General features: G+C 69.1%; 88 protein-coding genes, 4 tRNA genes and 1 pseudogene (1 of these 93 running past the window's edge). 63 read left to right on the plus strand and 30 right to left on the minus strand.

Annotated features, from left to right (window positions below; genetic code table 11):
• Positions 1–171 precede the first annotated feature (171 nt).
• Both ACFXJL_RS09680 and ACFXJL_RS09685 read right to left on the minus strand, forming a co-directional pair.
• Complete coding sequence (locus tag ACFXJL_RS09680; protein WP_329018927.1) at positions 172–447, minus strand: DUF2087 domain-containing protein; 276 nt, start codon at positions 445–447, stop codon at positions 172–174.
• Positions 448–592: 145 nt separating this feature from the next.
• Entirely contained in the window at positions 593–2080 is a 1488-nt protein-coding gene (locus ACFXJL_RS09685; protein ID WP_358881826.1) for an amino acid permease, read from the minus strand.
• Positions 2081–2173: 93 nt separating this feature from the next.
• On the opposite strand from ACFXJL_RS09685, the gene ACFXJL_RS09690 reads away from it, so the two are divergent.
• On the plus strand, positions 2174–2659 hold the full coding sequence (locus ACFXJL_RS09690; protein WP_384643706.1) for a ribose-5-phosphate isomerase: 486 nt from the start codon (positions 2174–2176) through the stop codon (positions 2657–2659).
• 140 nt (positions 2660–2799) lie between these two features.
• Complete coding sequence (locus ACFXJL_RS09695; protein WP_384690823.1) at positions 2800–3618, plus strand: Fpg/Nei family DNA glycosylase; 819 nt, start codon at positions 2800–2802, stop codon at positions 3616–3618.
• 75 nt (positions 3619–3693) lie between these two features.
• On the opposite strand, the gene ACFXJL_RS09700 is transcribed toward ACFXJL_RS09695, so the two are convergent.
• Positions 3694–4923, minus strand: a complete 1230-nt coding sequence (locus tag ACFXJL_RS09700; protein ID WP_384690826.1) for a GNAT family N-acetyltransferase — start codon at positions 4921–4923, stop codon at positions 3694–3696.
• A 548-nt stretch (positions 4924–5471) separates the two neighbouring features.
• Between ACFXJL_RS09700 and ACFXJL_RS09705 the strand changes: the two genes are divergently transcribed.
• Together ACFXJL_RS09705 and ACFXJL_RS09710 are read left to right on the plus strand one after the other, a co-directional pair.
• Positions 5472–6617 (plus strand): PP2C family protein-serine/threonine phosphatase, encoded by a 1146-nt coding sequence (locus ACFXJL_RS09705; RefSeq protein ID WP_358881822.1) that lies wholly within the window; start codon positions 5472–5474, stop codon positions 6615–6617.
• A 626-nt stretch (positions 6618–7243) separates the two neighbouring features.
• Positions 7244–8275, plus strand: a complete 1032-nt coding sequence (locus ACFXJL_RS09710; protein WP_384690829.1) for an SGNH/GDSL hydrolase family protein — start codon at positions 7244–7246, stop codon at positions 8273–8275.
• A 134-nt stretch (positions 8276–8409) separates the two neighbouring features.
• Here the strand turns inward: ACFXJL_RS09710 and ACFXJL_RS09715 are convergent.
• From ACFXJL_RS09715 to ACFXJL_RS09725, 3 genes and pseudogenes are all read right to left on the minus strand, one after another.
• Positions 8410–8562, minus strand: a pseudogene (locus ACFXJL_RS09715) (transposase); the annotation flags it as partial.
• A gap of 74 nt (positions 8563–8636) precedes the next feature.
• Positions 8637–8993 carry a DUF397 domain-containing protein gene (locus tag ACFXJL_RS09720; protein ID WP_383543704.1) on the minus strand — a complete coding sequence of 119 codons (357 nt, stop codon included), beginning with the start codon at positions 8991–8993 and terminating at the stop codon, positions 8637–8639.
• Entirely contained in the window at positions 8953–9801 is an 849-nt protein-coding gene (locus ACFXJL_RS09725; RefSeq protein ID WP_384643713.1) for a helix-turn-helix domain-containing protein, read from the minus strand. Before ACFXJL_RS09725 ends, ACFXJL_RS09720 begins: the two co-directional genes overlap by 41 nt.
• Before the next feature lie 113 nt (positions 9802–9914).
• Here ACFXJL_RS09725 and ACFXJL_RS09730 point away from each other — a divergent pair, with 113 nt between their 5' ends.
• Positions 9915–10406 carry an ATP-binding protein gene (locus ACFXJL_RS09730; RefSeq protein ID WP_358881819.1) on the plus strand — a complete coding sequence of 164 codons (492 nt, stop codon included), beginning with the start codon at positions 9915–9917 and terminating at the stop codon, positions 10404–10406.
• Here the strand turns inward: ACFXJL_RS09730 and ACFXJL_RS09735 are convergent.
• Complete coding sequence (locus ACFXJL_RS09735) at positions 10338–11507, minus strand: cation:proton antiporter (protein WP_358881818.1); 1170 nt, start codon at positions 11505–11507, stop codon at positions 10338–10340. The two genes, ACFXJL_RS09730 and ACFXJL_RS09735, sit on opposite strands and share 69 nt — an antisense overlap.
• Before the next feature lie 265 nt (positions 11508–11772).
• Between ACFXJL_RS09735 and ACFXJL_RS09740 the strand changes: the two genes are divergently transcribed.
• The 5 genes from ACFXJL_RS09740 to ACFXJL_RS09760 all read left to right on the plus strand — a co-directional run bounded on the left by ACFXJL_RS09740 (position 11773) and on the right by ACFXJL_RS09760 (position 19113).
• Positions 11773–12624, plus strand: a complete 852-nt coding sequence (locus tag ACFXJL_RS09740; protein ID WP_384690836.1) for an ABC transporter ATP-binding protein — start codon at positions 11773–11775, stop codon at positions 12622–12624.
• Entirely contained in the window at positions 12624–15086 is a 2463-nt protein-coding gene (locus ACFXJL_RS09745; RefSeq protein ID WP_384690839.1) for an ABC transporter permease, read from the plus strand. The genes ACFXJL_RS09740 and ACFXJL_RS09745 overlap by 1 nt, the downstream gene beginning before the upstream one ends.
• A 609-nt stretch (positions 15087–15695) precedes the next feature.
• Positions 15696–16997 carry a fused response regulator/phosphatase gene (locus tag ACFXJL_RS09750; RefSeq protein ID WP_358881815.1) on the plus strand — a complete coding sequence of 434 codons (1302 nt, stop codon included), beginning with the start codon at positions 15696–15698 and terminating at the stop codon, positions 16995–16997.
• A complete protein-coding gene (locus tag ACFXJL_RS09755; RefSeq protein ID WP_384690842.1) occupies positions 16994–18667 on the plus strand; it encodes a CHASE3 domain-containing protein in 1674 nt (557 codons plus the stop codon). Before ACFXJL_RS09750 ends, ACFXJL_RS09755 begins: the two co-directional genes overlap by 4 nt.
• Entirely contained in the window at positions 18664–19113 is a 450-nt protein-coding gene (locus ACFXJL_RS09760) for a response regulator (RefSeq protein WP_358881813.1), read from the plus strand. Before ACFXJL_RS09755 ends, ACFXJL_RS09760 begins: the two co-directional genes overlap by 4 nt.
• A 21-nt stretch (positions 19114–19134) precedes the next feature.
• Here ACFXJL_RS09760 and ACFXJL_RS09765 read toward each other — a convergent pair whose 3' ends face one another.
• Together ACFXJL_RS09765 and ACFXJL_RS09770 are read right to left on the minus strand one after the other, a co-directional pair.
• A complete protein-coding gene (locus tag ACFXJL_RS09765) occupies positions 19135–19560 on the minus strand; it encodes a DUF6003 family protein (RefSeq protein WP_384643726.1) in 426 nt (141 codons plus the stop codon).
• A 118-nt stretch (positions 19561–19678) separates the two neighbouring features.
• The gene (locus ACFXJL_RS09770) at positions 19679–20302 is read right to left on the minus strand and encodes a sigma-70 family RNA polymerase sigma factor (protein WP_358881811.1); all 624 of its coding nucleotides are present in this window, start codon (positions 20300–20302) and stop codon (positions 19679–19681) included.
• 177 nt (positions 20303–20479) lie between these two features.
• Between ACFXJL_RS09770 and ACFXJL_RS09775 the strand changes: the two genes are divergently transcribed.
• Entirely contained in the window at positions 20480–21469 is a 990-nt protein-coding gene (locus ACFXJL_RS09775) for a MerR family transcriptional regulator (RefSeq protein ID WP_384690847.1), read from the plus strand.
• Between the two features lie 144 nt (positions 21470–21613).
• On the opposite strand, the gene ACFXJL_RS09780 is transcribed toward ACFXJL_RS09775, so the two are convergent.
• The 7 genes from ACFXJL_RS09780 to ACFXJL_RS09810 all read right to left on the minus strand — a co-directional run bounded on the left by ACFXJL_RS09780 (position 21614) and on the right by ACFXJL_RS09810 (position 30801).
• Positions 21614–22333, minus strand: a complete 720-nt coding sequence (locus tag ACFXJL_RS09780; protein WP_384690849.1) for a hypothetical protein — start codon at positions 22331–22333, stop codon at positions 21614–21616.
• Positions 22334–22406: 73 nt separating this feature from the next.
• Positions 22407–23336 carry a hypothetical protein gene (locus ACFXJL_RS09785; RefSeq protein ID WP_384690852.1) on the minus strand — a complete coding sequence of 310 codons (930 nt, stop codon included), beginning with the start codon at positions 23334–23336 and terminating at the stop codon, positions 22407–22409.
• Positions 23336–24484: a hypothetical protein gene (locus ACFXJL_RS09790; protein ID WP_384690855.1), complete on the minus strand. Its 1149-nt coding sequence runs from the start codon at positions 24482–24484 to the stop codon at positions 23336–23338. The genes ACFXJL_RS09785 and ACFXJL_RS09790 overlap by 1 nt, the downstream gene beginning before the upstream one ends.
• Before the next feature lie 198 nt (positions 24485–24682).
• Positions 24683–25978, minus strand: coding sequence for a hypothetical protein (locus ACFXJL_RS09795; protein ID WP_384690858.1), 1296 nt, complete (start codon positions 25976–25978; stop codon positions 24683–24685).
• Positions 25979–26095: 117 nt separating this feature from the next.
• Entirely contained in the window at positions 26096–29338 is a 3243-nt protein-coding gene (locus ACFXJL_RS09800) for a CHAT domain-containing protein (protein ID WP_384690861.1), read from the minus strand.
• The gene (locus ACFXJL_RS09805; RefSeq protein ID WP_384690864.1) at positions 29338–30093 is read right to left on the minus strand and encodes a Crp/Fnr family transcriptional regulator; all 756 of its coding nucleotides are present in this window, start codon (positions 30091–30093) and stop codon (positions 29338–29340) included. Before ACFXJL_RS09805 ends, ACFXJL_RS09800 begins: the two co-directional genes overlap by 1 nt.
• A gap of 357 nt (positions 30094–30450) precedes the next feature.
• On the minus strand, positions 30451–30801 hold the full coding sequence (locus ACFXJL_RS09810; protein WP_358881803.1) for a DoxX family protein: 351 nt from the start codon (positions 30799–30801) through the stop codon (positions 30451–30453).
• 113 nt (positions 30802–30914) lie between these two features.
• Between ACFXJL_RS09810 and ACFXJL_RS09815 the strand changes: the two genes are divergently transcribed.
• From ACFXJL_RS09815 to ACFXJL_RS09835, 5 genes are all read left to right on the plus strand, one after another.
• Positions 30915–31346, plus strand: coding sequence for a MarR family winged helix-turn-helix transcriptional regulator (locus tag ACFXJL_RS09815; RefSeq protein ID WP_358881802.1), 432 nt, complete (start codon positions 30915–30917; stop codon positions 31344–31346).
• 511 nt (positions 31347–31857) lie between these two features.
• The gene (locus ACFXJL_RS09820) at positions 31858–33306 is read left to right on the plus strand and encodes a polyprenyl synthetase family protein (RefSeq protein ID WP_384690867.1); all 1449 of its coding nucleotides are present in this window, start codon (positions 31858–31860) and stop codon (positions 33304–33306) included.
• Entirely contained in the window at positions 33303–34856 is a 1554-nt protein-coding gene (locus ACFXJL_RS09825; protein WP_384690870.1) for a phytoene desaturase, read from the plus strand. Before ACFXJL_RS09820 ends, ACFXJL_RS09825 begins: the two co-directional genes overlap by 4 nt.
• Positions 34853–35848 (plus strand): phytoene/squalene synthase family protein, encoded by a 996-nt coding sequence (locus ACFXJL_RS09830; protein WP_384690873.1) that lies wholly within the window; start codon positions 34853–34855, stop codon positions 35846–35848. Before ACFXJL_RS09825 ends, ACFXJL_RS09830 begins: the two co-directional genes overlap by 4 nt.
• The gene (locus tag ACFXJL_RS09835; protein ID WP_384690876.1) at positions 35845–36888 is read left to right on the plus strand and encodes a DUF5914 domain-containing protein; all 1044 of its coding nucleotides are present in this window, start codon (positions 35845–35847) and stop codon (positions 36886–36888) included. The genes ACFXJL_RS09830 and ACFXJL_RS09835 overlap by 4 nt, the downstream gene beginning before the upstream one ends.
• 40 nt (positions 36889–36928) lie before the next feature.
• On the opposite strand, the gene ACFXJL_RS09840 is transcribed toward ACFXJL_RS09835, so the two are convergent.
• Genes ACFXJL_RS09840 through ACFXJL_RS09850 form a run of 3 tightly spaced genes read right to left on the minus strand, consistent with a single transcriptional unit; the run spans position 36929 to position 40456 of the window.
• Positions 36929–38476, minus strand: coding sequence for an FAD-dependent oxidoreductase (locus ACFXJL_RS09840; RefSeq protein WP_384690879.1), 1548 nt, complete (start codon positions 38474–38476; stop codon positions 36929–36931).
• Positions 38473–39210, minus strand: coding sequence for a class I SAM-dependent methyltransferase (locus ACFXJL_RS09845; protein ID WP_358881796.1), 738 nt, complete (start codon positions 39208–39210; stop codon positions 38473–38475). The genes ACFXJL_RS09840 and ACFXJL_RS09845 overlap by 4 nt, the downstream gene beginning before the upstream one ends.
• Positions 39170–40456 (minus strand): lycopene cyclase family protein, encoded by a 1287-nt coding sequence (locus tag ACFXJL_RS09850; RefSeq protein ID WP_358881795.1) that lies wholly within the window; start codon positions 40454–40456, stop codon positions 39170–39172. Before ACFXJL_RS09850 ends, ACFXJL_RS09845 begins: the two co-directional genes overlap by 41 nt.
• A gap of 292 nt (positions 40457–40748) precedes the next feature.
• On the opposite strand from ACFXJL_RS09850, the gene ACFXJL_RS09855 reads away from it, so the two are divergent.
• Positions 40749–41195, plus strand: coding sequence for an HD domain-containing protein (locus tag ACFXJL_RS09855; protein WP_358881794.1), 447 nt, complete (start codon positions 40749–40751; stop codon positions 41193–41195).
• Between the two features lie 20 nt (positions 41196–41215).
• On the opposite strand, the gene ACFXJL_RS09860 is transcribed toward ACFXJL_RS09855, so the two are convergent.
• Positions 41216–42409, minus strand: coding sequence for an acyltransferase family protein (locus tag ACFXJL_RS09860; RefSeq protein WP_384690883.1), 1194 nt, complete (start codon positions 42407–42409; stop codon positions 41216–41218).
• Between the two features lie 421 nt (positions 42410–42830).
• On the opposite strand from ACFXJL_RS09860, the gene ACFXJL_RS09865 reads away from it, so the two are divergent.
• Positions 42831–43025, plus strand: a complete 195-nt coding sequence (locus ACFXJL_RS09865) for a hypothetical protein (RefSeq protein WP_329018827.1) — start codon at positions 42831–42833, stop codon at positions 43023–43025.
• 181 nt (positions 43026–43206) lie between these two features.
• Here ACFXJL_RS09865 and ACFXJL_RS09870 read toward each other — a convergent pair.
• Positions 43207–43280, minus strand: a tRNA-Gly gene (locus ACFXJL_RS09870).
• 176 nt (positions 43281–43456) lie between these two features.
• On the opposite strand from ACFXJL_RS09870, the gene ACFXJL_RS09875 reads away from it, so the two are divergent.
• The 5 genes from ACFXJL_RS09875 (at position 43457) to clpX (ending at position 48176) form a co-directional block, all read left to right on the plus strand.
• Positions 43457–43533, plus strand: a tRNA-Pro gene (locus ACFXJL_RS09875).
• A gap of 180 nt (positions 43534–43713) precedes the next feature.
• Positions 43714–45135: a trigger factor gene (tig, locus tag ACFXJL_RS09880; RefSeq protein ID WP_384690886.1), complete on the plus strand. Its 1422-nt coding sequence runs from the start codon at positions 43714–43716 to the stop codon at positions 45133–45135.
• A gap of 238 nt (positions 45136–45373) precedes the next feature.
• Complete coding sequence (locus tag ACFXJL_RS09885) at positions 45374–45979, plus strand: ATP-dependent Clp protease proteolytic subunit (protein WP_358882520.1); 606 nt, start codon at positions 45374–45376, stop codon at positions 45977–45979.
• Positions 45980–46072: 93 nt separating this feature from the next.
• Complete coding sequence (locus tag ACFXJL_RS09890) at positions 46073–46747, plus strand: ATP-dependent Clp protease proteolytic subunit (RefSeq protein ID WP_358882518.1); 675 nt, start codon at positions 46073–46075, stop codon at positions 46745–46747.
• Positions 46748–46892: 145 nt separating this feature from the next.
• Positions 46893–48176 (plus strand): ATP-dependent Clp protease ATP-binding subunit ClpX, encoded by a 1284-nt coding sequence (gene clpX / locus ACFXJL_RS09895; RefSeq protein ID WP_329027479.1) that lies wholly within the window; start codon positions 46893–46895, stop codon positions 48174–48176.
• 75 nt (positions 48177–48251) lie between these two features.
• Here clpX and ACFXJL_RS09900 read toward each other — a convergent pair whose 3' ends face one another.
• Positions 48252–49247, minus strand: a complete 996-nt coding sequence (locus tag ACFXJL_RS09900; protein ID WP_358882517.1) for a hypothetical protein — start codon at positions 49245–49247, stop codon at positions 48252–48254.
• Between the two features lie 135 nt (positions 49248–49382).
• On the opposite strand from ACFXJL_RS09900, the gene ACFXJL_RS09905 reads away from it, so the two are divergent.
• The 20 genes from ACFXJL_RS09905 to galE all read left to right on the plus strand — a co-directional run bounded on the left by ACFXJL_RS09905 (position 49383) and on the right by galE (position 81106).
• Positions 49383–52004 carry a valine--tRNA ligase gene (locus tag ACFXJL_RS09905; RefSeq protein WP_358882516.1) on the plus strand — a complete coding sequence of 874 codons (2622 nt, stop codon included), beginning with the start codon at positions 49383–49385 and terminating at the stop codon, positions 52002–52004.
• Between the two features lie 1910 nt (positions 52005–53914).
• Positions 53915–55075 (plus strand): ATP-binding protein, encoded by a 1161-nt coding sequence (locus ACFXJL_RS09910; RefSeq protein WP_358879016.1) that lies wholly within the window; start codon positions 53915–53917, stop codon positions 55073–55075.
• Between the two features lie 66 nt (positions 55076–55141).
• Positions 55142–56656, plus strand: a complete 1515-nt coding sequence (locus ACFXJL_RS09915; protein WP_384690891.1) for a bifunctional folylpolyglutamate synthase/dihydrofolate synthase — start codon at positions 55142–55144, stop codon at positions 56654–56656.
• 7 nt (positions 56657–56663) lie between these two features.
• The gene (locus ACFXJL_RS09920; protein WP_329018773.1) at positions 56664–57014 is read left to right on the plus strand and encodes a DUF4233 domain-containing protein; all 351 of its coding nucleotides are present in this window, start codon (positions 56664–56666) and stop codon (positions 57012–57014) included.
• Positions 57015–57159: 145 nt separating this feature from the next.
• Positions 57160–57573: a nucleoside-diphosphate kinase gene (gene ndk, locus ACFXJL_RS09925; RefSeq protein ID WP_329018769.1), complete on the plus strand. Its 414-nt coding sequence runs from the start codon at positions 57160–57162 to the stop codon at positions 57571–57573.
• Between the two features lie 252 nt (positions 57574–57825).
• Complete coding sequence (locus tag ACFXJL_RS09930; protein WP_250923579.1) at positions 57826–58845, plus strand: rod shape-determining protein; 1020 nt, start codon at positions 57826–57828, stop codon at positions 58843–58845.
• A gap of 143 nt (positions 58846–58988) precedes the next feature.
• On the plus strand, positions 58989–60140 hold the full coding sequence (mreC, locus tag ACFXJL_RS09935) for a rod shape-determining protein MreC (RefSeq protein WP_384690895.1): 1152 nt from the start codon (positions 58989–58991) through the stop codon (positions 60138–60140).
• Positions 60141–60153: 13 nt separating this feature from the next.
• Entirely contained in the window at positions 60154–60816 is a 663-nt protein-coding gene (gene mreD, locus ACFXJL_RS09940) for a rod shape-determining protein MreD (protein WP_329018764.1), read from the plus strand.
• Between the two features lie 22 nt (positions 60817–60838).
• On the plus strand, positions 60839–63055 hold the full coding sequence (gene mrdA, locus ACFXJL_RS09945) for a penicillin-binding protein 2 (protein WP_358879019.1): 2217 nt from the start codon (positions 60839–60841) through the stop codon (positions 63053–63055).
• Between the two features lie 3 nt (positions 63056–63058).
• A complete protein-coding gene (gene rodA / locus ACFXJL_RS09950) occupies positions 63059–64261 on the plus strand; it encodes a rod shape-determining protein RodA (protein ID WP_384639346.1) in 1203 nt (400 codons plus the stop codon).
• Positions 64262–64345: 84 nt separating this feature from the next.
• On the plus strand, positions 64346–65884 hold the full coding sequence (locus tag ACFXJL_RS09955; RefSeq protein WP_358879021.1) for a CYTH and CHAD domain-containing protein: 1539 nt from the start codon (positions 64346–64348) through the stop codon (positions 65882–65884).
• A gap of 157 nt (positions 65885–66041) precedes the next feature.
• On the plus strand, positions 66042–67979 hold the full coding sequence (locus tag ACFXJL_RS09960) for a TIGR03960 family B12-binding radical SAM protein (protein WP_358879022.1): 1938 nt from the start codon (positions 66042–66044) through the stop codon (positions 67977–67979).
• Between the two features lie 313 nt (positions 67980–68292).
• Positions 68293–69183 carry a hypothetical protein gene (locus tag ACFXJL_RS09965; protein WP_358879023.1) on the plus strand — a complete coding sequence of 297 codons (891 nt, stop codon included), beginning with the start codon at positions 68293–68295 and terminating at the stop codon, positions 69181–69183.
• 255 nt (positions 69184–69438) lie between these two features.
• Positions 69439–70200, plus strand: a complete 762-nt coding sequence (locus ACFXJL_RS09970; RefSeq protein WP_384690899.1) for a TIGR03936 family radical SAM-associated protein — start codon at positions 69439–69441, stop codon at positions 70198–70200.
• Positions 70201–70477: 277 nt separating this feature from the next.
• Positions 70478–74623, plus strand: coding sequence for an Rne/Rng family ribonuclease (locus tag ACFXJL_RS09975; protein WP_384690902.1), 4146 nt, complete (start codon positions 70478–70480; stop codon positions 74621–74623).
• Positions 74624–74957: 334 nt separating this feature from the next.
• Positions 74958–76076, plus strand: coding sequence for a DegT/DnrJ/EryC1/StrS family aminotransferase (locus tag ACFXJL_RS09980; RefSeq protein WP_358879026.1), 1119 nt, complete (start codon positions 74958–74960; stop codon positions 76074–76076).
• Positions 76073–77095 carry a Gfo/Idh/MocA family oxidoreductase gene (locus ACFXJL_RS09985; protein WP_329018737.1) on the plus strand — a complete coding sequence of 341 codons (1023 nt, stop codon included), beginning with the start codon at positions 76073–76075 and terminating at the stop codon, positions 77093–77095. The genes ACFXJL_RS09980 and ACFXJL_RS09985 overlap by 4 nt, the downstream gene beginning before the upstream one ends.
• 25 nt (positions 77096–77120) lie before the next feature.
• Positions 77121–78758 (plus strand): glycosyltransferase family 2 protein, encoded by a 1638-nt coding sequence (locus ACFXJL_RS09990; protein WP_358879027.1) that lies wholly within the window; start codon positions 77121–77123, stop codon positions 78756–78758.
• Positions 78755–80038, plus strand: a complete 1284-nt coding sequence (locus ACFXJL_RS09995) for a nucleotide sugar dehydrogenase (protein ID WP_329018731.1) — start codon at positions 78755–78757, stop codon at positions 80036–80038. The genes ACFXJL_RS09990 and ACFXJL_RS09995 overlap by 4 nt, the downstream gene beginning before the upstream one ends.
• A gap of 87 nt (positions 80039–80125) precedes the next feature.
• Entirely contained in the window at positions 80126–81106 is a 981-nt protein-coding gene (gene galE, locus ACFXJL_RS10000; RefSeq protein ID WP_384690907.1) for a UDP-glucose 4-epimerase GalE, read from the plus strand.
• Between the two features lie 117 nt (positions 81107–81223).
• On the opposite strand, the gene ACFXJL_RS10005 is transcribed toward galE, so the two are convergent.
• From ACFXJL_RS10005 to wecB, 3 genes are all read right to left on the minus strand, one after another.
• Positions 81224–83353: a glycosyltransferase family 1 protein gene (locus ACFXJL_RS10005; RefSeq protein WP_358879030.1), complete on the minus strand. Its 2130-nt coding sequence runs from the start codon at positions 83351–83353 to the stop codon at positions 81224–81226.
• Positions 83350–84699, minus strand: coding sequence for a glycosyltransferase (locus ACFXJL_RS10010; protein WP_384691361.1), 1350 nt, complete (start codon positions 84697–84699; stop codon positions 83350–83352). The genes ACFXJL_RS10005 and ACFXJL_RS10010 overlap by 4 nt, the downstream gene beginning before the upstream one ends.
• A 166-nt stretch (positions 84700–84865) precedes the next feature.
• Entirely contained in the window at positions 84866–85969 is a 1104-nt protein-coding gene (gene wecB, locus ACFXJL_RS10015) for a non-hydrolyzing UDP-N-acetylglucosamine 2-epimerase (protein WP_384690910.1), read from the minus strand.
• 143 nt (positions 85970–86112) lie between these two features.
• On the opposite strand from wecB, the gene ACFXJL_RS10020 reads away from it, so the two are divergent.
• Complete coding sequence (locus tag ACFXJL_RS10020; RefSeq protein ID WP_384690913.1) at positions 86113–87261, plus strand: hypothetical protein; 1149 nt, start codon at positions 86113–86115, stop codon at positions 87259–87261.
• Between the two features lie 25 nt (positions 87262–87286).
• Here ACFXJL_RS10020 and ACFXJL_RS10025 read toward each other — a convergent pair whose 3' ends face one another.
• Complete coding sequence (locus tag ACFXJL_RS10025) at positions 87287–87886, minus strand: acyltransferase (protein WP_383538417.1); 600 nt, start codon at positions 87884–87886, stop codon at positions 87287–87289.
• 200 nt (positions 87887–88086) lie between these two features.
• Positions 88087–90030, minus strand: coding sequence for a hypothetical protein (locus ACFXJL_RS10030; protein ID WP_384639327.1), 1944 nt, complete (start codon positions 90028–90030; stop codon positions 88087–88089).
• 284 nt (positions 90031–90314) lie between these two features.
• Between ACFXJL_RS10030 and rplU the strand changes: the two genes are divergently transcribed.
• The 11 genes from rplU (at position 90315) to ACFXJL_RS10085 (ending at position 105298) form a co-directional block, all read left to right on the plus strand.
• On the plus strand, positions 90315–90635 hold the full coding sequence (gene rplU / locus ACFXJL_RS10035; RefSeq protein WP_329018706.1) for a 50S ribosomal protein L21: 321 nt from the start codon (positions 90315–90317) through the stop codon (positions 90633–90635).
• Between the two features lie 14 nt (positions 90636–90649).
• On the plus strand, positions 90650–90904 hold the full coding sequence (gene rpmA / locus ACFXJL_RS10040) for a 50S ribosomal protein L27 (protein WP_329018704.1): 255 nt from the start codon (positions 90650–90652) through the stop codon (positions 90902–90904).
• 118 nt (positions 90905–91022) lie between these two features.
• Positions 91023–92462, plus strand: a complete 1440-nt coding sequence (obgE, locus tag ACFXJL_RS10045) for a GTPase ObgE (RefSeq protein WP_358879035.1) — start codon at positions 91023–91025, stop codon at positions 92460–92462.
• Between the two features lie 412 nt (positions 92463–92874).
• Entirely contained in the window at positions 92875–94929 is a 2055-nt protein-coding gene (locus ACFXJL_RS10050; protein ID WP_384690919.1) for a glycosyltransferase family 4 protein, read from the plus strand.
• A 233-nt stretch (positions 94930–95162) separates the two neighbouring features.
• Positions 95163–96662, plus strand: coding sequence for a bifunctional cytidylyltransferase/SDR family oxidoreductase (locus tag ACFXJL_RS10055; RefSeq protein WP_358879037.1), 1500 nt, complete (start codon positions 95163–95165; stop codon positions 96660–96662).
• Positions 96663–96899: 237 nt separating this feature from the next.
• Positions 96900–99017 carry a hypothetical protein gene (locus tag ACFXJL_RS10060; RefSeq protein WP_384690922.1) on the plus strand — a complete coding sequence of 706 codons (2118 nt, stop codon included), beginning with the start codon at positions 96900–96902 and terminating at the stop codon, positions 99015–99017.
• 368 nt (positions 99018–99385) lie between these two features.
• A complete protein-coding gene (proB, locus tag ACFXJL_RS10065; protein ID WP_358879039.1) occupies positions 99386–100513 on the plus strand; it encodes a glutamate 5-kinase in 1128 nt (375 codons plus the stop codon).
• Between the two features lie 134 nt (positions 100514–100647).
• Positions 100648–101220: a hypothetical protein gene (locus tag ACFXJL_RS10070; RefSeq protein WP_358879040.1), complete on the plus strand. Its 573-nt coding sequence runs from the start codon at positions 100648–100650 to the stop codon at positions 101218–101220.
• A 578-nt stretch (positions 101221–101798) separates the two neighbouring features.
• The gene (locus ACFXJL_RS10075; protein ID WP_358879041.1) at positions 101799–103091 is read left to right on the plus strand and encodes a glutamate-5-semialdehyde dehydrogenase; all 1293 of its coding nucleotides are present in this window, start codon (positions 101799–101801) and stop codon (positions 103089–103091) included.
• A gap of 138 nt (positions 103092–103229) precedes the next feature.
• Positions 103230–103823 carry a hypothetical protein gene (locus ACFXJL_RS10080; RefSeq protein WP_384690926.1) on the plus strand — a complete coding sequence of 198 codons (594 nt, stop codon included), beginning with the start codon at positions 103230–103232 and terminating at the stop codon, positions 103821–103823.
• A gap of 212 nt (positions 103824–104035) precedes the next feature.
• On the plus strand, positions 104036–105298 hold the full coding sequence (locus ACFXJL_RS10085) for a hypothetical protein (protein WP_358879043.1): 1263 nt from the start codon (positions 104036–104038) through the stop codon (positions 105296–105298).
• A gap of 232 nt (positions 105299–105530) precedes the next feature.
• Here ACFXJL_RS10085 and ACFXJL_RS10090 read toward each other — a convergent pair whose 3' ends face one another.
• Positions 105531–106595 (minus strand): M48 family metallopeptidase, encoded by a 1065-nt coding sequence (locus tag ACFXJL_RS10090; protein WP_384690929.1) that lies wholly within the window; start codon positions 106593–106595, stop codon positions 105531–105533.
• A gap of 275 nt (positions 106596–106870) precedes the next feature.
• Here ACFXJL_RS10090 and ACFXJL_RS10095 point away from each other — a divergent pair, with 275 nt between their 5' ends.
• From ACFXJL_RS10095 to ACFXJL_RS10130, 8 genes are all read left to right on the plus strand, one after another.
• Positions 106871–107032, plus strand: a complete 162-nt coding sequence (locus ACFXJL_RS10095; RefSeq protein WP_329018673.1) for a hypothetical protein — start codon at positions 106871–106873, stop codon at positions 107030–107032.
• Positions 107033–107078: 46 nt separating this feature from the next.
• Positions 107079–107702: a nicotinate-nucleotide adenylyltransferase gene (nadD, locus tag ACFXJL_RS10100; RefSeq protein ID WP_329018669.1), complete on the plus strand. Its 624-nt coding sequence runs from the start codon at positions 107079–107081 to the stop codon at positions 107700–107702.
• Between the two features lie 19 nt (positions 107703–107721).
• Positions 107722–109539 (plus strand): LCP family protein, encoded by a 1818-nt coding sequence (locus ACFXJL_RS10105; protein WP_384639309.1) that lies wholly within the window; start codon positions 107722–107724, stop codon positions 109537–109539.
• A gap of 232 nt (positions 109540–109771) precedes the next feature.
• Positions 109772–110227: a ribosome silencing factor gene (gene rsfS / locus ACFXJL_RS10110; protein WP_384639306.1), complete on the plus strand. Its 456-nt coding sequence runs from the start codon at positions 109772–109774 to the stop codon at positions 110225–110227.
• A complete protein-coding gene (locus ACFXJL_RS10115) occupies positions 110224–110880 on the plus strand; it encodes a histidine phosphatase family protein (protein WP_358879117.1) in 657 nt (218 codons plus the stop codon). Before rsfS ends, ACFXJL_RS10115 begins: the two co-directional genes overlap by 4 nt.
• Positions 110881–111296: 416 nt before the next feature.
• Positions 111297–111369: transfer RNA gene (locus ACFXJL_RS10120), tRNA-Ala, on the plus strand.
• A 325-nt stretch (positions 111370–111694) separates the two neighbouring features.
• On the plus strand, positions 111695–111928 hold the full coding sequence (locus tag ACFXJL_RS10125; protein WP_329018660.1) for a hypothetical protein: 234 nt from the start codon (positions 111695–111697) through the stop codon (positions 111926–111928).
• A 234-nt stretch (positions 111929–112162) separates the two neighbouring features.
• Positions 112163–112235: transfer RNA gene (locus ACFXJL_RS10130), tRNA-Ala, on the plus strand.
• A gap of 186 nt (positions 112236–112421) precedes the next feature.
• Here the strand turns inward: ACFXJL_RS10130 and ACFXJL_RS10135 are convergent.
• Positions 112422–114008 (minus strand): NADH-ubiquinone oxidoreductase-F iron-sulfur binding region domain-containing protein, encoded by a 1587-nt coding sequence (locus tag ACFXJL_RS10135; RefSeq protein ID WP_358879048.1) that lies wholly within the window; start codon positions 114006–114008, stop codon positions 112422–112424.
• On the minus strand, positions 114005–115343 hold the 3' portion of the coding sequence (locus ACFXJL_RS10140) for a hypothetical protein (protein WP_384691364.1). 179 nt of this gene lie beyond the right edge of the window; only the last 1339 of its 1518 coding nucleotides appear in the window; its start codon lies off the right edge, out of view — the gene reads right to left on this strand; the stop codon is at positions 114005–114007. The genes ACFXJL_RS10135 and ACFXJL_RS10140 overlap by 4 nt, the downstream gene beginning before the upstream one ends.

The following is a 115343-nucleotide window of genomic DNA, read 5'->3' on the forward strand; positions in this document are numbered from 1 at the left end:
CGGCCCCGCGGCCGCCCCGGCCGCCCACGCGGCCCCGGCAGCGGGCGCCGCGTCCACAACCCCCGGGCGCCCCGGGGGCGTAGCCCCCGCCGCGCCTCGCTCGTACCTGTGGTCCGGTGCCGTACTCGGTGGTCGAACCGGGGCCGGAGCCGTGCACCCGTGCCCGAGTGCTCAAGCGGCCCGTCGATAGCTGCTGCCGTCCCTCGGGCGCACCAGCAGTCCGGAGGTCACCAGATAGCGGCGCAGCGCGGGGAAGTCGTCGTGCACGGTGAGCAGGGCCTCGTTCACCTCGCGCTCGGTGTACTCCCGCTCCGGTGTGAACAGCGTCTCGGCGAGGTGCGTCAGCACCTGTTCGCGGCGGGCCGTCTTGCGGGGGATGGCGGTGAGTCGACCCTGTGAGAACAGGGCGGTGACATCGTGGGCCGTGGCGGATGGTTGAGAACTCATACGGCGAAGCCTCGCCTTGGCGACACCGCCCGGGCAACACGTTTTCCCTCCGGACGGCGTCGATCCGGCAGTTCTCGGCAGTCCTCATCAGTCCTCGGCAGTACCTCGGGGCAGTCGGTCGACCGCCCCGAGGCAGGGCGCCGCGTCAGGTGCGGGTCGGATCACCGGCCGCGGGTGCCGGCTTCTGCGGTGGGTTCCCGCGCGGGTTTCCCTGACCGCGCCCGGTGCGGTCCCGCCAGACGGCGATGGCCACCACGACCGCCGCGACCAGCAGTGACAGCAGCATCTGCTCCCGTCCGGTGTCGTCGAAGAGCATGTAGACGATCACGAAGAGGATCATTCCGATCGTCACCCTGGTCAGCCAGGGGAACAGCCACATGCGGACGACCAGCTTCTCCGGGGCCTCCCGCTCGATGATCCGGCGCATCCGCAACTGCGTGCAGCAGATCACCAGCCAGACGAACAGCGCGACCGCGCCCGACGAGTTCAGCAGGAAAGCGAAGACCGTGTCGGGCCAGCGGTAGTTGAAGAACACCGCGACGAAGCCGAACAGCACGGAGGACAGGATCGCGGCCCGGGGCACGCCGCGGCTGTCCGTCCGGGCGAAGGACCCGGGGGCGTCACCGCGCTTGCCCAGGGAGAACGCCATCCGCGAGGCCGTGTACAGACCGGAGTTCAGACAGGACAGGACGGCCGTCAGGACGATGAAGTTCATGATCTGCCCGGCGTGGGGGATGCCGATGGAGTTCAGTGCGGCGATGTACGAGCCGTCCTCCGTGATGGCCTTGCTGTTCCAGGGGAGCAGGGTCAGCACCACGAAGATCGAACCGAGGTAGAACACGGCGATCCGCCAGATCACGCTGTTGGTCGCCTTGCGCACCGCGCGCTGGGGGTCGGCCGACTCTCCGGCCGCGAGGGTCACGATCTCGCTGCCCATGAAGGAGAAGACGACCATCAGCACACCGGTGAGGATCGCCCCGTACCCCTCGGGGAAGAAGCCTCCGGAGTCGGTGAGATGGGCGAAGCCCTTGCCGGGATTGTCCGAACCGGGCAGCAGTCCGAAGACGGCGAGCAACCCGATCACGACGAATGCCCCGATAGCCACCACTTTGATCCCGGCGAACCAGAACTCAAATTCACCATATGAACCCACCGAGGCCAAATTGGTCGCCGTCAGCACGACCATCACGAGCAGCGCCCAGGCCCACTGGGGAACGGCTGGAATCCATCCCTCCAGAATCACCGCTCCGGCGGTCGCCTCGACCGCCAGTACGACCACCCAGAAGAACCAGTAGAGCCATCCGATCGAGAACCCGGCCCAGCGCCCGATCGCCCTGTCGGCGTACTCCGAGAAGGACCCCGACGCGGGGTTCGCGGCGGCCATTTCGCCGAGCATCCGCATCACGAGGACGACCATCAGACCGACGAGCGCGTACGAGAGGAGGATGGCGGGCCCGGCGGCTGCGATGCCCGCGCCCGAACCCACGAACAGTCCGGCGCCGATCACCCCGCCGATGGCGATCATGGAAAGATGTCGGTTCTTCAGTCCGGCCTTCAACTCATCCGACGACTGCGACTGTGAAGGCTCTTCCGGCTGCTCACCTTCTTTTGGAAGGGTTTGCTGCGAGGTCATGGTTGATTCCTTTGGTTCGAGAATCGTGTGCGGTGCATTCAGGTGCTGACCCCGCTGACGGCTACCCGCTCATTCGCGTGCCACACTCCCCTCATGCGCGTGTACATCGGTTCCGACCATGCTGGCTACGAACTCAAGAACCACCTCGTCGAGTGGCTCAGGGCCCACGGCCATGACCCCGTCGACTGCGGACCCCACATCTATGACGCCCAGGACGACTACCCGCCGTTCTGCCTCCGTGCCGCGGAGCGTACGGCCGCCGACCCGGACAGCCTCGGCATCGTGATCGGCGGGTCGGGCAACGGCGAGCAGATCGCCGCGAACAAGGTGAAGGGCGTGCGGGCCGCACTCGCCTGGAGCGAGCAGACCGCCGCCCTCGGTCGCGAGCACAACAACGCCAACGTGGTCGCCGTCGGTGGCCGAATGCATACGCTGGAGGAGTCGACGAAGTTCGTCGAGATCTTCCTCAGCACGCCGTACTCGAACGAGGAGCGCCACACGCGCCGGATCGAGATGCTGACGGCGTACGAGAACACGGGCGAACTCCCCCCGATCCCGGCCCACCACCCTCAGCCGTAACCCCATCAGCCCCGGCGCCCCCAGGTTCCACCTGAGGGGCGCTTGTTCATGCCGCCCCGCAGGGCTGAGCGCACGGAAGCGGGCCGTGTTCGGGGCACAATGGGAGTCTCCGCAGCGGACCAGCACCAAGGATCGACTCCGTGCCCGAAGGCCACACCATCCACCGTCTCGCGCAGGACCATCGCGAGCGCTTCCTCGATCAGCCCCTGCGCGTCACCAGCCCCCAGGGCAAGTTCTCCGACTCGGCCGCCCTGATCGACGGCCAGGTCATGGACGCGGCCGAGGCCCACGGCAAGCACCTGTTCCTCGGCTTCGGCCCGCTCGGCTGGGTCCACATCCATCTCGGTCTCTTCGGCAAGGTCGACCTCGGGAACGCTCCCGCACCGCCGCCCACCGACACCGTCCGGCTGCGCCTCGCGACCCCCGACGGCTATATGGATCTGCGCGGCCCGACCACCTGTGCGCTGATCACCGACGGCGAGAAGGCCGCCATACACGACCGCCTCGGCCCGGACCCGCTGCGGGCCGACGATGACTCGGGTCGCGCCTTCGCCCGGATCTCCCGCTCGCGCACCACCATCGCCGCGCTGCTGCTCGACCAGAAGATCATCTCGGGGGTGGGCAATGTCTACCGCGCCGAGGTGCTGTTCCGGCACAACATCGACCCCTACCGCGCGGGCAAGGACATCAAGCGCGCCGAATGGGATCTGATCTGGGCCGATCTGGTGGATCTGATGCACGAAGGCGTACGCAACAACCGCATCGACACCGTCCGGCCGGAGCACACCCCTGAGGCCATGGAACGCCCGCCGCGCGTCGATGACCACGGCGGCGAGGTGTACGTCTATCGCCGGGCCCAACTGCCCTGCCACATCTGCTCGACGGAGATCCGCACCGCCGATCTCGCGGCGCGCAATCTCTTCTGGTGCCCGCGCTGCCAGGTGACCACGGTCGGCTAGCCGGCCCGGACAGCCGGGTGTCCCCGGCCCGCTCCCGGGCCGGGGACACAGAGGTCTGCGCCGCTTGGACGCTCCCTAGATGTTGTGCGGCACCCAGGGCGCCACATCGCTGCCGAACGCGGTCGAAGCCTCGGCCAGCGCCCCTTCGCGGACCTCGCGCACCCGCCCGGCACCGGCGAGCGCCGCGAGCGAGATGCCGCCCATGTAGGCCGCGCCCAACTCCCGTACGGACAGCACCAGGTCCGCCGCGTCCGCCGTCCGCTCGCAGACCGCGCCCTTGGAGTCGCCGGACAGCCGCCAACGACCTTCGTTCCAGGGACAGAAGGCGTCTTCCACCTCGATCACGAGATCCAGGGCCGTGCGGTACGGGCGGGCCGCCAGCGCGGTGCCGACATCGACGAGCCGTACGTACAGACCGTCCCAGATCCGTACGTCGCAGCGCCTGATGTCGGAGACGAGGTGCTGCCAGGGGTCGTCGACCGGCCGGTTCTCCATCCGGATCGACGACGTCAGATCGATCCCGGCGAGGAACCGCCACAGCGCCGCGTACGCCACGGGGTCCAGCGCGTACAGATCGGTCAGTTGCAGGGAGCCCTTCGGCCCGGCGTTGTCCCAGGCCGGACGGTTGCGGAAGAGGGTGTAGCCGACGGTCTCGCCATCGCGCTCGGCGAGGACGCACTGGAGGTCCGACGCGCCCGCCTTGTCCTCGGATGCGTCCATGATCTGGAGATGGTCCCAACCGGGCAGCCGGGCGATCATGCCGGGTCGCTCGGGCACCTTGCGCGCATAGATCGACTCGCAGATGTCGAGGGCGTCTGCGGGCTTCACCTTGCGCAGGGTGATGCCGTCCGGGCGCTCCGGCTCGGGGAACCGCACCCGGGAGGTGTCGATCTCCGCCACCAGCTGCCAACTCGCCGTCCCGTAGCCGAAGCGGCCGTAGATCGCGGGTTCGGACGCGGTGAGGATGGCGAGCGGCTCGCCCCACTCCCGCAGGTCATCGAGCTGACGGCGCATCATGGAGGTCAGGATTCCGCGCCGGCGATGGGTGGAGGCGACGCTCACCTCGGTCACCCCGGCCATGCGGACCGCCGACCCACCGGGCACCGTGACGTCGAACCCGAAGGAACCCGCGGTGCCCACGGACACCGGACCGTCCCACGCTCCGATCGACCGAGCCGGATCGGTCAGTTCCTTGATGAGGTCCCGCTTCTCCTGGGACTGCCGCACGCCACCGAAAGCCTGCTCCAACCCCTCGTACCACTGGTCCCACTCGGACGCTTCCAGGACTCGCAGCTCAACGCTCATCCGTCATGCCTAACAAAGAGGGACCGCGATCGGCGAACGAATATTCGGTGTGTCGGCGGTCCCCGGCCAGGTGCGGGCGGGCTGTCGACCGGCTTCGGGCCCGCCGAGCGGTGCCGGCGTGGTATCAATCACAGCGGGCCCGCGCCCGGCGGCCTCGCTTCAGCGCACGGTCGATGGCCGGAACTACCATGTGCCCTTCTGGCCCGATGTTTGGTCTGGACCATTACATCTGGGTGGCGCCGACAGCCACCAACTGTACGAGGCGGTCGTTCCGGCGCAATTTCACCCCTTCCGGGCCTCGATCGGACACCAGTCCTCTCCTGTGATAGAGCTCGCAGCCGCCCGGTGGACCAGCCTCGTTGCCGACAGAACGCCAGCTCAGAGGGCATGTGGATAACTCTCGGTCCGTCAGGGTGTAGGAGCCATACAGCACTTGTCATATGCCATGACTATCTACCGATACGTCGACAGAGCGACCCGATTTCGAACGCATTGTCATAGGGGTCCCCCTGCACGAACGGGCTATGGGTCGATAAGGTCACACGACAATGGCCCGTGGCAGAGCAGCAGACTCACTGGGGGCTCGGTGGCGCAAGGCGACCCACCGGGCCAGAATCGCGCTGCGCAAATCCGCGGTCGACTACTTCCGTGGCGACGGCTCGGACACGGTGGCCCTCACCGGGCTGCTGCTGACCGTCCCGGCCATCACCTGGGGCACGATCACCAAGTCCGAGTGGATCTCACCGTCCGCACTGGTGCTGCCGATCGTCGCGGGCGCGTTGATCCTGCGTCCGGCGAGCCTGCTCGGCTTGTACGCGGCCTGCGCCGCGGGCCTGATCGTGGAGACCTTCAACCTCGGCCCCTATGACGACGGCCCCGACCGGGTCACCCCCGGCACGGTCCTCGTCGTCGCGGCCTGCGGGTTCTTCGGACTGCTGATCGCGCAGTTCCGGGCCCGGGTCGGCGTCCCCTGGAGACGCGGCGGAACCATGCTCTTCGACCTGCGGGAACGCATCGCCGTCCAAAGCGCCCTGCCGAGACTGCGCAAGGGCTGGCACCACGAGATGGCCCTGCGACCGGCGGGCGGCCAGTCCTTCTCCGGTGACTTCGTGGTCGCGGCCCGCACCAACGGCGGCCGGACGCTCGAAGTCGTCCTCACCGATGTGTCCGGCAAGGGGATGGACGCGGCTTCGCGCGCCCTGCTGCTCTCCGGCGCCTTCGGCGGTCTGCTCGGTTCCCTGCCCCCGCACCGCTTCCTCCATGCGGCCAACGGCTATCTGCTCAGACAGAACTGGGACGAGGGCTTCGCCACCTCGATCCATCTCGTCCTGGACCTGGAGTCCGGGGACTACGAACTGTTCTCCGCTGGCCACCTCCCGGCGCTCCAGCTCAGCGCGGGCAACGGCCAGTGGGAGGAGAAGTCCGGCGAGGGCCCGCTGCTGGGGGTGTACGACGGGGCGCAGTTCGACCCGGTGAAGGGTTCCCTGCGCCCCGGCGATGTGCTGATGCTCTTCACGGACGGCCTGGTGGAGGCTTCCGGCCAGGACCTCAGCGAAGGCATGGACCGTCTGACCGGTGAGGCCGACCGCTATGTCTCCTCCGGTTTCGAGGGGGCGGCCTGGCATCTCATCGAGACGGTCGCGAAGGACGTCAACGACGACCGGGCACTGCTGTTGTTGTGCCGGGACGCCTAAAGGCTGTCTCCCTGAAGGGAGCACCTGTCGTTTCTTGATCCCTGGGCAACTAACCGCCGCCTGGGCGAAGGAGCGACTCGCCGGCTCGCGGCGCGGCAACTGCACCTTGAGGGCGGGGTGTTGCTGGTGCTGGCCCCGCCTGGGGCGCGGTAGTTCCGGCGTCCGAATGATCTCGTACGAATCAAGAGCCACACCCTTCCCCTTCAGTCGGCGCGAGGGGTCGGGTGGGGTCCGACTCTCCGTCGGCAGACTTTGGCCAGGTGCGCAGGGGGCAACAGCGTTGGCCGCGGGACTCGCCTTCGATGAACGCTTCTCTGTGCGTATGACCGACTGCGCGTCAGACATCCTTGCCCTTTCATTGCGCGGTCAGGCTTCCCGGGCTGCGGCGGCCGGGCAGGACTGCTCCTCTATCGGGTCGTGATCACATCAGGACTCGTCGGCCGTACCTTCGTGGCACCCCTGTTGAACAGGCGAGATGGATGCACGCGCGGAGCTGGCCGGTAATTGCCCCGTTTGACGCACAATCCTTGATCATTACATTCTGCGCATGAATGAATGCGGAGTGTTCCACTCCGTTCGCCTCTCCTTGTGGGCCCCGACGAAAGGGCACAGCCATGTCTTCGGCCATGCGTAAGACGACGAAATCCCCGGCGGTCCGGCGGCTGACCGCCGCGACCGTCGCACTGGGCAGTTGCCTGGCGCTCGCCGGCCCGGCGGGAAGCGCCGGCGCTGCGCCCGCCGACCCCGTACCGACCGTCTTCTTCGGCGACTCCTACACCTCCAACTTCGGCATCGCTCCCGTGAACAACCAGGACAGCGAGCGGGGCTGGTGCTTCCAGGCCACGGACAACTATCCCGCCGTCGCCACCCGGAGCCTCGCGGACAAGGGCATCACGCTCGACATCCAGTCGGACGTCTCCTGCGGAAGCGCCCTCGTCCACCACTTCTGGGAGAAGCAGGAGCTGCCCTTCGGCGCCGGCGAGCTCCCGCCGCAACAGGACGCGCTCAAGCCGGACACCCAGCTGACCGTAGGAAGCATGGGCGGCAACACACTGGGTTTCAACCGCATCCTGAAGCAGTGTTCCGACGAGCTCCGGAACCCCTCTCTCCTGCCGGGAGACCCGGTGGACGGGGACGAGCCGGCTGCCAAGTGCGGTGAGTTCTTCGAGACCGGGGACGGAAAACAGTGGCTGGACGGTCAGTTCGAGCGGGTCGGTTGGGAGCTGGAGGAGCTACTGGAGCGCATCGGCTACTTCGCCCCCGACGCGAAGCGCGTCCTGGTCGGCTACCCCAGGCTCGTTCCCGAAGACACCACCAAGTGCCTGACCGCGGCGCCCGGTCAGACACGGCTGCCATTCGCCGACGTCCCCCAGGACGCCCTGCCGGTCCTGGACCAGATCCAGAAGCGGCTGAACGACGCCATGAAGAAGGCCGCCGCCGACGCCGAAGGCGGCGCCGACTTCGTCGACCTCTACGCCAGCACCGGCGCCAACACGGCGTGCGACGGCGCCGACCGGGGCATCGGCGGCCTGCTGGAAGACTCCCAGCTCGAACTCCTCGGTACCAAGATCCCCTGGTACGCGCATCCCAACGCGAAGGGCCGCGACATCCAGGCCAAGCAGGTGGCCGACAAGGTCGAGGAGATCCTCAACCGATAACGGGGCGCGTAACCCCGCCGGTCATCCAAAGGCAGAAGGGTCTGCGCGCGGACAACGTGCAGGTGATGGACCGAGGTCTGGGGCCGCGGTCATCTGCGGCTCCAGATGAGGACGGCGGCAAGGTGCAATGTGGCGGTCTGGAATGGTCCGAGTTCGTCTGGCAGGTCTCGCCAGGGCGAGCCGGTGCGGTACTTCCACGCGATGGCCTCAAGTGTGCGGCGGTGATCGGCACGCCGTCGCCCGCGGGCCGGATCGGCCGGCATCAGCGGCTCGATCCGGTCCCACATCACATCAGTGATCACTAAGCGGACGGACACACCCGATCAACTGACCGACCAACCAAAGAGACACCGCCCAAGTCCTACGCGGGGTTGAGTGCTCCGCGCGAGGCGGCCTCGGTGAAGACCGCGAACGCCGCGGGCGCGACCGTGAAGGACCCACGGCCCGGGTCCTTGGAATCACGGACGGCGATACGGCAGGGCTGTGCGGCGACCTCGACGCACTGGCTCTGGGACGCCCCGCTGTGCGAGGACTTCTGCCAGCTGGCCGAACCGAGGGGCGCGCACTCTATGCAGTCTCCGCCTGTGGTGCCGCTGTAAGTCGACTTCCGCCAGGCCACATTGCCCAGAGGCGCGCACTCGACGCAGTTTCCACCGGTGGTTCCGCTGTACGACGACTTACGCCATAGAGCGCTCGTCGGACTCGGGTTGCTCCCCATAACGCTCCTCCATTACGCGGGCGATCAGCGCCGCTGAATCCCCCACGGAGAGGGCAGCGGCCTGGAGGCGATCGTAACGGAGCGAACCCTCTCGGATACTCTCGGGGTTGGCCGTCATATGGCCCTGGATGAAGTCCTCGGTGTAGACGATGTCCGGATCGTCACCGAATCGCAGGATGTTGAACGACCCGTCCAAGCCGGTGTGTTCGCCTGCGACAAAAGGCAGGACTTGGACACTCAGCCAGCGCCGATTCCGTAGCTCCAGGAGCCGTGAGAGCTGCTTGCGCATCACTGCCCGGCCACCGATCTCCTGGTGAAGTGCGGCCTCGCTGAGCACCACCCAGGTGGCAGGTGGGCTGGGACGTTCCAGGATGCGCTGACGCTCCATTCGCGCCGCGACCTTCCCTTCGAGGTCGTCCTTGCAGTCCACGCTCATGAGGACTCGTGCGTACTCCTCGGTCTGAAGGAGTCCGTACACCAACTGTGGCTGGAACGTGGAGATGAAGGTGGCGCGTGCCTCCATTTCCGCGTATGGCTGGAACCAGGAGGGAAGTTGGCTGCGGAGCACCAGCCCCACCAGTCGGGAGAACATCCCGTCCGTGCCGAGGGCCGCGTCCACGCGCTCGGAGAAGTCGCGCGTCGGGACCTTCTTCGTCGTTTCGATCTGGCCCACGAGCGAGCCGGTGCAGAAGACGATCGATCCGAGTTGAGCCTGGCTCAGTCCGGCGGTTTCGCGCAGTCGCCGTAATTCCGAGCCGTAGTAGTCGAGCGGTGAAGCGCTCGGGTCCAGGTTTCGAACAGCAGTCACGCCAGCCCCCAACGTTTGGCAGGGTTGCTCACTTTTGGTAGTCAAGCCTAAGCGTGTGGCGGCAGTCTAGGAGGGGAAAAGAGCCAACTAATCGTGCACCATCGGGAGTTATCGTGCAGTTGATCGACCCGGAGCCATCCCTGAGCTATCGGATGAGCTTCACTGTCGGTGACCATGCCGCCCGTCATGTTCGCCGTATCGCGCGCTCGTACCTTCACGATTGGGGGCTCGACGGCTTGGCGGACACGGTCGGGCTCGGGCTCACCGAACTGTTGGCCAATGTCGTACGCCATGTGCCCGGGCGGCACTGTGCGCTCGCGCTGCTGCGGCTGCCCTGGGGGGTGCGGATCGAGGTCAGCGACGAAGGGCCCGGGTTGCCGCGAACGCCCGCCCCGGTCGATCCCGAAGGACTCGACGAGGGCGGGCGCGGGTTGCTGCTGATCGCGGCGCTGGCCGACCGCTGGGGCGTCGTACCGCTGACGCCGACCGGCAAGACCGTGTGGTTCGAGTGCGAGGCGCCGCAGTCGCTTTCGGTGTCAGCCGACTTGCGAGGGGACGGGCTCGGGTTTCCTTGCCTTCGGCAGGAAGCGGGCGAGCAGGTGTGACCTACCGGCAACCATGGGCGCCAGTACGGCCAGGACCAGGACGTATCCCGCGATGAACGGCGAGAGACGGTCGTCCAGGCCGGCGGCTGCCGCCATCGTCGCCAGGATCAGCGCGAACTCACCGCGGGCCAGCAGGGTGGTGGAGATGTTGGCTGCCGGTCCCGGACCGAAGTCGTAGATCCGGGCCGCGGCGAGACCTGCGAGGACGTTCATGGCGAGGGTCACGGCCACGGCCGCGAGGACCGGCCACAGGACGGATGGCAGGTCGCCCGGGTCGATCGAGAGGCCGAACCCGAAGAAGAAGATGGCGCCGAAGGCGTCCCGCAGCGGGTGGACCAGTTTGAGGATGCGTTCCCCGGAGGTCGTGCTCCCCAGCATCAGACCGACCATGAAGGCGCCGATGGCGTCCGCGACCCCGAACCACTCCGAGACACCGGCCATGAACACGGCCGCGCCCAGGAAGGAGATGACCAGGAGTTCATCGTCCGGGGTGTTCATCAACCGGCCGATGACCTTGGTGCCGAACCGTGCGGCCAGGGCGAGCAGCAGCAGGAAGCCGAACGCCTTCCCGCCGTCCATCACGGCGGCCGACAGGCTGTTCGCCCCCGACAGGATGGGTTGGAGGGCGGCGAGGTAGAGGGCGAGGAAGATGTCCTCGACCACGATGATCCCGAGGATGGGTTTGGTCTCGGGGTTGCCGATGCGGCCCAGGTCCACGAGGACCTTCGTCACGATCGCGGACGAGGAGATGCCGAGGACACCGGCGAGCACCAGGGCTTCGCCCGTACCCCAACCGAGCGCGAAGCCGAAGCCGAGGCCGGCTCCGACGTTCAGCAACAGATAGACGCCACCGGCGATGGCCATCTTCCGGCCGCCCGCTTTGAGGTCGTCCAGATGGAATTCAAGGCCCAGGTAGAAGAGGAGGAGGACCAGGCCGAGGGCCGAGAGCATCTCCAAATCGTGCGGGTCGGAGAGCAGCACGATGCCGGGCGTATGGGGGCCGAGCAGGATGCCGGCCAGGATGAACAGGGGGATCGTGGGCAGGCCGATGCGGCCACCGAGGCGGGCGAGGAAGGCGGCTGCGAGGAAGGCGCCGCCCATGGCTATGAGGGTGTCTGCGTGTCCGATGGGCTCATCCTCACTGTGTAAACAAGAGCATCAAGAGGGCGTCAAGAAACCGTCAGTAATTAGTTTACCAAATGATTGACGTTGCAACTATTGCGGAGTGCACTCGGGTGCCTGCCGCCGGGAGGTGGTGGGGCAATCCCCACCCTCGATCGGCCGGTCAACGCCATGGTTGTAGGGGCCCGTTGATCCGTAGCGTCGACCCCGTTGACCTGCACGGATAGTGAAGACGGAGACGATCATGGGGCTGCGGCGCAGCAAGCGGCGGAACGAGTCGGCGGCAGCGGGAGCGGCCTACGACCACGACCACGGCCAGGGCCAGGGCTACGGTCAGGGCGGCGCCGCGGCGGTCGAACTCCGTGGCGTACGGCGTCAGTACGGCACCCGGCGCGGTGCCGTCCACGCACTCCGCGGCATCGACCTCGTCCTTCCGCACGGCTCCTTCACCGCCGTCATGGGTCCGTCCGGCTCGGGCAAGTCCACCTTCCTCCAGTGCGCGGCCGGACTTGACCGGCCCACCGAGGGATCGGTACGCCTCGGCGGCACCGAGATCACCGGCATGAGCGAGAACAAGCTCACCCTGTTGCGCCGCACCCGGCTCGGCTTCGTCTTCCAGGCGTTCAATCTGCTGCCGTCGCTCACGGTCGAACAGAACGTCCTGCTGCCCGTGCGGCTCGCCGGTGAACGGCCCGACCGGCGCCGCGCCGCCGAGGTGCTGGCGCAGGTCGGTCTGGGGGACAAGGGAGGCCGTAGGCCCTCCGAACTCTCCGGCGGGCAGCAGCAGCGGGTGGCCCTCGCCCGGGCGCTCGTCACCCAGCCCGATGTGATCTTCGCGGACGAGCCCACCGGGGCACTGGACACCACCACCGCATCCGAAGTGCTCCAACTGCTGCGCTCCGCCGTGGACGGCCTCGGTGCCACCGTCGTCATGGTCACCCATGACCCGATCGCCGCCGCCTACGCGGACCGGGTGCTGTTCCTCGCCGACGGCTCGATCGTCGACAGCCTCGCCGGTGCCGACCCGGGCACGATCGCCGACCGGATGCGCGCCCTGACCGCCCCCGCCCACGCCTACGCCGGGATGGTGGCCTGATGTCCGGGCCCAACGGCCTCGCGCGGGCCGCGATCCGCTTCAAACCGTCCGCGTTCATCGGGACCCTCGTCGCCCTGCTGATGACCGCCGCGATCGTCTCCGCCTGCGGGATCATGCTGGAGACCGGAGTTCGCGCCAGCGTGCCGCCCACCCGCTACGAGGCCGCACCCGTAGTGGTCGCAGCGGACCAGCAGATCCGGTACACCGTCGGCTCGGGCGAGGATAAGTCGGCCGAATACGTACAGGTTCCCGACCGGGCCCGGGTGGACGCATCCCTCGTACGGACCGTGGCCGCAGCTCCCGGTGTGGCAGCGGCCGTCCCCGATGTGACCTTCCCCGTACAGGCCCCGAACCGGGGAGAGGCCGCCCTGAACGCCCAGGGCTGGGGGTCGACCGCCTTCACCGGGACCGAACTGACCGGAGGCGCGGCGCCGCGCACCGGCGATGTCGTCCTCGGCGAGGGAAGCGCGAAGATCGGCGACCGGATCCGGCTGGAAACCCCCGTGGGCGCCCGGGAGTTCCGAGTCTCCGGGCTCGTCCAGGGCGCGGGCGTGTGGTTCGACACCGCCGAGGCCGTACGGCTGTCCGGACACCCCGGCAAGCTGGACGCCATCGCCGTACTCCCCAAGCCCGGGGTCTCCGCGGGAGAGTTGTCAGGACAGGTCCGCCAGGCCGTCGACGGCAAGGCGAAGGTCCGTACCGCCGACACCCGCGGCACCTTGGAGGACCCCCTCCTCGGCACGGCGAAGGAAACACTGATCGCGCTGGGCGCCTCCTTCGGCGGCATCGCCACCATGGTCGCCGTCTTCACCGCCGCCGGTACGGTCGCCCTCTCCGTGGGGCTGCGCCGTCGAGAGTTCGCCCTGCTGCGGGCGATCGGCGCGACCCCGCGCCAGATCCGCCGCACCATCGCCACCGAAGCACTCCTCGTCGCCCCGCTCGCCGGAGCGCTGGGCTGTGTGCCGGGGGTTGCCCTGGCGCACTGGTGGTTCGGACAGTTGAAGGAGAAGGGCGCCGTTCCCGAAGCCGTGGAGCTGGTCGTCTCCCCCCTTCCCCTGTCGATCGCGGTCGCCACCTGTCTGATCACCGCCCTGATCGCGGGCTGGGCCGCCGCCCGACGACCGGCAAAAATCAAGCCCGGTGAGGCACTCGCCGACGCCGCCGTCGAACGGCTCCGCTTCGGCAAGATCCGCACCCCGCTGGGCATCGCCGCCCTGGTCGGCGGCATCGCGCTCACCGGGGTGGCGGCCAGCACCTCCGGGGAGGACGCGGCCAACACCGCCCTCGGCGTGGTCATGTGCTTCATGCTCGCCGTCGCCCTGCTCGGGCCGCTGATCGCCCGGGTCTGCGCGGGACTCTTCGGGCTGCCGCTGCGCGCTGCCGGCGCCTCGGCGTCCCTGGCCGCCGCCAACTCCCGTACCAACGCCCGTCGACTCGCCTCCGCCATGACCCCGATCGTGCTGGCCATGGCCTTCTCCTCCGTACTGATCTTCCTCCAGACCAGTACCGACCGAGCGACCGAGGAGCAGCAGCGCGCCGGAATGAAGGCCGACCACCTGGTGAGCGCACCCGGTGGGCTGCCGCTGGACGCCACCGAGCGGGCCGAACGCGTCCCCGGTGTCACGGCGGCCGTCGGCCTGGTACGCACCTCCGTTCTGGTGTCGTCGGAGATGGCCGGTGACACCTCCTGGCAGTCCGCTTCGGTCCAGGGCCTCCAGGGCGACCCGGCAGCGCTGGCGAAGGTGCAGGACCTCGATGTGCGGAAGGGATCGATGGGAGCGCTCGCCCCGGGGAAGATCGCCCTCGACCAGGTCGTGGCGGACCGTACCGGCGCGAAGGTCGGCGATCGGATGCAGATCCGTCTGCCCGACGGAACGCCCGCCGAGCCGGAGATCGTGGCGTTGTACGGCAGGGGCCTCGGCTTCGCCGAGATCACGCTGCCGGCCGCCGACCTCCAGGGCCGGGTCACCTCTCCCTATGCACAGGACCTCCTGGTGCGCGGCACCCCGGAGGCGGCCGGCGCACTCGCCGAACTCGGGACCGTCCGCGACCGCGCCGGCTATGCGACCGCCGCGAGCCTCGACCGGGAGCTGAACGCCTGGGGCAATCGCGTCATGGCGGCCATCCTCGGTGGCTTCGCAGCCGTAGCGGCGGCGAACACCCTGGTGATGACCGTGCTGGACCGCCGCCGCGAGTTGGGGATGCTCCGACTGATCGGCTCCACCCGCCGTCAGGTGCTGGGCATGATCCGTTGGGAAGCGCTCCTGGTCACCGGTGCCGGAGTGGTCCTGGGGTCGGCGATCGCGCTGGCCACACTGGTGCCGATGATGAACGGCCTCACCGGACAGGCGCCCCATGTGCCACCGCTGGTGTACGGGTCGTTCGTGGCGGCGATCGCGCTGCTGGGGCTCACCGCGACGGCGCTGCCCGCCCGGGCGGCCCTTCGGGACCACACCGGCTGAACCATGGCCGCCACTCAGTGCCCCGGGAGCCTCCAAGGCTCCCGGGGCACTTCGTCGTATGCGGCACGAGCCCTCTGACTGGACCGGCACAAGTCCTCCGTCCGGGCACAAATGGGTCCGAAGTCCCTGGTGCACAGCGTCGTAGGTCGATAAATTCCGCGTTGGTCCGTCCCGTCTCGCCGCCGGCCAGGTCGCGGAGTCCGGTCCGATCGCGGCGAGGGCGACGCATCCCGTGGATCGCGGAGAAGACCGAGGTGACGGGGGTGCGAGCGAGCGTGGGAGCGGTTGATCCGGACGACGGGAGCGCCTGACGGAAGGCCCCGAGTGTGATCGATCACCCGGGTTGCGGAGAGGCCACTCCCGCTGTGCCCCCCTTCGGGCACCCCGTATGTTGGGGCTCACGAACTCGGTTCTACCGACCGGTACGGCCCGGCCCTCCCCCAAGACGCCGGCCCGTAACCCTTTAGGGCACCGGATGGTGGACAGGGTTCCGATACAGGATTCAGGCGTGAAATATTGTTTCAGGTCAATGGTTTGATGGCCTCAGTGTGGACGCACCCCCGCGACCCCGTGAGCTGGAGCGCCCGCTGCGAGAGGAGACTGTCTGTCATGGGGACTGGCCACCGTGACACCTCTGTGTCGAGCGAGAGCAGACACACCATTGCCGTACCCCCTCAGCAGTCCCGAAGCGGTCAGACGCGGCTCTCGGAGCCCCAGGCAGCCAAGGACCCCTCGCGGGTGCTGTGGAACGAAGGCCGCCCCACGGTCCTGCTGATCGAGGACGACGCGGGCGATGCCCTGCTGGTCGAAGAGCTCGTGGCCGACAGCGGAGTCCCGCTCAACCTCCAGTGGGCCCGCTCGCTCTCCGACGCACTGCCCCTGCTGCGGCGCGAGCGCCCCCAGTGCGTGCTGCTCGACCTCCACCTCCCCGACGCACAGGGCCTCGAAGCGCTGGAGAAGGTCATCGCGATCGCCGACAGCTCCGCGGTCGTCGTGCTCACCGGACTCGCCGAGGAAGAAGCGGGCTTCGCCGCCGTCGCCGCCGGAGCCCAGGACTACCTGGTCAAAGGGCGCCTCGAACCCGACCTCTTCGCCCGCGCGATCCGCTACGCCATCCAGCGCAAGCACACCGAGCAGTCGGCCGCCGCCCTCCAGGCCGAGCGGCTGCGGGCCGAGGAGAACAACCGGCTCGAACGCGGACTGCTGCCCACCCCGCTGCTCCTCGACGACACCGTCCGGATCTGTTCCCGCTACCAGCCGGGCCGTGCGCAGGCCCTGCTCGGCGGCGACTTCTACGACGTCGTCCAGACCGAGGACGGCATCACCCACGCGGTCGTGGGCGATGTGTCAGGACACGGCCCGTACGAAGCGGCCCTCGGGGTCTGCCTCCGGGTGGCCTGGCGCTCCTTCGTCCTCGCGGGCAGCCGTGGTCAGCACCTGCTCGAACTGCTGGAACAGGTCCTCGTCGCCGAGCGCTCAGGACCGGAGATCTTCGCCTCCCTCACCAGCCTCACCTTCCGTACGCACGAGCGGACCGTGGAGGTGATGCGCGCGGGGCACCCCGGCTTCCTCGTCCGCACCCCCGACGACGTACGCCTGGAGGAAGTGCAGCCCGGGCCCGTCCTCGGGCTGCTGCCCAAAGCCGCGGAGTGGCCCACCACCCGGCTCACGGTCCCGGACGGCGGGGCCGTCGTCGTCTTCACCGACGGGCTGATCGAAGGGAAGACGGGTTCCGGCCCCGAACGGCTCGGCGAGGAGGGACTCCTCGCCATCGCCCGGCACCACCCGGAGTTGCCCGCCGACGCGTTCGTGGACATCCTCCTCAACACCGCGCAGTCCCTGGCCGCCGAAGCGGGCGGCCCGTCCGACGACATCGCGCTCCTCCACCTCGAATGGAACGGCCACTCGTGACCCCCGGCACCACCCGTCCGATAGCCCCCGGCACTCCCCGCAAGGCCCGCAGGGGGTTTCGAGGGCTGACCGTCCAGGCGTGGTTCCTGCTCGCCCTGGTTCTCATGGGGGTGGTGGCGGCGATCGCCGCATCCGTGGGCACCAAGGCCCTCGATCGCACCGAGCGGGCCAACATCCATCTCGTCGACGACATCGCGCCCGCCCGCGCCGAGGCGTTCCAGCTCAAGGCGGCGCTACTCGACCAGGAGACCGGTGTGCGGGGCTATCTCCTCACCGGGGACACCGAACTGCTGGAGCCCTACTACCGGGGAGTGGCCACCGAAGAGCGCAGCCGGGATCGGCTGGATGAGCTGATGGGCGAGGAGAAGGGGCCGGCCGCCGATCTGGCGGCGGTCGAGGAAGCCGCCGAGGGCTGGCGCTCCGAGTTCGCCGAGCCCGCGATCGCTGCCCGCAAGGAGGGCCCGGTCGAGGCGCCCGCCGCCGGCAAGGCCGCCTTCGACCGGGTGCGCAGCGCTCTCGACGCCCAGCACTCCCGGCTGGTCGACGAGCGCGCGAAATGGCGTGACGAGCTCACTGAGGCCCGTAAGCACCAGGACGTCTCACTGGCCCTGATCCTCGCCACCTTCCTGGCCGCCGCGGTGGGTCTCGCCGTACTGATCCACTTCGCCGTCGGGCGTCCCCTGACCGCCGTACGCCGGGCCTCCCAGCGGGTCGCCGACGGCGAGTTCCAGCACCACATCCCGCTCCACGGGCCCGCCGACCTCCAGGCGCTGGCCGAGTCCGTGGAGGCGATGCGCGTCCGTGTCGTCGCCGACCTCGACGCCTCCCAGCGCAACGAAGCCGCCCTCCACCAGCAGGCGGCCGACCTGGAGGAGCAGCGGGTCGAGCTGGAACGCTCCAACGCGGAGCTGGAGCAGTTCGCGTACGTCGCCTCCCACGACCTCCAGGAGCCGCTGCGCAAGGTCGCGTCCTTCTGCCAACTGCTGGAGAAGCGGTACGGCGAGGAACTGGACGACCGCGGGAAGCAGTACATCGGCTTCGCCGTCGACGGCGCCAAGCGGATGCAGATCCTCATCAACGACCTGCTGACCTTCTCCCGGGTGGGACGGCTGCACGACAGCATCGAGACCGTCCCGCTCGACGGCTCCTTCGACCGGGCCGTGCGCGATCTGTCCGTCGCCATCGCGGACTCCGGTGCCAGCATCGACAAGAAGGCCGAACTGCCCTCCGTACAGGGAGATCCGACCCTGTTCGCGATGTTGTGGCAGAACCTGATCGGCAACGCGGTCAAGTTCCGCAGCCCCGACCGCGTGCCGCACATCGAGGTCGCCGCGGCCCCCGACGAGCAGGAGGGCTTCTGGCGGTTCGTGGTCACCGACAACGGCATCGGCATCCCGGCCGAGTTCGCCGACAAGGTTTTCGTCATCTTCCAGCGGCTCCACAGCCGTGACAGCTACAGCGGCACCGGGATCGGACTCTCCCTGTGCAAGAAGATCATCGAGCACTGCGGTGGCCGGATCTGGGTCGACACCGACCACACCGAGGGCACCCGCATCGTCTTCACGCTCCCCGTGGAAGCATCGCCCGCCGAGCCCGCGGAGCCAGCGGCGGACGCAACAGCGCTGCCGTCCCCCGTCACCGAACCTGCCCCTGAAGGAAGCGCCCCATGAGCACCCCAGCCCTCTCCCAGCCCGTAGAGGTCCTCCTCGTCGAGGATGACGCCGGCGACGAGTTGATGACGCGCGAGGCGTTCGAGGACAACAAGATCGGCAACACGCTGCACGTGGTGCGCGACGGGCTGGAAGCGCTGGACTTCCTCTACCGCCGCAACGGCCACACCGACGCCCCGCGGCCCGACCTGATCCTGCTCGACCTCAACCTGCCGAAGTACGACGGCCGGCAGGTGCTGGAGAAGATCAAGTCGGACCCGGACCTCAGCCACATCCCCGTGGTGGTGCTCACCACGTCGGCAGCGGAGGAGGACATCCTCCGCAGCTACCGACTGCACGCCAACGCCTATGTCACCAAGCCGGTCGACCTCGACCAGTTCATGCAGGCGATCCGCCAGATCGACGACTTCTTCGTCACCGTCGTCAAGCTGCCGCGCTACCGCTGAACCGGCCGCGGGCACATTCGATCAGGCAGCCGCCAGTCGGGCGACGTCGTCCGGGGCCAGACCCGTCAACTCGACGATCCGGGCCGCGGGGACACCGGCCGTCAGCGCCCTGAGGACCAGGGCCTCCCAGTCCTGCGCGGTGTCCCGGAACGCCAACAACTCATCCTCCACCTCGGTGATCGACTGCGGTGCGCACTCCCGTTGCACCCGCTCGACCTCCTCGTCGCTCAACGGCACGGGCAGCCGGTCGGCGTCATCGGGGATCAACACCTCGGAACCGGCCGGGACGATCCGCACCCGCTCCGACGACGGGGGCATCCCGTGCGCGTCCAACCAGGCCCGTACGGCAGGGGCGTCCAGGCACTCCAACGCGCCCACGGCACCGAGCGCGGCACCGAGCCGGGCCCGGCGCTCGGGCAGGAGAAACAGCTGAGCCTCATCGGCCACGGCACCGACCGCCTTCCGTTCATCGCGGGCCGCCGTCGAAGGTCAGGCCGCCCTGGGCGGACGCTTCCCCCGCACGCGCCCGATACGCCTGCTACCCGCACAATCTTCCCCAGTGCGGTCAGGGGCCGGGGTCGCCTATGCGTCGGCGCAGCCGGTGCAGGCCCCGGCGGGCATGGCTCTTGACCGTGCCCAGCGGGATGCCGGTCCGCTCGGCGATCTGGGCCTGGGTCAGGTCCTCGTAGAAGGCGAGGCACAGGACCTCCCGCTGCGGTCCGGGGAGCCTGCTCAACTCATCGACGATCAGCACCCGGTCCAGTGCGCCCTCCGGGGAGGCGCCGCCGTCGTGGAGCGTACGACGTACGGGGGACCGGGCGGCGGCGGTGGCGAGTTCACCACGGCGGCTGCGGGCGGCCAGCGCGTCCACGGTCTTGCGGCGGGCGATGCCCACCAACCAGGCGCCCAGCGGGCCGCGGTCGGGTCGAAAGCCGCTGCGACCGCGCCACGCGGCGAGGAACACCTGCTGGGTCACGTCCTCCGCTTCGCGGGCATCCCCGAGCGTACGGGCCGCGAGAGCGTGCACCAACGGTCCCCAACGGCGGTAGATCGTGGCGAAGCACCGCTCGTCGCCCGCCAGGAGGCCGTTGGTGAGCCGTTCGTACTCGCGGCTCTCCTCGGCGGGTGGGCGCAGCGGTCCGATCGTCGCGGTCCGGCCGGTCGATCCGGCCAGTGATGTGGTGCTCATGCCGTCGCTCCCTCTGCCGGTCGAATCCGGTGTGCCTGCAACCGACGCAGTCGCCCGGCTCCGTTCACTGCGGTCCGACCCGGGACGGCGGGGGGCGTCCCGGGGCGGGTGTCCCAGTGTTGGGTCCGGTAAACGACCCCTTCAACATGCATCGTTTGTGCGTCGTATGATCCATCGATGGGAACGTACGCGGAGCCCGTCGAGCAGAGCGGCGGCCTCACCACCGGCGCGGTGGCACGGCGCCTCGGCGTCGCCCCCACCACCCTGCGCTCATGGGACCGCCGGTACGGGATCGGCCCGGCCGCGCACGTGGGCGGCAAACACCGGCGCTGGACGGCGGACGACATCGCCGTACTGGCCCGGATGTGCGATCTGACCAGCACGGGACTTCCCCCGGCCGAGGCCGCGCGCCTGGCCAGGACCGCCCCCGCCACCAGCGGTGACAGACCTCCGACGATGTCGTCCGGGCTGCCCGTCCAGCGGCGGGGCCCGCGGCGCGCGGCGCGCACGGGACTGCAACTCGGCGATGTGCGCAAGGAATGCCGGGGGCTGGCGCGCGCCGCACTGAGGCTCGACGCGGAAGCCGTGGACGCACTCCTCGACGCGGCCATCGCCGACCATGGACTGGTCACCGCCTGGAACGAGGTCGTCGTACCCACACTCCTGGCCGTGGGGCGCAAGTGGGAGAGCTCGGGCGAACGGTACGTCGAAGTCGAGCACCTGCTCTCCTGGCACGTCTCCAGTGCCCTGCGGCGCGCCCACACCGCACCTTCCGGACAGTTGCCGGGACCCCCGGTCCTGCTGGCCTGCGTCCCCGGCGAGGGTCACACCCTTCCATTGGAGGCGCTCGCAGCGGCCCTGGCGGAACGGGGCTTCCCGGTGCGGATGTTCGGTGCCGCGCTCCCCGTGGAGGCCCTGGACGGAGCGGTGCGCCGGATGGGCCCGGCGGCCGTGGTGCTGTGGGCGCAGTCCCGGACGACGGCGAGTCGGCCGCTCGCCCAGCACGTCGCCGGCATCAGTTGGGGTGTGCGCGGCGCCCGTCGACAACCGTTGGTACTGGTCGCGGGCCCCGGTTGGGCGGGATCACCGGTGCCGGGCACGGTACGTCCGCTGGCGCTTGAGGAGGCCATCGACGCCCTGGAGTCGATGCGTTCGCGCTGGCCGTGACTGGTGTGTGCGGCGGGTATCCCCGCTGGATTCCGTCGGGTCGGTAGGTCCCGGCCGGGACCGGACTCGCGGAAAGTCCGGGCGCCCGCGGGAGAACCGCTTGTGGGAAGTCCGGACTCTCGAAAGGTCCGGTCGGAAGTCCGCTCAGAAGTCCGGTTGGGCTCGCAGGGGAGCCAGGGCGTCCGGCGCGGCTCCGCCGTGGAACGACCAGCCGGGGAATCCGCCCCAGGCGATCGATTCCCTGAGGTACTCGACCAGGGTGATCCCCGGGCGTCCGGCCACCCCGAGCAGGACCGGGTCCGCGCACCGGTCCGGCAGCGCCACGTCGTGCGAACCGCCGCTGACGTTGGCCTTGTGGAGTTCGTCCGGCGCCACGACGAACAGGAAGCCGTCCTCGTCCGGCTCCTCCTGGAACTCCTCCCACTCGCACCGCAACAATGCCGCGTCGCAGAGCCACAACGGATCCGGGTACTCGGGGCCGGGCGGCATCGTGCTCTGCCCGGGGCCGTGCTGGTAGTGGAGGTTGATCGCCTCCCAGTCGCCGAGGAAGGACACCCCGCCCACCACCTGGAGGCACGCCGTGAGCGCGGCGGGCAGTCCGCCGATCTCCTCGTCGAGCTCGGCCACCGTGCGGCGATCGGCGTCCGTCGGCGGCCGGTGCAGCGGTACGTCCACACCGACGAAGCCGAGCTCGGGCAGCATCGCCGCCAGCCGTGCCACCTGCCCGGCCACCCGCTCCATGGTGACCGCGCACACGGCGGCGACATCATCATGGAGAGCGGGAGGCACCGGTCCGAGGGCACGCAACTCGCGCCACACCGCGTCGTGTTGCCCGCTCGCATAGCGCTGGAAGTAGGACGTCACGGACGCAGAGTAAGGCCGGTCACCGGCACCTCCGCAATGAGGTCCACCTCAGAAAGAGCGGTCCTCCGCCGAATCACCAGCGGGAGCCGGCGAGGATCAGCACGATCACCAGGGCCGTGGTCACGGCGATCAGGGCAACGATCAGCCGGCGCCGCTCGCGTCTCCATCGCTCCGGCCCCTCTCCCGAGCCGGATGGCCCCTGCTGTTCGACCCCGTCCAGCCGTTCGGCTGATGGCTGCTGCTCGACGCCTGTCCGTCGCTCTCCGGATACCCGGTTCTGTCGCCCTCCGGATGCCCGGTCGGGCTCGTCCCCCTGGGCGTCGCCGACCACAGCCTGACCGCTCGGCGTCCCGCGTACCGGGTCAGCGAGATCGCCAACCGGGCGATCACCACCACCCACTCCCTCAGCGGTGCCCGATCCGACGCGTGCCTCCTCCTGGGTGGGGAGGACCGGGCCGTCCGGTCGTGGGTGGCGGCCCCGAAGGGCCGCCTGTACGTTCCTCTCCGACAGATAGGGGGTCTGTGCCTCGACCCGCAGGGTGCGTCCCGTACCCGCAGCGGCGATCGGCAGTGACCGGTGCAGCGGAAACGTAGCCGAATCCGCCAGGTAGAAGGCCCGTACCGTCGGCAGGCACAGGTCGTGCAGCAGGGTGAAGAAGGCGTCCGTGGCATCCGGGCCCGGGCCGGACCGGTACACCACACCCTCGATCAGGGGAGTGCGTCGGGTGTGGCGGTCGAAGTCGTCGTCCCGGCCAACGTCGCCGCCCCGCAGATAGACGACGCGGTACAACAGCCACAGCCGCACCGCACCCCGATCACGGAACTCGCGCCGGTAGACCACGTCCTCCGACACGGTCCCGCCCGCCGCGTCCGACAGCAGATCGTGCTGCTCGGCCTCGACGAGGAAGTCGGGAGCGACGACGATCCGAAACCCCGTCCGCACCGAGCGGGTGATGGCGAACGGCCAGGCCACCCCGGGCTCGTCCGGCAGTCCCTGCTCCATCACACGCCCCCCGAACCGAGGTGCGAACCGGGGTGGGACGCCTCGAACTGTGCGAGCCTCGCCTCGAACAGCGCAACGAGCCCGGTGAGGGCCTCCTGTTCGGACTTGGCCTGGAGCACCTGGTCCCGCAGGGCGACGACATCGCGCTCGACCTGCTGGCCGTAGTCGTCGACCTTGCGGGAGACGAAGTCCATGAACGGACCGAGGAACTCCTGCTGGAGCAGGCGCATCGCGGGCTGGTTCACGGAGGCGGCGCCCAACATGACCTTCACCCGGGGCAGTCCGCCCTGGAGGGCACGTACCCACGACAGCTTGCGGTTCTGCTGCTCCGCCTCGGCGGCCTTGTGTCCGGCGCGGTCCTCGGCGGCGAGCCGTCGCACGTTCTGCTCGAACAGGTCTATCAACACCGCCATCAGCGGTACTTCGACATGGGTGGGACGGGGAAAGCCTCCCTGCTTCACCATGTTGTCCCCGTCGGGCAGGGCGAACCCGGCACCCAATGCGCTGACGGGGATGATCCGCAGGGCTCCCCTGGTGTCGTTGGCCGCCAACCGGTTCTCGTAGATCGTCTGGAAGTGCGGGTGCTGCAACAACTGCTCCAGCACCTGGCTGACCGAGTACCCGGCGGCCTCCACCAGGTCCCACTTGGTGATCACGAAGTGCATGACGGCACGGCTGTGCTCCAGCCGGTTGAAGACGGGCAGGAGTTCCTGGATCAGCCCGTAGTCGCCTTCGAAGCAGCGTTTGACCTTCGCCCCGTCCAGCAGGATCAGCAGGAACTCGGACTCGTCGATGCGCTTCCAGATGTGCCTCTCCTGCTCGCTGGTGCGCGCCGCATGGGTGAGGTGCTCACCGGCGAAGTCCATGTAGTTGATCGTGAACGGGGTGAACACCTCGTCGGCCGCGGTGCGGATCGCGCAGGTGAAGTTCCACTCCGACACCTCGTTCAACAGGGTCGGGTCGGGCCAGCGATCCGGGCTGATGATCTCGCCGTAGACCTCGTTGAGCTTCTTGCTCTGGTCCTGGGGGAGTCGGATGAAGAATCCGGTGTCGCTGCGTTGGAGGGCCAGCCGGTGGAAGAGGCTGGCGAGGTAGACGGTCTTGCCTGACTGGTGCGGTCCGAGAACGGTGACCGGAATGGCTGGCATCTGCTGCCTCACAGGAATGTGCCGGTGACGTCGGGGGAGGTGCGGCCGGGGGAAGGCCATTGGCCTTCCCCCGGAGCCCCCCCGACGCCCAGTAGAGCCGTTCGAGGCATCGCGAAACCGGTCTCAGTGCGGGTTCACGCCATCAGTTTCCGGACCGGGGCGGTTCAGTCAGTTTCCGGACGGGGGTGGTTCAGCCCCTCAGATCGCCGGACCGGGGCGCGGATGGAGCCGTATCCAGGCCCGGGAGGTGAACTCCTTCTCGGGGAGGTCGACTCGGACGCATTCGAAGGAGCGCTCGTCCAGTCCGAGGTAGGCGTGTGGGACCAGGTCCCGGTAGAGCGGGTCCGACCAGGCGACGGCCAGGTCCGCACGGTCGCTCTCGCGCAGCGCGGTCCGCAGCGGCGGCGAATCCAGCACGCGGAAGAGTTCCACGACGGCCGTGCCGAGGAAGCCGCTGTGGCCCTCGCGGGTGAGGCCCTGGTGGAGGCTGGCGCGCATACGGGTGGGCAACAGGTCGTCGGGTCGGTTCGGGTCGCTGTTGGCGGCGTGGAGGGCGAACGTCAATCCACGCAGCAGCCGGTCGACGGTCCGCGGTTCGTCCACGCCGACCGGCAGCACCAGCAGATACCCGTCGCCGGACGCCTGCCGGCCACAGGTGTGCCAGTCGATTCCGGAGGCCGTGCAGGCCCCGCGCACGGCACGCCACAGATCGCGTTGGATCCGGGGCATCTGGGTATCGTGGCGGCGGCTGTAGCGCTCCACGTCGACCGCGAACATCAGTCGGCGCAGCCAGGGCAGACCCGCCAGCCTGCCGGCCTCCGATGTGTCGTCGTCCTCCGGGCCTGCCGTCGTCTCCGGTACGTCGTGAGGCGCCGTGGCCAGCGGGAAGGGAAGGCTTGGACCGGGTGCGGCGAGGGGCCAGGCGTCCGCGAAACCGACCTGGAACCGGACGCTCTCCTGGGTCCGTGCGGATGCCCCGACCGGACGGCCGAGGAGCGTACGGCGGATCACGACCTCGGCCGTCAGCAGCCCCGAGACCCCGGCCTCGGCGCTGGCGGGGTCCAGTCGCACCAGCACCTGGGCCCAGTGCCCGTCAGGGCGCAGCCCGCCGTGCGGCCGTTCGAAGACCCAACGCAACCGGTGGCTGCCACGCCCGAACACGGACGCCTGGGTGCCGTCGTGGAGCACCGTGCCGGACGCCGGTGCCGGCTCCAGGGCCCGTGCCGTCATGTCGTCCAACTCCAGGCCCAGTTGCACGGTGGTGTACGTCCGACCACCGGTGAGGGGGGCGAGGTCGAACGGGAAGCAGAGCAGCAGGTCCACCGGTGCACCGGGAGCGGTGGGGCCGGTGAGCCGGTAGACGAGGGGACGTACGAAGGTCACCGAGGCTTCGCGGTCCTGCGTGCGGTCGTCGCCCAACAGCACGGAGTCCGTGTACAGCCCGACCGTGGCGAGCACGTCGTCGAAGTCCTCCGGCCGCAGTTCGTCGTACATGTGTCTCGATGCCTCTCTCTCGTAGCCTCGTAGCCTCGTAGCCTCGCGGGCTCGTGATCCCGTGGTTCGGTGGTGCCCGTGCGTGCCGTGTTCCGGTGGTGCCGACGGGGTGTTCGATCAGCTGCCCAGGCCGAGGAGGACGGCTGACGCCCAGCGGGCGGGCGCATCGGGATACATCTCGGCCCAGGCCAGTTGGGCGCGGCGCAGCGCGGCTGCGCGGCCGGCGCCTTCGTGCAACCAGTGCTGGTGGAAACGGTGCACCAGATCGAGGCTGTCCTCCTCGCGGATGGGTGCGAGCGAGAGCAGGACCGCGGTCGGGCCGCGCACCAGCAGGGGTCTGCCGAGGCCGATGACCCCGTCGGCCGTGATGCGTCCGAAGCCGCTCTCGCAGGTGGTGAGGATGACCAGGTCCGCGCCGAGGGGCAGTTCGGCGAGGTCACGGGCGCGCAGTCGGCCGTCGTGGTCCGCTGTTCGGGCGAGTGCGACGAAGGAGTCCAGCGGACTGCCCGGGCCGCTGCCGTACACCTGGGTGTGGGTGGCCAGACAGAGGACCGAGGCGAGGACCGAGGCGTCGTGGGCGGCTTCCCGGAGGCGGGATGCGGTCGCGGCGGTGCCGCTGTGGACGGTGCTGGCGCCCTCCCCGTACAACTGCGCCACCAAGGGGAACGACTCCCGGGTCCACGGCAGCGGAGCCAAGCCGTCCGGCATGGGCTCGGGGTCGACGAACGCCAACAGCCGTGGTGTACGGGACGGGAGCGAGCGGTGTGCTTCCCTGCGGTCCAACAGTCCTTCGAGGAGGGAGAGCGCGGGCAACAGGGTCAGTGCGTGGCGCTGTACGAGCGGGCGCCCCTCCCGGTCCGGCAGTGCGGCGAAGGGAACCTCGTACAGGACGCCGTGCGGAACGATCGCCACCGGCTGCTCGGGGTCGAGCGGGAGGCGCTGGTCCCGTGCGGTCGGCCAGAGGATGTCCCCGAGCCATCGGAGCGCTTCTTGTACCTGTCGGACCGAAGACCGCTGGCCGGGCAGGCCCGCGAGACGGACGGTACGGGCGGCGGCTGCGAGCCGCTGGGCGGGCACCTGCCGCACATCGGCGCTCAGGGCGCCGTCGGCTCCCACGGTCCAACTCGCCAGTCGGTCGCCGTGGAGGTGGTAGACCACGACCGGGGTGCCATGCCGGGCCAGGAGCCGCCGCAGACGTTCCTCGTTCAGCGGGGGCGGGGCGCCGAAGACCCATGCGGGGTTGGCCGGGGCATCGGTTGTCGGGACAGGACCGAGTGTCGGGGCGGGGGCATCGGTTGTCGGGGCAGGAGCGTCCAATGTTAGGGCGGGGGCATCGGTAGCCGGGGCCGGGGTGTCGGTTTCCTGGCCCTGGGCGGTTTCCGAGCGGCCCACGAGGTCGGCCCATGCGCGGGCCCGGCCCGCCTCGGCGGCCAGCAGTGCCGTCCCGGGCTCGCCGAGGTCGAGGAGGGCCGTCACCAACTGCTCGTGATAGGGAGCCGCTCTCCCTCCTTGCGCGATGCGTTCCTCATCGGTGTCGAGCAGGGTCCGACTCCGTTCGATGCGGTGGCTCTGGGCGAGGAGGGTGTGCAGGGTTCCGGTCACCAACTGCCTGCCGAAGCGGCCGGCCCCGGGCTGGTGCGGGTCAGGGGCGATGAGTGCGGTCCGCAGCCGAGCGGCAGCGATGAGCCGGTCGATCAATGCCTCCTCGTCCCGCGTGGCCGCATCACAGGCGCACTGGTGCTCCAGGATCTGGAGGGCGCTGATCCGTTCCTGGTCCTGTCGGGTGGGGAGGGTGGCCTCGGCCAAGGCCCGTCGATAGAGGACGAGCGCGCGGCGCAGCAGGGGGCGGGCCTCCGCATAGCGGCGCTCCAGGGTCAACCGCTGCCCCAGGTCGCGTAGTTCGATGCGGTCGTGCCAGACGGCCTGTGCCTCGGGAGCGATGGGGTGTGCTTCGGTGCGGGTCAGGACGGCGAATTCCGGTTCCTCCGCGGGATCGGTCCGGGGAGCGACCAACCCGACGGTGAGATCGAGTGGGCGAAACAGTCGTAGCACCGCTCGGCCGTCGTCGCGTACCGCCCGGTCGTCGGCGGTCAACCGCCAGCTGTGGGTGTCGGTTTCCGTCCCCGTCCCCGTCCCCGTCCGGGGCGGGTTCGGGTCCAGGTCGAGCCGGGGGAGGGGACCGTACCGACCTCTCCAACCGCCGTGCAGACCGCGGGGTGTGGGCAGCGGATCTGAGTGCTCACCGCTGGGCTCCTCAGTGGAGCGCGGTCCGGTCGGCTCCAGGGCCGGGGGCTCCACCTGGTCGGTGTCCTTCATGGCGCCGCCTGCGGTGACCGTCGCATCGAGGTGTGCCCGCAGTCGGCGGTGTCCACCGGTGAAGGGGTCCAGTGCGGTCAACTCGATCGATCCGGTGAGGTGTCCGGCGTTGAGGGCGAGCCGCACAAGACCGGTTTCGGCGCTGATGGGGAGGGCGAAGTCGGGCAGGAACGGGGAGTGCTGGGGGATGTTCCAGACGGGGGCGTCCGTGTTGGTGTGCTCGGGGCCGTACCGCACGGTCAGCTGGGAGTCGTTCGTGCCGGAGGTGGCTGTGGTGCCGGTGCCGGTGGGTTCGACGGTGAAGGCGGCGCCGTCCGTGCAGTGGGCGATCCAGAGCACCGACCACGGCCGGCCCGGTTCACTGCTGTGGAGGGACATGGCCGGTGCGGTCGCCGCCCGACAGACGCGCGGTGCAGGTCCGAAGGAGACTTCGACGGGGTGGCCCGAAGACGGTTCACCGGGCGCTGCTGTATCTGCCTGACCTTGTGGGCTTCGTGCGCTTCGTGGTTTTGGTGGACTCTGTTGACTCAGTGGGCTCAGTGGAGCTTCGGGAGCCAGCGGGATGAGCCTGCCGGTGAAGGAGAGGCCCCATGGCCCATCGCCCTCCGCTGCGGGCGGTTCCTGGCAGTCGGCGGCGGGTTCCAGCACCGCCCGGACGCGTACGGCGTACGGCCAGGTGGCACCGCAGCCCACGCTGAGCGCGTCCAGTCGAGCAGCCGCGGTGCCGGTAGAGGTCAACCAGCCGTCGAACGACCCATCGGCGCCATCGGACGCCGTGAGCATGACTGACCCGTTCGGACCGTGGGACCACGACCCTGACCAGCGACTGCGGGCCTGCCCCCGGCCCCAGTGGAGGGAGAGGCCACCGTTGTCCGTCAACTCCAGCCGCAGGGAACGAATCCGTCGGCGCATTCCATGGCCGCTCTCATGCGGCCCGCTGATGATGTCCACCGTCGCCAGTTCGGGCAGTCGTAACCCCCAGGGCTCGACGCCGGCACTGTCCCCGACGACTCTCCAACTGCCCACGGCAGCGGTGCGGTTCATCACTCCTCGCCGCCGATGGCGGCGTACTCCCGAAGTCGGGGCACGGAACGAATGACGAGTCTGCACCGCCCGAAGGTGATCACACCTGCGTCGGCGAGTTCGTGCAGCGCATGGTGGACGCGCCGCTCCTTGGCCCCGATGAAGCCACCCCACTCCGCCTGGGTGAGCCCTGGTCTGACGCGTAATCCGTCTCTCTCGCGCGTCCCGTACTGCTCGGCCAGATCGAGGGCTGCCCGCGCCATCCGGGCGATGACGGGGCCGCTGACGAAGTCCTGGCGGCGTCGGGAGGCGGTGCGTCCACGGTGGGTCTGGTTGCGCATGACGGCCCGTGCGGCGGCCGGGTTCCCGGTGGCCCACTGGAGCCACTCCTCCTGTGAGATCCGACGGGCGTGCAGCGACTGGGCGGCGGTGACGGTCGCGGAGCGGGGCCCGCCGTCGAACGCAGCGGTCTCGCCGACGACATCACCCGCGGCGCGCACATCGATGAGGACGGGTGCGCCGGACGCGTCGGTGAGGGTCACTTTGGCGAAGCCGTCGAGCATCAGCAGGACGAAGGTGTCGCGGGCGTGCGCGAAGAGCATCGTCTCGCCGCGGGCATAGACCCTGGCGGTGCCGCAGCGCTCCAGAGCGAGGCGGGCTTCCACACCGCCCGGCCCGCTTTGGGCGAGCTCGTGCAGCAGGCTTCCCGCCGCCCAGTCCAAGCCCTGAGGCGGGTGCGCTGTCCGTCGGCGGGTGGGTATCTCTCCAACGCTCACTGCCCGTCCCCCTGAGGCGTTGACGTCCGAGCACATTCAGCCAGAAGGGGGAGAGCCTGCACAAGATATGACGAGAGCTCACGGACATTGACCTTCCCGGCACCACGGTCACAGGGGGCCAGTTCCACGGTGTGGGTACGGGGCGCCCATGGCCGCCGACCTGCTCGGTTGTGCGGTGGTGCGCCCGCGCCCGTACCCGTGTCGGTGCTCAGGGAGTCCGGTGGATCGGTCTGGGTACCCGTGCCCATGCCCGTGCCTGCGCCCGTGCCCGTACCCGTGCCCGTGCCCATGTCTGTGCCCGTGTGGGGTTGGCGGACCGGTGCACGCCTCAGGAAGTGGTCTCCCGCAGCGCCCCGCTCACAGGGACAGGAAGCCCAGGACGACCGGAGCGACGGAGACGAGCACCAGTACACCGGGGGCGACACTGCCCTTGGTGTCCTTGGCCCGGAGGTGGGTGATGACCGCGCCCACGAAGTAGAGGAAGGCGCCGATGCCGGCCGCGATGCCCAGCGGACGGTACGCGATGCCGATGAGCAGGCCGACCGCCGCGGCGATCTCCAGCAGCGCGAGGGGGAGGAACCAGCTCAGGGGCACCCCGAGTCCGGTGATCGTCTCGGTGACGCGCTTCTCCCGGACCAGCTTGCCCCGCCCGGAACCGACGAGCATCAGGGCGAACAGGACGGCGACGACGACATAGGCAATATACATGGATGGCCCCTATGGTTGAACCAGAGATATCGTTGAACCATAACAACGATTGACGGAGTTCGGTAATGGGAGCCTGTTAAGGTATTCACATGGTGGCGCGCGGTGCGGAAGAGATGGCTGAAGGACTGGCGTTTCTGCTGGCCAGGCATGGTGCGATCGCCCAGGTTCTGCTGCGGACCGCGCTCAGCTCCAGCGGGCTCACCCCGCGGCACATGATGACGCTGAAGCATCTCGACTCCGGCCCGGTGAGCCAGCAGGCATTGATCGACATGCTGGAGGTCGACCCCAGCGTGCTGGTGGCCGTCCTGAACGACCTGGAGCGCGAGGAACTGGCCCTGCGCCGTCGTGACCCGGCGGACCGTCGTCGACACATCGTGGAGATCACACCCTCCGGAGTCGCCGCCCTGCGCAGGTCCGACGAGGTCCTCGCGGAGGTTGAGGGAGAGCTGTTCACCGATCTCTCCGATCAGGAACGAACCACCCTGCGTGCCCTCCTGACCAGGATCAACACCTCGCCCGACCACTTCTCCTGCTCCGAGGACTGACCTCGCCGGGCTTCGGCCACCTTGCGGGCCCCGCCCGCGCTACCCCCGTCGGATGCCGTTTCGACGCCCGCGCAGTGCGACCGTCCGCTGTCGTCGCCCGGATCCCCACCGAGACCGGATGCCGCTGCCCGACCGAGACCGGATGCCGTTGCCGCGTCGTGCGACCGTCCGCCCGCGGGTCCATGAACCTGCTCGTACGGGAGCGGCCCCGCCAGCCAGTGGGCACGCCGTCCGCCCTTGAGCCGGACTCGGCCGGCCCCGCGGCCCCGCTGAACCCATCCACAGCCCCCGGCCCGTTCCGCTGAGCACGCGCCCACGCCCGGACCCGGGCTCCTGGCGCTGCTTCTTCCCTCCCCGCCGCACGGCCCATCCGGCACTCCCACGCGCCCATCGGGGCGAAGCACCGCCAGGATCGCCGCCGAACGGGCAGGCATCACCGCATCCAGACGGGCAGTTTCGGCCGAAGAGTCAGTGTCCTGTGCACTCGCCGCACCGAACGAAGGGGGTATGCATGATCGATACGCGGACGACAGAGCCCATGCGGACACCACAGCCGAAGCCGGCACAGCCGCAGCCCACGGCACCGGCCGCCCACCACGGCACGGACGGCCGCCCACGCCAGCAGCCGACCGCGGCCCCGTCCACCCACCAAGAAGTGGTCACCCACCAAGAACTCGTCACCGCCGTCGAACGGGTCCTGGAACGCCATCTGCACGAGCGGGTGAGCGAAGCCGCCCGCATCGACCCCGTCTTCGCCGACCAGATGGCCGCACGGCTCGCCGAGTTCGTCCTGCGCGGCGGCAAGCGGCTGCGCGCCGGATTCCTCTGGTGGGGTTGGCAGGCAGCGGGCGGCGACCTGGAGCAGGCCGACGCAGCCCTCCACCTCGGGGCGGCCCTGGAACTCCTCCAAGGCTGCGCCCTGATCCACGACGACGTCATGGACGCATCCCCCGTACGCCGTGGCGCCCCCGCCGTCCACACCGACTTCACCGCCGCCCACGCCCGCGCCCGGATGCACGGATCGAGCACCGCGTACGGCACCGCCGCCGCCGTCCTCTGCGGAGACCTCGCCCTGTCCTGGGCCGATGACCTGGTGAGCGTCACCGCCCTCTCCTGCACCCATGGCAGAAGGCTGCACCAGGAGTGGCGCGCCCTGCGCACCGAACTGATCGCCGGCCAGTACCTCGACATCCACGGCCAGGCCAACCGCTCGACGGGCCTCGCCCAGGCCGTCCGTATCGCCGGGCTCAAGAGTGCCCTCTACACGGTCGAACGACCCCTGGCACTGGGCGCGGCCCTCGCCGGCGCCGACGAAGCAACCACCGCCGCATTGCGCTCCGCCGGCCGCTGCGCGGGCATCGCCTTCCAACTGCGCGATGACCTCCTCGGCGTCTACGGCGAGCCCGCGGTCACCGGCAAGCCCTCCGGCGAAGACCTCCGTGACGCCAAGCCCACATACCTACGGGCCGTCGCCGTGCAACGGGCCAGGGCGGCCGGCGACCACCACGCCGTACGGGCCCTCACCCGCGCGACCACTTCGGCCTCCCGCGACCCGGCCTCCCGTGACTCGACGCCCTTCGGCGAGCAGGAGTTGGACGAGCAGGAGTTGGACAAACTGCGCGAGGTCATCGAGCGGACCGGCGCCCGCACCGCCGTCGAGGAGCAGATCGAACGACTGGTGGAGCTGAGCGTGCGCCATCTGCACACCGTTCGCCGTGCACCCCACACCACCCCCGCACCCCCCACCCCGCAGACCGCCCACGTCATCGACGCCCTCACCCGACTGATCGAACGGGCCGCAGCCGCCCCCACCGGCCCACCCCGCGCACCCGACCGACGTACGAACCCCCCACGGCCGACGGCCGACACCCACCCGAACGACCCCGCCGCCGCGGAGGGGATCGGCAGGGGGCGTACCAGCGCCACACCACCGGCGCCCACCACCGGAGGCCGACCATGAGGACCATCAGCGGCGCAACCGACCATGTCGTGGTCGTCGGAGCCGGCCTGTCCGGGCTCTCCGCGGCGCTCCACCTCCTGGGCGCCGGCCGACGGGTGACCGTGGTCGAACGTGGCGCGGAGCCCGGCGGCCGGGCCGGCCATGAACTCCTCGGCGGCTACCACCTCGACACCGGCCCGACCGTGCTCACCATGCCCGAACTCGCCGACGACGCCTTCGCCGCCGTGGGCGACTCCCTCGCCGACCGCCTCCAGCTCACCGAACTCCACCCCGCCTACCGGGCCCGCTTCGCCGACGGCTCCCAACTGGACGTCCACACCGGTGCGGACGCCATGGAGGAGGAGATCCGCCGCTTCGCCGGACCCGCGGAAGCAGCCGGATACCGTCGACTCAGGCACTGGCTCCACGCCCTCTACCGGGCACAGATGAATCGATTCATCGACACCAATTTCGACTCACCGCTCCAACTCCTCCACCCCGACCTCGCCCGACTTGCGGCGCTGCGCGCCTTCGGCACCCTCGACAGCCAGATCGGCCGCTTCCTCAACGACCCCCGGCTGCGCCGCGTCTTCTCCTTCCAAGCCCTGTACGCCGGAGTCCCACCCGCCCGCGCCCTCGCCGCGTACGCCGTGATCGCGTACATGGACACCATCGCCGGCGTCCACTTCCCGCGCGGCGGCATGCACGCCCTGCCACGGGCGATGGCCGACTCCGCCACGGACGCCGGAGCCGTCTTCCACTACGACACCGAAGTGACCGGGCTGCGCCGCTCGGGCGGCCGGATCACCGCCGTCGCGTTGTCCACCGGAGCGGAACTGCCCTGTGACGCCGTCGTCCTCACCCCCGACCTGCCCATCGTCTACGGGCTGCTCGGCCGGACCCCGCGCCGCCCGCTGCGGCTGCGCCACTCCCCGTCGGCGGTGGTCATCCATGCCGGAACCGACCGCACCTGGCCAGAACTGGCGCACCACACCCTCTCCTTCGGTCATGCCTGGGAGCGCACCTTCGACGAACTCACCCGCACCGGGCAGCTGATGAGCGACCCCTCCCTGCTGATCACCCGGCCCACCACCCACGATCCGTCCCTGGCCCCCGAAGGACGACATCTGCACTACGTCCTCGCCCCCTGCCCCAACACCGACATCGGCCCCTCAGCAGCCGACTGGCAGGGCCTCGGCCCGCGCTACCGGGACCAACTCATCTCCGAGTTGGAACGCCGCGGACTCACCGGCTTCGGCGACTCCATCGAAGCGGAACGCCTCATCACCCCCGCCGACTGGGCCGCCCAGGGGCACGCCGCAGGCACCCCCTTCTCCGCCGCGCACACCTTCGCCCAGACCGGCCCGTTCCGGCCGCGCAACCTAGTCCGCGGCATCGACAACGCCGTGCTCGCCGGCTGCGGCACCACCCCCGGCGTCGGCGTCCCCACCGTGCTCATCTCCGGGAAGCTCGCAGCCGCCCGGATCACCGGCCTGCCCCGCGTGCCCCGCACCCGCGCACCCCGCCCCACGCCCACCACCACCCCCCAACCGGAGAGGCAGGCCCGATGACCCGGCGAGAACTCGATGCGGCAGGGATCACCGACCCGGAGCTGCGCGCCGACTACACCCACTGCCGACAGCTGAACGCCCGCCACGGAAAGACCTACTTCCTGGCCACCCGGCTGCTCCCCATCGAACGCCGGTCCGCCGTCCACGCGCTCTACGGCTTCGCCCGCTGGGCCGACGACATCGTCGACGACCTCCACTCACCGGCGCCCCCCGAGGAACGCGACCGCACACTCACCGCGTTGCAACGGCAACTCGTCACCGCCCTGCACGACGGCCGCAGCACCGAGCCCGTCGTCCGGGCGCTGGCCCACACCGCCCGCACCCACGACATCGACGCCGGACTCTTCACCGACTTTATGCACGCGATGCACAGCGACCTCCACATCACCCGCTATCCCACCTATGACGACCTGCGCGGCTATATGCACGGCTCCGCCGCCGTCATCGGACTCCAGATGCTCCCCGTACTGGGCACGGTCGCCCCCCGTGAGGAGGCCGCACCGCACGCCGCGGCCCTCGGGGTGGCCTTTCAACTCTCCAACTTCATCCGGGACGTCGGCGAGGACCTCGACCGGGGCCGGGTCTATCTCCCCGAAGACCTCCTGGCGGCCCATGGCGTCGACCGCGACCTCCTCCTGTGGAGCCGCCGCACCGGACGCACCGACCCCCGCATCCGCGAGGCCCTCATCGCCGCCTGCGCACTCAACCGCGAGGTCTACCGGGAAGCCGAACCGGGCATCGACCTGCTCGACCCGCGCGCCCGACCCTGCATCCGTACTGCCTTCACCCTGTACGGAGGCATCCTCGACGCGGTCGCCGACGACGACCACCGCGTACTGCACCGCAGGGCGGTGGTTCCCCGCAGACGCCGCGCGGCCGTGGCACTCGGCGGCCTCGCCGCGATCGTCGGGGCCCGGCTGCGTACCCGACCCACCCGACCCGGAGGCGCCGATGACGCACCGGTTGCCGCCGGAGTGAGGGGGAGCCGATGACACCGCGCCGAGGCTTCCCGCCGCGCAACGGTCGAACCTTCCCGCCGCGCACAGGTCGGACCTTCCCGCTGCGCACCGGTGGACGCACCCCCTGGGAACAGCAGGAACCCACCTGGCGGCAGGCGAAACCCGCGTTGATCGACGCCGCGCTGAAACGCGCCACCACCCGCCCCAGCGGCAACTGGTACGTCATCGGCGCCTCCCGGGACATCACCCCGGACCGCCCTTTCGGCCGGACCATCGGCGGGGTCGAGGTCGTCGTCTGGCGCGCCAGGTCCGGAGCACTCACCGCCGGCCCCGGAGCCTGCCCCCACCTCGGAGCCCCGCTCAAGGACAGTCGGGTGTCCTGCGGCACCCTCGTCTGCCACTGGCACGGCCTCGCCCTCGACGGCTCCCCCTTCGCCGGCTGGGAGCCCTACCCGGCCCACGACGACGGGGTACTGGCCTGGGTCAGGCTCGACGCCATCGGCGGCGAGGAACCGCTACCCGAACCCGTGGTTCCGCCACGGCCGACCACGGCCGCCGTCGACGCCGTGTTCACGGCGGTGGGACGGTGTGAGCCCGAGGACATCGTGGCGAACCGGCTCGACCCCTGGCACGGCGCCTGGTTCCACCCGTACTCCTTCGTGGACCTGACCGTCGTCCAAGCCCCGGAAAGCCAAACCACCGAAGGAGAGGACGCGTTCGCCGTGGACGTCTCCTTCAAGGTCGCCGGCCGGCTCGTGGTCCCCGTACGCGCCGTCTTCACCGCACCCGAACCCCGCACGGTCGTCATGCACATCACGGAGGGCGAGGGCGCCACCTCGGTCGTCGAGACCCATGCCACTCCCCTGGCGCCCGACGCCCACGGCAATCCGCACACCGCGGTCGTGGAAGCGGTGCTGGCCACGTCCGAGCGGCCCGGCTTCGCCGTCGCCCGGGCCGCCGCACCCGCGCTGCGCCCACTGATGCGCTGGGCCGCGGGCCGGCTGTGGCGGGACGACCTCGCCTACGCCGAACGGCGCTGGCAACTGCGGAGCACGGGCCGCTTCCCCGGCTGAGCCCGGAGGCACGGCCCGTGCCCGCTCCACCCGAACCGCCTCACCCCAGTGCGGCCAGCGCCCGCAACACCCCCGACCGCCCGCCGTGCGGCACGGTCCACAGCGGATGCCCCCGCACGCCCCACCGCTCCAACAGGGCGTTCGCCGCCAGGAAACCGGTCGTCGCCGCCCGCTCCATCAGCGCCACCGGCAACTCCGTCCGCACCACGTCACCCGCCACCATCACCCCGGGGTGCGAGGTGCGGACGGTCGGCCGGGTACGGAACCCGCCGACCGGGAACAACGGACAGTCCGCCCGCCATTCATGGCGGACATCGACGACCCGGGCGTCCCTGGTCTCCGGATACACCTCGTGGAGCTGGGCCGAGAGCCGCTTCTCCACCAGCGTCCGGTCCGCGCCATCGGCGACCGCGTACCCGTGCAGCTCCACCACCGATCCACCGGTCCGCGCCGCCCAACGGGCCGCCTGACCCTCCCAGCGGTCGAGGACGCTCACATTGTCGAGTCCGTCATAGCCGCTGGTCCCGAGGAAGCCCGCCCGATCGGCGCGCACCGGCCGGTCCAGCCAGAGCCGGGACACCACGAACGGCGGCGCCGTGCGGAGCGCGTCGACGTTCTGCCGCCAACCAGGGTCCCCCAGCTGCGGCGATGCGGCGACCAGCCGGCGCAGTCCGCCCACATCCAGGGCCAGCACCACCGCGTCGTACCGCTCGGGCCGCCCGTCCGCCGTCACCAGGACTCCGCCGTCTGCCTCGGGACGCACCTCCTCGACCGGGGAGCCCTTGCGCACCTGCCCACCGAGCCGCAGCAGATAGTCCTCCAACGGGTCCCACAGCGCCTCGGGGTACGGCTCGCGGGGCACGTCGAACAACAGCCCCTCGGACGAACCGAGGAAGTAGATGTGGAACATCACCAGCAGCTCGGCTGCCGACAGTTCCCTCGGATCGGCGAAGAAGCTCCGCGAGAACACCTCGAACGCCAAGTGGTGCGCGGCCTCGGGGAAGCGGATCGAGTGCAGGAAGTCCCAGGCACTGACCCCGTCGAACCGCTCGTACACCTGTGGCACCCGGACGTCGAGCAGCGGCAGCGCGGCCCGTGGGTCCATCCGGGCCAGATCCCGCCATCCGAACGTCGGGCTGAGCGCCACGAACCCCAGCGCGCTCCACGGCGGTGTGCGCGGCACCCGGGCGAAGCTGTCCGTCATCCCGTCGCGGTGGCGCAGCGGATAGTCCGGCAGCCCGGAGAGCACCGCCAAGGAAGGGTCGGCCCGGCGCAGCAGCCCACGCAGGTTGTAGTACTGGCGGAAGAAGGCGTGGAACCCTCGGCTCATCGTCACCGTGGAGCCGTCGGCCAACTGGTCCTGCCACCCCGCCAGCCGTCCGCCGAGGACGGTTTCGCTCTCCAGGAGCGTTACCCGCACCCCGCGTTCGGCCAGTGCGACCGCCGCCGCCAGACCCGCGATGCCGCCTCCGACGACGGCCGTGTGCGGCCCCTGCCCCGTACATCTGTCGCGACCGGGCGCCGGCATCAGCACCCGGGCCTTGCGGTCCCTGCCCCGCCTCGGGGCGCCGCTGCCACCCCTGCTCATGCCACGACCCCATCCGCTCGGGCCGCGCTGCGCCGCGCCAGGAACGTGTGCACGACGCCGGTGCTCCAACCGGGCATCGGTACGATCCGCACCCCGCCCCACCCGGCGCGCACGAGCCGGGTGGCCAACTGCGGTGCGGTGTCGAAGGCCAGCACGCTGCGCCACAGGTGGTGGTAGAGGTCCCGGTCGCCGGTCAGGGTGCCGGCCGGGATGATCACTCCCCGGCACAGGGCCGTCCACACCGCCCGGTGCGGCGCGAGCCCGCTCAGGCTGTACTCGTGGACGGCCAGCCGTCCACCGGGCCGCAACAGGGAGTGGACCGAGGCGAGTACGCCGTCCGGGTCCGTCACATTGCGCAGGAGGTAGGCGGCGAAGACCGCGTCGTACGTCCCCTCCCCACCGGCCTGCTGCGCCAACTCCTCCGCCGAGGCGTGCAGAAAACTCACGCGCTGCGGCCAGCGCTTCGCCGCCGCTCGCTCCAGCATGCCCGCGGAGGCGTCGACGGCGGTGATCTCGGCGTGCGGCGCGGCCCGCAGCAGGGCCGCCGTGGAGGCGCCCGTACCGCAGCCGAGGTCCAACAGCCGCAACCCCGCGCCGCCGTCGGGCAGCCGGAGCCGTCGGGCCGAACGCCTCAGATCGGCGTGGTAGCCCGGGTTCATCGCCACCAGCCGGTCATACGTACCGGCGGCGCGGTCAAAGGCGTGGGCGAGGTCCTGGTCCCGCAGGAGTGTCATCAGTGCCTTCCTCAGCGAGTGGGGGAGTCCGCCCGCCCCCGTGTGCACCCGGGCCGCGCTCGGCGGTGCGCCGCAGCAGCGGCAGTTCCAGCGCGGTACGGAGCATGGGGCGTACGGGAGTGGTGAAGCCGATCCGGATGTCCTCCCACAGCCGGGTGCGGCCGTCGAGGAAGCGCAGCAGTCGATCCGGTGGCGTGTGGCGAAAGAGCGAGGTGAAGAAGTCGGGTCCGTCGATCCGACCGGTGTCCAGCGCCCGCAGCAGCACGGCGTCCATGGCGAGCGCCCTGCGCGGATGGGGTGCCGGGGCGGTGGCCCGTCCCTCGGTGCGCAGCCCGTCGGCGATCTCACGGGTCTGCCGCTGCACGGCCGCGAAGGTGTACCCGGTGGCGGGTCGGGTCGCGCCGCCCGCCGCGCCGATGCGGAAGGCGGCCGATCCCGCCCGGCGCGGGAAGCGTGCGTCGGTCATCGCGATCACTCCCTCCTCGGCGCCGCGCACCAGGAGCGGGCCGAGCTTCAGCACCTCCCGCGTGTACAGCTCAAGCGCGGACTCGTACGCCTGCCGGGACAAGGGCGCGCGGGAGAACTCGGTGTACTCCACCAGGGCGTCGCGCGGCCCGAGCGGAAGGACATAGCCGAAGGCGAGCCCGTGCCGGGGCTGGGGCACGCGGAAGTCCATCAGCTCGACCACGTCCGGATCGAAGGCGGGTCCGTCGGTGTGGACGAACCAACCGCGGAAGTGCTGGAGCAGGGTGGTGCGGGACGGCGGGCGCACCCTCGGTGGGCGCGAGTCGTACAGGGACCGGCCGCGTACGGTCAGTTCGTCCCCGTCAGCCGTGGTGCACCGGACCTCGGCTCCCTCGGACACCTGGCGGACCTCATGGGCCGTCGCCGTCACCCGGCGTACGCCTGATGTGCTTCCGAGCCGCTCCGAGACGACCTCTTCGAACCGGGTGGAGGGGACCATCTTGTAGCGCAGGGCATCCAGCTCGCGTTCGATCCGCTCCCCGTCGGCGCCGTGGACCCGCAACCGCCGCCAGGACGCCACCACGGCGTCCTCGTACTCCCCCTCGGCCTCTTCCCAGAAGCACCAGGTGCGATCGGGGGGCCGTAGCGGACCCTCGGGGGCCTCCACCAGGACGATCGACAGGCGTCTGCCGCCGGGGGCCGTGAGCGCATGGGCGAGAGTGAGCCCGGCGGCTCCCGCACCGACGATGACCACATCGGCCGCGATCAGCTCCTGGCTCACTTCGATTCCTCCCCGGCTCTGTCGTGATGCGTCCGAATGCCATGGCCCGAATGCCATGGCCCGGGGGCACCGGGCGGGCGGCACGGTCCGATGGCAGCGAGTCTGCCCGCCCCGACGACGTCAACCCCGCCAACCGGCGGGGGCCCGCGTGGCGGAGTGGAACGAACACTCCGCCACGGTGAATTCCGGTCGAGGGGGCTCGTTGGATGCAGGGCGTCCCGATTCGTCCGCGCAGCCGAAGGCCGTCCCCGTACGAGGGGCGCGCGGAACCCCGGCGCCGTACAGTCGCCCCATGTCGCAGTCCCTGACGCTCGCGGAGATCGAAGCCATCGCCCGAGCCGCCCACGAAGGCCAGACCGACAAGACCGGTCAGCCCTACGCCCAGCACATCGCCGCGGTCGCCAACGGCGTGCGCGCCCGCGGCGGCAGCGACGAGCAGATCGCCGCCGGATGGCTCCACGACGCGGTGGAGGACCACGTCCTGTCGCTGGAGTGGCTCCAGACCGCCGAGCTTCCGCAGTCCGTCAAGGACATCGTCCTCGCCCTCACCAAAGGCGAGGGCGAGGACATGGAGAGCTATACCCGGCGCATCCTGGCCACCCCCGGCGCCCTGCTGGTGAAGGAGGCCGACCTGGCGCACAACACCGACCCGCAGCGGCTGGCCGCCCTGGACGAGGCCACCCGGACCCGGCTGATCGCGAAATACGCGAAGACCCGGGAGCTCCTGGGGCTCAGCTGAGTCATGGCCCTGCGCCGCACTCAGCGCCCCGGCCCCAGATCGGTCGCGTCCCGGCGAAACGCCCAGCGCATCTCGGGCTCGGTCGCCCAGCGCAGGGCCCTACGGACCGGGGGAGTGCACATCAGGGTCACCAGGGCCGCCGTGACCACGGTCAGCAGCACCTCGCCGGCGGGATCGCTGAGCCAGTCGTAGGTCTCGAACACCCCCGCGTACTCGGCGGCCTTCAGGGGGAAGCCGTGCAGCAGATAGCCGCAGATGGTGCCCACGCCCAGCACGGTGAACCAGGTCCGCCGCCGCGGCACCCACGAGAGGAACGCCACGGTCAGGACGGCTCCGCAGCAGAAGAGCAGCAGGGTCATCACGATGCCCGTCCACCACGAGGCGCCCAATTCCTGTGCGCTGGAGGAGCGGTAGAACCAGCCGAGGTCCGTTGACGGCGCGAGCCAGTAGGCGAGGGCGAAGGCGCCGGCGATGAGCGGTAGCGACAGCACGCGGATCTCGGGACGGCGTACCAGTTGGAAGTGCTCGGGGCGCAGGACAAGCCCGAGGACGAAGAACGGCAGGAACTGGAGTACGCGTTGGAGATTGAGGTCGTCGCCGATGCCGGGGGTGAGGGCCGCGAGCGAGGCGACGACCAGGGCGACGGGCAGCGGCCGGCGGATCTGACGCCAGAGCGGGGTCGTCAACCGCCAGATGAAGAGGGCCGCCAGGAACCAGGTCAGATAGAAGGGGTCGAGAAGGCTGATGGGCTGCCCCGGCTCATCACCGGCCCAGCGCCTGAACAGCGAGTACAGCAACTCGAAGACCACATAGGGGAGGGCGATTCCGGTCAGCAGCCGTCTGACCTGGTGGGGACGGCCGCTGTAGCTCCGTGAGAAGTAGCCCGAGACGATGATGAACGCCGGCATGTGGAAGGTGTAGACGAGCATGTACAGCGCCCGCGAGGCGCGGCTGCCCTCCATGACCGGTTCCCATGCGTGGGCGATGGCCACCAGGACGATCGCCAGGTACTTGGCGTTGTCGAAGAAGGCGTCCCGCCGGGGGGCGGCCGAACTTTCCCGGGGCGGGGCTGCGGGGCCATGTGTCGTCGCGGCGGGCGATGTTGAGACTCTCTCGGGGGACGTCGTATCGGTCACAGTCGCCGCGGACACGGAGCTCGGCTCCCGGGCTTGGGGGCCCGGGGTTCTGCGCGATCCAAGGGGAGCGTGGAACATTCGAGGCACCCTAACTAGCCGTGTGGGAGGACGTAAAACACTCTTCGGCTGCCCTGTCAGGGAATCTCAAACCAAAAATATTTGTCCGCTTTCACCTATTTAATACACCTTAAATGGCTCATATCACCCATGGTTTTGGAGGGTGTGAGGTGCTCGTTGCTTGTTCCGCCCTCCAGATGTGCGTGCACGGTGACCGACCGGTGCGCACCGGGAAACGATCGGGTTGAATTCCTCCCCCGATCCCCCTCCTGGCTGTGGTCCGCGCCACTCGGACAGGTCGGATGGCGAGATTCCGTCGTCGCCGATGTGTCAGATGGCGGCATAGAAGGCCCAGTTGGTGGCACGATGTTCATGAGGCGGGGGATGTGCAGAGTCGCACGACCCTGGCCGGCGAGCGGACCGACCTAGGGTGTGATCTGTTGTGGCCATTTCACTGTCTGTGGTGCTGCTCTTGGGCATCATCATGGTCGTCATGATCCGCTCGGGCTCGCTCAAGGGCGGGCCCAGCATCGTTGCGATCCTTTTCGGCTTCTTCCTGGCGTCGTCGGGCATGGCCCCTTCGATCGACAGATTCCTCACGTCGATAGCGAACACGATCAACGACATCAGTTTTTGACGGACGACCGCTCGACCTGATCGCGACTCGGCGCCCCTGGGCGCCGCACGACGTGCCAGCGGCCCCACGGGCCGCCCGGCCCGCACCGCGAACACCGCCAGACCAGTTCAGTGCCAGAACCATGCGAAATGGCTTCGGGCCCGGTCACACCATCGTGTCTGACCGGGCCCGAAGCCATGTATGGAGCGGGCGACGGGAATCGAACCCGCGTAGCTAGTTTGGAAGACTAGGGCTCTACCATTGAGCTACGCCCGCAAAGCTCGCACCGCAGGTCACCCCCGTGGGAGCGGCCGTCGGTACGAGAAGCATCGTAGCGGGTCGCAGGGCGAGGACGCACACCGCTTCCGTGCGAGCCCCCGCGTACGCCTCCACCCCCGCGATAACCGGCAGCAGCGGCCCCCGAAGACCCTGTACCCTACGTCTCGCACCAACGGGGTGTGGCGCAGCTTGGTAGCGCGTCCGCTTTGGGAGCGGAAGGTCGTCGGTTCGAATCCGGCCACCCCGACCAACACCATCCGAGCCCTCACAAGATCGCATTGTGGGGCTCATCCTGCGTGCGGCTACTATGCAAGCTGCGTGCCCGTGTGTCCGACGACTGAGACGTGATCCGGGCCGATCAGCTGAGTCCCCACAGTGTGCGGTGGACGCGGTAGAACCCCAGTATTTCAGCCACCAAGGAGACCGAACCGTGAAGAGCGCCGTGGAGACCCTGAACCCGACCCGGGTTCGGCTCACTGTCGAGGTGCCCTTCGAGGAGCTCAAGGACAGCCTCGACGCGGCGTACAAGAAGATCAACCAGCAGGTCACGGTCAAGGGCTTCCGTAAGGGCAAGGTCCCGGCCCGAGTGATCGACCAGCGGTTCGGCCGTGGTGCTGTGCTGGAGGAGGCCGTCAACGACGCCCTTCCGAAGTTCTACACCGAAGCGGTCAACGAGGCGGAGATCAATCCCCTCGGTCAGCCCGAGGTCGACATCACCGAGCTGAAGGACGGCGACACGCTGAACTTCACCGCTGAGGTCGACATCCGTCCCGAGATCGAGATCCCGGACTACTCCGGCATCGAGGTCACCGTGGACTCCGTCGAGGTCACCGAAGAGGACATCGACAAGGCCGTGGAGCAGCTGCGCGACCGGTTCGCCTCCACCTCGCCGGTCGAGCGCGCCGCCGAAGACGGCGACGTCGTCACGATCGACCTGGAGGCCAAGGTCGACGGAGAGGTGCTGGAGGACGGCGTCGCCAACGCCATTCCCTACACCATCGGCTCCGGTGAGCTCCTCGACGGCATCGACGACGCCGTGAAGGGCCTGGAGGTCGGTGGCGAGGCCACCTTCACCTCCGAGCTCAAGGGCGGCTCCGCAGCGGGCAAGGAGGCCGAGGTCACCGTCAAGATCACCCAGGTCGCCGCCCGCGAGCTGCCCGCGCTGGACGATGACTTCGCACAGCTGGCCAGCGAGTTCGACACGCTCGACGAGCTGAAGGCCGACAGCCGCAAGCGCCTGGAGAACACCAAGCAGTACGACCAGGCCACCCAGGCCCAGGAGCGCGTGCTCGAAGAGCTGCTGAAGCTGGCCGAGATCCCGATCCCCGAGAAGCTCCTTGAGGACGAGGTCAACACCCGCAAGCACAACCTTGAGCACCACCAGCTCGGGCAGATGGGTCTCGACCTCACGAAGTACCTGGAGATCCAGGGCAAGACGGTCGAGGAGTTCGAGACCGAGACCAAGGAGCAGGCGGTCAAGGGCATCAAGACCCAGTTCCTGCTCGACGCGCTGGTCAACAAGGAGAAGCTGAACGTCAACCAGGAGGAGCTCACCGAGCACCTCATGCGGCGCGCGGCCTCCTCCGGCATGAGCCCCGACCAGTTCGCGCAGGCGGTCGTCGAGGGCAACCAGGTTCCGATGCTCGTCGGCGAGGTCGCCCGCGGCAAGGCGCTGGCCCTGGTCGTCGAGGCCGTGAAGGTCCTCGACACCAACGGCGAGCCCGTTGACCTGGACGTGGACGAGGAAGAGGCCGCCGAGACGGTCGAGGCCAGCACCGAGACCGCCGAGGTCGCGGAGGAGTCCGCCGAGGCCACCGACGCCACGGAGACCACGCCGGCCAAGGACGCCTGAGCCTCCCCAGCAGTCCCAGCGCAGGGCCCGGACACCGTTGTGTCCGGGCCCTGCGCGCTCTGGTTTCCCTAACCACCTTGCGCTCCGAGCGAACAGTTCGGGAACCGGGATGGCGTTGTCCGACCTGCGCGTTAGGGTCCATGAGTACGAGGGCAGGGGAGTACCCGCCCCCGGCTACGAAGACGCTGAGACGGCAGGCAGCCGTCAGAGACGAGCAGGTGGATACGTGACGAATCTGATGCCTTTCGCCGCCGGTGAGCCGTCCCTCGGTGGTGGCCTCGGCGACCAGGTCTACAGCCGGCTGCTCGGCGAGCGCATTATCTTCCTCGGCCAGCAGGTCGACGACGACATCGCCAACAAGATCACCGCGCAGCTGCTGCTCCTTGCCGCCGACCCCGACAAGGACATCTACCTCTACATCAACAGCCCCGGCGGCTCGGTGACGGCAGGCATGGCGGTCTACGACACCATGCAGTACATCCCGAACGACGTGGTCACCATCGGTATGGGCATGGCGGCCTCCATGGGCCAGTTCCTGCTGACCGGTGGCGCGGCCGGCAAGCGCTTCGCGCTGCCGAACACCGACATCCTCATGCACCAGGGCTCGGCCGGACTCGGTGGCACCGCCTCCGACATCAAGATCCAGGCGGAGTACCTGCTGCGCACGAAGCAGCGCATGGCGGAGATCACCGCCCGCCACTCCGGCCAGACCGTCGAGGCGATCATCCGCGACGGCGACCGCGACCGCTGGTTCACCTCGCAGGAGGCCAAGGACTACGGCCTCATCGACGAGATCATCTCCGCCGCGTCGGGTGTCCCGGGCGGCGGCGGCACCGGCGCCTGATCGCCCGGTACGGCCCCTAGGCGCACCGGACCCGGTTTCAGGCCCCCGTTCCGCCACCCCAGCCCGCGAAACGCCCCGCAGAACGCCACCAGGATGGTGAACACCCACATGAGCAACTTCTCCGCGAGCGGTCTCTACACCGGCACGCAGCTGGACAACCGCTATGTCGTCCCGCGCTTCGTCGAGCGCACCTCCCAGGGCGTGCGCGAGTACGACCCGTACGCGAAGCTGTTCGAGGAGCGCATCATCTTCCTCGGCGTGCAGATCGACGACGCCTCCGCCAACGACGTCATGGCGCAGCTGCTGTGCCTGGAGTCGATGGACCCCGACCGGGACATCTCCATCTACATCAACAGCCCCGGTGGCTCCTTCACCGCGCTGACCGCCATCTACGACACGATGCAGTTCGTGAAGCCGGACATCCAGACGGTCTGCATGGGCCAGGCGGCCTCCGCCGCGGCCGTGCTGCTCGCCGCCGGTACCCCCGGCAAGCGGATGGCCCTGCCCCACACCCGCGTCCTCATCCACCAGCCGTCCTCCCAGACCGGCCGTGAGCAGCTCTCCGACCTGGAGATCGCGGCCAAGGAGATCCTGCGGATGCGCGAGCAGTTGGAAGAGATGCTCGCCAAGCACTCGACGACGCCGATCGAGAAGGTTCGCGACGACATCGAGCGCGACAAGATCCTGACCGCTGAGGACGCACTCGCGTACGGTCTGATCGACCAGATCGTCTCCACCCGCAAGAGCACGGCCGCCACTGCGGCCTGACCGGTGAGTCACCCTTGGTGCGGTGCACGACCATGTGAACCGCGCCAAGGGGGGCCCGAACGAGGGCCCCGGCAAGGTACCGTCGGATATGAGGCACCAGGAGCAGGCTGAACCAAGCCGCTCCCAGGCGAAGGGGAAGCACCTCGTGGCACGCATCGGTGATGGCGGCGACCTGCTCAAGTGCTCGTTCTGCGGAAAGAGCCAGAAGCAGGTGAAGAAGCTCATCGCAGGCCCGGGTGTGTACATCTGCGACGAGTGCATCGACCTCTGTAACGAGATCATCGAGGAGGAGCTCGCAGAGACCTCCGAAGTGCGGTGGGAGGAACTGCCCAAACCGCGCGAGATCTATGAGTTCCTCGAAAGCTACGTCGTCGGCCAGGAGCCGGCGAAGAAGGCCCTCTCCGTAGCGGTCTACAACCACTACAAGCGGGTCCAGGCAGGCGAGAACGGCGGCGCCCAGGGCCGCGAGGACGCCATCGAGCTCGCCAAGTCGAACATCCTCCTCCTCGGCCCCACCGGCTCCGGCAAGACCCTGCTCGCCCAGACCCTGGCCCGCATGCTCAACGTGCCCTTCGCCATCGCGGACGCGACCGCGCTGACGGAAGCGGGTTACGTCGGCGAGGACGTCGAGAACATCCTGCTCAAGCTGATCCAGGCGGCGGACTACGACGTCAAGAAGGCCGAGACCGGGATCATCTACATCGATGAGATCGACAAGGTCGCCCGCAAGAGCGAGAACCCCTCGATCACCCGCGACGTCTCGGGCGAAGGCGTCCAGCAGGCACTGCTGAAGATCCTGGAGGGCACCACCGCCTCCGTACCGCCCCAGGGCGGACGCAAGCACCCGCACCAGGAGTTCATCCAGATCGACACGACGAACGTCCTGTTCATCGTGGGCGGCGCGTTCGCCGGCCTGGAGAAGATCATCGAGTCCCGCGCGGGTGCCAAGGGCATCGGATTCGGGGCCACGATCCGCTCCAAGCGCGAGATCGAGGCGAGCAACCAGTTCCAGGAGGTCATGCCGGAAGACCTGGTGAAGTTCGGGATGATCCCCGAGTTCATCGGCCGTCTGCCCGTGCTGACCTCGGTCCACAACCTGGACCGCGAGGCGCTGCTTCAGATTCTGGTCGAGCCGCGCAACGCCCTCGTCAAGCAGTACCAGCGCCTCTTCGAACTCGACGGCGTAGAGCTGGACTTCGACCGCCCGGCCCTGGAAGCCATCGCCGACCAGGCCATCTTGCGCGGCACCGGCGCCCGTGGACTGCGCGCCATCATGGAGGAGGTCCTCCAGTCGGTGATGTACGAAGTGCCGTCGCGCAAGGACGTGGCCCGCGTGGTCATCACGGCCGACGTGGTGCGCAACAACGTCAACCCGACACTGGTGCCGAGGATCGTGAAGAACGACGGTCGGCACGAGAAGTCAGCCTGACGACCCAGAAGCACGAGAAAGGGGCGCCCTCCCAGAGGGCGCCCCTTCTCCATGTCCGAGTGGACACTGCGTCCGTCAGACCTTCGTCCGCGAGGTCTCGTAGAACTTGGCGGTCAGTTCCGCGAGCTTCTCCTGGGTCATTTTCTCGCCGCTGCCGCCCTGACCCGCCGCCTCGGCGATGTCGATCGAATTGATGGCGGCGATGGTGCTGTAGTCGGCCCAGACACACATGGGGATCTCCAATTGCTTGGGCCCCGTGCCAGCGGCGTCGTTCTTCGGCGTCAGCTTCACGTCCTGGCACTTCATCAGCGCGCCTTCGAAGCCCTCGGGCGTGACGTCGGTCGGGCTGCCGATCAACTCGACCCCGACATCGGCGTTCTTCTGGTCATCGTCCTTGCCGATGCCTGCGAAGTAGCCGTCGATCGCCTTGCCGGGATCGGTGACCTCACCCCACAACCCGCTGAAAGTCGCCACACGTCCCTTCAAAGGATTGGCCGCCGAGCCCGACCTGTAGGTGACGGTCACCTGGGTCGCGTTCTTGATGCCGTAGGACTCGGCTTCCTTCTTGTCCTTCGCGGGAAGGGGACCGGACCTCTCCTGGTCGCCCTTCTTGTACTCGCCGACCGACGCGGCGGGGGTGAGCTTGTACCCCTTGGTACTGGCGGACACCGTGCTGTTGCTGGTGCCGCTGTCACGCAGCAGGAAGAACGCACCGCCGGCGACCACCGCGAGGGCCACCACCCCGATGCCGATGATCAACCCGGTCTTCTTCTTCGGGGCCGGCGGCGGAGGGGGGACCTGCCCCGGATACTGCGGCTGCTGACCGTACGCGCCGGGCTGCTGCGGTGCGCTCCACTGGCCGGGCTGCTGGGGCTGGCTGTAGGGATTCGGCTGTTGGGGTACACCCTGGGGGGCCTGTTGCGGATACCCGTACGGGCCGGGCTGGCCCTGCTGCGGATATCCATAGCCGGGCTGCGGGGCCTGCGGCTGCTGGCCGTAGGGGCCCGGCTGGCCGTACGGCCCGGGCTGCTGCGGCGGTCCCCCGTACGGGCCCGGCTGGTTCTCACTCATTCTGGGTTCCCCTCCAGATATTTATGTGGCCCGAACATCCTCACCTAAGCCCTGTTCCAGTGGGGCGACGGGGGTCACACCGTTACCGAACTTTCCCGTTTCAGTACGACGCTGTGACACCCCTAAACTGGGCTCGTGACCGAGAACACTCAGCAGCAGCCAGCCAGCACCCCCGAACTGCCGACCCAGTACGCGCCGGCCCAGGTAGAGGGGAAGCTGTACGAGCGCTGGGTAGAGCGCGGTTACTTCACGGCGGACGCCAAGAGCGAGAAGCCCCCGTACACCATCGTCATTCCACCGCCCAACGTCACCGGAGCGCTCCACCTGGGCCACGCCTTCCAGGTCACGCTCATGGACGCCCTCACCCGCCGCAAGCGGATGCAGGGATACGAGGCGCTGTGGCTCCCCGGCATGGACCACGCGGGCATCGCCACCCAGAACAAGGTCGAACAGCAACTTGCCGAAGAGGGCAAGTCCCGTCATGACCTCGGCCGTGCGGAGTTCACCGACCGGGTCTGGCAGTGGAAGGAAGAGTACGGAGGCCGCATCCTCGGCCAACTCCGTCGACTCGGCGCCGGTCTCGACTGGAGCCGTGAACGCTTCACCATGGACGAGGGCCTCTCACGGGCCGTCCAGACCATCTTCAAGAACCTCTACGACGACGAGCTGATCTACCGCGCCGAGCGCATCATCAACTGGTGCCCCCGGTGTCTCACCGCGATCTCCGACATCGAGGTCGACTACCAGGACGACAACGGCGAACTGGTCTCCCTGAAGTACGGAGAAGGCGACGACACCCTCGTCGTCGCGACCACGCGGGTCGAGACGATGCTCGGTGACACCGCCGTCGCGGTCCACCCCGACGACCCCCGGTACGCCCACCTCATCGGCAAGCGGATCAAACTGCCGCTGACCGACCGGACGATCCCCGTCGTCGCGGACACCCATGTGGACCCGGAGTTCGGCACGGGCGCGGTCAAGGTGACCCCGGCGCACGACCCGAACGACTTCGCCATCGGCCAGCGCCACGGCCTGGAATCCCTCACGATCATGAACGAGCGGGCCGTGATCACCGTGCCCGGTCCCTTCGAGGGCCTCGACCGCTTCGAAGCGCGTTCGGCGATCGTTGCGGCACTGCGCCAGCAGGGGCGGATCGTCGCCGAGAAGCGCCCCTACGTCCACTCCGTGGGGCACTGCTCCCGTTGCAAGACCACCATCGAGCCCCGACTCTCCCTCCAGTGGTGGGTCAAGGTCGGGCCCCTTGCGCAGTCCGCGGGCGACGCGGTCCGGGACGGGCGCGTGGCCATCCACCCGGCCGACCTGTCGAAGCGCTACTTCGACTGGGTCGACAACATGCACGACTGGTGCATCTCCCGGCAGCTGTGGTGGGGCCACCGCATCCCCGTCTGGTACGGGCCCAACGGCGAAACCGTCTGCGTCGGCCCCGACGAGCAGCCGCCGAGCGGCGAGGGATGGACCCAGGACGAGGACGTCCTCGACACCTGGTTCTCCTCCGGTCTGTGGCCGTTCTCCACACTCGGCTGGCCGGAGCAGACCCAGGACCTGAAGAAGTTCTACTCCACCGACGTCCTGGTCACCGGACACGACATCATCTTCTTCTGGGTGGCCCGGATGATGATGTTCGGTCTGTACGCCATGGACGGCGAAGCACCCTTCAAGACCGTCGCCCTGACCGGTCTCGTCCGCGACGAGAACGGCAAGAAGATGTCCAAGTCGTTCGGGAACGCGGTGGACCCGCTGGACTGGATGGACACCTACGGCTCCGACGCGGTCCGCTTCACGCTCGCACGCGGCGCCAACCCCGGTGCGGACGTGCCGATCGGCGAAGACTGGGTCCAGGCATCCCGCAACTTCGCCAACAAGATCTGGAACGCCACCCGTTTCGCCCTGATGAACGGCGCCACGGTCGAAGGCGAACTGCCCCCGGTCGAGCAGCTCTCCGCGGCCGACCGCTGGATCCTGTCCCGCCTCAACACCACCGTGGCCGAGGTGGACGCCCTCTACGGCGACTACCAGTTCGCCAAGCTCTCCGACGCGCTCTACCACTTCGCGTGGGACGAGGTGTTCGACTGGTACGTCGAGCTCTCGAAGACGACGTACTTCGCCGGCGGCGAGCAGGCCAAGGTCTCCGCCCGGGTCCTCGGTGAGGTCCTGGACGTGACACTGCGACTGCTCCACCCGATCGTCCCCTTCGTCACCGAGACCCTGTGGACCACGCTGACCGGCAAGGAATCACTGGTCATCGCCGACTGGCCCAACGACAGCGGATTCCGGGACACAGCGGCCGAGCAGGAGATCGAGCTGGTCCAGCGGGTCGTCACCGAAGTCCGCCGCTTCCGCAACGACCAGGGCCTCCAGCCGGGCCAGCGGGTCCCGGCCCGCCTGGACCTCGGCGCCACGGCACTGGCACCGCACGAGGCCGCCATCCGCCAGTTGCTCAGGCTCCAGCCGGAGGGCGACGCATTCAGCGCCACCGCGACCCTGCCGGTGGCGGGGGCGACCGTGTCCCTCGACCTGTCGGGCACGATCGACGTGGTTGCGGAGCGCAAGCGGCTGACGAAGGACCTGGCGGCAGCGCAGAAGGAGAAGCAGCAAGCAGAGGGCAAGCTGGGGAACGAGGCGTTCCTCGCGAAGGCCCCCGACAACGTCGTGGAGAAGATCCGGGTGCGCCTGGCCAAGGCCGAAGAGGAGATCACTCGGATCACTTCGCAACTGGGGAACTTGCCGGAGGGGTAGGGGGGAGCTGTTTCCGGGTGGGCCCGCGCCTGGTTTCCACCCTGGGGGGTGGAGGGTTCCGTCCTCAAGCGCCGGACGGGCTGGGCTGGGACCAGAGCTGCGGGGCCTAGCTGTTTCCGGGTGAGGCCCACACCTGGGTTTCCACCTTGGGGGGCGGGGGGTTCCGTCCTCAAACGCCGGACGGGCTGGGTGGGGTGGGTGGAGCCTGTGCTGTGGCTTGGCCTTGGGGTGCGGGGCTTTGGGTGGTCCGGGTGCGGGGTTTGGGTTGGTTCGGGTGGTGGGGGTGCTTTCGGGCGTGACTCCTCAGCGCCGGCGGCCAGCGGCTGGCCCGTTGGTGACAGCCTTGAAGCCGCCGACGCTTCCGGGGACACCCCCTGCGCGCCCCCAATACCGCAACCAGGTCCGCTTGCCCCTAGCCCATCCGTAAGTCGGGCTCAGGACGGGCGCCCAGTGTCGCAACTGACGCTGCTCGCCCCGGCTCCATCCACGGGTTAAGGGGTTGGGCTCAGGGGTGGAGAGCGCCCGATACCGCAACTGGCTCTGCTTACCCCTGCTTGTCCATAGGTCGCGCCTTGGATGGGGTCTTGGCTCGCCAATGGGGCAGAGGTCCCGGTGACGAGTTTTTTGCGGGTGACCGACGCGCCGTAGACCATCGGCCGGGTGCTCGGTGCGGGGGCGATTTGCCAGCCGCAGGGTGGATTCGGAGACGGGAGCGTCTGGGGCATTTCTCGCGCTAGCCAGTCTTTCGCTCACCTGGTTGAACACCGGCGCCGAATCCGGTCCCGGAAGTGCGGGGACATGACGGCCCGGTCATTGGTGTCTTCGGTCTCTCCCTTCGGTCCTTTCCATTGCGCGGGGTGCGAGCGATCTGTCCCGCAGCGGCCGTTGGGTCCGCCTCTAAGCCACCCGCCCAATCGGGCACCGCAGCGACATCGCCATGGGTAGAGCCGGTCCGCCGGGCCGGGCTCAGGGTCGCGTCGGGACGCCGACCAACCGTCGCCCACTGGTTCGAGTCGAACCCCAGCTCGGCCCGGGTTCGGGGCCACACCCTCCGTTTCCTTGCCTTTCCCGACCGGACCCAGTCCGTGGACCAAACAACTTCCTTGGACTGGTCAACCTCACGCAGTCGCCAGACTCTGCCCTCCCGGGCCCAGCCTGTAGACGGGGACCGGGTGCATCAGGCCCGGCCGAGGTCCTTGGACACTGCCCCACGGACCGACGAGCACCACCCATACGGGACTCATCTGTGGATGGGGGCAGGGGTGAGCAGATCCAGTTGCGATACCGGGCAGCTCCCCGCCCCTGAGCCTCCTAACCTGTGGATGGAGCCGGGGCAGGCATGCCGGATTGGGGTATCAGGCGCTCCCCCTGAGCTCAACCCGTGGATGGAGCCGGGGCGAGCAGCGCCAGTTGCGCTACTGGGCGTCCGTTCTGAGGCCGACTTGCGGATGGGCTAGGGGTAGGCGTGGCTGGTTGCGGTATTGGGGGCGCGCAGGGGGTGTCCCCGGAAGCGTCGGCGGCTTCAGGGCTGTCACCTACGGATCAGCCGCTGGCCGCCGGCGCTGAGGAGTCACGCCCGAAAGCACCCCCACAAGCCGAACCAAACCAAGACCCGTACCCGGACCCCCCAAAGCCCCGCCCCCCAAGGCCAAGCCACAGCACAGGCTCCACCCACCCCACCCAGCCCGTCCGGCGTTTGAGGACGGAACCCCCCGCCCCCCAAGGCGGAAACCCAGGCGCGGGCTCCACCCGGAAACAGCTAGGGCCCGCAGCCCCGGACCAAGCCCAGCCTGTCCGGCGTTTGAGGACGGAACCCTCCACCGTCCAAGGCGGAAACCCAGGCACGGGCTCCACCCGGAAACAGCTACACCCCCACCCCCACCCCTCTTTCCTCGCGGCATGATGCCCCCATGCCCTTTGCACCCCTCTCCTACGTTCTGCGGCGTGTTCTCGCCGTCTCGCGTGGGTGTGCCCGTCGGTGGGCGACCTCTCCTCGTGCTCTGGACTGCATCACCGCGCTCAGCGCGTTCTCCCTGATGGTGCTGGACGTCCCCGGGCTCGCCCATGCCGACAACGCCCTCACCGGGCTGACGGCCACCCTGGTCCTTGCGGTGGGCGCCGCGACCCTGGTGGTGCGGCGGCGGTGGCCCTGGGTGCCGTATCTGGTGGCCCTGCTGTTGCTCGGCTGGCTGCACGAGCTCACCCTCATCCAGTTCGCCCTGTACTCGCTGGGGCGTTTCCGCGGCAGATGGACGGGGGCTCTCGCCACCTTTGGCTACGTCGTCTTCGCGTATGCCCTCTTCACCCTGCCCGGTTGGCCCGAGCACCCCGCGAGCCTGTCCGGGTTCCTCGGGTTGGTGGTTCCGATCGGGGTGCTGGCCTGTGGTGTCGGTATAGCGGCGTATCGGGCCGACCTGGTGCGGGCGCTGGAAGCCCAGCGGGCCGAGACGGTCGCGCTACAGGCGGTGCAGGCAGAGCGGACGTCAGTGGCCCGGGACGTACACGATCTGGTGGGGCGGGAGCTGACCGTGCTGGCCGTGCGGGCTGAGGTGCTCTCGGCCCGGTCCCGCGGCACCGACTGCCAGAAGGACTTCGAGGAACTGGCGGACACCGCACGGCGCGCGCATCTGATGCTCAACGACACGATCGTGCACCGTGCGGACGAGCGGACGGCCACCCCGGGTCTGGAGGGCCTCCCGGAGCTCGCCCGGGAGAGTGAGCGGATGGGGAGCCCGGTCTCCCTGCACATCGGTGAACCGGCGCGCCGCATCTCTCCGCTGCGGCAGTCGGCCGTCTACCGCGTGGTCCAGGAGTGTCTGACGAACGCCGCGAAGCACGCGCCTGGCGAACGGGTGACGGTGACCATAGCCCTGGAGGGCGGCAGGCTCCGCGTCACGGCCCGCAATGCGCTGCCGAAGTCGGCCCCGCTGCGGGCGCCCGTGTCCAGCGGCACCGGGACCTTCTCCATGCGCGAGCGGGTCCGCAGCATGGGCGGGACACTGAGCGCGGCACCCCAGGGCGGTGCGTACGAGGTGGTGGCGCTGCTCCCCGTGGGGCGCCCGGGTTCGTAGCGCCGAGGGGGTGCTTCTGGTGCGACCCGGGGATGCCGGGGCACCCCCGGACTTTAGACTGGACCCGTGAGCGAGCACCCGCATGACGCCGACGCAGGCGAGCCCGACCCGTTCGACGAGATCGTCGAGGCGGAGACCGACCGCGACCCTGACTTGGCGGTGATCGAGGCCGGGAGCCGCACGCTGCGCACCCGTGCCGATTTCCCGCAGGCCGATGCGGTGCCATCGCGGCCCGCCGACCCGGAGGTGGACAAGGCGCTCCGTGCGGTGGAGGCGGATCTGGCCACCCGTTGGGGTGAGACCAAGCTCGAACCGTCCGTTGCCCGGATCGCTGCGCTGATGGACGTGCTCGGTGAGCCCCAGCGGGCGTACCCGTCCGTCCACATCACGGGCACCAACGGCAAGACGTCGACGGCCCGGATGATCGAGGCCCTGTTCTGCGAGTTCGAGCTGCGTACGGGCCGCTACACCTCGCCCCATGTGCAGTCGATCACCGAGCGGATCAGTCTGGACGGCGCGCCCATCGACGCGGAGCGCTTCATCTCCACGTACGAGGACATCAAGCCTTATGTGGAGATGGTCGACGCCTCCCAGGAGTTTCGCCTCTCCTTCTTCGAGGTGCTGACGGGGATGGCGTACGCCGCCTTCGCCGATGCACCCGTGGACGTGGCGGTCGTCGAGGTCGGCATGGGCGGCGCGTGGGACGCGACCAATGTGATCGATGCCTCCGTGGCCGTGATCACCCCCATCGACCTGGACCACACGGACCGGCTGGGTGGTACGCATGCCGAGATCGCCGTGGAGAAGTCCGGGGTCATCAAGCAGGGCGCCACGGTGATCCTGGCGCAGCAGCCGGTCGATGCGGCCCAGGTGATGCTGAAGAAGGCCGTGGAGGTCGATGCCACGGTCGCCCGGGAGGGCATGGAGTTCGGTGTCTCGGCGCGGGAGGTCGCGGTCGGCGGTCAGTTGCTGACCCTGCGCGGCCTCGGCGGGGACTACCCGGATGTGTTCCTCCCGCTGCACGGTGCGCACCAGGCGCACAATGCGGCGGTGGCGCTCGCCGCGGTGGAGGCGTTCTTCGGCATCGGTTCGCAGCACGCCAGGACGCTGGACGTGGATGCGGTCCGCAAGGCGTTCGCGGCCGTGTCGTCCCCTGGTCGGCTGGAGATCGTCCGGCGCAGCCCCACGGTGGTGCTCGACGCGGCGCACAACCCGGCCGGTGCCCGTGCGACCGCAGAGGCGATCACGGAGGCGTTCGGCTTCTCACGGTTGATCGGTGTGGTGGGCGCGAGCGCCGACAAGGACGTGAGGGGCTTCCTGGAGGCGTTCGAGCCGGTGTTCGCAGAGGTCGTCGTCACCCAGAACTCCAGCCACCGTGCGATGGACGCGGACGCTTTGGCTGCGGTGGCCGTGGAGGTGTTCGGGGACGAACGGGTCGTGGTCGAGCCGCGGCTCGACGAGGCCCTGGAGGCCGCCGTCACTCTGGCGGAGGAAGAGGCCGAGTACGCCGGAGCCGGGATTCTGGTGACCGGTTCGGTGATCACGGTCGGCGAGGCCCGGCTGCTGTTGGGGAAGGGCTAGACATCTGATGCGTATGCTCTGCGCGTCCACTCTGATCGGTGAATTCTTCCTGCTCGGGTTCGCGGGTCTGGTGGCGATGAAGGACCCGGATCTGTCCATGGCCACGGTGTGGACGGTCTGCGGTGTGGCCATGGCCCTGTCCTTGTTGCTGTGCGGGATGCTCGGTCGCCCGCTCGGTGTGCAGTTGGGTTGGGCGCTCCAGGTGGGGCTGGTCCTCAGCGGCTTCGTCGTTCCGTTGATGTTCTTCCTGGGCGCGTGCTTCGGGGGTCTGTGGTGGGCGTCGGTCCACTACGGCCGGAAGATCGATGAGGTGAAGGCGCGATGGGCTGCGCAGCAGGGGCAGCCGGAGGCTTCGTAGCACGTCGGCTGTGCCGCGGTCACGGCCCTCGGGTCCGTTCGTCGCTGGACCGCCTGATCGGTAATCAGGTCCCGGTGACATCACTCCGGTGGCCCCCTGTAACCTCACACCACCGCACATGTATGCCTGCAAGGAGCCTTACACCATGACCCAGCGCACTCTCGTCCTGCTCAAGCCGGATGCGGTCAGGCGGAAACTGGTCGGCGAGATCATCGGCCGCATCGAGGCCAAGGCCGGCTGGACGATCGCCGCGTTGGAGTTGCGGACGCTGGACCGGGAGATCCTGGAGCAGCACTACGCCGAGCACGTGGGACGTCCGTTCTATGAGCCTCTGGTCGAATTCATGGCGTCCGGTCCGGTGGTCGCTCTGGTGGTCGAGGGCGAGCGGGTTATCGAGGGCGTACGGCAACTCGCGGGCCCGACGGACCCGATTGCGGCTCCGCCCGGTTCCATCCGTGGTGACTTTGGCACTATCGTCCGTGAGAACCTGATCCACGCGTCGGACTCCGAGGAGTCCGCCATTCGGGAACTGAAGATTTTCTTTCCGGGGCTTTCCTGACTTGGCGTCAGCCAAACAGCGCTCATGACCTGGGGCGACCGAAGGAATTCGGTCGCCCTTCGGTATATGCGAACGCAATGCGGGAACGGATCGCTGCGACACCTCGTCACCTATATAGAGGTGGACCACCGCGCCGTGTCCGTGGAGGCGGCATTACGATGGAGCCTCACGCCACAGCACCCACCTCGCCATCCTGAAAAGCAGTCAACGCTTCGATTTGGGAAGGCCAGACGCATCCTCATGGGGAACAACATGTCGTTCATCGGCCGTGATATGGCTGTCGACCTCGGGACCGCCAACACGCTGGTGTACGTCAGGGGCAAGGGGATCGTCCTCAACGAGCCGTCCGTCGTCGCCATCAACACCAACACGGGCGGCATCCTCGCGGTCGGCGCTGAGGCGAAGAAGATGATCGGTCGGACACCGGGCAACATCGTTGCCGTCCGGCCGCTGAAGGACGGCGTCATCGCCGACTTCGAGATCACCGAGCGGATGCTCCGCTACTTCATCCTGAAGATCCACAAGCGCCGGTACCTCGCCCGTCCGCGTGTCGTCGTCTGTGTGCCGTCCGGCATCACGGGTGTCGAGCGCCGTGCGGTCATCGAGGCGTCGACGCAGGCGGGCGCCCGTCAGGTGCACATCATCGAGGAGCCCATGGCCGCGGCCATCGGTTCCGGACTCCCGGTCCATGAAGCCACCGGCAACATGGTCGTCGACATCGGCGGCGGAACCACCGAAGTGGCGGTGATCTCGCTCGGCGGCATCGTCACCGCGCAGTCCATCCGCGTGGCGGGCGATGAGCTGGACAATGCGATCATCCAGCACATCAAGAAGGAGTATTCACTTCTGCTCGGTGAGCGGACCGCCGAGAACATCAAGATCACTATTGGTTCGGCCTATGACCTCGACCAGGACGAGCACACCGAGATTCGCGGTCGCGATCTCGTTTCCGGGTTGCCGAAGACCGTGGTCATCTCGGCGACCGAAGTGCGCAAGGCGATCGAAGAACCCGTCAATGCGATCGTCGACGCGGTCAAGACGACGCTCGACAAGTGCCCGCCCGAGTTGTCGGGTGATGTGATGGACCGGGGCATCGTCCTGACGGGCGGCGGTGCGCTGCTGCGCGGTCTCGACGAGCGTCTGCGCCGCGAGACCGGCATGCCCATCCACATCGCGGAGAACCCGCTGGACTCGGTGGCGCTCGGCTCCGGCAAGTGCGTGGAGGAGTTCGAGGCGCTCCAGCAGGTGCTGGACGCGCAGCCGCGCCGATAGCTCGTCGACGTGGGGGGCACGATCTTCCCCTGGGGTCCGGAAGGACCCCGGGGGACCGCCTGTATGGGTGCCTGCCGTCCCGTACAGCTGATCGTTGATATACAGACACTCACATTCCTACGAGGAAGGCACGGCCGCCGCACGTGAGGGACACACGAGAGAGCCGGCTGCTCCTGGTGCTGCTGATCGCCATCGCGTTCGCTTTGATCACGGTGGACATCCGCGGGGGCGAGGACTCACCCGTCGATGGCGCCCGGCAGGCCGCCGCCGGCGTCTTCGGACCGGTGGAGAACGGGGTCGCAGCAGCCGTCGACCCGGTCGGCAACGCCATCGGGGCCGTACGCGACTCGGGGCGGCGGCACGACCGCATCAGCGCCCTGGAGCGTGAGAACGCAGAACTGAAGGCCCGCCTCGGCAGCGACGACCGCAATCGCAGCCGGGCCCGTGAGCTGGACAAGATGCTGAAGAAGGCCGGTGCCGGTCAGTACGGGATCAAGGGCGCCGAGGTCATTGCCATAGGAGCGGCGCAGGGCTTCTCCTGGACCGTCACCATCGACATCGGTTCGCGTGAGGGCATCCAGCGCGACATGACCGTCCTCAACGGCGACGGTCTCGTCGGCCGCGTCACCACGGTCGGCCCGCACACGGCGACCGTACTGCTCGCCAACGACCCCGACTTCACCGTCGGCACCCGCATGGAGAAGACGGACGAACTCGGTTTCGCCACCGGACAGGGCGACCGCCCGCTCGCCGTCCAGCTCCTGAACGGCAAGGCGAAGGTGAAGAAGGGCGACCGCCTGGTCACCTTCGGCTCCCAGGCGTCCAAGCCGTTCGTGCCCGGTGTGCCGATCGGCGAGGTCGTACGGGTCGACCCCTCGGGGGGCGACCTCACCCGGACCATCTATGTGAATCCGTACGTCGGTTTCAGCAAGCTCGACATCGTGGGCGTGGTGGTGCAGGCGCCGCGCACGGACCCGCGCGACACCGTGCTGCCGCCGAAGCCCGCCGCGCCCAAGCCCACGCCCACGGTCACCGTCACGGTCAACCCCGGGCAGAACGACCCACAGGGCAATGAGCAGAACAACGCACAGGGCGACGATCAGACCGAGCCCCAGACTGACCGGACCGACAGCATCCAGGACGACCAGAACACCCCTCAGGACGACCAGAACAGCGTTCAGAATGACCAGAACAGCGCTCAGAACGACCAGAACGGCGTGAACAACGGGCAGACGCAGGGCACCGGCCGCACCGAAGGCCAAGCCCAGGGCGACGGCCAGAACGACCAGCAGTAGGAGCTGATCCGTCATGCGTCTCAACCGGATGCTTCTTTCGACGACCCTCGTCGTGGTCGCGCTCGTCATCCAGGTCTCCGTCCTCGCCCGGCTGCAACTGCCGGGAGCGGTTCCCGATCTGCTGCTGCTCGTCGTCCTCGGACTGGCCCTGGTGTACGGGCACACCGCGGGCGCCTTCATCGGCTTCGGCGCAGGTCTCCTCGCCGACCTCGCCCCGCCAGCCGACCACGCGGCCGGGCGATACGCCCTGGTCCTGTGTGTGATCGGCTATCTCGCGGGGCTCGCTCGTCCTGAGAACGGCAAGTTGAAGTCCGCGACCGTACCCATGCTGGTCGTGGTGGGCGCGGCCATCGGCTCCACCCTGCTGTACGCGGGGGTCGGAGCCCTCGTCGGGGACACCGCGGCCCGCCATGTGGGCCTGGTCAGCCTGCTGTTCACCGCGGCCGTCTACGACCTGCTGCTCGCGCCGTTCACCGTGCCGCTCATCATGGCCCTGGCCCGGCGCACCGAGAACGATCCGCTCGCCGAGAGCCAGAGCGGCGGTGACGTCGCATCCGGCTGGCTCTCCTCCGGCACCGGACTGCGCATCGGCAGCCAGCGCGGCGGCCTGCGGATGAAGACCGCGCGCACCAGAGCCGCCCGAGCGGGCCGCATCAAGGGCGTCAAGCGACTGTGATCCAGAAGGGGGCACTCGCATCATGAGCAACATCCCGGAGACCGGGCGGACCCCCCGGGTCCAGATCCGACTCGTCGTCATCCAGGTACTGGTCTTCTCGCTGCTGTTCACCCTCGGCGGGCGGCTGTGGTACCTCCAGATCCGCAACGGCCAGGAGTACACCGACGAGGCGAAGAACAACGGTGTGCAGCGGGTCGTGCAACCCGCCGTCCGCGGTGCCATCCTCGACGCCCGCGGGGTCCCGCTCGCCGACAACGAAACCCGTCTGGTCGTCTCAGCTTCTCGCACCGAGCTGATGAAGATAAAGGATGACGGCCAGGCCGTCCTCGCCCGGCTCGCGGGCGTCCTCGGCATGCAGCCCAAGGAAGTCCAGGACAAGGTCCGGCTCTGTGATGCCAAGACCCCCCAACCCTGTTGGAACGGCTCGCCGTACCAGCCCATCCCCGTCACCGACGAGGCGACGACCCAGCAGGCCCTTCAGATCCGCGAGCGCGCCGAGGACTTCCCCGGCATCACCGCCGAGCCGACCGCCGTGCGCCGCTACACCGCGCCGGGCAAGTCCAACACCGCCCAGGTGCTGGGCTACCTCTCGCCGGTCACCGACGACGAGATCCAAAAGGCCAAGGACACCGACTCCCCGTTCCTCCGCTCGGACCAGGTAGGACGCTCCGGTCTTGAGCGCACCTACGACAAGGCGCTGCGCGGCAAGGCCGGAGTCACCCGCTACGAGGTCGACAACCTCGGCCGGGTCATCGGTGAGGCCGACCGCGACGAGGCCCAGCCCGGCGCCAACCTCGTCACCTCCATCGACGCCCGGGTGCAGGCCGTCGCGGAGTACGAACTGAACGGGGCCATGAAGGCCGCCCGCAAGGAGATCGACAAGAACAACACCGGCAAGAACTACAAGGCCGACGCCGGTGCGGTCGTGGTGATGGAGAACAAGACGGGCCGCATCATCTCCATGGCCTCCCAGCCCACCTACGACCCCAACGCCTGGGTGGGCGGCATCTCCGCCAAGGACTACAACAAGCTCACCAGCAAGGATTCCAACTACCCGCTGCTGAACCGGGCGATCCAGGGGCAGGCGGCCCCCGGCTCCATCTTCAAGGTCATCTCCTCGACCGCGGCGGTCAACGCCGGATACTCCTTCACCGGCAACTACCCCTGCCCCTCGTCGCTGTCCTTCGGCGGCCGGGAGTTCAAGAACTTCGAGTCCAAGGGGTACGGCTCCATCAACCTGGGGCGGGCCCTCGAAGTCTCCTGCGACACCGTCTACTACGGCCTGGCGCACCGCGAATGGCTCAAGGACGGCGGCATCACGCCGAAGAAGAAGCCGAAGGACTGGTTCTACAAGACGGCCCACCAGTTCGGCCTCGGCAAGGAGACCGGTGTCGACCTGCCCAACGAGGTCGCGGGCCGGATCCCCGACCGCCAGTGGAAGCAGGACTTCTGGGAGGCCAACAAGTCCGGCTGGTGCAAGAGCGGCAAGCGGGACGGCAGCGAGTTGGAGCGCATCGCGTACGAGAACTGCCTCGAAGGCAATCGGATGCGTGCGGGTGACTCCGTCAACTACTCCATCGGGCAGGGCGACATCCTCGTCACCCCCATCCAGATGGCCACGATCTACGCCGCGATCTCCAACGGCGGCAAGCTCTACAACCCCACCGTCGGCAAGGCCATCGTCAGCGCCGACGGCAAGTCCATCCAGGAGATCAAGCCGCAGTCGCACGGCAAGCTCCCGATGAACAAGAAGACGAACCGGCAGATAAACGATGCCCTCGCGGGAGTCGTCACCTCCGGGTCCGCCGCCTGGCGATTCGGCGGTTGGCCCCAGGACAAGATCCCGATGCACGCCAAGACCGGTACCGCGGAGGTCTACGGCAAGCAGACGACCTCCTGGTTCGCCTCCTACACCGACGACTACACGATCGTGATGACGATCTCCCAGGGTGGTACGGGATCCGGTGCCTCCGGGCCGGCCGTGCGGAAGATATACGAGGCGATGTACGGACTCGACGAGAAGGGCACCCAGGACCTCAAGCGCGCCCTGATGCCCAAGCCGCTCACGTCCCTGCCCAAGATCCAGGCCGACGGCACCATCGACGCCCCGTCGATCAAGCCGTACAAGCCGCGCAAGCCGCTCGACCCCAACCAGCAGATCGTCGCCGGCGCGCTGCCGTCCGGCGACAGCCGCCGGGACGGTCAACTGCTCGCGGGCTCACCCGCGCGGAGGGACTGAGACATGGCCGGCTCCCATGGCTTCTCCGTCTCCGGATACGGACCGCAGCGCGGCGGGCTCTGGTCCCAGATGTCCGCCCGCGACTCCGTGGTGCGCCGTCTCGACTGGCCGCTGCTGCTCTCTGCGCTCGCGCTTTCCGGCATCGGGGCGCTGCTGGTCTGGTCGGCCACCCGTGGCCGTACCGAACTCAACCAGGGCGATCCCTACTACTTCCTCTTCCGCCATGTGCTGAACACCGGCATTGGCTTTGCGCTGATGATCGCCACCATCTGGCTGGGACACCGCACCCTGCGCGGTGCGGTCCCGGTGCTGTACGGGCTCTCGGTGCTGCTGATCCTGCTGGTCCTGACACCCCTGGGCGCGACCATCAACGGCGCACACGCCTGGATCGTCGTCGGCGGCGGGTTCTCCATCCAGCCCTCCGAGTTCACCAAGATCACCATCATCATCGGGATGGCGATGCTGCTCGCCGCCCGGGTGGATGCGGGCGATCAACTCCACCCCGACCACCGCACGGTCGCCAAGTCGCTGGGCCTCGCCGCCCTGCCGATGGCGATCATCATGCTGATGCCGGACCTCGGATCCGTCATGGTGATGGCCGTGATCGTGCTGGGCGTGCTGATGGCGTCGGGTGCGTCCAACCGGTGGCTCCTGGGGCTGATCGGCAGTGCGGCGGCGGGAGCGTTCCTGGTCGCAGCGCTGGGTCTGCTGGACGAGTACCAGATCAACCGCTTCGCCGCTTTCGCCAACCCGGAACTCGACCCCGCCGGCGTCGGCTACAACACCAATCAGGCGCGGATCGCCATCGGCTCCGGCGGTTTGGTGGGCACCGGTCTCTTCAAGGGTTCGCAGACCACGGGCCAGTTCGTGCCGGAGCAGCAGACCGACTTCGTCTTCACCGTCGCAGGGGAGGAGTTGGGCTTCCTCGGGGCTGGACTGATCCTGGTCCTGCTCGGGGTGGTCCTGTGGCGGGCCTGCCGCATCGCCCGGGAAACCACGGAGCTCTACGGGACGATCGTCGCTGCCGGCATCATCGCCTGGTTCGCGTTCCAGTCCTTCGAGAACATCGGCATGACCCTCGGCATCATGCCGGTGGCCGGACTGCCACTGCCGTTCGTCTCCTACGGCGGCTCATCGATGTTCGCCGTCTGGGTTGCGATCGGACTGCTGCAATCCATCCGGGTCCAGCGACCGATAACGGCCTGAGCGAACACCGCCCGGTCCGCCGCCCGACCAAATAGTGCCCGGTGTGGGCTGCCGCACCGGGCCCGGGCGAACTAGATTCTTTTCATGGCGGACACCAAGCGCGAGATCGAGCGGAAGTACGAAGCCACTCCCGAGACCAAGCTCCCGAAACTCAGCAAAGTGGTCGGAGTCTCGGCCGTCGTCGACCACGGCACCGCCGAGCTCGACGCGGTCTACTACGACACGGCCGAGCTACGGCTCGCCGCGGCTTCCATCACCCTGCGGCGCCGAACAGGTGGCAGCGACGCCGGCTGGCACCTCAAACTCCCCGTCGCCCCCGGTGTCCGCGACGAGATCGGCGCACCCCTGTCCGACGAGCTGCCGCGGAGCCTCGCCGCCCTGGTTCGGGCCCGGGTGCGCGGCGCCGACCTCGTCCCCGTCGTGCGGCTGCGATCCACACGACGGATCCAGGTGCTGACCGACGCGGCCGGGAACCCCCTGGCCGAACTGAGCCGGGACGCGGTCCGTGCGGAACGCCTCGACGACGGCGAGGGCCGAACCGCCGCCTGGGACGAGATCGAGGTGGAGCTCGCCGACGACGCCGACCCGGCGATCCTGGACGCGGTCGAACAGAAGCTGACCAAGGCCGGCATCCGAGCGGCCGACTCGCCCTCCAAACTCGCCCGCGCCCTCGATGAAACCGGTCTCGCCGCCCCGCGCGCCGCACTCGACACGGGCGCAGAGCGATCGGCCGAGCCGCAGACCGCGGGTGATCACATCCTCGTCTACCTGCGGGAACAGGTCGTAGCCCTATTGGCGTACGACCCCGGCGTACGGCGTGACCTGCCCGATGCGGTCCATCAGATGCGGGTCGCGACCCGACGGCTGCGCAGTGCCTTCCGCTCCTTCCGCAAGGTGTTGGACCGGACCGTCACCGACCCCATCGGGGAAGAGCTGAAGTGGTTGGCCGGTGAGCTGGGTGTCGCCCGTGACCAGGAGGTCCTCACCGAGCGGCTGCGGGCGGGGATCGCCGAGATCCCCCGCACCCTGCTGCTGGGCCCGGTCCGGGGGCGGTTGCGCATCTACACCGCGGCACACGGTGCGGGCTCGCGCCGCAAGGCGATCACGGCCCTCGACAGCAAGCGCTACCTCGCCCTGCTGGCGACGCTGGAAGCGCTGCTGGCCGAACCTCCCCTGCTGAAGGCTGCCGCAAAGCCCCCCGAGGAGGCGCTGCCCAAGGCCATGGCGAAGGACTACGGGCGGTTGGCGGAGCGGATCGCCCACGCCTTGGAGCTGCCCGCGGGCCACGAACGCGATCTCGCCCTCCACGAGGCCCGCAAGGCGGCCAAGCGCGCCCGGTACGCGGGAGAGGCCGCGAAGTCGGCGCTGGGCAAGCCGGCCAAGCGCTTCGCCAAGAGGATGAAGGCCGTCCAGACCGTTCTCGGGGACCACCAGGACAGCGTGGTGGCCCGTGAGGCACTGCGGAACCTGGCGATCCAGGCCCATGCGGCGGGTGAGTCCGCCTTCGCCTGGGGCCTGCTGTACGGGCGTGAGGAGTGGGCCGCGGCCGAATTGGAGCGGAAACTGCCCGAGGTGTGGGCGAAGGCGTCGCCCGAACTGTTGGGCGGGGTTCTGGACGGGTGAGCGGCGGAGCCGTCCGTCGATCGCCGCACCCGTCCTGATCCGGGCCCCAGACCACCGGTGGGGCCCGGTCTGGGGTGCCTGATCGAGCCGTGCGGGCGCCCCTCGCCAAGCCGTTACGCTAGAGAGTCGCCCCCTGCCAGCCCACGAAAGTCCAGAGATGTCTGCTGCTGAGTCTGCTGCGTCGGTGTTTCCCCAGCTCGAAGCTCTACTCCCGCATGTGCAGAAGCCCATCCAGTACGTCGGCGGTGAGCTCAACTCGACCGTCAAGGAGTGGGAGAGCTGTGACGTCACGTGGGCTCTGATGTACCCCGACGCCTACGAGGTCGGGTTGCCCAACCAGGGCGTCATGATCCTCTACGAGGTACTGAACGAGCGCGAGGGCGTACTGGCCGAGCGCACCTACAGCGTCTGGCCCGACCTGGAAGCGCTGATGCGCGAGCACGGCGTACCGCAGTTCACCGTGGACAGCCACCGCCCGGTCAAGGCGTTCGACGTCTTCGGGCTCAGCTTCTCCACCGAACTCGGCTACACCAACATGCTCACCGCCCTCGACCTCGCCGGCATCCCGCTGGAGGCGAAGGACCGCGGACTGGACGACCCGATCGTCCTCGCCGGTGGCCACGCCGCCTTCAACCCCGAGCCGATCGCGGAGTTCATCGACTGCGCCGTCATCGGGGACGGCGAGCAGGCGGTCCTCGACATGACCGCGATCATCCGCGCCTGGAAGGCGGAGGGTCGTCCAGGCGGTCGCGAGGAGGTCCTGTTCCGGCTCGCCAGGACCGGCGGTGTCTATGTGCCCGCCTTCTACGACGTGGAGTACCTGCCCGACGGCCGTATCGGTCGTGTGGTCCCCAACAAGTCGGGCGTGCCCTGGCGCGTGTCCAAGCACACCGTCATGGACCTCGATGAATGGCCCTACCCCAAGCAGCCGTTGGTGCCCCTCGCCGAGACCGTCCACGAGCGGATGTCCGTCGAGATCTTCCGCGGCTGCACCCGCGGCTGCCGCTTCTGCCAGGCCGGCATGATCACGCGCCCCGTGCGGGAGCGAAGCATCACCGGCATCGGCGAGATGGTGGAGAAGGGCCTCAAGGCGACCGGGTTCGAAGAGGTGGGTCTGCTCTCGCTCTCCAGCGCCGACCACTCCGAGATCGGCGACATCGCCAAGGGCCTCGCCGACCGGTACGAGGAGGACAAGATCGGTCTGTCCCTCCCCTCGACCCGCGTCGACGCCTTCAACGTCGACCTCGCCAATGAACTGACCCGCAACGGACGGCGCTCCGGACTCACCTTCGCCCCCGAAGGCGGCTCCGAGCGGCTGCGCAAGGTCATCAACAAGATGGTCTCCGAAGAGGACCTCATCCGTACCGTCTCCACCGCCTACGGCAACGGCTGGCGGCAGGTGAAGCTGTACTTCATGTGCGGCCTGCCCACCGAGACCGACGAGGACGTCCTCCAGATCGGCGATATGGCGGTCAACGTGATCGCCAAGGGCCGGGAGGTGTCCGGCTCCAACGACATCCGCTGCACGGTCTCCATCGGCGGCTTCGTCCCCAAGCCGCACACCCCCTTCCAGTGGGCTCCACAGCTCAGCGCCGAGGAGACCGACGCCCGGCTGGAGAAGCTGCGCGACAAGATCCGTGGCGACAAGAAGTACGGCCGCTCGATCGGCTTCCGCTATCACGACGGCAAGCCGGGCATCGTGGAGGGCCTGCTCTCCCGCGGCGACCGCAGGATCGGATCCGTCATCCGCGCCGTCTACGAGGACGGCGGACGGTTCGACGGCTGGCGCGAGCACTTCTCCTACGACCGCTGGATGGCCTGCGCGGACAAGGCGCTGCCCGAGTTCGGGGTGGACGTCGACTGGTACACCACGAGGGAGCGCACCTACGAGGAGGTCCTGCCCTGGGACCACCTGGACTCCGGTCTGGACAAGGACTGGCTCTGGGAGGACTGGCAGGACGCCCTGGACGAGACCGAGGTCGAGGACTGCCGCTGGACACCGTGCTTCGACTGCGGAGTCTGCCCGCAGCTCGACCTGGACATCCAGATCGGACCGACGGGCAAGAAGCTGCTTCCACTGACGGTCAAGAAGTAGCCCTGACCAGCGGCGATCCAATCCATAGGACGGTTGCGACGCTCGCCGGCACAACAGGGACGGAGCGCGCCGAGGTCCTTCGGGGACTCGGCACGCCGAACTGAGAGCAGCCGCTTCGCTTACCGCTCCTGGGCGGAAGATCGGCGATCGGAACCGAGCAGCGCGAACACCTCGTCTCCCAAGGCGTCCGTCCGAGGCCCGGTCATGGAGATCACCTCCGTGACCGGGCCTTCGGCCGCCTTGGGCCGAGGCGCACCACCCGAGATCCCCGCCCACCCCGGTCCCAGGAGCCCACAGAGATGCACCAGTCCTCATGAGTGGCATATCCGGTACGTCGGGGAGACCCGCCACAGGTCCGCGTGACGGCGGCTGTCTCAGCGCCGCCGTGCGCCTGCCCGTGCGGATCGTGGTGCTGGTCGTCGTCGTTCCGATCAGGGTGTTGGTGGACCTGATGGCGGCGCTCGGCAGGGGAGTGCGTCGACATCTGCTGGAGCCCCTGCGGCCCGCGCTGCGCTGGCTCGGCGAACACGTACTGGCACCGTTGGGCCGCGCACTCAAATGGGTGCTCGTGGTCCTGACCAAACTGGTCTTCGTCTGGCCCTGGGTCGGCCTCTGGCGCTATCTGCTGGTCCCCCTGGCCACCTACGGCATCGCGGCACCCCTCATCTGGCTCTACCGCGAGGTTCTCACCCGGATCGGCCGCCTCTCCGTACCCCTCCTGCGGTACGCGCTGATCATCCCCCTCCAGTGGATCTACACCTGGGTGCTCACACCGATCGGCCGAGGCAGCAGCTGGCTGCTGCGCACCTGTTGGGCGGGGTTGCTCTGGTGCCTCGTCCATCTGGTCGGACGTCCGACCGTCTGGCTGGTCGAGCAGGTGATTGCCCCACCGCTCGCCCTGCTCTGGCGGTATGTCCTGCGCCCGGCGCTCGGGCTCCTGGGCTCGGCACTCGGCTTCGCCTGGAAGGTTGCCGGGCGCATCTCCCGTGCCCTGGGCGCCGCGCTGCGCTGGATCTACGTCACCCTTCTCGCGCCGCCCGTCGGCTGGTTCTACCGCGCGATCTGCACCCCGGTCGGGCGGTTGGTGCGCGACCACTTCTGGCGCCCGGCCCGCACTGCCGCCGCAGAGGCGTGGCAATCGGCCCGATCGGCCCTGCGGTCGGTTCGTGGAGCCGTCCGTCCGCGGGGGCGGAACAGCCGGTGAGGGCCCGCAGCGAAGTCCCAGGTAGCGGAACGTGGGGAACCGGTGGGGCTGGCGAAGCGTACTCTGGGTAGTACGACGACTGTCCCCGGCGCGGCGGCCGGCCCCGAGATCTCCCTCCACAAGGAGGGGTGAGCCGGGCGGGCCCCCACGGGAAGCCGAATTCCGAGGGCTGGCGCGCCACCCGCGCCCGCCCCGCAGCGAGGAGAAGAACCCCTGGGCAAGCGACAGCCCGAAGGCCCGCCGCCCGCACCTGCGGTGCAGCGCATCAGACTGCGCTACACCAAGCGTGGCCGCCTCCGGTTCACCAGTCACCGCGACTTCCAGCGCGCCTTCGAGCGGGCCCTTCGGCGTGCCGAGGTCCCCATGGCGTACTCGGCTGGTTTCACCCCGCACCCCAAGGTCTCGTACGCCAATGCCGCACCCACCGGCACGGGCAGCGAGGCCGAGTATCTGGAGATCGCCCTCACCCAGCACCGTGATCCGATCACCCTGCGTGAGTTGCTCAACGAGTCCCTGCCACCCGGCCTGGACATCACCGACGCCGTGGAAGCACGCACCTCGGGCCTCGCCGATCGCCTCACCGCCTCGGTGTGGGAGCTGAGGCTCGACGGGGTCGAGGTCGCCGATGCGGAGCGCGCCGTGGCCGCCTTCCTGGCTGCGCAGACCGTGGAGGTCCAGCGCAGAACGAAGAACGGGATGCGGACGTTCGACGCCCGGGTCGCAGTGGCCCAGCTCACGGCTCATCCACAGCCTGATAGGACGGCGGTCGGGCCCTGTGCGATACTGCGCCTGGTTGTTCGGCACGTAACGCCTGCCGTGCGACCCGACGACGTCCTGTCCGGTCTCCGCGCTGTGGCCGACCTGGCGCCGCCGGTCCCCGCAGCGGTGACCAGGCTGGCGCAGGGGCTCTTCGACGAGGAGTCCGGCACGGTGACCGACCCGCTCGCGCTCGACCGCGAGGCAGTTCCGGCCGCTCCACCCACGGTCGTCGGGACCGCCTCCCCCCAGCTCAGCTAGGGGGCCCGCGACGGCGCGCGTGCCACATCGGTCCCGCCGCGCATCCAGGCAGTCGTCGTAGCGCAGTCCTGGCACTCGGGAGCCACCTGGGTCGGGCCGCGCGAAGCCCAGAAGACTTTCGCCAGGCCGTGCGTACATCGCGTACGGAACCGGCGAGCCAGACATCAGCTCCCGTGCGGCGCACGCGCCCCGGACGGCGGTACCGCGCATGATGCGGACCGTGACCGGACCGGAAAGAGGCGCGGCGCCCGGGAGCGTGACGGGAGAACCGCCCGCAATGCACCAGTCCAATGAACCCGGCACCGCCGGGAACACCGAAGACCGTAACTCGCCGAGCGACACCCTGCCGCCGCGCCGTCGGCGCCGCGCTGCGTCCCGACCTGCGGGACCGCCCGGAGCCGCTGAGGCCGTGGCAGATTCCGCCCCGGTGGAGGCCGCTGCCCAGCCCGCTGAGGCTGCTGAGCCCGTTGAGGAAGCACCCGCGCCTCGTGCTCGTCGTCGGGCCACGCGGAAGGTTTCCGCGCCTGAGCCTGTCGTGGCCGAAGCCGTGGTTGAGGAGCAGCCCGCGCCCGTGGCCGAAGAGTCCGTGGCGCCCGTTGAGCAGGTGGAGGAGGCTGTTGCGCCGCGTCGGCGTCGTCGTGCCTCTGCCCCTGCCGGAGCGCCGGTAGCCGCCGAGGCTGATGCTGCCCCGGTGGAGGCCGCTGCCCAGCCCGCTGAGGCTGCTGAGCCCGTTGAGGATGCTCCTGCGCCTCGTGCTCGTCGTCGGGCCACGCGGAAAGTTTCCGCGCCTGAGCCTGTCGTGGCCGAGACCGTGGTCGAAGAGCAGCCCGCACCCGTGGCTGAGGAGTCCGTGGCGCCCGTCGAGCAGGTGGAGGAGGCTTCCGGCCCGCGCAAGCGTCGCCGTGCCACCCGCCAGGTCTCGACCCCTGAGCCCGTTGTGGCCGAAGCCGTGGTCGAGGAGCAGCCCGCGCCCGTGGCTGAGGAGTCCGTGGCGCCCGTCGAGCAGGTGGAGGAGGCTGTTGCGCCGCGTCGGCGTCGTCGTGCCTCTGCCCCTGCCGGAGCGCCGGTAGCCGCTGTGGCTGATGCTGCCCCGGTGGAGGCCGCTGCCCAGCCCGCTGAGGCTGCTGAGCCCGTTGAGGAAGCACCCGCGCCCCGCACCCGCCGTCGGGCCACACGACAGAGCGCCACCCCCGCCGAGGCGCCTGCCGCATCCGGGGACGAGAGCGGCACCACCGGTGCCTCCCAGCCCGCAGCGGCCCAGGCCGCGCAGGAGCCCGCGCCCGCCGCCGAGCAGAGCACACCCCGCGGCCGGTCGCGCCGTCGTGTCGTCTCGCCCGAGTTCACCGCCCAGCCGGCGAAGAGCCCGGACGAGAGCGGACGCGCCCGCCGTGCGGCCCGTCCCGCGGTCGCCGTCTTCCAGGCGCCCGTATTCACCGAGCCCATGTTCCAGACCCCGGAATCCGCTGCCGCCGCCGCAGCAGCAGCCGCTCTGGACGTCGAGGACGAGGATGAGGAGCTGACGGAGGTCACCGAGGCGGAGGTTTCCGCCCCGGCTCCCGCTGCCACTCCCGCTCCCGCTTCCACTCCTGCCCCCGCCGAAGCCACCGGTCGTCGCCGGCGTCGGCGCCGGGGAGAGCCCGCCCCCGCCGAGCAGGACGAGCGCGAGGAGCGCCCCGCGGTCGCCGAGGTTCCCCAGAGCGTGGACGAGCCCGAAGCGGTGGACGCCTCAGACACCAATGACCACGACGACCACGACGACCACGACGAGCACGACGACTCCGGCGACCGCCCCTCGCGCCGCCGCCGCCGTGGTGGCCGTCGACGCCGCCGGGGCGAGAACGCCGACGGCGACGTGGACGAGCAGCAGTTCGACGAGCCCGCCCAGGAGGAGAACGAGTCCTCGGACGAGGGCGACGAAGGCGACGAGAGCCACGACGCGGACGAAGACTCCGGTGCCTCCGCCACCACCTCCAGCAGCCGTCGTCGGCGTCGGCGCAGGCGTCGCAGCGGTGAGTCCATGAGCGACGAGGAGTCGGGGGCGAGCGACCCGGAGCGCACCGTCGTCAAGGTCCGCGAGCCGAGGGCCGCCCGCGCCAAGAGCGATGACGCGTCCGACTTCCAGGACGCGGTGCAGTCCATCAAGGGCTCCACCCGCCTGGAGGCGAAGAAGCAGCGCCGCCGTGAAGGCCGCGAGCAGGGCCGCCGCCGTGTTCCGATCATCACCGAGGCCGAGTTCCTGGCCCGCCGCGAGGCCGTGGAGCGGGTCATGGTCGTCCGCCAGAGCGGTGAGCGCACCCAGATCGGCGTCCTTGAGGACAACGTGCTCGTCGAGCACTACGTCAACAAGGAACAGGCCACGTCGTACGTCGGCAACGTCTACCTGGGCAAGGTGCAGAACGTGCTGCCCTCCATGGAGGCCGCGTTCGTCGACATCGGCAAGGGCCGCAACGCGGTCCTGTACGCCGGCGAGGTCAACTTCGAGTCGCTCGGCATGGCCAACGGCCCGCGCCGCATCGAAGCCGCGCTCAAGTCGGGCCAGTCCGTCCTCGTCCAGGTGACGAAGGATCCGATCGGTCACAAGGGCGCCCGGTTGACCAGCCAGGTCTCCCTGCCCGGCCGCTATCTGGTGTACGTCCCCGAGGGGTCGATGACCGGCATCAGCCGCAAGCTGCCCGACACCGAGCGCGCCCGGCTGAAGACCATCCTCAAGAAGATCGTCCCCGAGGACGCCGGTGTCATCGTGCGCACCGCGGCCGAGGGCGCCAGCGAGGACGAGTTGCGCCGCGATGTCGAGCGGCTCCAGTCGCAGTGGGAGGACATCCAGAAGAAGGCGAAGGGCGGTGGCGGCTCCAACGCCCCCGCACTGCTGTACGGCGAGCCGGACATGACCGTCCGCGTCGTGCGCGACATCTTCAACGAGGACTTCTCGAAGGTCATCGTCAGTGGCGCCGAGGCGTGGGAGACCATCCACGGCTATGTGTCGCACGTCGCTCCCGACCTGGTCGACAGGCTTCAGCGCTGGACCAGCGAGGTCGATGTCTTCGCGACCTACCGGATCGACGAGCAGTTGATGAAGGCGCTGGACCGCAAGGTCTGGCTGCCGTCCGGCGGTTCGCTCGTCATCGACAAGACCGAGGCCATGATCGTGGTCGACGTCAACACCGGCAAGTTCACCGGCCAGGGCGGCAACCTGGAGGAGACCGTCACCAGGAACAACCTGGAGGCGGCCGAGGAGATCGTGCGTCAGCTGCGGCTGCGCGACCTCGGTGGCATCGTCGTCGTCGACTTCATCGACATGGTGCTCGAATCCAACCGTGACCTGGTGATGCGTCGACTGCTGGAGTGCCTGGGCCGGGACCGGACCAAGCACCAGGTCGCCGAAGTCACCTCGCTGGGCCTGGTTCAGATGACCCGTAAGCGAGTGGGCCAGGGCCTGCTGGAGTCCTTCTCGGAGACCTGCGTCCACTGCAACGGCCGCGGCGTGATCGTGCACATGGAGCAGCCGTCGTCCATCGGTGGCGGCGGTGGCGGCAAGCGTTCGAAGAAGCGTGGCCGTGGCGGCTCGGAGCACACCCACGAGCACGACACGGCGGCTGTCGACGAGCAGGTTGAGACCGAGGCGGAGGTCGCCGCGGAGGTGGCCGAGCCCACCCCGCTCGCCGAGCCCGAGTTCGTACCGGACGAGGACCTCTACAGCAGCGCCGCCGAGGCGGAGGCAGCGGCCCAGCGCGGCCGGGGCCGTCGTCGGGCGACGCGTCGGGCATCGGCTCCCAGTGGGGCGCCGCGATCCGGCGAGGCGAAGCCGGCAGCCGAGCCTGAGCCCCAGCCCGAACCGCAGCCTGCGGCCGAGGAGACCCCGGTCCCCGAGCCCGAGGCCGTCGAGGCCGCCCCTGTCGGTCGCACCCGTCGTCGGGCCACCCGCAAGGCGACCGCTCCCGCTGGCGCCCCCGCGGTGACCGAGCCGGAGCCGGCCACCGTCGTGGAGCCGGCCGTGCAGGTCGCGGTGGCCGCACCGGATCCCGCCGAGGCGCCGGCACCGGCCGCCGAGGCCGCACCGCCGAGGGCCCGTCGCCGGGTGACCCGCAAGGTCACCGCTCCGGCCGGTTCCCCCTCGGGCGCCGAGGAGGCCGCGGTCGTGGTGGTCACGGCGCAGCCGACCGAGAGCGCCGACGCGCCGTCACCGGCCCAGGCCGTCGACACGCCGGATGCCGCTGCGGCCGAAGGCGTCGAAGCGGCTCCCGCCAAGAAGACGGCGGCGCGCAAGACGGCGAAGAAGGCAACCGCGAAGAAGGCTGCCGTCAAGAAGACGACCGCCAAGAAGACCGCGGCGAAGAAGACGACCGCCAAGAAGGCCAGTGCGAAGAAGACCTCCGCGGCCGAGCAGCAGACGCCCCCGTCAGTGACGGCGGCCACCGAGAGCTGAACAATTGATAGGCCCTCAGTGAACAAAGCGTGTCCCATCCCACGAACCGTGGGATGGGACACGCTTTTGTCTCCGAATTGATGCAGTCCCCGGTCAAGGGCTCCCAGAGCCACCTGGGAAATCCCTGATAATGTGACGGCAGTCGCTGCCGGGTTTGTGGAACCCGTTCCGGACACTCCGGCGGGTGACCGGCCCGGCTCGGGACACGACCGGTCCCAGATCCTCGGTAGGGCGTTGGCTTTACGCCAAAGGGGTGTGTACGGCCTTACGAGACGCCCGCACCACCTCGACCTCCTGCCACAGAGAGCTCTTGCGGTGTTCAAGGAGGACGTCCATGACGAGCAGCAATCAGCAGCCCATTCCCGCTGCCCGCCCGATCATCGGTGAAGAAGAGATCGAGGCGGCGGTAAGGGTTCTGCGCACAGGGCGCGTCGTACAAGGCCCCGAAGTGGCGGCTTTCGAAGAAGGATTCTCCGAGTTGGTGGACGGTCGACACTGCGTCGCCGTGAACTCGGGCACATCTGCGCTCCACCTGCTTTTGCTGGCACTCGGCATCGGCCCCGGCGACGAGGTGATCGTTCCCTCGTTCACCTTCGCCGCCACCGCGAACGTGGTCCGCCTCGTCGGCGCCGACCCCGTCTTCGCCGACATCAACGCCGATGACTACGGTCTCTCCCCGGCCGCGGTCGAGGCCGCCATCACACCGCGTACCGCCGCGATCATGCCGGTGCACCTCTACGGCCATCCCGCCGCGATGGACCAGCTCATGGCGATCGCCGCAAAGCACAAGCTGGCCGTCGTCGAGGATGCCTGCCAGGCACACGCCGCAGCACTGAACGGCACTCCGGTCGGTGCCTTCGGCGCCGGTGGCACCTTCAGCTTCTACCCGACGAAGAACATGCACTCCCTTGAGGGCGGCATGGTCTCCACCGGCGACGCGGAGATCGCCCGTACCCTGCGCCTCCTGCGCAACCAGGGCATGGAGCAGCGGTACGCCAACGAGATCGTCGGTGTGAACATGCGCCTGACCGATGTTGCCGCAGCGGTCGGCCGGGTACAGCTGACCAAGCTGGGCGGCTGGACCGAGCAGCGCATCGCCAACGCCGCGTACCTCACCGAGCACATCACCGCGCCCAACGTGACCACTCCGGTCGTCGCACCGGGCGCGCGTCACATCTACCACCAGTACACGATCCGCTTCAGCGGTGACCGCGACGCCGCGATGGCGAAGCTCACCGAAGCCGGTGTCGGCAACGCGGTCTACTACCCGACCCCGGTCCACCGACTGCGCCCGTTCTGGGAGCCGGACCAGAAGGCCGGCCGCAACTGGGACCTTCCCGAGACCGAGCGAGCCGCCGCCGAGGTCATCTCCCTGCCGGTGCACCCGTCGCTGTCCGCGGAAGACCTTGACCGCATCGTCGTCGCCGTGAATGACCTTGGAGAGAAGCTGTGACCACCGCGGGAGCACAGGGGCTGCGGGCCGGACTGATCGGCCTGGGCTCGATGGGCCGTCACCACGCCCGGGTACTCGCCGGACTCGACGGAGTCCAGTTCGTCGGTGTCGTCGACCCGATGGGGGACAAGAACGGCTGGGCACAGGGCGTCCCGGTGCTGCCCACGGTCGAGGAGCTGATCACCCTCGGCATCGACTACGCAGTGGTGGCCTGTCCAACCGCCCTGCACGAGGAAGTCGGCCTCGCGCTGGCCGAGGCCGGCATAAGCGCCCTGATCGAGAAGCCGGTGGCGGACACCGTGGAGGGCGCGCGCCGGCTGGTCGACGCGTTCGAGTCCCGCGGTCTGGTGGCCGGCGTCGGTCACATCGAGCGCTGCAACCCGGCGCTGCTCTCTCTGCGTCAGCGGCTTGAGGCCGGTGAGCTGGGGGATGTCTACCAGGTCGTCACCCGCCGCCAGGGCCCCTTCCCGCACCGCATCGCCGATGTCGGTGTGGTCAAGGACCTCGCGACGCACGACATCGACCTCACGGGCTGGGTGACCGGCCAGACCTACACCTCGATCTCCGCGCGCACGGTGTCGAAGTCGGGCCGCAAGCACGAGGACATGGTCTCCGCGGTCGGTCAGCTCTCCGACGGCACCATGGTCAACCACCTGGTGAACTGGCTGAGCCCGCTCAAGGAGCGCTTCACCTCGGTCACGGGGGAGAAGGGCTGCTTCATCGCCGACACCCTCACCGCCGACCTCACCTTCTACTCCAATGCGGCGCAGGCCACCGAGTGGGAGGCCCTCCAGGCGTTCCGCGGTGTCGCCGAGGGCGACATGATTCGCTACGCCATCCCGAAGCGTGAGCCGCTCCTGGTCGAGCACGAGCTGTTCCGCGACGCGGTGCTCGGCAAGGCCCACGACATCTGCACGCTGCGTCAGGGTCTGCGTACGGTCGAGGTCGCCGCCGCGGTCCTCGCTTCGGCGAAGGACGGCACCACGGTCGACCTCTCCGCCCGCGCAGCGGCCCAGTAGGGCGAGGGACCCTTTGTCCTCTCCTGTGACCAGACCTGATGTCACCGTCATCGTCGCGGTGTACAACACGATGCCGTACCTGACGGAGTGTCTGAACTCTCTCATCGGACAGTCCATCGGTACGGACAGGCTGGAGATCGTGGCCGTCGACGACGGCTCCACGGACGACAGCGGCACGGAACTCGACCGCTTCGCGCAGCGGTACCCGGACACCGTCAAGGTGTTCCACCAGACCAACTCCGGTGGTCCCGCGGCGCCCAGCAACAGGGCCCTGGAGGCGGCCACCGGACGGTACGTGTACTTCATCGGCTCCGACGACTACCTCGGCGAAGAGGCGTTGGAGCGGCTCGTCGCCTGCGCTGACAAGCACGAGTCCGATGTCGTCGTCGGCAAGATGGTCGGTACCAACGGCCGCTACGTCCACCAGGCGCTCTACAAGGAGAGCGTTCCGGACGTGGACCTCTTCGCTTCGGCGCTGCCGTTCACTCTGGCCAACACCAAACTCTTCCGGCGCGACCTGGTGGAGCGGCACAAGCTGCGCTTCCCCGAGGACATGCCGGTCGGCAGTGACCAGCCCTTCACCATCGAGGCGTGTGTCCGGGCGAGGAAGATCTCCGTGCTCGCGGACTACACCTACTACTACGCGGTCAAGCGCGGTGATTCGAGCAACATCACCTACCGCGCGGACCATCTGGCGCGGCTGCGCTGCACGGCGCGGATCATGCACCACGCCGCCGAGCTGATCGAGGCGGGGCCGCGTCGGGACACGCTGTTCGAGCGCCACTTCACCTGGGAACTCGCCAAGCTCGTCCAGGGTGACTTTCTCGCGCTGGACCGGCACACCCAGCACCGGGTGTGCTCGGGCATAGCCGAGTTGGCCGACAAGTACCTCACCGAGCCCCTGCGCGACTCCCTCCCCGTGCAGCGCCGGGTACGGCTCGCGCTGGCCCAGAAGGGCGCGGTGGACGAACTGGTCCGTGCCATCGGGACGGAGGAGCCGGGAGGAACACTGCCGTTCCTCCTGGAGGGCGATCAGGCGGACGGAGGGCGGGCCTTCGCCCGCTACCCCGGCTTCCGTGAGCCTCTGCTCAACATCCCCGACAGGGTGTTCGAGGTGCTGGACGAGTCGGTGGCCGCACAACTCGCGGCCGGTACCGAACTCGTCGACGCCGACTGGGTGCAGAACGGGGACGACCTCGCGCTGGACATCGCGGTTCGGACCGCGTTCACGGGAGTCACTTCGTCGGTCGTCGTTCGGCTGCTGCCGGGCAACTTCCCCAAGGGTGCCAACAAGGCGGGCGGCCGGCGGTTGCCCGCGGGCGGGGAACTGCCGCCCCTCGTGGGTGAGTTCACCCGGACGGAGAGCGCGAACGGGACGGTCGTCCGGGCGGTCATCCCCATCGAGGCCCGCACTGCGTCCCTCGCCGTGCGTGTCCACGCGGAAGTCGCCGGATCGGTGTACGAGATTCCGGTGCCGGCCCGCGACGCGCCCATGCCGTTGGCCCGGCGCTGGCGCAGTACCGTCCCCTATCGTGTCGCCGCGCGGGTGAACGGCCAAGGGCGCATGGTCGTCGTGACCGGCCCGCTGTTCCCGCCCCCCAGCAAACTGTGGCCGCGAGTACGGTCCCGTCTGGGCCGCTTGAAGAGGAAGACACTCCGATGAACATCTGTGTAGTAGCGCTCGGCAAGATCGGGCTTCCGCTCGCCGTGCAGTTCGCGGCGAAGGGCCACAAGGTGGTCGGCGCCGATGTGAACGAGAAGGTCGTGGAGCTGGTCAACGCCGGCACCGAGCCGTTCCCCGGCGAGCACGACCTGGACCGACTCCTCAAGGAGACGGTGGGTGCCGGCCTGCTGAGCGCCACCACCGACACGGCAGCGGCCGTGGCGGCGTCCGAAGCCGTCGTCGTCGTCGTGCCCCTGTTCGTGGACGCGGAGGGCACCCCGGACTTCGGCTGGATGGACTCCGCCACCCGGGACATCGCCCGCGGTCTGAAGCCCGGCACCCTCGTTTCGTACGAGACGACGCTTCCGGTCGGCACCACCCGTAACCGTTGGGCTCCGATGCTGGAGGAGGGCTCCGGGCTCACCGCGGGCAAGGACTTCCACCTGGTCTTCTCACCGGAGCGGGTGCTCACCGGCCGCGTCTTCGCCGATCTGCGCCGCTACCCGAAGCTCGTCGGCGGCATCGACGAGGTCTCCGCGCGCCACGGTGTCGACTTCTATGAGCAGGTGCTCGACTTCGACGAGCGCGGCGACCTGTCCCGCCCGAACGGCGTGTGGGACCTGGGCACCGCTGAGGCATCGGAGTTGGCCAAGCTCGCGGAGACGACCTATCGCGACGTCAACATCGGTCTGGCGAACCAGTTCGCCAGGTTCGCCGACAAGAACGACATCGACATCAAGAAGGTCATCGAAGCCTGCAACTCGCAGCCCTACAGCCACATCCACCAGCCGGGTATCGCGGTCGGCGGGCACTGCATCCCCATCTATCCGCGGATGTACCTGTGGAATGACCCGGAGGCGACCGTCGTGCGCTCGGCGCGCGAGGCCAACGCAGCCATGCCGGAGTACGCCGTCGACCTGCTGGCCGCCGCGTACGGAGACCTCAGCGACACCGGCGTGCTGGTGCTCGGCGCGGCCTATCGCGGAGGCGTCAAGGAAACCGCCTTCTCCGGTGTCTTCGGCGTGGTCGAAGCCCTCAAGGCCCGCGGTGCCGTCGCGTTCGTCTCGGACCCGATGTACACGGCCGAGGAACTGACCGCGCACGGTCTGACCCCGCACGAGGGCCAGACGGTGACCGCCGCGATCCTCCAGGCCGACCACGCCGAGTACCGCGAGCTCGCGGCGACCGACCTCCCGGACGTACGCGTCCTGGTCGACGGCCGGCGGACCACCGACCCGGCCCGCTGGGAAGGCGTCCGCAGGGTCGTCATCGGCGGCTGAACCGCCGCTCGTAGGTGTTCCACAGAAACGGGCCCTGCCCTGCGCTTCGGCGTATGGCGGGGCCCGGCGCGATGAGAGGCTTTGAGCATGACGTGGTTGATCACCGGTGGCGCCGGCTACATCGGCTCACACGTGGTGAAGGCGATGGTCGAGGGTGGTGAGGGCGTCGTCGTCCTCGACGACCTCAGCACGGGCCGCAAGGAACGGTTGCCCGATTCCGTCTCGCTGGAGATCGGGTCGGTGCTCGACCGAACCCTGCTCGACCGCGTGCTGCGCGAGCACTCCGTCACCGGGATCGTCCATCTGGCGGGCAAGAAGCAGGTCGCCGAGTCCGTGGCGAGGCCGCTCCACTACTACCGGGAGAACGTGGAGGGCCTTCGGGTCCTCCTGGCGGCTGCGGTGGACGCCGAGGTCGGCCGGTTCTTGTTCTCGTCCTCCGCATCCGTCTACGGGATGCCGGACGTCGACCTCGTCACCGAGGAGACCCCGTGCAATCCCATGAGCCCCTACGGGGAGACGAAACTGGCCGGTGAATGGCTGGTGTCGTCCACCGGTGCCGCGCACGGCATGGCCACGGCCTCCCTGCGCTACTTCAACGTGGCGGGGGCCGCCTCGCCCGAGTTGGGGGATGACGGAGTCTTCAACCTGGTGCCCATGGTCTTCGAGCGGCTGACCGCCGGTGAGGCTCCCCGCATCTTCGGCTCCGACTATCCAACGGCCGACGGGAGTTGCGTCCGCGACTACATCCATGTCGAGGACATCGCCTCGGCCCACGTCGCGGCGGCGCGCCGGCTGACCGCGGACCCCTCGGCGTCCCTGACCCTCAACATCGGCCGAGGGGAGGGCGTGTCGGTCGCAGAGATGGCCGCTCTCATCCAGGAGGTCACGGATCGCCGCGACCCGGCGCCGGTCGTCGTCGCCCGGCGTCCCGGAGACCCCGCCAGGGTGGTGGCCTCGGCGGACCGCATCCGTACGGAACTGGGCTGGGCCGCCCGTCACGACGTTCGGGCGATGGTCACCTCGGCGTGGGCGGGATGGTTGCTGCGGCACCCGGAGGCGCGGGTCTGACGGCGCTTCCACGAGGTCAGGTCGTCTTCCCCACGGGGGTGACGGCGGCAGGCAGACGGAAAAGGGGATTCCCGAGAACTTCGGGAATCCCCTTTTCCGTTCTGTTCCGTACGGCGATCAGTCCGAGTCGAGCAGCAACTCGTCGAAGTCGCGGCTCACCCTGGGCCAGTCCCACACGGCCAGCGCATGCTCCGAGGCCAGCTTGCCCGCGGTGCGCCAACTCTCCTCGGTAGCCGTCACCTCAAGGATCCGCTGCGCCGCCTGCTCGGGCGAGTCGACGACCCAGCCCTCGGGATACAGCGTCCGTGCCCCGTGCGGCCGTCCGGCGAAGAACGGCCAGTCGCGCACGACCGGCACCGCGGAACTCGCGGCGCCCTCCATCAGACCGACGTGGCAGCCCTCCCGCACCGACGAACTCAGGATGGTGCCGATCTCGACCAGCTTGCCCGGCACATCGTCCGTCGGACCGAGCCGCAGCACGGCACCGGACTCCTCCAGCGGCTCGATCCGCGCCTGGAAGCTCCGCAGGTAGTCCTTGGTGGCTCGGCTGGTCTTGGGGTCCATGTCGCCGCCGACCATCAGCAGTCGGTAGCGCTCGTCGTGCTCACGCAGACGTTCGAGGACCTCGACCGCCCACAGCGGGTCCTTCGCGACCTGCGAGATACCGATCAGTCCGATGTTGAAACGGGACTGGGCGGGCTTGGGGAGGTCGAAACCGCTGAGGTCCATGGCGTTGTGGAGCATGTGCAGGCGCGGCGCGTGCTCTCCCCGCAGTTGCGGCACGAGCGACTTCGTCAGGTCCTGCACATGGTCGGCGACATAGACCAGATCGTCGATGCGTGAGAAGTCGACCATGTGCGGCCAGCGGGTGAACGCCTCGTAGCTGTGCAGCCGTACGACGATCCGTGTGTCGCCCGGGTCGATCGTCGTGAGCATCACGGCCGGTGCCACACACCAGTCGAGGAAGACGGTGTCGGCCCAGTCGAGGTGCGGACGCATGAGCTGCTCGACCTGCTCCGCGTAGAAAGCGTCGCCGCCGAGGCGGTTCTCCAGCATCCTGCGCCCGGCCCAGGAGATCCGCTTCATGGCCGGCGAGGCGGCCAGGTCGAGGTAGCGCAGCTCCACGTCCGGGTGGTTCTCGTAGCGCTTCAGGATCAGCTTGAGGAAGTTGTCGTTGGCGCTGGTGGTGATGAGCAGCCGAAGCGGCCGGTCGAGAGGAGCCTGGGCCGCGGGGACCTTCCGGCCGCGCGGCTCGATGATCTTCTGCATGGCCGTGGACGCGTACACCGGCGCGGCGTAGGTCTCGGGCTCGGTGGCCAGTTGCGAACTGAGCTGGTCGATGTGGACGACCCGGTGGAACCCGAGCACCAGCGCCCGGTCCATCGTGCTCGCGGCGGCGGCCGGGTCACCGGCCTGGTACTGCTCGTCGGCCTGCGCCAGCAACTCCCGGACGGTTCTGTCCAGCGTGCGTGGTGCGATGCCCTTCTTCAGCTCGGCCCACACGGCTTCGTCCAGCAGACCCGTACGGATCTTCCGGTCCTCGATCCGGCCCGCGGCGGTCGTCAGCGCCAGCGTGGCACCGCCGGGCCGTCCCGCCCAGCGCATGCCCTCGGCGACCTGACGCGACAGCGCGGCCCGCATCGTGGGCGGAACACCCGGCGCGTTCAGGGCGGTGCGCCACAGCCGCGCGCCGACGGCGCTGCGCATCACCGGACGCGCGGTGGCCGTCCGTAGGATGTTGTGCGGCAGCGCCTTGGCCTGGCGGCGCACATCGCTCGCGAGCAGTGCCGGCGGCGGCAGGGCCCTGCGCTTGGTCGGGGCCGACGCGTCGGTCCGGCCCTCGATGGCCCGCAGAGCGGGTGCGATGCCGAAGGAGGCGCTGGCGGTGGTGTTGTACTGGGCCAACCGCCACACGACGTAGACCGCGTTGGCGTCGAGCGCCACGAGGTGCTGGGCGCCCAGGCCCTGCTGACGCATCCACGGATTGCGGCGGCTCTGGAGCCACAGACGGCGCCCGTGCGGGACCTTCTTCATCCTGCGCTTGGCCAACGGCCCCAGGTTCCCGATGCCGTACGGCAGTTGCTGGTAGCCGTCCAGCTCCAGCCGGTCCAGCTCCTCCAGGCAGTTCCTGGTGTCGAAGTGGCAGGCCATCCGGACGCTCGCCCCGAGTGCACGGAACTTCTGCACCGCGCCCGCCAGCACGCCGAGCTGTGGCTGGGCAGTGGCGATGAAAAGCACATCGGTCACGAGCTGGGTCCTCCGGCGACGATCGACTTCGATGAGAGATTGTCCTCGGGACCCGCCGCCGTGGGCCTGGTGACAGTGACGGCCACCGGACGGCCGTTCCGATGCTCGGCGAGCCTGCCGACGAGGTCGTCGACGGCCACCGACATCAGCTTCTCGCGGGTGAAGCGGCCGGCGTGCGCCATGGCCTCGTTGTGGGCTTCCTCGCTCGTGCCGACCGCCATGTGCGCGGCCTTCACGAAGGACTCCGCGAGCTTCTCCTCGTCGATGCCGACCGCGCCGGTCCACAACGGGTGTCCGTTGAGGACGTTCGACGCGTCGTGTTCGACGACGTGGGCCGAGACGATGGGCAACCCGGTGGCCATGTACTCGTACACCTTGCCGGAGGTCACGTAGCGACCGCCGATGAGGATGAGCACCATCGCGTCCCAGCGGGCGTAGATGGAGGAGACCTCGGCCTTGGCTGCGGGCCCGCCGAAGTGGACGCCGTCGGCCTCGGCCTGCTTCAGCATCTCGGAGTGCTTGTTGGCCTCACGGCCCGCTCCGTTGCCGATGTGGCCGCGGACCTCGAAGCGTGCGTTGGCGAGCAGCGGTTCGCGCTCGCGCGCCGCGTGCCAGGCGTTGAGGACGGTCTCCAGATGGGCGGGGGTGAAGTTCACCGTGCCCAGGTAGCCGAAGACGAGACCGGCCTCGGGGTCCGCGTTGTGGGCACGGCCGGGCGAACTGTCCGCGTCGTAGCCGTTGCGAACGACCTCCACCCGGGAGGCGAACTCGGGGTATCTGGCCCGGTAGTGATCGGCGATCGGGTCGTTCACGACCCACAGGGAGACAGCCTTGTCGAGGACCTTCTGCTCCCAGCGGCCCATCTCGGAGTCCTTTATGAAGGCTTCCAGACCGGTGATCACATCGATGGACCAGCCGTCACGGAAGTCCACCGCGTACGGCACCTGGGCGTCCTCCCACAGCCGCCATGCGGCGGCGAGGTTGACGTAGGGCACACAACTGGCGACGAGCAGGTCGGCCGGGCGCTCGGCGTGGATGTCGACCACGGCCTGCTCCAGCGCCGCACGCCAGTCGCCGAAGTTCGGCTCGGGGAAGGTCTTCTGCTGCCGGGCGCGCAGCCGGGTGACCCACCGGTTGGGGTGGAGGGCGCGCTCCTCGTCGTAGAGGCGGATGTCCGTCTCCAGGTCCTCACGGGACAGCGGCAGTTCGACGATCCTCACCCGCGGGTCCACCTGGTCGAGCAGGGTGAGGTCCACGCCCGAGTCCCGCTCCCAGGACTCCTGGGCGATGGTGACGACGGTGACGTCCCAGCCCGCGTTGCAGAATTGGTTCGCCGTCTCGCGCATTCGGTAGGCGCTGCTCTTCGCAGCCGGCGGGAAGCCGATGGCGAGATAGATGACATGAGGCCGCGGGCCTTCGGATGAAGGCCCGGGCCTGGGAGACGCTGACATAAACGGTGACGCTAGCACGGTGACGTATACGGACTTCTGCCCATTGCGGGGCTCCTGTCCATCACGCGCGCCGGCTGCCTCCCTTCCGCTCTTCCATGATCCTCACGACGTTCCGCGCGGCCTGTCCGTCGCCGTACGGCGTGCCGGGATCGGCCGTGGGGACCGCGCGGGTGACGGTCGCCGCCCAGGCGTCGGCCGCCATCTCGTGGGGGTCGGGGACCAGGACGTTCCAACCCGAGTCGACCGTCTCCACCCACTCCGTCTCCGGGCGGATGGTGGTGGTGATCCGCTTCAGGAGGAACGCCTCCTTCTGGAGCCCCCCGGAGTCGGTGACCACGCCGGAGGAGGCCAGGACGGCGGCGATCAGCCCCGCGTAGGGCAGCGGACGGCCCACGTGTACGGAGCCCTGGTCCAGTTTGATGCCGTGCTCCGCGGCGCGTGCCACCAGGCGCGGGTGGGCGAGCAGCGCCACCGGCAGGGGCAGACCGGCGAGAGCGTCGACGATCGCGGCCAGGCGCGCCGGGTCGTCGGTGTTGTCAGGCCGGTGGAGCGTCGCGAGCAGGAAGGGCTGAGAGGGATCGATGCCCTCGGGGAGGGCGGGAGCGCCGTGCTCGCCGGCGAGCACGGCGTCCCGGATGCGCAGGCAGATGTCGACCATCACATCGCCGGCCAGGACCGCGCGGTCCTTCAGGCCCTCGTCGGCGAGATGGCGCATGGCCTCCTCGGTCGGCGCGAGGAGCACATCGGCGCAGTGGTCCGTCAGGACGCGGTTGTGCTCCTCCGGCATCCGCCGGTTGAAGGAGCGCAGTCCCGCTTCCAGGTGTGCGACCGGCAGATGCATCTTGACCGCGGACAGAGCACCGGCGACGGTGGAGTTGGTGTCCCCGTAGACCAGGACCCAGTCCGGTTGTTCGCGCTCCAGGACCGGGTCGAGCGCGGTGAGGACGGCGCCCGTCTGGACGCCGTGGCTGCCGGAACCGACTCCGAGGTGGACATCCGGGTCAGGGATGCCGAGGCCGTCGAAGAAGACATCGGAGAGGTCTGCGTCGTAGTGCTGTCCGGTGTGCACAATGACGTGCTCGTGCTCCGTGCCCGCGAACGCGGCTGCGATGGGAGCGAGCTTCACCAATTGGGGACGTGCACCGACGATGCTGATGACTTTCACTGAACACTCTTCTTCTGGGTCCGGTCACTGGCGGGTGTACCGCCCATGGTAGGCAATGGACGGACCGGTCCGGTCGGCAGGCGCTGTCGTATTATCGGCGCGCACGTTTCGGGGGCAGTCAGCAAGAGAGTCGGCGGTGAGCCATGACAGTCTGGTCCGCACGGAAGAAGGCAGCGCGCCGGCTTGATTCCTCGGCGCGCGGTGGGGCGGATGCGACGCCCACACCTGCGGTGGAAACCTCCCTGGCCCCGACCACGGGGTGGTTGGTCCGGGGCAAGGACGGCAGGCTCACGGCGTACGCGCCCACCGAGGACGCCGTGCTCCGCTGGACCGAGAACCGTCCCGGCGGGCCCGAGTGGACGGGCCCTGATGTCCTTGAGGCTCCTGGCCTGCTCCCCTATCTGTCGATAGCGCAGGGCGACGACGGCTATGTCCACCTCGTGGGCCTCCGCCGCAAGCCACTGCCGGACGGCCGGATGAACACCGAGGTGGTGTACGCGCTCCAGTACCAGTCGGGCCTCGGCCTGCGTGACTGGTACGCGGTCGGCTCGCCCTACCCGAACGACCCGGCCCTCTCCGCGCAGATCGGTCCGCCCGGCGCGGTGGTCGATAGCGAGGGCTCGCTGCACGTCTTCGTCCGGAACGTGGGCGGAGGCGTCTGTGGTCGGGCGCAGACGCCCAACGGCAAGTGGAACAAGTGGGCCGACCACAAGGGCAGCGGAGGGATCGGCGCGGTCCACAGTGCCCTCACGGACAGTGGGCTCCTGGAGTTCGTCCTCCCGACGGCCGACCGCATCATGCGCTGGGAGCAGGAGACCGTGGGCGTGAAGTTCGTCCGGGCCGACGACGTCCCCGCCAAGGCCCAGGCCGACTCCCCGGCCGCGGTGCGCACCGGGGAGGGGCGGCTCAGCTGGTTCTGGCACTCGGCGGTCGACGGCACTGTCGACGGCTGGCGGCCGTCCATGAGTTCGCCGATCACGCTCGGGAGCGGTACGGGCACGGGTCCCGTGGCGCTGCTGCGCACCCGCGTCGACGGTCACGACTGCACCATCCTCGCCCACCGGGACACGGCGACCGGGCGCCCCGCGCTCGCCGCCTATCCGACCGAGGACGAGTCCCGCGGCGCCAGCTGGAGCCTGACGGGCGATCCCTGCGTCGGAGCGCCCGCGCTCGCGGTCGACGGCAAGGGACGCGTGGTGATGGCGGCCTTCGGCGTCGACGGGTCGCTGCGGGTCAGCCGGCAGAAGGACGAGCCCGGACTGGCACTGGAGGCGTGGACCCGGGTGGGGTGAGGCGGGCGCGGGGCACGGCCGCTTCTCAGAGCGCGCGCTCCGAGAGGACGCCCGCCTTCTCCTCGTACAGCTCGCCGGTCTTCGGGCATTCCCAGACACCCGGCTCGCCGCTCTCCACGAGACGTACCCCGGACCGTCCGACCCAGCCGATCCGTCGCGCGGGGACCCCGACGACAAGCCCGAAGTCCGGTACGTCCTTGGTGACGACGGCACCGGCCGCCACCATCGCCCAACGACCGATCTCCAACGGGGCCACACACACCGAACGGGCGCCGATGGATGCGCCGTCGGCGATCTTCACGCCGACGGCCTCCCAGTCGCCGCCGCGCTTCTGCTTGCCGTCCGGGTCCACCGAGCGCGGGTTGTGGTCGTTGGTGAGCACCACCGCGGGCCCGATGAAGACCCCGTTCCCCAACTCCGCGGGCTCGTAGACCAGTGCGTAGTTCTGGAGCTTGCAGTTGTCGCCCATCTGCACACCGGTGCCGACGTAGGCGCCGCGGCCCACCACGCAGCCCTCGCCCAGCCGGGCCTTCTCGCGGATCTGGGCGAGTTCCCAGACGCTGCTTCCGGCGCCGATCTCCGCCGTCTCGTCGACCTGTGCGGTGGGCTGGACCCTGTAGTTCACTCTGCTGCCTTTCCGGTGGCGTCCTGGCCCGCCGAGCATACGTCTCGATCGACGACGGGCAGCGGGCGCCCGGAACGGACCGTTAGTTCTCTCCTGCCGCGCGTTCGCGCACGCTCACAGCGCAGGTCGACAGCGCACAGCAGCACCGGGCCAGCACCGGGCCAGCACCGGGCCAGCACCGGGCGAGGCGCACGGCGCCATCAGGGACGCCGTCGTCGCATGCTGTCCCGGATGCCCTTGAGCACCCCACGGCGCAGGACGAGCTGGGCACCCGGAGCGTCCTTGAGGATGTCGTCCCGCTCGCCGAAACCGTTCGGAAGCGGGGGGAGCCCGAGTGCGGCCAGGAGCTGGCGCTGCCGGCGGGCCGGGTCGTCCCCGCCGCGCAGCAAGGTGATCAGCGGACGGGGGCCGGCCGGAGGGAAGGCCGATGCGAGCGCCCGGGCGACCGCCGCGGCCTGGGGGTGGTCCAGGACCGGCGCGGCGGGGTCCCACTGGTGGGAGGCGAGGACAGTGCCCTGCCCGAAGAGCGCGAACCCATGTCGGCCCGCGGTGTGGTGCAGCACCAGGGCGGGCCAGGGCTCGCCGGTGGTGAAGCCGGCCACGGCCGTCGTCAGCAACTCCTCACCGGTCGCCGCACCCGTGCGTCGGTTGGGGAAGAGATCGGGAGCGACCTCCACATAGCTCAGACGTGCCCCCGAGGAAGGGGGCGGGGCGGCGGGCAGCGGCGGACCGCCCGTCCGCCAGGCAGCCGGCCCTGCGCCGGGGATGCCGGGTCCCGCTCCCCACAGGAGCGATCCCGGACCGGGCGGTTCCGAGTCGGACCAGAAGGCGGCGGGCCCCTCGCCCCGGTGCTCGCCGTCGGCCGGGTACCGACGCCCGACCGCATCGGTGCCCCCCTCCGCCCCACCCGTCGACTGCTCCGCCCGGCCCTCGCCGGCCGGGTCCTGCCCCGCACCCCAGGGCGCGGGCGCGATCCGCAGCGAGACACCGCACATCAGGGCCGCCTCGGCGACCCGGTCCGGGGCCGCCGGGACGATCGCCAGCGAGCGGTGCACACCGTCGGACTCGGCGGCGATCTGCTCCGGCTCCGGTGGGGGAGCGGGCTGGGGAGGCTTGCCGAAGAAGGGCGTGCTGGATGCCACCTGCATCCGTACGCCCAACCGGAACTCCAGGAACTCCTTGCGGCTCTCGCCCAAGTACGCCCAGGGGAACTCCCGGGCGTGCACGCCTATCGCCCGGAACATCTCCAGTGCGTCCTGCCAGCGCTGGTCGAAGATCAGCATCAGGGCCAGATGGTTGCGGAACTCCGCGGCCTCCGGGTCTCCGGGCTCGTACCAGGACGAGAGCTCCAGGGCGCGCGCCACCGCCGACGCCAACCGGCCCCGGGTGATCGGCCCGGTCTCCGGCGGATCCGGGGACACGACCTCGTACTCGATCGCCGCCAGCAGGGGCAGGGCGTTCAGCAGTGAACCGGGCAGTGCGCGGTCCGCGGCCCGCTCGGCGAAGTCGAACATCTCCGTGTGCGAGCCGTACCACTTCTCGCACAGGTACTGGAGCGCGGAGGCATGGCAGCCGAAGTGGTGGGGGGCCCGGGCGACGGCTTCCGACCAGTAGGAATCGAAGACGTCGCGCGGGGACTGGATGCCCCGGGCATGGGTGAGGGCGATCTCCCACGGCACCGGATCGGTCGGATTGAGCTCGGTGGCGGCGGACAGCATCGGCACGGCCTCCTCCAGCAGGGAGAAGAAGACCCGGAACTGCTCGTCCGAGATCTCGCCAGCGTCCTCACCCGTGCGCACCTGCCAGGCGCGCTGGACCCGCAGACCGGCGGTGAGCAGGGTGGCGTCGGGGTCGTCGGGGCTGGTGTCCAGCCAGTTCTCCAGCCAGCCGGGGTGCCGCAGCGCGCTCGTGGCGAGGGCGGACACACAGTTGCTGCGCCGTTCCCACTGTGCGCCGAGCCGGGTCTCGGCCAGCAGCTCCCGCGCGGGCGCTGCGTCGCCGAGTGCGGCGGCGCTCAGCGCATCGCACAGCGCGGGGTCGGTCACGGCATCGACCGTGACGGCCTCGTCGGGTGGCAGATCCGCGCCCACGGCGGAGCCATGGCGCAGCATCCTGGGCATGGACATCAGGGAGCGCAGCGACACAGCTGCCCATTGAACAGGCAGCGGCGGCCGTTCACCAGGTATCGCGTGCGTGTGCGACCGTGTACGGGCCCGGAGGCGGGGCCAGGAGCTGGTTTGACCACCCGGACCCGTCCCCGTAACCTGGTCCATCGGTGTGTTTCCATACGCGCCCGCCCCTGAGCATCTCCCTCCCGACCGGCTTCGAGCCGTTGGGAGAGGCCGCTCGTCCTTCCGGATCAACACAGGCTCCGGCCTGTGCGAACGGCTGGCGTCAGGGGTCCGTTCCGAGCGAAAGAGAGATCCGCGTGTACGCCATCGTGCGCAGCGGTGGTCGCCAGCACAAGGTTGCTGTCGGCGACATCGTTGAGGTTGACAAGATTTCCACTGCCAAGGTTGGCGACACGGTAGAGCTCTCTACCCTGCTCGTTGTCGACGGCGAAGCTGTGACCAGCGACCCGTGGGTGCTCGCCGGTATCAAGGTCACGGCCGAGGTCGTGGACCACCACAAGGGCGCGAAGATCGACATCCTGCGCTACAAGAACAAGACCGGCTACCGCCGTCGCCAGGGTCACCGTCAGCAGTACACGGCGATCAAGGTCATCGGCATCCCGACGGCCGCGAAGTAAGGGACTGAGGAGAGATGGCACACAAGAAGGGCGCATCGTCCACCCGGAACGGTCGCGACTCCAATGCTCAGCGGCTCGGCGTGAAGCGCTTCGGCGGTCAGGTCGTGAACGCCGGTGAGATCCTGGTCCGCCAGCGCGGCACCCACTTCCACCCCGGCACGGGCGTCGGTCGCGGTGGCGACGACACCCTGTTCGCCCTGCTGCCCGGCGCGGTCGAGTTCGGCCGTCACCGTGGCCGCAAGGTCGTGAACATCGTTCCGGTCGCCTGATCGAAGGCAGCCTCAGAGCGTTTTCCGCGGAGGCGGACCTCACTTCCCGCACGGGAAGCGGGTCCGCCTCCGTTGTGTTAGAGCTAAAGACAATCCCGTACGTATCTGGAGGACACCCATGACCACCTTCGTGGACCGCGTCGAGCTGCACGTCGCCGCGGGTAGCGGAGGCCACGGCTGCGCCTCCGTTCACCGGGAGAAGTTCAAGCCGCTCGGCGGACCCGATGGCGGCAACGGTGGCCGGGGCGGTGATGTGATCCTGGTCGTCGACCAGTCGGTCACCACGCTCCTCGACTACCACCACAGTCCGCACCGCAAGGCCACCAACGGTCAGCCCGGGGCGGGTGACAACCGCTCGGGCAAGGACGGCAAGGACCTGATCCTGCCGGTGCCCGACGGCACCGTCGTGCTCGACGCACAGGGCAATGTGCTCGCCGACCTCGTCGGCCAGGGCACCACCTTCGTGGCGGGACAGGGCGGCCGGGGCGGCCTCGGCAATGCGGCTCTGGCCTCGGCCCGTCGCAAGGCCCCCGGCTTTGCCCTGCTGGGCGAGCCCGGTGAGGCCCGCGATGTGACGATGGAGCTCAAGACCGTCGCCGATGTGGCGCTGGTCGGCTATCCGAGCGCCGGCAAGTCGTCGCTGATCTCGGTGCTCAGCGCCGCCAAGCCCAAGATCGCTGACTATCCGTTCACCACGCTCGTACCGAACCTGGGCGTCATCACCGCCGGCTCGACCGTCTACACGATGGCCGACGTCCCCGGTCTCATCCCCGGCGCGAGCCAGGGCAAGGGACTGGGCCTGGAGTTCCTGCGCCACGTCGAGCGCTGCTCGGTGCTGGTGCACGTACTCGACACGGCGACGCTGGAGTCCGACCGTGACCCGCTGTCCGACCTCGACGTCATCGAGGCCGAGTTGACGCAGTACGGCGGTCTCGACGACCGGCCGCGGGTCGTCGTCCTCAACAAGGTCGACATCCCGGACGGCAAGGACCTCGCCGAGATGATCCGCCCCGATCTCGAAGCCCGTGGCTACCGGGTGTACGAGGTCTCCGCGGTGGCCCGGACCGGACTCAAGGAACTGTCCTTCGCCCTCGCGGGGATCATCGCCGAGGCCCGTGCCGCCAAGCCGGTGGAGGAGGCGACCCGGATCGTCATCCGGCCCAAGGCCGTCGACGACACCGGGTTCTCGGTCGTGCGCGAGGACGACGGACTGTACCGGGTGCGCGGCGAGAAGCCGGAGCGCTGGGTTCGTCAGACCGACTTCAGCAATGACGAGGCCGTCGGCTATCTCGCCGACCGGCTGAGCCGCCTCGGAGTTGAAGAGTCCCTGATGAAGGCGGGTGCTCGTTCGGGCGACGGCGTGGCCATCGGCCCCGAGGAGAACGCCGTGGTGTTCGACTGGGAGCCGACGGTGATGGCCGGAGCCGAGATGCTCGGCCGCCGCGGCGAGGACCACCGTCTCGAAGCGCCGCGCCCCGCAGCGCAGCGCCGCCGTGACCGTGAGGCGGAGAAGGACGACGTACAGCGGGCCTACGACGAGTTCGACCCCTTCAAGTAGGGCCCCGCTTCACCGAGGCGTCCACGTAGGACCCGCTTCACCGAGGCGTCGCAGCAGGGCCCGTTCGGGAGCACACCGCTCCCGGGCGGGCCTTCGCGCATGCCCGGGAGCCCGTGTGCACCGTGAAGGCCGGCCGGTTCCTTCGGTCCGATGCCCCCCGGTGCCCTGTGCCGGCCCGTCCCTCTGCCCGCTGGTTCAGGTGTCCGTCCGATCCGGGAAACTCCGGGAGCGCAGGGCAACTCACCCGTTCCGGGAACGCCGCGTACCCTTTTCCGCGTGTCTCATGGTGACCGCCTCGCCAGGCCGGTCCGATGCCGTATTGGTGCACGGCGAGGCACAACCTCTCCCCCCTTCCCCCGGTCTACTACGCGGGGGCAAAGACGAGTGGCCCCGGCAGAGAAGCGGAGCGCTGGTGAAGATTTCCTTACTTATTCACACCATTTACGGCATTGGTGGCACCATTCGCACCACGCTGAATCTGGCGGAGGAATTGGCCAGCCGCCATGAGGTGGAGATCGTCTCGGTCTTCCGCCACCGGGACATTCCCCTTTTCGATATCGACCCCCGCATCACGGTCGTGCCGCTCGTGGACACCCGTCCCTCGTCTCCCGGCAATGAGAAGAAGCACCCCGACCAGCTGAAGCCGGCGAAGCTCTTCCCGCCCCACGAGGCGCGGTACAAGGAGTACAGCGAGCTGACCGACGAGCGGGTCCGCGCCCACTACGCCGGCTCCGACGCGGACGTCGTCATCGGCACCCGGCCCGGACTCGTCGCCTACGCGGCCCAGTTCGCCCCCGTCAGCACCGTGGTCATCGGCCAGGAGCACATGACCTACCACCACCACAAGGAGGCCCTGCGCGAGGAGATGCGTCCGCTCCTCGCCGAGACGGACGCCTTCGTCACCGTCTCGGAAGGGGACGCGGCCGTCTGGCGGGAGCAGATGCCGCTCCCGGACACCCGGATCCTCTCGATTCCCAACAGCGTCCCCGACCCGGACGTCTCCCCGTCGGACACGACCGGCAACATCATCGTCGCCGCCGGTCGCCTCTCCCGCGAGAAGCAGTACGACGTCCTCCTCAAGGCGTTCGCCGACGTGGTCGCGCTGCGTCCGGACTGGACATTGCGCATCTACGGTTGGGGCCCGGAGCGGGAGAGACTGCGGCGCCGGGTCCAGAAGCTGCGCCTCTACAACAGCGTTCAACTGATGGGCCCGCGTTCCCCGATCGAGCCCGAGTGGGTCAAGGGGGCCATAGCCGTCTCCACCTCCCGGCACGAGTCGTTCGGCATGACGCTCGTCGAGGCCATGCGCTGCGGTCTGCCGGTTGTCAGCACGGACTGCGACTATGGACCGCGGGAGATCATCAAGGACGGTGTGGACGGGTTGCTCGTGCCCGTCGGCGACGTGGCGGCCGTGTCCGCCGCACTGCTCCGGCTCATCGACGACCGGCAACTGCGCCGCCGGATGGGCGCCGAGGCCCGCGAGAACTCCCGCCGCTACGACCCGGCCGCCATCGCCAAGCAGTACACCGACCTCTTCGCCGAACTCGGCGCCGGGGCCACGCAGCACAATCGCGGCACACCCGCCGCGGAGAGTGCCCGGAATGCGGCCTTCGCACCGGTCGCGGACGCCGTTGCGGAACCTGACGGCTCGGTCACCGTGCGGCTGATCACCCCGGAGGCCGCGGTGCTGAAGCACCCCGGACTGCAACTGCTCTGCACCAGGGTCGGAGACGGCGCGCCGCCGCGGGCCTATCCGTTCGATCTCGACGGCAGCGTCACCATCCCCGCCGCCGACGACTTCGCCGACGGCCACTGGACGTGCCACGCCGACCAACCCGCAACCGGGCTACGCGCCGAGATCTTCGCCCGCACCGTCGACCAGCGGGGGTCGCTGAAGGTCGCCGACCGGCTCACCACCGGTGCTCCCGTCCACCACCACGTTCCCTACCGGAGGGCACCGGAGCAGCATCTGGTGCTGCGCTCCTGGGTACGCCCGGTCCACGCGGAGGCGGCGGACTTCCTCCTCTCCGACCGCAGGCTCACCCTGACCGGACGCCTGTTCGGCGACGCCGAACCATCAGGTGAACCGTCACTGCTGCTGCGCCGAGGAGGCGATTCACCGGAGGAGTTGAGTTTCCCCGGCACGCGAGAGGGCACCCGAGGCTTCGAAGTGACCATCGGGTGTGAGGTGGCCGTGGCCCACCAGCACAACCCGAGGGAAGCCTGGGAAGTGTGGCTGCGCTACGCCCCGGGCGAGGAGCCGGTGCGGGTGGGCCGCGTCCTTGACGACGTGGTCCAGAAGGGTGACGTGTTCGTCTACCCCGAGGCCCTGTTCCACAAGCAGCGACCGCTCTTGCTGGCCCGCCGTGTGCTGCGAAGGCTCCGGCACCAGCAGCAGCGGCTCGTCAAGGTGAAGCTCGCGTACGACCGCGACAATGCGCTCGTACTCCACGTCAGTGACCGCTGATCACGGCTGAGGGGAGTGAGGGATGCCGCCCCACCTGCGCAGACCCGCAGACGGCACGGCATCCGTCACCTCCTCGGGCGGGCGGCGCTCCGGTCGGACCTGTGAACGACTGATGACGATGGTGAACCCCCGGTGTCCCTGGGGGGTGAGGCGGTGGACGCCCACCTTGCACGACGGTCACGCAGAGTGCGACCATCGCAGCGTCCCCCATTCGTCTCAAGGTAGGTCGTTCTGTGTCTGTGCCGCACGAAGCCAAGCCCCGCACCACAGCGGTTGTCCTAGCCGGAGGCACCGGTCAGCGGGTGGGACTTGCCATCCCCAAGCAACTGCTGAAGATCGCCGGCAAGGCTGTCATCGAGCACACACTGACCATCTTTGAGCAGGCCGAGTCCATCGACGATGTGATCGTGCTGATGGCCCCCGGCTTCGTGCCCGACATCGAGCGGATCGTCGCCAAGGCGGGGCTCACCAAGGTCACCCGGATCATCGAGGGCGGCACCACCCGCAACCAGACGACCGAGCGCGCCATCGCGGCGCTCAGTGAGGGCCTGGTGGACGGCGAGGACCGGAATGTCCTCTTCCATGATGCCGTCAGACCACTCCTGTCACAGCGAGTGATCCAGGACTGTGTCGACGCGCTGGAGCGGCACGCCGCCGTCGACGTGGCGATCCCCTCTGCGGACACCATCATCGTGACCCGCACCCACGGGGACGACGGCGAGTTCATCACGGACGTGCCCGACCGATCCCGTCTGCGGCGTGGCCAGACGCCCCAGGCGTTCAAGCTCTCCACGATCCGCAAGGCGTACGAGGTCGCCGCTGGCGACCCCAACTTCCAGGCGACCGACGACTGTTCGGTGGTGCTGAAGTACCTGCCGGACGTACCGATCCACGTCGTCGCGGGCGACGAGTACAACATGAAGGTCACCCAGCCCGTCGACGTCTTCCTCGCCGACAAGCTGTTCCAACTCGCCTCCACCGCGGCCCCCCGCCAGGCCGACGAGGCCGCCTACCGCGAACTGCTCGCCGGTCGCACCCTCGTCGTCTTCGGCGGCTCCTACGGCATCGGCGCCGACATCGCCACCCTCGCGGAGAAGTACGGCGCCCACGTCTACGCGCTCGGCCGCTCCACCACCGGCACCCATGTGGAGAACCCGGAGCACGTCGACGACGCGCTCTCCAAGGCGTACTCGGAGACCGGACGCATCGACTACGTCATCAACACCGCGGGTGTCCTGCGCATCGGGAAACTCGCCGAGACGGACAACACCACCATCCTGGAAGCGCTGAACGTCAACTATCTGGCTCCTGTCCAGATCGCGCGTGCCTCCTACAAATACCTGGCGGAGACCAAGGGGCAACTGCTGCTCTACACCTCCTCCAGCTATACACGGGGGCGTGCGGAGTACAGCCTCTACTCCTCCACCAAGGCGGCCATGGTGAATCTCACCCAGGCCCTCTCGGACGAGTGGGCGAACGACGGCATCCGAGTGAACTGCGTCAACCCCGAGCGCACCGCGACCCCCATGCGTACCAAGGCGTTCGGCGTCGAACCCGAAGGCTCGCTCCTGTCCTCCGAGGCCGTCGCCCGCACCTCGCTCGACGTGCTGCTGTCCGAGCTCACCGGCCATGTCATCGACGTACGCCAGCAGGACCCCACGCGCGGTGCGAGTGAGTCGTCCGACTTCGAGCAGGCCCTCGCCGCGGTCCTCGACCGCGAGGGAGACGTGTAATAATTCGCTGTTAATGCAGTGGTCGCGATCACGTTCTTCTCCGTGATCGCGACAGTCACCGCAAAATCAGCGTGCTGCGGGCCTCCGTAAACACCTCGACATGATCTGCCGGGGATGTGGGGGATGGGGAGGTCCGCCTTAGTGAAGTCCTGAGTACCACTTCTGGGAATTTCGACTTCACCATTCATGAAGCAATATGAATAAGGACTAACCGGCACCCTTTGGAGCAGGTTCCTCGTGATTTCGACCGCCATTCGTCTGGCACGTGTCGGCAGCCGATCAGAGTTGGCCGCAGCGGCTCTGATCGGACTCGGCTACCCATGCGTCATGCTCGCCGCGCTGCTCCCGAGCATCTGGCTCTTCGCCGCCGCGGGTGCCGCTACCTATCTGGCTGACTGGTATCTGCACCAAAAGGGCAGCTACCTGATCAACCGACTCAACAAGGTCCGCATAGGGCTACCGATCCGGTTCCTGCTGCGCCAGTTGCTGCTGGTGCTGCTCCTGGCCCGGGAAGGGCTGGCCGAAAGCCCGCTCTTCTACATGGCCGTCGCCGGACTCCTGGTCTTCTACGCCCTCCAGGCTCCGCACGGCGCCCTCACCACGCTGATCCGGCTGCGCCGCACGCTGCCGATCGTCACCCGCAACGTGGACCTCGCAGGGCTGCGCATCCCGGATGCCCCGCCGAAGGCGCTGATGCACCGCTCCGCGGAGAAGATGCTCCACCTGGACCTTCCCGCCATGACCGGTGTCCTCGCCGCCGTCCTCGTCGACCGGGACGTCATCGGCTACGCCGGCATCGCCGTCACCCTCGCCCTCGGCACGCTCTACACCGTCGCCCTGGTGCCCTATCTGCGCACTGGGCGCGTCTCCGGAGCGGGCGCCGTGCTGAAGAACACCAGCACCTGGCTGCTTGAGTACCGCCCCACGACGGTGCTCTACTTCTCCGGCTCCGGTGAATCCGCCTACCAGATCAACATGTGGCTGGAGACGATGGAGCAGGTCGACGGCCGACCGTTGATCATCATGCGTGAGCGCGAACTGGTGACGAAGGTCAACGCCACCGCGGTACCAATCATCTGCGTACCGGCTGCGACCCATCTGATGAACCTTGACCTGTCCACCGTCCGGGTCGCCCTCTACCCGGCCAATGTCGGCAAGAACATCCACCTGCTGCGCGTGCCGACCATGCAGCACGTCTTCATCGGCCACGGCGACAGCGACAAGCTGGCCAGCGTCAACCCCTTCAGCAAGGTCTACGACGAGGTCTGGACCGCGGGCCGCGCCGGTCGTGACCGCTACGCACTCGCCGACGTGGGAGTGCGCGACGAGGACGTCGTCGAGGTGGGGCGGCCTCAACTCGCCCCCATCCAGACCTGGACGGGCACCCCGAAGAACCCCATCCCCACCATCCTGTACGCACCCACGTGGGAGGGCTGGGACGACAACCCCGGCAACACCTCGCTGCTGCTGGCGGGCGAGAACATCGTGCGCGGGCTCCTTGGCGCGGAGAAGCCCGTACGGCTGATCTACAAGCCGCACCCGTTCACCGGCATCCGCAACAAGAAGGCCAAGGCCGTCCACGAGCGGATCATGCGCATGGTGCGCGCGGCAGCCGCCGAACGCGCCGTCGACCCCCGGTGGGCCTCTGACGCCGCGGCGGCGAAGCCCGGACAGGCCGAGGCACGCCTCGCCTGTACCCGCATCGAAACGGAGCTGGCGGCACTCGCCGCACCCGGACGCTCCGGTGGCGACGAGGCCGAGGAGTCGCGCGTCGCCCTGGCCGATCCCGTCCGACTGGAGCGCATCAAGCGGCTGCGCGCCGAGTGGAACGACGCCTACTGGCGCTCCACCGGCTGGTGGGAGCACCTCATCGTCACCGGCACCGAGCCGAAGCTGTACGACTGCTTCAACGAGGCGGACGCCATGGTCTCCGACATCTCCAGCGTGGTCTCGGACTTCATGGCGAGCGGAAAGCCGTACGCGGTCACCGACTCGGCTGCCCTCGGCGCGGAGGAGTTCCAGCGGCAGAACACGGCGGCACGCGCCGCGGTCGTCCTGTCCAACACCGCGGTCGAACTGGCACAGCTGCTGGCCGCGGTGGAGTCCCCGGCGCTCGATCGGCTCGCCGAATCGCGCAGGGAACTCAAGGAGTACCTCCTCGGCCCCGACCACCCGACCTCCATGGAGCGCTTCAACACCGCCGTACGCACCTTGCAGGCCGGCGCGGAGGCACGCAACGCGGGCGTACAGCAGCGGCTGACCGAGCAGGCGCAGAGGGAGCTCAACCGACAGCCGGACGCCGGCCCGGTCGCTCCTGCCGCCGCCACGGAGCAGGAGGCTCCGCTGGCCCGCTGACGCGGCAGTCGCACAAGAGGCAGTCACACGAAAGACCGTCACAGGGCTCGTACGGTGCACATTGCCGTACGAGCCCTGTGACGTGCGCCTCGCGGACGACAGCCAGGCGCCGAAGCGGGTGGTGGGGCGTGGTCGGACGCCCGGTGGTCGCCGGGGAGCAGCGCACCATGGCCCTGTCGCGCCCAGCGGCTCCCAGCGGCGCCCGGGTCGACGGTCGGGCGGCAGGGTCGCGGAGAGCATTCTCATGTGCCGCGTCCGGCCGCTCAGGCGTCGTGCGGACGACCCGGAGGCCCACGGGGTGTCCAGCGTCACGTCCAGCGGATGAAATGCCGAGGCACCCGGGCGGCACCCTGGCATAGATTCAGCCCGTGACAGAGGCAAGACAGCAGGTAACGCAGGCCCGCAGAATCGTCGTCAAGATCGGTTCGTCCTCCCTGACCACCGCGTCGGGCGGACTCGACGCCGACCGGGTCGACGCCCTCGTCGACGTACTCGCCAAAGCGCGCAGCGGCGGCGAGAAGGAGATCGTGCTCGTGTCGTCCGGTGCGATCGCCGCCGGCCTCGCTCCACTCGGGCTCGCTCGACGGCCTCGGGACCTGGCTCGCCAGCAGGCCGCCGCCAGCGTCGGTCAGGGGCTCCTCGTGGCCCGCTACACGGCCTCGTTCGCCCGCTACGGCGTGCGCGTGGGTCAGGTACTCCTCACCGGCGACGACACCAGCCGTCGGGCCCACTACCGCAACGCCTACCGCACCCTGGACCAGCTCCTCACGATGGGTGCGGTCCCCGTCGTCAACGAGAACGACACCGTCGCCACCGACGAGATCCGCTTCGGTGACAACGATCGCCTCGCCGCCCTCGTCGCCCACCTCGTCCGCGCGGACCTGCTGATCCTGCTCTCCGACGTCGACGGTCTGTACGACGGGGATCCGGCGAGGGCCGGCAGCGCACGCATCGACGAGGTCCACGGGCCGGCCGACATCGAGCAGGTGGAGATCGGCAGCGCAGGCAAGGCGGGCGTCGGCACGGGCGGGATGGTCACCAAGGTCGAAGCAGCCCGGATCGCCGCCGCCGCGGGGGTGCCCGTCGTCCTCACCTCGGCGGTGCGCGCGGCCGACGCACTGGCCGGCCGGATCACCGGCACCTACTTCCACCAGACGGGCCGCAGGTCCGCGGACCGCTTGCTCTGGCTCGCCCACGCCTCCACCCCGCGCGGTGCACTCATCCTCGACGATGGCGCGGTCGACGCCGTCGTACGCGGCAGGAAGTCCCTGCTCCCGGCCGGAATCGCGGCGGTCGAAGGGGAGTTCAGCGCGGGCGACCCGGTGGAGTTGCGGAACACCCATGGCCAGGCCGTTGCCCGAGGATTGGTCAACTTCGACGCCAAGGAGATTCCTCAACTTCTCGGACGTTCCACCAAAGATCTCGCACAGGAGCTCGGACCCGAATATGAGCGAGAAGTCGTACACAGGGACGATCTGGTCGTCATGCACCCCTGAAACGGCTGAAAGTCCCGTCATCCGACAGACACCTTCATGAAAAACGCCCCATGTTCGGTCCAGGACTGGTCAACTTTGTTGCGGGGCACATGGCGGGGGACGGCAAGACGACACAGGTAAACAGGAGGCCGCCGGTGAGACGAGCGCGCCCAGGGGATGCACCCCGTGGGAACGGGGGCGTCCCGAACACCCGCAGAACTGCGGGCGATCACCACCGTGGGGCGGCGGGTGAGGAACGAGCCCTCACGAGCGTCGAAGCCGGTGCCGACTTCGACGACGGTGGCTCGTCGGAGCGGACCGGGCGGAGCATCGGGGCCGGAGCGGCAACGCAGCCGGACGAGACGAACGACGCCCACGGTGACGGACAGTCGAAGCTCTGGCACATCACTCTGAGCGTCTCGGGTGCCGAGGCGCCCCTCAAGGAGGTCCGGCGCGGCCTGGAGCAGTTGGCCCACGACCACCCCTTCTTCCTGACCAGCCGCTACGCCAACGACCATGCGGAGATCCGCTACTGGGAGGAGGCGCGCGATCTTCATGACGCGGCTGCGGTGGCGCTGCGCCTGTGGGGCGAGCACCGTTCCACCGCCCGACTGCCTCCGTGGACGATCGTGGGGCTTGAAGTCATCGACCGGCAGACGTATCACCAGCGGGTCGCCGAGGGGTACGGGCCGCCGCCCGCCTCCTCCATGGGGGTCCACCCCTTCTAGGCCGTTCGGGGCCCGTTTCGGTGCGGGGCTGGCCTTCGGGCCTGCGCGGATGCTGGCTTGCGGGTTCCCGCTCCTGGGTGGCGCTGGCCTGTGGGTGTCCACCTCCTGGGTGTCCGGCTCCTGAGTGTCCACCTCCTGGGTGTCTGACTTCTGAGTGTCCGGCTCCCCTGCTCGTCGGGTTTCATCCGTTCGTCCTGACCTTCGTTCGGCGTGGACGTCCGGTGGGTGGCGTGCCGTCCGGAGCAGCAGGGCAGCCGGGATGGCGCGTGGAGGTGTGGAGGTGACGAGTCGCGGGTGCCCGCCCGGGAGCGCTCCGGACCGAGGGCGGGCCCGAACGCCATGGAAAGCGAAAGCCCGCCGAGCACCGGAAAGTGCCGATCCGCATCGGTGGGGCTCGTGGGGGCTGGCGGCAGATCCGTCCAGCGGTGCCGGCGGCCACGCCGCGACATCCACCGGTCAGTCCCGGTGCTTGTGCCGCCCGACGCCCGGCCGTGCTGGACCGACCACCGGCCGCGGGTGCCCGTCTCGCTCTACGGGATACCGGTCGGGTCACTCCGTACGCGCATTACCCTGCGAGTATGACGACGCCCTCGCCGCTTGCGCAGAACGACACTCCTTCGCCGGTAGTCCAGGCTGCTCAGCGGGCTCGGACCGCTGCCGCCGACATCGCGCCACTGCCGCGTGCGGCCAAGGACGAAGCCCTGCTGGCGATCGCGGACGCCCTGGAAGCCCGTACCGACGTCATCGTGACCGCCAATGCCGAGGACATCCTCAGGGCGCGCGAGGCCGGCACCAGCGAGTCGATCATCGACAGGCTCACCCTCACCCCGGAGCGGGTGCGGGCCATCGCCGCCGACGTCCGCGACGTCGCGGCCCTGCCCGACCCGGTGGGTGAGGTCGTCCGCGGTTCGACCCTGCCCAACGGCATCGACCTCCGCCAGGTGCGGGTCCCGCTCGGAGTCGTCGGCATCATCTACGAGGCCAGGCCCAATGTGACCGTGGACGCCGCGGCCCTCTGCCTCAAGTCGGGCAACGCCGTGTTGCTGCGGGGCTCCTCCTCCGCGTACTCGTCGAACGCCGCGCTGGTCGACGTCCTGCGCGACGCGGTCAAGTCCGCGGGTCTCCCCGCCGACTCCGTGCAACTGGTGCCGGGAGAGTCCCGCGACTCGGTACGCGAGCTGATGCGGGCACGGGGGCTCGTGGACGTACTGATCCCCCGCGGCGGCGCCGGTCTCATCCGGACCGTCGTCGAGGAGTCCATCGTTCCCGTCATCGAGACCGGCACCGGCAACTGCCATGTGTACGTCGATGCCCAGGCCGACCTCGACATGGCCGTGGACATCCTCATCAACTCCAAGGCCCAGCGGCCCAGCGTGTGCAATGCGGCGGAGACGCTTCTCGTGCACCGCGACATCGCTGCCGCGTTCCTGCCACGCGCCCTCGACGCGCTCGCTGAGGCGGGAGTGACCGTCCACGCGGATGAGCAGGTGACCGAGTACGCCTCCGCCAGCAAGGCCACGGTGGTCCCGGCGACCGCTGAGGACTGGGAGACCGAGTACCTCTCGTACGACATCGCTGCGGCCGTCGTGGACTCCCTGGACGCTGCCGTCGCCCACATTCGCCGCTGGTCGTCCGGGCACACCGAGGCGATCGTGACCACGTCCCAGGCCGCTGCCCGTCTGTTCACCCAGTTGGTGGATTCCACCACCGTGGCCGTGAACGCCTCCACCCGCTTCACCGACGGCGGCCAGTTCGGCTTCGGGGCGGAGATCGGGATCTCCACCCAGAAGCTCCACGCCCGAGGCCCCATGGGGTTGCCCGAGCTGACGTCCACCAAGTACATCGTCACCGGCGATGGCCACGTCCGATAGGCCCGGACGGGCCCAGTAGCGGGCCTCGCCCTTTGACCAGCGCCATCCGATCCAACGTGAGGGAAACCCCACCACCTCGGATCGGAGAGTTCGTCCTTCAGCCTGCCCAAACCGGGCGGCCAGGTCTACTCTGATTGCGTGCCGGACGACGTGGGGGGCAGGCCGTTCCCGGACGACGGGGAGCCCGACGACGACCGCGGTGGCGCGGACGAGAACTTCGCCTCCGTGGTGTTCGACGAGGACTTCGTCAGAGCAGCGGAAGTCCACGAGCCAAGCGCCGTCGAGCGACTCCTCGCCGCCGCCCAGGCACGGGCCGAAGCGGAGGCAGCCCGAGCAGGCCCCGGCCGCGGCCCCCACGAAGACGATCCCTACGAGGACGAGTACGGCTCCTACGGCCGTGAGGGCTTCGGCGACGAATACCACCCCGACGACGATGAATCGGGTCCCTATGGCAGGCACGGCGGTGCCCTGCGCCCCTACCGGGGCAGCGCCCGCTGGCACCGTCCCGTCGCATGGGTCCTCGCCCTGCTGATGGGCATCGGCATGGTCGCCCTCGCGTTCACGGCCGTGTACCGGGGATCCGCGGGAAACAATGGGGACCAGGTGCCCGCGCCCACATCGACGGGCGTCGACAGCAGCAGCCCCTCGGCCTCCCCAGACCGTGCCCACGGCCCTGCGGGTTCGGCGGATGTCCCCATTCCTCCTGTCCCCGTCGATCCGGGCACTCCCTGATGTACCGACCCCCCTTCACCGGGCGCCACGCTCCCTTTCCACACCCCTGACGCAACGGTCATATTCGGCCACTCAAGTTCTGTCGAACTGATCGCTCCCTGCCCCCGATCGACCACTTTTCCGTGAGTCTTCGAACGGTTGAGTGGTAAGTCATCAGACTTTGTCGCACGCCACCGCGTTTACCGAGGCCCCGCCAGACCCACCCTGAAGGTATGGCTGGCCGTGGAGACCCGCCTGAGGGGACACCTGAGGGGACACCCGAAGGACTCCCCGGCGGTGGAGAGGACGAGTACCGATCCGTCGTCTTCGACGAATCGTTCATACGAGCTGCGCGACTTCAGGAGTTCTCCGCGCACGAACGGATGGGCGAGCATGCGCGTGCCGTGCGCAGTCTCCCCTCCAACACCCGGAGAACCGGCCCGAGGCAACTACTGATCCTCATCCTGCTCGTGGCCGTCGCCTTCGGTACCGCGACGTACTTCGGAATGCGCCCTTCTAGCCAAGTGCCCGGCGGGAAACGAGCGGCCCCGCTGCGCACCACACTGATCCCCCTCGCTCCCCAGGGCGCCGTCCCCGGTGGGACGCCCAGCGACCTCTACGCGAACAGCCCGGCCGCGCAGTTCCGCATCGGGGCCTCGGGCATCACCTTCCCCAGCGCCGTGCGGACCAAGAGCTTCTCCCAGAGCCAGGTCGTGACGGCCCTGACGATCGCGAAGGACTATCTGGTGGAGTCCTCGCTCGACCCCGACGTCCTCACGGGCGGCGCGGTGCGACCCGTGCGGGTGCTGATCGATCCGGGCCAGTTGGCGCAGTTCGACCGGAGCATGTCCACTCCCGTGGCGGACGGACACCACGCGGCAACCGGATGGTTGATCCGCTACGACCCGGCCAAGGTGGTCCTTGCCGACCCGGAAATCCGGGTCCGGGGCACTCTGGCGGTGACGGAGGCGGGCGCCGACGCCCTGGAGGTGACGTCGGACCACACCTTCGCGTACGCCCTCCGCCCCGCCCCGACGCATGGCCCGCCGACGGGCACGGGCGCGACTCCGCAACTCGGCGGAAGTCCGAAGGGGGAATCAAGGGCCTCGACGGTGGGCGCCTCCCGTCGGACGGTCGACGAAACCTCACCGCACCCCGGTGCCGCAGTCTTCCCGAGGGCCAGCCGTCCCGATCAGGCCATCAGCCGGACCGACCGGACGGCCGGTGCCTCGTTGTTCACCGTCCGGCGCGTACTGCACTTCCGGTTCGACCGGGATGATCTCCAGCTCCACCGTGCGGAACTCTTGGCGAGCTACGTACAAGCCGGTCCGCAGGCGTGCTCCGACGACTCTTCGGGCACCTTGCACCCGCTCCTCGCGGGGGAGCGGGCAACCTCGGGCGCTCCGGCGGGCACCGATCCCTATGCGGAGGGAGAGGCCACCGCCGCGTTGTGCGGCTCGCTGGCATCGTCAGCGCAACCGAGCCCGAACCCCTAGGACCTATGCGCTCCACATCGGACTCCCCAGAACGAGACCCGTCCGCCCCGCGGATGCAAGGCTCCAGCCCGAAGCCCGAAGCCCGAAGCCCGAAGCCCGAAGCCCGAAGCCCGAAGCCCGAAGCCCGAAGCCCGAAGCCCGAAGCCCGGCCGAGGCCCCCTCCCTTCGATTGCCCGATCATCCGATCGAACCCATCAACCGTCGGCAGGGGGCGACATCGCTAGGACACTCCCTAGCCCTCTGCCTTGGTCCCTCCTGAGGCCGAGCCACCGCCGTTCCCGCCGGTGAACCGGTCTCGTAGCTTGCCTCCGAGGTCGCCCGCACCCCCGGCGATGTCACCGACCAACTTCATCAACGGGTCCTTGCTGGTCCGCACGGTGTCCGCATAGTGAGAGGCGGACTCACGTATGGAGTCGGTGACGGAGGTGTCGTTGTCCTCGGTGCGTCGCGGGTAGTGGCCGTCGATGATCCGCTGGTAGTCGCGGCTCTCCGCCCACTTCTTGAGCTCCGCTGCACGCACGGTGGTGAAGGGATGCGAACGCGGCAGCACATTGAGGATCTTCAGTACCGAGTCGCGCAGGTCCCCGCCCGCCTCGTACTCCTCCGCCTGCTTCAAGAACGCGTCGACGTTCATCTCATGAAGGTGATTGCCGCCGGCTATCTTCATCAGCCCACGCATCGATGCCTGTAGATCCTGACCCACCAGCAGCCCGGCCCGGTCCGCGGACAGCTCCGACTTGCGGAACCACTCCCGCAAGGCGGTGACGATCGCCATGATCGCGACATTGCCGAGCGGGATCCATGCGATCTTGAGCGCCAGACTGGTGAGGAACAGCAGGATCGTGCGGTAGACCGAGTGCCCCGACAGGGCGTGGCCCACCTCGTGGCCCACGACCGCCCGCATCTCCTCCTCGTCCAGCAACTCCACGAGCCCCGTCGTCACGACGATGATCGGCTCGTCGAGCCCGATGCACATGGCGTTGGGGCGAGGGTCCTGTGCCACGTACATGGCGGGGACCTTCTCCAGGTCCAGGACATAGCAGGCGTCCCGCAGCATGGTGTTCAGATGGGTGAACTGGGCATCGCTCACCCGCACCGAGTCGGAGAGGAAGAGCAGCCGCAGACTCCGCTCGGGCAGGAGCCCGCTCAGCGCCTTGAAGACCGTGTCGAATCCGCTGAGCTTGCGCAGGGCGACCAGCGCGGAGCGATCAGCCGGATGTTCATACGCCCGTGACGAGATGCCGGGGAAACGCTTGCGCTGCCTGCTCGGCACATTCCCGTGACTGCTGTCGGTCATTCAAACCCCCTGGTCGAACCGGTGATCCGTCGTACGAGTGATTGATTCGTCCCCCTGGCGATCCCCAGCGTAGGTGCTGGGGGCACAGTGCGCCCGAGGCTGTGGATAACTCTGGAACACAGGCCCGGTACGCCCGTTTTCCGTCATACGGCACCCTCGCAGCGGGGCCGTGACAACGACAACGACTGAGTCGGCGTGAGCGTGCCCGGGCGGCCCGCATACGATATGGGCGAAGTCCCTCCGCTCCGTTTCCGATCGATAAGGGCCCGCCGAAGATGAGCCTCCCCAGCAACGCCCCCAACCTGGTCACTCTCGCCGAGGGAGGCGAGGGCGCCCTGAACCACCCGAGCCTTCAGCCGATCCTCACCGGCGGCGGTGCGCTCCTCGCCCTGCTCCTGCTGCTCTGGATCACCATGAGCTTCAACCGCGACCGCTGAGCCGGGCGGAGCGAGTCAGGTTCGCGGGCCAGTAGGCTCTGCACGCATGGGAGAGCAGGAAGTGCCTACGGGCCCGGGTTCCGGCCGGCGGCGGCTCGGTGTGATGGGCGGGACGTTCGACCCGATCCACCATGGACACCTCGTTGCCGCCAGTGAGGTGGCCGCCCTGTTCCACCTCGACGAGGTGGTGTTCGTACCGACGGGGGAGCCGTGGCAGAAGAGCCACAAGGCCGTGTCTCCTGCCGAGGACCGCTATCTGATGACGGTCATCGCCACGGCGTCCAATCCGCAGTTCTCGGTCAGTCGCATCGACATCGACCGACCCGGGCCGACGTACACGATCGACACCCTGAGGGATCTGCACGCCCAGAACGAGGACGCGGACCTGTTCTTCATCACAGGTGCCGATGCCCTCTCCCAGATCATCGGCTGGCGGGACGCTTCGGAGCTGTTCTCGCTCAGCCACTTCATCGGGGTGACGCGACCGGGGCATGATCTGACGGACGACGGCCTGCCCGAAGGCAAGGTCTCCCTGGTGGAGGTTCCGGCGCTCGCCATCTCCTCCACCGACTGCCGGGCGAGGGTCGCCAAGGGTGATCCGGTTTGGTACCTCGTGCCCGACGGTGTGGTGCGCTACATCGACAAGCGCCAGTTGTACCGCGGCGAGTGAGCCACGGAGAGGGGCCCCGGTGAACGACCAGCACAGCCCGTTCGACCCGTACTACCAGCAGCCGCAGATCATCGGCTACGACGAGTACGGGCAGCCGGTGTATCAGCAGCAGCCCCAGGAGCAACAGCAGTACGACGCGCACCAAGGGGTGCAGTACGACTACCCCGACCAACGGCCCGTCGAGCAGACGTACGCCTACGACGACCACAACGACTACGACGCCTATAACCAGCTCCCCCAAACGGAGGAATCCCTCCCGCAGGGGTATGAGCAACCGGGCCACTCCGCGTCGTACGACACCTACGGCCAACTCGCCGAGCAAGGGCAAGGGCAGGGGCAAGGGCAAGGGCACGGAGTCGGTGCGGTCGACGGGGACCAGGGCTACACCTACGCGTACGAGCCGTATGAGGCCGATCAGGGCGGCCAGCACGCTGCCCAGCAGACCGCAGCGGTCGAGACGGCCCAGTGGAACATCCCCCAGCAGTCAGCGCCCATCGAAGCACCCGCATCGCCCATGTCCGATTTCTCCGATCTGGCACCCGCGAACGACGACGACAGTCTTGGACTGGTGCCCGGGCCGCGTCGTTCCGACGACGAACGGGACTACCGCACCGAGCAGTTCGCCTTCATCCAGGACCCCGAGGACGACTCGGAAGACGTCATCGACTGGTTGAAGTTCACGGAAAGCCGCTCGGAGAGGCGCGAAGAGGCCAAGAGGCGCGGGCGCAACCGTGTTGTCGCCCTTGGAGTCGTCCTGGGGCTGGTCCTGGTGACAGGCATCGCCTATCTGGTCTTCTCAGGCGATGACCCGAAGCAGGTCGCGGGTCAGACCACCGGCCCGCAGAAACGGGACGTGATCGTTCTCCATCTGCACAACACCAAGAAGAAGGGCACGTCCACCGCCCTGCTGGTCGACAACGTCACCACCAAGACGGGCACCACCGTCCTCCTGCCCAACTCCCTCTCGGTCGCCGGCGACGACGGTACGGGCACCACCCTGGGCAAGTCCGTCGAGGACGACGGTTCCCAGGGCACCCGGGAGGCGATCGGAAGCCTTCTCGGCGCCAAGATCACCGGCACCTGGCGGCTCGACACCCCGTTCCTGGAGAACCTGGTCGACCTGGTGGGCACCGTCGATGTGACCACGGACGTGGCGGTCCCCGGCGCGAAGAAGGGCGAGCCACCCGTCGTGGCACGCGGTGAGAACCAGACCCTGAACGGTCGGTCGGCGGCTGCCTACGCCACCTACCTGGCGCCCGGAGAGGTGGAGGCCAAGCAGCTCCAGCGTTTTGGACAGGTCATGCACGCGGTGCTGCGGAAGTTCCCGAGCGAGCAGAAGTCCGCCACCGTGACCGTTGAAACACTGGCCCAGATCCTCGACCCCTCGCTGACGGAGAGTGACCTCGGGGCCTCGCTGGCAAAGCTCGCCGATCATGCCAAGGGCGGCGACTACCAAACGGCTCTGCTGCCGGTCCAGGCGGACGGCACGCTGACCCAGCAGGCAGCTTCGAGCGTCAAGGACGTTCTGGGCGGTTCCATCACTGCACCGGACAAGAACGCCGCCGTCCGGATCGGCATCCGCAACGGAACGGGCAAGGCACCCATCTCCGAATCCGCGCGGGTCCTACTGGTCAACGGTGGCTACGCCGTCGTCGACGGTGGAAAGGTCGCAACGACCGGCACCTCCCGGATCACTTACGGTGACGATGCTCAGAAGGCGGAAGCCGCCGAGGTCGCCAAGACGCTGGGGTTGCCCGTGAGTGCCGTCGCCAAGGGTGCGGCTCCGCCCAACGCCGACATCAGCGTTGTCCTCGGACAGGACTTCAAGACGGAGTGACGAACGCTCCAGCTCTCTTCCACGGCGCGAAGGACTGCTGTGGAGGGGAGCACGGGGTGAGAGATGCGCTCCGCTGGCTCATGGGCGTTCGCCGAGTGGGTGACATCAGCGCGTCCACCCGGCTGACCAGCCAGGATGTCCCCGCTCTCAGCGCCGACGCCTTCCTCGCGAGTGCTGTCGGTGGTACATGAGATCCTTGGGTTGACACCCGACCGCCGACGAAAGCCAGCTAGTGACCGCTACGGACCGCTCCATCGAGCTCGTCAACGCCGCCGCCCAGGCAGCCGCTGACCGGCTCGCGCACGACATCATCGCGTACGACGTCAGTGACGTGCTGTCGATCACCGACGCCTTCCTGCTCGCCTCCGCTCCCAACGACCGCCAGGTCAAGTCGATCGTCGACGAGATCGAAGAGCGGCTGAACAAGGAGCTGGACGCCAAGCCCGTACGACGTGAGGGCGACCGGGACGCCCGCTGGATCCTCCTCGACTACGTCGACATCGTGGTCCACGTCCAGCACTCCGAGGAGCGGGTCTTCTACGCCCTGGAGCGACTGTGGAAGGACTGCCCCGAGCTGCTACTGCCCGAGGACGCCCAGAAGACCCGCGGCAAGTCCGCCGAGCGTCAGCAGGGGGAATCTGCGGAGCCAGCCCGAGCCGCCGGCACCCCGGACGGTGAGTTGAGCTGAACGAGGACGCCTACAAACGCACGGGGCGCCGTGTCGTCCTGTGGCGGCACGGCCAGACCGCCTGGAACGTGGAGCGCCGGTTCCAGGGCACCACGGACATCGAGCTCACCGAGGTGGGCATCGCCCAGGCCCGTAGGGCCGCCAGGCTGCTGGCGTCCCTCAAGCCCGACGCGATCATCTCCTCGGACCTCAAGCGTGCCTCCACCACGGCCGGTGAACTGTCCGGGTTGACCGGTCACACCGTCACCTTCGACCCGCAGCTGCGTGAGACGTACGCCGGTGTGTGGCAGGGCATGACCCACCAGGACATCATCGCCGAGTTCGGCGACCAGTACGCGGCCTGGAAACGTGGTGAGCCCGTGCGCCGGGGCGGTGGAGAGCTGGAGACGGAGGTCGCTGACCGGGCGGCCCCCGTGGTGCTCCGACACGCCGAGAAGCTTCCGGAGAACGGCACGCTCGTGGTGGTCAGCCACGGCGGCACGATCCGCACCACCATCGGACGGCTGCTCGGCCTTGAGTCCCGACATTGGGAGAGCCTGGGCGGTCTCTCGAACTGTTGCTGGTCCGTCCTCGGCGAGGGTGCGCGCGGCTGGCGGCTGCTTGAACACAACGCGGGGACCCTTCCTGAGCCGGTCCTCGGCGACGACGACTGATCCAACGTCCCGACTCTCGTGGTCACCGATGGCCGTGCCGGCTCGGCGAGCTACCCCCACCGGCGTCCGGGCTGGTGGGCCGGGGAGGCGCCGGGCGGGTCGGTCGCGGATCCCGGCAGGGGCCCCGGCCGGCCGCCGTGTTCGTGCGGCGGGGCGGTGGATCCGTCGGTTCGTCGAGGAGGAGCAGTTCGGGGGAGGCGGCGGGGCCCGTGGCGGGCGCCGTGCCCACTTGTGAAGCTGTGTCGGCTCCGCTGACCAGGAGTTCATGCCACTGATGGACCCCTGATCGACCGCGGGTGACCGGCCTCGGGGCCGGTCCAGGACGAGGCAGTCGGCCCGCACCCCCGGATTTCACTTTCCGGTGGGTCGCAGGCTAAAGTTCTACTTGTTCGCAGCGCTGAGCGCGAAGAACACGCGGGGCTATAGCTCAGTTGGTAGAGCGCCTGCATGGCATGCAGGAGGTCAGGAGTTCAATTCTCCTTAGCTCCACAATTCGGATCCCGCCCCTTCTGGGGGGCGGGATCTGGCGTTTCCCGTCACCTTCCCGCCAACGTCACCGCCCCTCTCCCGCGGTCATGGCAGAATCGGACGGCCGGAGTGGGCACCGGTCGGTATGGGGAGGTTGAGCATGACGTCCGCCAGTGGGAGCGAGGAGACCGATGATCTGCTTGCAACAGCGGACACACCCGCCCTTCTCGGACTTTCAACCCATGGATCGGTGTGCATCGCCCGGGGGCACAGCCGCCGTGGCGCAGTCTCGTTCGGACGGTTTTCGGCCGGGCGGATGTCCTGTCGGCACCGCTGGAGCTGAGTAATGGGAGCCCATAGGCGCAAGTGCGACTGGTGTGGCAGCGGTACGCCCATCGTTCGGGACATGGACCCGCTCAACCCGGAGTTCCAGTACTGGTGCGAGGAGTGCGCACGGGCGCTGATCATAAAGGGCGACCCCATCGAGACCTATCGAGAACTTGAGGGCGAACCGATCTACGGTCGTCTGCTCGAAGAACACTGCACGCTGAAGCGCTTCTACTCGTTCGCCACTGCCTGACCCTGCCTGCCTGACCGTGCTTGACTCTGCCTGGCCCCGCCTGACCCTGCCTGGCCCCGCCTGCGCCGCTTGGCCCCGTCATCAGACCCAGCGGACTGGCTCCCTCCGGGCCGTCCGAAGCCCTGTCGGTGGCCTCCCTCGGGCGCTGAGGAATGGATTTGGTGAAGCACCCCGGAGAGCGTTAATGTTGTCGACGTCGCCAGGGGAAACCTTCAACCGGGCGGCATCTCGCAAGGGGCTATAGCTCAGTTGGTAGAGCGCCTGCATGGCATGCAGGAGGTCAGGAGTTCAATTCTCCTTAGCTCCACACAATCACTCTCCAAAGATCCCGTCAGGTCTGATGACCGGGCGGGATCTTTCGCATGGTGGTCGGGACGGGTTCCGCTCGACCCGGCGGCGCGGCGACTCCCCGGTTCTTCGGTGAGTCACCGCACCTGCTCCGTATTCTCCGTATGTGCGAGTGCGTCCGACCACTCCCGTGAGCGGTCGTCGGTCAACCGCGTCCGCTGCCCAACTCCCTGCGTCGGGACACGGGCAGTCCGGGACGGGCCAGCGAGGTCGGAACCGCGGTCTGTTCGATCCGCATCGCCAGGGCGGGACATCGGCGCACAGCCCGCTGGGCCCGCCCCTGTAGATGCACTGGCACGACCGCATCGGCCACGGACGGGTAGCCGTCGGGATTGATCCGTATCAACTCCGGGATGATGTCGGCGCAGAGTCCGTGCCCCTGGCAGAGGGTCCAGTCGATCAGCACCTTCTCACCACTCGGGATGGACTCTTCCGATTCCTGGTAGCCGGGCAGCGGCAGGGGCAGTACGCCGGTGGTCTCCCGTCCGCAGCCTCCGTAGAGCACATGGGCGGCCAGGTCATCGGTGAACGCGGACAGCGTCGAGGCGAAGAACCGGGCCGAACCGTCAGGATGCTTGCAGGCCCCTCGTCCCTTCACCGCCTGGGTGACCTCCCGTAGGGCCTCAAGTGCCGCCGGACCGCCGCCGTTCATCACATCCGCGAGCCCTCCTGCTGCTGCGGGGAGGCCCAACTTGCAGGGTCCGCACTGCCCGGCGGTCTCGGCGGCGAGCCAGTTCGCCACCCGCAGCGCCTCCCCCAGGGGGCAGGTCTCCGGGCCGATCGGCAAGATGGCGCCGGCGCCCAGTGAACCACCCACGGCCGACAGGGACTCGCGGGAGACGACGGCGTCCTGCACGGCGGCCGAATCGATCCAGTTCCCGTGGTAGCCGCCGGTCAGCACCCCCTGTGGCACGGGGGGAGCCCCGGCCATCTGGAGGACGTAGCGCAGCGGAACCCCGGTGGGCACCTCGACCACCATGGGGCGCAGCACCGCACCCGAGATCGTCAGCATCACCGTGCCAGGCTCCTGGCCCGTTCCCGTGTTGCTGTAGCGGCGGGCGCCGATCCGGGCCGCGACCGCGACCTGGGCAAAGGTTTCGGCATTGGACAACAGGGTGGGCGCACCCCCGACACCGCTGTCGGAAGCGCGCACCCGGCGGCCGGGTGGCAGCGCGGGACCCCCATTGATCGCACGGATGACAGACGATGCCTCGCCCGAGACCATGCGCTCCGGAGTGCGCACGACGCGTGCCCGCATCCGCTGGCCGCGCCGGTCGGACAGCCCCCGCTCCGCCAGCGCCGCGCGCATGGAGATCTCGGTGGAGTTGCGGGTCACCGCCACCACCAGGGTGCGCGCGCCGACCGCCTCGGCAGCCAGGAGAGCGCCGTCGAGGATGAGGTGCGGCGCGCGGTTGAGCAGGACGGTGTCCTTGCGGCAAGCCGGCTCGCCCTCGCTGCCGTTGACGACGATCACGGGTCGCACACCGCGGCTGATGGCCGACTTGGCCACGGCGCGGAGCTTCTGCCCGAAGGGGAAGCCGGCGCCGCCGCGCCCGCGCAGGGAGATCTCCTCGGTGAGCTGTGCCAGCCGTTCACCGGTCATCGGCTCCAGGGGCCCGTGGACCTTGAGGTGCATCTGCAGGTCGAGTCGCTCGACCAGATCGAAACCCTGGGTCAGCTGGGGCAGCCCGACCACGCGGACCTCGGGGACATCGGGGAGAGGGGTGTTCAAGGTCGTTCTCCTGCGGGCGCGTTCCAGGGCTCTCCGGCCGGGGGCGGAAAGAAGGGTCCCGGCACGGCTTCCGCGGTGCCGTACGGATCCGGGTGCTCGGCGCCGAGGGGGCCTGGGTGGGAACCGTGTACGTCCCAGCCACCGGAACCGGGACGGAAGGTCTCATAGGCGCCGATGACGGGTGCCTCGTAGGGAGATGGAGGGCTCTGGGGCGGCGTCGGAACCGCGGAGGTGGGACGTCGGGAGAAGGCGTCGAAGGGGCTGTCGGCGTGGGGTGGCCGAAATCCATCTCCCAAGCCGGGCGACCCGTACCCCGTCACGCCGTATCCGTTGGCCCCGTACGTCGTCGCTCCATATCCGTTCGACGCGTATCCGTTCGATGCGTATCCGGTGGTGGGGGCGTACGACTGTGGGGGTGTGCTGGGCTGGGGAGGCGCGAACGGGGTGGGTGGGAAGGCGGGGGAGGGGGGCGGTGGTGACGGCGTCGGCCAGCCACCGGTCGCCGGGCCGCTCTCCGTCATGACGGGGAGTTCCTCCGTCATCGGTACCCGCTCTGCGAGCGGAACGGACGGCTCCCCGGCACGGGACACGGCGTGGTAAGCGGCTGCGATGCCAGTTCCCGCGCCCACCGGCCCGCTTCCCGTTGTGAGCCCCGCACCGGTCGGCTCGGCTTCCGGCCGTGGCGGCACCTCGTACAGCTGGGGGGACGGCGGGGCTATCCCCGCTTGTCGGCGACGGCGTCCGACGGCGCTTCGATCTGCGGGAATCCCCCCGTAGGGCCGCTGTGCGGGGATTCCGTTCATCCGCTCCAGCCCGATCTCCGTCGCCAGGTCGTCACCGTTGGAGAAGGGCGCTGTGGTCGGGCGGCTCGGTACCGCCGCTTCCTGTGGGGGCGGTTCGTCGCTGCCACGGCTGGTCACGGTGAGGATCTTGTCGGAGATCTGACGCTGGACCGGGCGCGGCAGCAGTCGTATCGACAGGGCTCCGGCCACGCTGACCAGCGCCAGGCTGTACATCAGTACCACCCAGGGCGCCGCGGGGCGGCCCGAGAAGAGACCGTGGAGCAGTGCGAAGCACCAGGCGGGATAGGCCAACATATGCAGCGTTCGCCAGCCGCCCGCGGCCTTGCTGCTGCCCGCAAGAGCACTGCGCAGGGCGCCGGTCGCCGCAGTGATCACCATGAGCAGCCCGGCCAGCGAGCCGAGGCCGATGAGCCCCGATGTACCGGTGACACCCAGCCCGAAGGGAATCAACGCTCCGACGAGGCTCACATGGCCGAGCGCCACCTTCACGGTGGCGTGCAGCAGGAGGAATCCCAGGGCAGCTGCCGCCGTG

The sequence above is a fragment of the Streptomyces sp. NPDC059256 genome (assembly GCF_042753785.1).
GTDB lineage: Bacteria > Actinomycetota > Actinomycetes > Streptomycetales > Streptomycetaceae > Streptomyces.

Excerpts from the sequence above, each read along its gene's own strand:
- ACFXJL_RS09680 (WP_329018927.1), bottom strand. The coding sequence starts at position 447 with ATGAGTTCTCAACCATCCGCCACGGCCCACGATGTCACCGCCCTGTTC.
- ACFXJL_RS09685 (WP_358881826.1), bottom strand. The coding sequence starts at position 2,080 with ATGACCTCGCAGCAAACCCTTCCAAAAGAAGGTGAGCAGCCGGAAGAG.
- ACFXJL_RS09690 (WP_384643706.1), top strand. The coding sequence starts at position 2,174 with ATGCGCGTGTACATCGGTTCCGACCATGCTGGCTACGAACTCAAGAAC.
- ACFXJL_RS09700 (WP_384690826.1), bottom strand. The coding sequence starts at position 4,923 with ATGAGCGTTGAGCTGCGAGTCCTGGAAGCGTCCGAGTGGGACCAGTGG.
- ACFXJL_RS09705 (WP_358881822.1), top strand. The coding sequence starts at position 5,472 with ATGGCCCGTGGCAGAGCAGCAGACTCACTGGGGGCTCGGTGGCGCAAG.
- ACFXJL_RS09710 (WP_384690829.1), top strand. The coding sequence starts at position 7,244 with ATGCGTAAGACGACGAAATCCCCGGCGGTCCGGCGGCTGACCGCCGCG.
- ACFXJL_RS09720 (WP_383543704.1), bottom strand. The coding sequence starts at position 8,993 with ATGGGGAGCAACCCGAGTCCGACGAGCGCTCTATGGCGTAAGTCGTCG.
- ACFXJL_RS09735 (WP_358881818.1), bottom strand. The coding sequence starts at position 11,507 with ATGGGCGGCGCCTTCCTCGCAGCCGCCTTCCTCGCCCGCCTCGGTGGC.
- ACFXJL_RS09740 (WP_384690836.1), top strand. The coding sequence starts at position 11,773 with ATGGGGCTGCGGCGCAGCAAGCGGCGGAACGAGTCGGCGGCAGCGGGA.
- ACFXJL_RS09745 (WP_384690839.1), top strand. The coding sequence starts at position 12,624 with ATGTCCGGGCCCAACGGCCTCGCGCGGGCCGCGATCCGCTTCAAACCG.
- ACFXJL_RS09750 (WP_358881815.1), top strand. The coding sequence starts at position 15,696 with ATGGGGACTGGCCACCGTGACACCTCTGTGTCGAGCGAGAGCAGACAC.
- ACFXJL_RS09760 (WP_358881813.1), top strand. The coding sequence starts at position 18,664 with ATGAGCACCCCAGCCCTCTCCCAGCCCGTAGAGGTCCTCCTCGTCGAG.
- ACFXJL_RS09770 (WP_358881811.1), bottom strand. The coding sequence starts at position 20,302 with ATGAGCACCACATCACTGGCCGGATCGACCGGCCGGACCGCGACGATC.
- ACFXJL_RS09775 (WP_384690847.1), top strand. The coding sequence starts at position 20,480 with ATGGGAACGTACGCGGAGCCCGTCGAGCAGAGCGGCGGCCTCACCACC.
- ACFXJL_RS09785 (WP_384690852.1), bottom strand. The coding sequence starts at position 23,336 with ATGGAGCAGGGACTGCCGGACGAGCCCGGGGTGGCCTGGCCGTTCGCC.
- ACFXJL_RS09790 (WP_384690855.1), bottom strand. The coding sequence starts at position 24,484 with ATGCCAGCCATTCCGGTCACCGTTCTCGGACCGCACCAGTCAGGCAAG.
- ACFXJL_RS09795 (WP_384690858.1), bottom strand. The coding sequence starts at position 25,978 with ATGTACGACGAACTGCGGCCGGAGGACTTCGACGACGTGCTCGCCACG.
- ACFXJL_RS09800 (WP_384690861.1), bottom strand. The coding sequence starts at position 29,338 with ATGAACCGCACCGCTGCCGTGGGCAGTTGGAGAGTCGTCGGGGACAGT.
- ACFXJL_RS09810 (WP_358881803.1), bottom strand. The coding sequence starts at position 30,801 with ATGTATATTGCCTATGTCGTCGTCGCCGTCCTGTTCGCCCTGATGCTC.
- ACFXJL_RS09815 (WP_358881802.1), top strand. The coding sequence starts at position 30,915 with ATGGCTGAAGGACTGGCGTTTCTGCTGGCCAGGCATGGTGCGATCGCC.
- ACFXJL_RS09820 (WP_384690867.1), top strand. The coding sequence starts at position 31,858 with ATGATCGATACGCGGACGACAGAGCCCATGCGGACACCACAGCCGAAG.
- ACFXJL_RS09825 (WP_384690870.1), top strand. The coding sequence starts at position 33,303 with ATGAGGACCATCAGCGGCGCAACCGACCATGTCGTGGTCGTCGGAGCC.
- ACFXJL_RS09830 (WP_384690873.1), top strand. The coding sequence starts at position 34,853 with ATGACCCGGCGAGAACTCGATGCGGCAGGGATCACCGACCCGGAGCTG.
- ACFXJL_RS09835 (WP_384690876.1), top strand. The coding sequence starts at position 35,845 with ATGACACCGCGCCGAGGCTTCCCGCCGCGCAACGGTCGAACCTTCCCG.
- ACFXJL_RS09840 (WP_384690879.1), bottom strand. The coding sequence starts at position 38,476 with ATGAGCAGGGGTGGCAGCGGCGCCCCGAGGCGGGGCAGGGACCGCAAG.
- ACFXJL_RS09845 (WP_358881796.1), bottom strand. The coding sequence starts at position 39,210 with ATGACACTCCTGCGGGACCAGGACCTCGCCCACGCCTTTGACCGCGCC.
- ACFXJL_RS09855 (WP_358881794.1), top strand. The coding sequence starts at position 40,749 with ATGTCGCAGTCCCTGACGCTCGCGGAGATCGAAGCCATCGCCCGAGCC.
- ACFXJL_RS09860 (WP_384690883.1), bottom strand. The coding sequence starts at position 42,409 with ATGTTCCACGCTCCCCTTGGATCGCGCAGAACCCCGGGCCCCCAAGCC.
- ACFXJL_RS09885 (WP_358882520.1), top strand. The coding sequence starts at position 45,374 with ATGCCTTTCGCCGCCGGTGAGCCGTCCCTCGGTGGTGGCCTCGGCGAC.
- ACFXJL_RS09890 (WP_358882518.1), top strand. The coding sequence starts at position 46,073 with ATGGTGAACACCCACATGAGCAACTTCTCCGCGAGCGGTCTCTACACC.
- ACFXJL_RS09900 (WP_358882517.1), bottom strand. The coding sequence starts at position 49,247 with ATGAGTGAGAACCAGCCGGGCCCGTACGGGGGACCGCCGCAGCAGCCC.
- ACFXJL_RS09910 (WP_358879016.1), top strand. The coding sequence starts at position 53,915 with ATGCCCTTTGCACCCCTCTCCTACGTTCTGCGGCGTGTTCTCGCCGTC.
- ACFXJL_RS09920 (WP_329018773.1), top strand. The coding sequence starts at position 56,664 with ATGCGTATGCTCTGCGCGTCCACTCTGATCGGTGAATTCTTCCTGCTC.
- ndk (WP_329018769.1), top strand. The coding sequence starts at position 57,160 with ATGACCCAGCGCACTCTCGTCCTGCTCAAGCCGGATGCGGTCAGGCGG.
- ACFXJL_RS09930 (WP_250923579.1), top strand. The coding sequence starts at position 57,826 with ATGTCGTTCATCGGCCGTGATATGGCTGTCGACCTCGGGACCGCCAAC.
- mreD (WP_329018764.1), top strand. The coding sequence starts at position 60,154 with ATGCGTCTCAACCGGATGCTTCTTTCGACGACCCTCGTCGTGGTCGCG.
- mrdA (WP_358879019.1), top strand. The coding sequence starts at position 60,839 with ATGAGCAACATCCCGGAGACCGGGCGGACCCCCCGGGTCCAGATCCGA.
- rodA (WP_384639346.1), top strand. The coding sequence starts at position 63,059 with ATGGCCGGCTCCCATGGCTTCTCCGTCTCCGGATACGGACCGCAGCGC.
- ACFXJL_RS09955 (WP_358879021.1), top strand. The coding sequence starts at position 64,346 with ATGGCGGACACCAAGCGCGAGATCGAGCGGAAGTACGAAGCCACTCCC.
- ACFXJL_RS09960 (WP_358879022.1), top strand. The coding sequence starts at position 66,042 with ATGTCTGCTGCTGAGTCTGCTGCGTCGGTGTTTCCCCAGCTCGAAGCT.
- ACFXJL_RS09965 (WP_358879023.1), top strand. The coding sequence starts at position 68,293 with ATGAGTGGCATATCCGGTACGTCGGGGAGACCCGCCACAGGTCCGCGT.
- ACFXJL_RS09975 (WP_384690902.1), top strand. The coding sequence starts at position 70,478 with ATGCACCAGTCCAATGAACCCGGCACCGCCGGGAACACCGAAGACCGT.
- ACFXJL_RS09980 (WP_358879026.1), top strand. The coding sequence starts at position 74,958 with ATGACGAGCAGCAATCAGCAGCCCATTCCCGCTGCCCGCCCGATCATC.
- ACFXJL_RS09995 (WP_329018731.1), top strand. The coding sequence starts at position 78,755 with ATGAACATCTGTGTAGTAGCGCTCGGCAAGATCGGGCTTCCGCTCGCC.
- galE (WP_384690907.1), top strand. The coding sequence starts at position 80,126 with ATGACGTGGTTGATCACCGGTGGCGCCGGCTACATCGGCTCACACGTG.
- ACFXJL_RS10010 (WP_384691361.1), bottom strand. The coding sequence starts at position 84,699 with ATGCGCGAGACGGCGAACCAATTCTGCAACGCGGGCTGGGACGTCACC.
- ACFXJL_RS10020 (WP_384690913.1), top strand. The coding sequence starts at position 86,113 with ATGACAGTCTGGTCCGCACGGAAGAAGGCAGCGCGCCGGCTTGATTCC.
- rpmA (WP_329018704.1), top strand. The coding sequence starts at position 90,650 with ATGGCACACAAGAAGGGCGCATCGTCCACCCGGAACGGTCGCGACTCC.
- obgE (WP_358879035.1), top strand. The coding sequence starts at position 91,023 with ATGACCACCTTCGTGGACCGCGTCGAGCTGCACGTCGCCGCGGGTAGC.
- ACFXJL_RS10075 (WP_358879041.1), top strand. The coding sequence starts at position 101,799 with ATGACGACGCCCTCGCCGCTTGCGCAGAACGACACTCCTTCGCCGGTA.
- ACFXJL_RS10085 (WP_358879043.1), top strand. The coding sequence starts at position 104,036 with ATGGCTGGCCGTGGAGACCCGCCTGAGGGGACACCTGAGGGGACACCC.
- ACFXJL_RS10090 (WP_384690929.1), bottom strand. The coding sequence starts at position 106,595 with ATGACCGACAGCAGTCACGGGAATGTGCCGAGCAGGCAGCGCAAGCGT.
- ACFXJL_RS10095 (WP_329018673.1), top strand. The coding sequence starts at position 106,871 with ATGAGCCTCCCCAGCAACGCCCCCAACCTGGTCACTCTCGCCGAGGGA.
- nadD (WP_329018669.1), top strand. The coding sequence starts at position 107,079 with ATGGGAGAGCAGGAAGTGCCTACGGGCCCGGGTTCCGGCCGGCGGCGG.
- ACFXJL_RS10125 (WP_329018660.1), top strand. The coding sequence starts at position 111,695 with ATGGGAGCCCATAGGCGCAAGTGCGACTGGTGTGGCAGCGGTACGCCC.